General features: G+C 64.8%; 102 protein-coding genes (2 of these 102 cut by a window edge). 49 read left to right on the top strand and 53 right to left on the bottom strand.

Features of this window, described 5'->3' with window-relative positions; genetic code table 11:
• The 7 genes from ACIPUD_RS25260 to ACIPUD_RS25230 form a co-directional block, all read right to left on the bottom strand.
• Nucleotides 1-541 carry the 5' portion of a methyl-accepting chemotaxis protein gene (locus ACIPUD_RS25260; RefSeq protein WP_446481755.1) on the bottom strand. The gene continues 1,430 nt to the left of window position 1, outside the view, so 541 of the gene's 1,971 nt are visible here — the first part of the coding sequence; its start codon is at nt 539-541; its stop codon lies beyond the left edge, outside the window.
• A gap of 206 nt (nt 542-747) precedes the next feature.
• Nucleotides 748-2,817, bottom strand: a complete 2,070-nt coding sequence (locus ACIPUD_RS25255) for a methyl-accepting chemotaxis protein (protein WP_446481754.1) — start codon at nt 2,815-2,817, stop codon at nt 748-750.
• Between the two features lie 416 nt (nt 2,818-3,233).
• Nucleotides 3,234-4,967, bottom strand: a complete 1,734-nt coding sequence (locus ACIPUD_RS25250; RefSeq protein WP_354263428.1) for a methyl-accepting chemotaxis protein — start codon at nt 4,965-4,967, stop codon at nt 3,234-3,236.
• A 206-nt stretch (nt 4,968-5,173) separates the two neighbouring features.
• Complete coding sequence (locus tag ACIPUD_RS25245) at nt 5,174-5,425, bottom strand: DUF6894 family protein (protein ID WP_247298960.1); 252 nt, start codon at nt 5,423-5,425, stop codon at nt 5,174-5,176.
• A 157-nt stretch (nt 5,426-5,582) separates the two neighbouring features.
• Entirely contained in the window at nt 5,583-6,182 is a 600-nt protein-coding gene (locus ACIPUD_RS25240; RefSeq protein WP_247298962.1) for a hypothetical protein, read from the bottom strand.
• A gap of 112 nt (nt 6,183-6,294) precedes the next feature.
• Nucleotides 6,295-7,281 carry an acrylyl-CoA reductase (NADPH) gene (acuI, locus tag ACIPUD_RS25235; protein WP_446481753.1) on the bottom strand — a complete coding sequence of 329 codons (987 nt, stop codon included), beginning with the start codon at nt 7,279-7,281 and terminating at the stop codon, nt 6,295-6,297.
• A 40-nt stretch (nt 7,282-7,321) separates the two neighbouring features.
• Nucleotides 7,322-8,575, bottom strand: coding sequence for an MFS transporter (locus tag ACIPUD_RS25230; RefSeq protein ID WP_085352605.1), 1,254 nt, complete (start codon nt 8,573-8,575; stop codon nt 7,322-7,324).
• A 328-nt stretch (nt 8,576-8,903) separates the two neighbouring features.
• On the opposite strand from ACIPUD_RS25230, the gene nadA reads away from it, so the two are divergent.
• From nadA to nadC, 3 genes are read left to right on the top strand one after another with little or no spacing between them, the layout of a single operon-like run.
• The gene (gene nadA, locus ACIPUD_RS25225; RefSeq protein ID WP_446481752.1) at nt 8,904-10,010 is read left to right on the top strand and encodes a quinolinate synthase NadA; all 1,107 of its coding nucleotides are present in this window, start codon (nt 8,904-8,906) and stop codon (nt 10,008-10,010) included.
• Nucleotides 10,011-10,019: 9 nt separating this feature from the next.
• Entirely contained in the window at nt 10,020-11,624 is a 1,605-nt protein-coding gene (locus ACIPUD_RS25220; protein WP_446481751.1) for an L-aspartate oxidase, read from the top strand.
• Nucleotides 11,625-11,635: 11 nt separating this feature from the next.
• Nucleotides 11,636-12,514: a carboxylating nicotinate-nucleotide diphosphorylase gene (gene nadC, locus ACIPUD_RS25215; protein ID WP_446481750.1), complete on the top strand. Its 879-nt coding sequence runs from the start codon at nt 11,636-11,638 to the stop codon at nt 12,512-12,514.
• 115 nt (nt 12,515-12,629) lie between these two features.
• On the opposite strand, the gene ACIPUD_RS25210 is transcribed toward nadC, so the two are convergent.
• The 3 genes from ACIPUD_RS25210 to ACIPUD_RS25200 form a co-directional block, all read right to left on the bottom strand.
• Entirely contained in the window at nt 12,630-14,084 is a 1,455-nt protein-coding gene (locus ACIPUD_RS25210; protein ID WP_446481749.1) for a cell wall hydrolase, read from the bottom strand.
• A gap of 478 nt (nt 14,085-14,562) precedes the next feature.
• Nucleotides 14,563-17,517: a pyruvate, phosphate dikinase gene (ppdK, locus tag ACIPUD_RS25205; RefSeq protein WP_446481748.1), complete on the bottom strand. Its 2,955-nt coding sequence runs from the start codon at nt 17,515-17,517 to the stop codon at nt 14,563-14,565.
• Nucleotides 17,518-17,613: 96 nt separating this feature from the next.
• Nucleotides 17,614-17,769 (bottom strand): DUF3096 domain-containing protein, encoded by a 156-nt coding sequence (locus tag ACIPUD_RS25200; protein ID WP_007594951.1) that lies wholly within the window; start codon nt 17,767-17,769, stop codon nt 17,614-17,616.
• A 220-nt stretch (nt 17,770-17,989) separates the two neighbouring features.
• Here ACIPUD_RS25200 and ACIPUD_RS25195 point away from each other — a divergent pair, with 220 nt between their 5' ends.
• Nucleotides 17,990-18,343, top strand: a complete 354-nt coding sequence (locus ACIPUD_RS25195) for a DUF1236 domain-containing protein (protein WP_018454893.1) — start codon at nt 17,990-17,992, stop codon at nt 18,341-18,343.
• Between the two features lie 268 nt (nt 18,344-18,611).
• On the opposite strand, the gene glyS is transcribed toward ACIPUD_RS25195, so the two are convergent.
• The 6 genes from glyS to ACIPUD_RS25165 all read right to left on the bottom strand — a co-directional run bounded on the left by glyS (nt 18,612) and on the right by ACIPUD_RS25165 (nt 24,274).
• Nucleotides 18,612-20,723: a glycine--tRNA ligase subunit beta gene (gene glyS, locus ACIPUD_RS25190; RefSeq protein WP_368508446.1), complete on the bottom strand. Its 2,112-nt coding sequence runs from the start codon at nt 20,721-20,723 to the stop codon at nt 18,612-18,614.
• A complete protein-coding gene (locus ACIPUD_RS25185; protein WP_085352612.1) occupies nt 20,723-21,658 on the bottom strand; it encodes a glycine--tRNA ligase subunit alpha in 936 nt (311 codons plus the stop codon). Before ACIPUD_RS25185 ends, glyS begins: the two co-directional genes overlap by 1 nt.
• A 195-nt stretch (nt 21,659-21,853) precedes the next feature.
• On the bottom strand, nt 21,854-22,045 hold the full coding sequence (locus ACIPUD_RS25180; RefSeq protein ID WP_085352613.1) for a hypothetical protein: 192 nt from the start codon (nt 22,043-22,045) through the stop codon (nt 21,854-21,856).
• 118 nt (nt 22,046-22,163) lie between these two features.
• Nucleotides 22,164-23,072, bottom strand: a complete 909-nt coding sequence (locus ACIPUD_RS25175; RefSeq protein ID WP_018454897.1) for a S49 family peptidase — start codon at nt 23,070-23,072, stop codon at nt 22,164-22,166.
• 211 nt (nt 23,073-23,283) lie between these two features.
• On the bottom strand, nt 23,284-24,054 hold the full coding sequence (locus tag ACIPUD_RS25170) for a tRNA1(Val) (adenine(37)-N6)-methyltransferase (RefSeq protein ID WP_204513854.1): 771 nt from the start codon (nt 24,052-24,054) through the stop codon (nt 23,284-23,286).
• Nucleotides 24,047-24,274: a putative signal transducing protein gene (locus ACIPUD_RS25165; protein ID WP_007607161.1), complete on the bottom strand. Its 228-nt coding sequence runs from the start codon at nt 24,272-24,274 to the stop codon at nt 24,047-24,049. The genes ACIPUD_RS25170 and ACIPUD_RS25165 overlap by 8 nt, the downstream gene beginning before the upstream one ends.
• 131 nt (nt 24,275-24,405) lie before the next feature.
• Here ACIPUD_RS25165 and ACIPUD_RS25160 point away from each other — a divergent pair, with 131 nt between their 5' ends.
• The 5 genes from ACIPUD_RS25160 to ACIPUD_RS25140 all read left to right on the top strand — a co-directional run bounded on the left by ACIPUD_RS25160 (nt 24,406) and on the right by ACIPUD_RS25140 (nt 29,085).
• Nucleotides 24,406-25,413, top strand: a complete 1,008-nt coding sequence (locus ACIPUD_RS25160) for a polyprenyl synthetase family protein (protein WP_007594965.1) — start codon at nt 24,406-24,408, stop codon at nt 25,411-25,413.
• Nucleotides 25,414-25,737: 324 nt separating this feature from the next.
• A complete protein-coding gene (locus ACIPUD_RS25155; RefSeq protein WP_018454901.1) occupies nt 25,738-26,253 on the top strand; it encodes a winged helix-turn-helix transcriptional regulator in 516 nt (171 codons plus the stop codon).
• Nucleotide 26,254: 1 nt separating this feature from the next.
• Entirely contained in the window at nt 26,255-27,511 is a 1,257-nt protein-coding gene (gene fabF, locus ACIPUD_RS25150; protein ID WP_026232839.1) for a beta-ketoacyl-ACP synthase II, read from the top strand.
• Nucleotides 27,512-27,569: 58 nt separating this feature from the next.
• Nucleotides 27,570-28,202 carry a LysE family translocator gene (locus ACIPUD_RS25145; RefSeq protein ID WP_446481747.1) on the top strand — a complete coding sequence of 211 codons (633 nt, stop codon included), beginning with the start codon at nt 27,570-27,572 and terminating at the stop codon, nt 28,200-28,202.
• A 7-nt stretch (nt 28,203-28,209) separates the two neighbouring features.
• A complete protein-coding gene (locus ACIPUD_RS25140; protein ID WP_039799260.1) occupies nt 28,210-29,085 on the top strand; it encodes an alpha/beta fold hydrolase in 876 nt (291 codons plus the stop codon).
• A 27-nt stretch (nt 29,086-29,112) separates the two neighbouring features.
• On the opposite strand, the gene ACIPUD_RS25135 is transcribed toward ACIPUD_RS25140, so the two are convergent.
• The 3 genes from ACIPUD_RS25135 to ACIPUD_RS25125 all read right to left on the bottom strand — a co-directional run bounded on the left by ACIPUD_RS25135 (nt 29,113) and on the right by ACIPUD_RS25125 (nt 33,821).
• The gene (locus ACIPUD_RS25135) at nt 29,113-29,997 is read right to left on the bottom strand and encodes a 4-(cytidine 5'-diphospho)-2-C-methyl-D-erythritol kinase (RefSeq protein ID WP_018454905.1); all 885 of its coding nucleotides are present in this window, start codon (nt 29,995-29,997) and stop codon (nt 29,113-29,115) included.
• Nucleotides 29,998-30,025: 28 nt separating this feature from the next.
• Nucleotides 30,026-31,828, bottom strand: coding sequence for a tetratricopeptide repeat protein (locus ACIPUD_RS25130; RefSeq protein WP_026232840.1), 1,803 nt, complete (start codon nt 31,826-31,828; stop codon nt 30,026-30,028).
• Nucleotides 31,829-32,159: 331 nt separating this feature from the next.
• The gene (locus ACIPUD_RS25125) at nt 32,160-33,821 is read right to left on the bottom strand and encodes an electron transfer flavoprotein-ubiquinone oxidoreductase (protein ID WP_018454907.1); all 1,662 of its coding nucleotides are present in this window, start codon (nt 33,819-33,821) and stop codon (nt 32,160-32,162) included.
• 135 nt (nt 33,822-33,956) lie between these two features.
• On the opposite strand from ACIPUD_RS25125, the gene ACIPUD_RS25120 reads away from it, so the two are divergent.
• A complete protein-coding gene (locus ACIPUD_RS25120; RefSeq protein WP_018454908.1) occupies nt 33,957-34,766 on the top strand; it encodes a uracil-DNA glycosylase in 810 nt (269 codons plus the stop codon).
• A 124-nt stretch (nt 34,767-34,890) separates the two neighbouring features.
• Here the strand turns inward: ACIPUD_RS25120 and ACIPUD_RS25115 are convergent, their stop codons facing one another.
• The 4 genes from ACIPUD_RS25115 to ACIPUD_RS25100 all read right to left on the bottom strand — a co-directional run bounded on the left by ACIPUD_RS25115 (nt 34,891) and on the right by ACIPUD_RS25100 (nt 39,075).
• On the bottom strand, nt 34,891-36,399 hold the full coding sequence (locus ACIPUD_RS25115; protein WP_018454909.1) for a glycosyltransferase family 39 protein: 1,509 nt from the start codon (nt 36,397-36,399) through the stop codon (nt 34,891-34,893).
• A gap of 98 nt (nt 36,400-36,497) precedes the next feature.
• Nucleotides 36,498-37,355, bottom strand: coding sequence for a ribonuclease HII (locus tag ACIPUD_RS25110; protein WP_204513850.1), 858 nt, complete (start codon nt 37,353-37,355; stop codon nt 36,498-36,500).
• A gap of 77 nt (nt 37,356-37,432) precedes the next feature.
• Nucleotides 37,433-37,888, bottom strand: coding sequence for a VOC family protein (locus tag ACIPUD_RS25105; RefSeq protein ID WP_018454911.1), 456 nt, complete (start codon nt 37,886-37,888; stop codon nt 37,433-37,435).
• Between the two features lie 23 nt (nt 37,889-37,911).
• Entirely contained in the window at nt 37,912-39,075 is a 1,164-nt protein-coding gene (locus ACIPUD_RS25100; RefSeq protein WP_018454912.1) for a PA0069 family radical SAM protein, read from the bottom strand.
• Between the two features lie 211 nt (nt 39,076-39,286).
• Here ACIPUD_RS25100 and ACIPUD_RS25095 point away from each other — a divergent pair, with 211 nt between their 5' ends.
• The 4 genes from ACIPUD_RS25095 (at nt 39,287) to ACIPUD_RS25080 (ending at nt 44,798) form a co-directional block, all read left to right on the top strand.
• Complete coding sequence (locus tag ACIPUD_RS25095; protein ID WP_446481766.1) at nt 39,287-41,701, top strand: phosphoketolase family protein; 2,415 nt, start codon at nt 39,287-39,289, stop codon at nt 41,699-41,701.
• A gap of 8 nt (nt 41,702-41,709) precedes the next feature.
• Nucleotides 41,710-42,894, top strand: a complete 1,185-nt coding sequence (locus ACIPUD_RS25090) for an acetate/propionate family kinase (RefSeq protein WP_018454914.1) — start codon at nt 41,710-41,712, stop codon at nt 42,892-42,894.
• Nucleotides 42,895-43,232: 338 nt separating this feature from the next.
• Nucleotides 43,233-43,808: a glycosyl transferase gene (locus ACIPUD_RS25085; RefSeq protein ID WP_018454915.1), complete on the top strand. Its 576-nt coding sequence runs from the start codon at nt 43,233-43,235 to the stop codon at nt 43,806-43,808.
• 63 nt (nt 43,809-43,871) lie between these two features.
• Nucleotides 43,872-44,798, top strand: coding sequence for a bifunctional helix-turn-helix transcriptional regulator/GNAT family N-acetyltransferase (locus ACIPUD_RS25080; RefSeq protein ID WP_085352622.1), 927 nt, complete (start codon nt 43,872-43,874; stop codon nt 44,796-44,798).
• Between the two features lie 244 nt (nt 44,799-45,042).
• Here the strand turns inward: ACIPUD_RS25080 and moaB are convergent, their stop codons facing one another.
• Both moaB and ypfJ read right to left on the bottom strand, forming a co-directional pair.
• Nucleotides 45,043-45,606, bottom strand: coding sequence for a molybdenum cofactor biosynthesis protein B (gene moaB / locus ACIPUD_RS25075; protein ID WP_018454917.1), 564 nt, complete (start codon nt 45,604-45,606; stop codon nt 45,043-45,045).
• A 134-nt stretch (nt 45,607-45,740) separates the two neighbouring features.
• Nucleotides 45,741-46,676, bottom strand: a complete 936-nt coding sequence (gene ypfJ, locus ACIPUD_RS25070; protein ID WP_085352623.1) for a KPN_02809 family neutral zinc metallopeptidase — start codon at nt 46,674-46,676, stop codon at nt 45,741-45,743.
• A 400-nt stretch (nt 46,677-47,076) separates the two neighbouring features.
• On the opposite strand from ypfJ, the gene ACIPUD_RS25065 reads away from it, so the two are divergent.
• From ACIPUD_RS25065 to ACIPUD_RS25055, 3 genes are all read left to right on the top strand, one after another.
• Complete coding sequence (locus tag ACIPUD_RS25065; RefSeq protein ID WP_085352624.1) at nt 47,077-48,207, top strand: site-specific DNA-methyltransferase; 1,131 nt, start codon at nt 47,077-47,079, stop codon at nt 48,205-48,207.
• 121 nt (nt 48,208-48,328) lie between these two features.
• Entirely contained in the window at nt 48,329-48,655 is a 327-nt protein-coding gene (locus tag ACIPUD_RS25060) for a hypothetical protein (RefSeq protein ID WP_018454920.1), read from the top strand.
• A 132-nt stretch (nt 48,656-48,787) separates the two neighbouring features.
• The gene (locus tag ACIPUD_RS25055; protein WP_018454921.1) at nt 48,788-49,474 is read left to right on the top strand and encodes a glutathione S-transferase family protein; all 687 of its coding nucleotides are present in this window, start codon (nt 48,788-48,790) and stop codon (nt 49,472-49,474) included.
• A 59-nt stretch (nt 49,475-49,533) separates the two neighbouring features.
• Here the strand turns inward: ACIPUD_RS25055 and ACIPUD_RS25050 are convergent, their stop codons facing one another.
• Both ACIPUD_RS25050 and ACIPUD_RS25045 read right to left on the bottom strand, forming a co-directional pair.
• Nucleotides 49,534-51,543, bottom strand: a complete 2,010-nt coding sequence (locus tag ACIPUD_RS25050) for a methyl-accepting chemotaxis protein (protein WP_446481746.1) — start codon at nt 51,541-51,543, stop codon at nt 49,534-49,536.
• 340 nt (nt 51,544-51,883) lie between these two features.
• Nucleotides 51,884-52,327: a nuclear transport factor 2 family protein gene (locus ACIPUD_RS25045; RefSeq protein WP_018454923.1), complete on the bottom strand. Its 444-nt coding sequence runs from the start codon at nt 52,325-52,327 to the stop codon at nt 51,884-51,886.
• A gap of 90 nt (nt 52,328-52,417) precedes the next feature.
• On the opposite strand from ACIPUD_RS25045, the gene ACIPUD_RS25040 reads away from it, so the two are divergent.
• Nucleotides 52,418-53,338, top strand: a complete 921-nt coding sequence (locus ACIPUD_RS25040) for a LysR family transcriptional regulator (RefSeq protein ID WP_018454924.1) — start codon at nt 52,418-52,420, stop codon at nt 53,336-53,338.
• 199 nt (nt 53,339-53,537) lie between these two features.
• On the opposite strand, the gene ACIPUD_RS25035 is transcribed toward ACIPUD_RS25040, so the two are convergent.
• A complete protein-coding gene (locus tag ACIPUD_RS25035; protein WP_026232844.1) occupies nt 53,538-54,158 on the bottom strand; it encodes a glutathione S-transferase family protein in 621 nt (206 codons plus the stop codon).
• A gap of 128 nt (nt 54,159-54,286) precedes the next feature.
• Between ACIPUD_RS25035 and ACIPUD_RS25030 the strand changes: the two genes are divergently transcribed.
• Nucleotides 54,287-55,564, top strand: a complete 1,278-nt coding sequence (locus tag ACIPUD_RS25030) for a flavin-dependent oxidoreductase (protein WP_446481745.1) — start codon at nt 54,287-54,289, stop codon at nt 55,562-55,564.
• Nucleotides 55,565-55,770: 206 nt separating this feature from the next.
• On the opposite strand, the gene ACIPUD_RS25025 is transcribed toward ACIPUD_RS25030, so the two are convergent.
• Entirely contained in the window at nt 55,771-56,193 is a 423-nt protein-coding gene (locus ACIPUD_RS25025; RefSeq protein ID WP_018454927.1) for a PaaI family thioesterase, read from the bottom strand.
• 52 nt (nt 56,194-56,245) lie between these two features.
• Nucleotides 56,246-57,361 (bottom strand): A/G-specific adenine glycosylase, encoded by a 1,116-nt coding sequence (mutY, locus tag ACIPUD_RS25020; RefSeq protein WP_018454928.1) that lies wholly within the window; start codon nt 57,359-57,361, stop codon nt 56,246-56,248.
• A 122-nt stretch (nt 57,362-57,483) separates the two neighbouring features.
• Here mutY and ACIPUD_RS25015 point away from each other — a divergent pair, with 122 nt between their 5' ends.
• The 9 genes from ACIPUD_RS25015 (at nt 57,484) to ACIPUD_RS24975 (ending at nt 67,587) form a co-directional block, all read left to right on the top strand.
• Complete coding sequence (locus ACIPUD_RS25015) at nt 57,484-57,978, top strand: DUF721 domain-containing protein (protein ID WP_085352633.1); 495 nt, start codon at nt 57,484-57,486, stop codon at nt 57,976-57,978.
• Between the two features lie 126 nt (nt 57,979-58,104).
• The gene (locus tag ACIPUD_RS25010) at nt 58,105-58,779 is read left to right on the top strand and encodes a DsbA family protein (protein WP_018454930.1); all 675 of its coding nucleotides are present in this window, start codon (nt 58,105-58,107) and stop codon (nt 58,777-58,779) included.
• A gap of 217 nt (nt 58,780-58,996) precedes the next feature.
• Nucleotides 58,997-62,461 (top strand): chromosome segregation protein SMC, encoded by a 3,465-nt coding sequence (smc, locus tag ACIPUD_RS25005; RefSeq protein WP_446481744.1) that lies wholly within the window; start codon nt 58,997-58,999, stop codon nt 62,459-62,461.
• Between the two features lie 60 nt (nt 62,462-62,521).
• Entirely contained in the window at nt 62,522-63,502 is a 981-nt protein-coding gene (locus tag ACIPUD_RS25000; protein WP_247490365.1) for a small ribosomal subunit Rsm22 family protein, read from the top strand.
• A 138-nt stretch (nt 63,503-63,640) separates the two neighbouring features.
• Entirely contained in the window at nt 63,641-64,201 is a 561-nt protein-coding gene (locus tag ACIPUD_RS24995) for a LemA family protein (protein WP_085352637.1), read from the top strand.
• Nucleotides 64,202-64,233: 32 nt separating this feature from the next.
• Entirely contained in the window at nt 64,234-65,478 is a 1,245-nt protein-coding gene (locus ACIPUD_RS24990; RefSeq protein WP_085361328.1) for a M48 family metallopeptidase, read from the top strand.
• A gap of 205 nt (nt 65,479-65,683) precedes the next feature.
• Nucleotides 65,684-66,439 carry a hypothetical protein gene (locus tag ACIPUD_RS24985; protein ID WP_018454934.1) on the top strand — a complete coding sequence of 252 codons (756 nt, stop codon included), beginning with the start codon at nt 65,684-65,686 and terminating at the stop codon, nt 66,437-66,439.
• A gap of 60 nt (nt 66,440-66,499) precedes the next feature.
• Entirely contained in the window at nt 66,500-67,168 is a 669-nt protein-coding gene (locus ACIPUD_RS24980; protein ID WP_018454935.1) for a hypothetical protein, read from the top strand.
• Nucleotides 67,169-67,254: 86 nt separating this feature from the next.
• A complete protein-coding gene (locus ACIPUD_RS24975; protein ID WP_204513837.1) occupies nt 67,255-67,587 on the top strand; it encodes a GIY-YIG nuclease family protein in 333 nt (110 codons plus the stop codon).
• 23 nt (nt 67,588-67,610) lie between these two features.
• On the opposite strand, the gene ACIPUD_RS24970 is transcribed toward ACIPUD_RS24975, so the two are convergent.
• The 5 genes from ACIPUD_RS24970 to petA form a co-directional block, all read right to left on the bottom strand.
• Complete coding sequence (locus ACIPUD_RS24970) at nt 67,611-68,150, bottom strand: adenine phosphoribosyltransferase (protein WP_007595035.1); 540 nt, start codon at nt 68,148-68,150, stop codon at nt 67,611-67,613.
• 12 nt (nt 68,151-68,162) lie between these two features.
• Entirely contained in the window at nt 68,163-70,325 is a 2,163-nt protein-coding gene (locus ACIPUD_RS24965) for an anthranilate synthase component I (protein ID WP_204513836.1), read from the bottom strand.
• A 314-nt stretch (nt 70,326-70,639) separates the two neighbouring features.
• Nucleotides 70,640-71,314, bottom strand: a complete 675-nt coding sequence (locus ACIPUD_RS24960) for a dienelactone hydrolase family protein (RefSeq protein WP_008134159.1) — start codon at nt 71,312-71,314, stop codon at nt 70,640-70,642.
• A gap of 144 nt (nt 71,315-71,458) precedes the next feature.
• Nucleotides 71,459-73,531 carry a cytochrome b/c1 gene (gene fbcH / locus ACIPUD_RS24955; protein WP_018454938.1) on the bottom strand — a complete coding sequence of 691 codons (2,073 nt, stop codon included), beginning with the start codon at nt 73,529-73,531 and terminating at the stop codon, nt 71,459-71,461.
• Nucleotides 73,532-73,593: 62 nt separating this feature from the next.
• On the bottom strand, nt 73,594-74,124 hold the full coding sequence (gene petA / locus ACIPUD_RS24950) for a ubiquinol-cytochrome c reductase iron-sulfur subunit (RefSeq protein ID WP_026232845.1): 531 nt from the start codon (nt 74,122-74,124) through the stop codon (nt 73,594-73,596).
• A 278-nt stretch (nt 74,125-74,402) separates the two neighbouring features.
• Here petA and ACIPUD_RS24945 point away from each other — a divergent pair, with 278 nt between their 5' ends.
• From ACIPUD_RS24945 to ACIPUD_RS24920, 6 genes are all read left to right on the top strand, one after another.
• Nucleotides 74,403-74,861, top strand: coding sequence for a tRNA (cytidine(34)-2'-O)-methyltransferase (locus ACIPUD_RS24945; RefSeq protein WP_018454940.1), 459 nt, complete (start codon nt 74,403-74,405; stop codon nt 74,859-74,861).
• A gap of 18 nt (nt 74,862-74,879) precedes the next feature.
• Nucleotides 74,880-75,512, top strand: a complete 633-nt coding sequence (gene queE, locus ACIPUD_RS24940) for a 7-carboxy-7-deazaguanine synthase (RefSeq protein WP_085352640.1) — start codon at nt 74,880-74,882, stop codon at nt 75,510-75,512.
• A gap of 17 nt (nt 75,513-75,529) precedes the next feature.
• Complete coding sequence (locus ACIPUD_RS24935) at nt 75,530-75,895, top strand: 6-pyruvoyl trahydropterin synthase family protein (RefSeq protein WP_085352700.1); 366 nt, start codon at nt 75,530-75,532, stop codon at nt 75,893-75,895.
• A gap of 4 nt (nt 75,896-75,899) precedes the next feature.
• Nucleotides 75,900-76,799 carry an oxygen-dependent coproporphyrinogen oxidase gene (hemF, locus tag ACIPUD_RS24930; RefSeq protein WP_204513834.1) on the top strand — a complete coding sequence of 300 codons (900 nt, stop codon included), beginning with the start codon at nt 75,900-75,902 and terminating at the stop codon, nt 76,797-76,799.
• Nucleotides 76,790-77,542 (top strand): HAD family hydrolase, encoded by a 753-nt coding sequence (locus ACIPUD_RS24925; RefSeq protein ID WP_085352642.1) that lies wholly within the window; start codon nt 76,790-76,792, stop codon nt 77,540-77,542. Before hemF ends, ACIPUD_RS24925 begins: the two co-directional genes overlap by 10 nt.
• A gap of 371 nt (nt 77,543-77,913) precedes the next feature.
• Nucleotides 77,914-78,120 (top strand): YodC family protein, encoded by a 207-nt coding sequence (locus ACIPUD_RS24920; RefSeq protein ID WP_018454945.1) that lies wholly within the window; start codon nt 77,914-77,916, stop codon nt 78,118-78,120.
• A 112-nt stretch (nt 78,121-78,232) separates the two neighbouring features.
• On the opposite strand, the gene ACIPUD_RS24915 is transcribed toward ACIPUD_RS24920, so the two are convergent.
• Nucleotides 78,233-79,306: a TauD/TfdA family dioxygenase gene (locus tag ACIPUD_RS24915; RefSeq protein ID WP_446481743.1), complete on the bottom strand. Its 1,074-nt coding sequence runs from the start codon at nt 79,304-79,306 to the stop codon at nt 78,233-78,235.
• Between the two features lie 390 nt (nt 79,307-79,696).
• Between ACIPUD_RS24915 and ACIPUD_RS24910 the strand changes: the two genes are divergently transcribed.
• Entirely contained in the window at nt 79,697-79,912 is a 216-nt protein-coding gene (locus ACIPUD_RS24910) for a hypothetical protein (RefSeq protein ID WP_018454947.1), read from the top strand.
• 99 nt (nt 79,913-80,011) lie between these two features.
• On the opposite strand, the gene ACIPUD_RS24905 is transcribed toward ACIPUD_RS24910, so the two are convergent.
• On the bottom strand, nt 80,012-83,761 hold the full coding sequence (locus ACIPUD_RS24905) for a LuxR C-terminal-related transcriptional regulator (protein ID WP_446481742.1): 3,750 nt from the start codon (nt 83,759-83,761) through the stop codon (nt 80,012-80,014).
• 41 nt (nt 83,762-83,802) lie between these two features.
• Between ACIPUD_RS24905 and ACIPUD_RS24900 the strand changes: the two genes are divergently transcribed.
• Complete coding sequence (locus tag ACIPUD_RS24900; RefSeq protein WP_240543334.1) at nt 83,803-84,222, top strand: nuclear transport factor 2 family protein; 420 nt, start codon at nt 83,803-83,805, stop codon at nt 84,220-84,222.
• Between the two features lie 50 nt (nt 84,223-84,272).
• Here the strand turns inward: ACIPUD_RS24900 and ACIPUD_RS24895 are convergent, their stop codons facing one another.
• Genes ACIPUD_RS24895 through ACIPUD_RS24875 form a run of 5 tightly spaced genes read right to left on the bottom strand, consistent with a single transcriptional unit; the run spans nt 84,273 to nt 87,842 of the window.
• Nucleotides 84,273-85,040 carry a sulfite exporter TauE/SafE family protein gene (locus ACIPUD_RS24895; protein ID WP_085352646.1) on the bottom strand — a complete coding sequence of 256 codons (768 nt, stop codon included), beginning with the start codon at nt 85,038-85,040 and terminating at the stop codon, nt 84,273-84,275.
• Nucleotides 85,037-86,293, bottom strand: a complete 1,257-nt coding sequence (locus ACIPUD_RS24890) for a CCA tRNA nucleotidyltransferase (protein WP_085352647.1) — start codon at nt 86,291-86,293, stop codon at nt 85,037-85,039. Before ACIPUD_RS24890 ends, ACIPUD_RS24895 begins: the two co-directional genes overlap by 4 nt.
• Nucleotides 86,294-86,302: 9 nt before the next feature.
• Nucleotides 86,303-86,566 carry a DUF6111 family protein gene (locus ACIPUD_RS24885; RefSeq protein WP_446481741.1) on the bottom strand — a complete coding sequence of 88 codons (264 nt, stop codon included), beginning with the start codon at nt 86,564-86,566 and terminating at the stop codon, nt 86,303-86,305.
• On the bottom strand, nt 86,563-87,234 hold the full coding sequence (locus ACIPUD_RS24880; RefSeq protein WP_027568565.1) for a CoA pyrophosphatase: 672 nt from the start codon (nt 87,232-87,234) through the stop codon (nt 86,563-86,565). The genes ACIPUD_RS24885 and ACIPUD_RS24880 overlap by 4 nt, the downstream gene beginning before the upstream one ends.
• Nucleotides 87,231-87,842, bottom strand: a complete 612-nt coding sequence (locus ACIPUD_RS24875; protein ID WP_446481740.1) for a DUF1285 domain-containing protein — start codon at nt 87,840-87,842, stop codon at nt 87,231-87,233. Before ACIPUD_RS24875 ends, ACIPUD_RS24880 begins: the two co-directional genes overlap by 4 nt.
• Nucleotides 87,843-88,122: 280 nt before the next feature.
• On the opposite strand from ACIPUD_RS24875, the gene ACIPUD_RS24870 reads away from it, so the two are divergent.
• From ACIPUD_RS24870 to ACIPUD_RS24840, 7 genes are all read left to right on the top strand, one after another.
• Complete coding sequence (locus ACIPUD_RS24870; RefSeq protein ID WP_018454954.1) at nt 88,123-89,121, top strand: AAA family ATPase; 999 nt, start codon at nt 88,123-88,125, stop codon at nt 89,119-89,121.
• The gene (locus ACIPUD_RS24865; protein ID WP_018454955.1) at nt 89,121-90,065 is read left to right on the top strand and encodes a DUF58 domain-containing protein; all 945 of its coding nucleotides are present in this window, start codon (nt 89,121-89,123) and stop codon (nt 90,063-90,065) included. Before ACIPUD_RS24870 ends, ACIPUD_RS24865 begins: the two co-directional genes overlap by 1 nt.
• A complete protein-coding gene (locus tag ACIPUD_RS24860; protein WP_446481739.1) occupies nt 90,062-92,875 on the top strand; it encodes a DUF4159 domain-containing protein in 2,814 nt (937 codons plus the stop codon). Before ACIPUD_RS24865 ends, ACIPUD_RS24860 begins: the two co-directional genes overlap by 4 nt.
• Before the next feature lie 7 nt (nt 92,876-92,882).
• Nucleotides 92,883-94,946, top strand: coding sequence for a hypothetical protein (locus ACIPUD_RS24855; protein ID WP_446481738.1), 2,064 nt, complete (start codon nt 92,883-92,885; stop codon nt 94,944-94,946).
• A 260-nt stretch (nt 94,947-95,206) separates the two neighbouring features.
• Nucleotides 95,207-96,253: an alpha/beta fold hydrolase gene (locus tag ACIPUD_RS24850; RefSeq protein ID WP_446481737.1), complete on the top strand. Its 1,047-nt coding sequence runs from the start codon at nt 95,207-95,209 to the stop codon at nt 96,251-96,253.
• Nucleotides 96,254-96,477: 224 nt separating this feature from the next.
• On the top strand, nt 96,478-96,882 hold the full coding sequence (locus tag ACIPUD_RS24845) for a DUF2946 family protein (protein ID WP_446481736.1): 405 nt from the start codon (nt 96,478-96,480) through the stop codon (nt 96,880-96,882).
• Nucleotides 96,883-97,029: 147 nt separating this feature from the next.
• Entirely contained in the window at nt 97,030-99,387 is a 2,358-nt protein-coding gene (locus tag ACIPUD_RS24840) for a TonB-dependent receptor (RefSeq protein WP_247475150.1), read from the top strand.
• Nucleotides 99,388-99,409: 22 nt separating this feature from the next.
• Here the strand turns inward: ACIPUD_RS24840 and ACIPUD_RS24835 are convergent, their stop codons facing one another.
• From ACIPUD_RS24835 to ACIPUD_RS24815, 5 genes are all read right to left on the bottom strand, one after another.
• A complete protein-coding gene (locus ACIPUD_RS24835; RefSeq protein ID WP_446481735.1) occupies nt 99,410-100,567 on the bottom strand; it encodes a hypothetical protein in 1,158 nt (385 codons plus the stop codon).
• Between the two features lie 30 nt (nt 100,568-100,597).
• Complete coding sequence (locus ACIPUD_RS24830; protein WP_018454962.1) at nt 100,598-101,299, bottom strand: methyltransferase domain-containing protein; 702 nt, start codon at nt 101,297-101,299, stop codon at nt 100,598-100,600.
• 37 nt (nt 101,300-101,336) lie between these two features.
• On the bottom strand, nt 101,337-101,852 hold the full coding sequence (locus tag ACIPUD_RS24825; protein ID WP_018454963.1) for a GNAT family N-acetyltransferase: 516 nt from the start codon (nt 101,850-101,852) through the stop codon (nt 101,337-101,339).
• Nucleotides 101,853-101,919: 67 nt separating this feature from the next.
• Nucleotides 101,920-102,867 carry a glycosyltransferase family 2 protein gene (locus ACIPUD_RS24820; protein WP_446481734.1) on the bottom strand — a complete coding sequence of 316 codons (948 nt, stop codon included), beginning with the start codon at nt 102,865-102,867 and terminating at the stop codon, nt 101,920-101,922.
• 62 nt (nt 102,868-102,929) lie between these two features.
• Entirely contained in the window at nt 102,930-103,421 is a 492-nt protein-coding gene (locus ACIPUD_RS24815; protein ID WP_085352656.1) for an NUDIX domain-containing protein, read from the bottom strand.
• An 80-nt stretch (nt 103,422-103,501) separates the two neighbouring features.
• Here ACIPUD_RS24815 and ACIPUD_RS24810 point away from each other — a divergent pair, with 80 nt between their 5' ends.
• Entirely contained in the window at nt 103,502-104,383 is an 882-nt protein-coding gene (locus ACIPUD_RS24810; RefSeq protein WP_446481733.1) for a metallophosphoesterase family protein, read from the top strand.
• A 39-nt stretch (nt 104,384-104,422) separates the two neighbouring features.
• On the opposite strand, the gene ACIPUD_RS24805 is transcribed toward ACIPUD_RS24810, so the two are convergent.
• The 3 genes from ACIPUD_RS24805 to ACIPUD_RS24795 form a co-directional block, all read right to left on the bottom strand.
• Nucleotides 104,423-104,977: a hypothetical protein gene (locus ACIPUD_RS24805; RefSeq protein ID WP_018454967.1), complete on the bottom strand. Its 555-nt coding sequence runs from the start codon at nt 104,975-104,977 to the stop codon at nt 104,423-104,425.
• Between the two features lie 199 nt (nt 104,978-105,176).
• On the bottom strand, nt 105,177-105,383 hold the full coding sequence (locus ACIPUD_RS24800; RefSeq protein ID WP_007595122.1) for a DUF4170 domain-containing protein: 207 nt from the start codon (nt 105,381-105,383) through the stop codon (nt 105,177-105,179).
• Between the two features lie 30 nt (nt 105,384-105,413).
• Entirely contained in the window at nt 105,414-107,045 is a 1,632-nt protein-coding gene (locus tag ACIPUD_RS24795) for an isocitrate lyase (RefSeq protein WP_446481732.1), read from the bottom strand.
• A gap of 221 nt (nt 107,046-107,266) precedes the next feature.
• Between ACIPUD_RS24795 and ACIPUD_RS24790 the strand changes: the two genes are divergently transcribed.
• Nucleotides 107,267-108,712, top strand: coding sequence for a helix-turn-helix domain-containing protein (locus tag ACIPUD_RS24790; protein WP_018454969.1), 1,446 nt, complete (start codon nt 107,267-107,269; stop codon nt 108,710-108,712).
• 138 nt (nt 108,713-108,850) lie between these two features.
• Here the strand turns inward: ACIPUD_RS24790 and ACIPUD_RS24785 are convergent, their stop codons facing one another.
• Nucleotides 108,851-109,144, bottom strand: coding sequence for an antibiotic biosynthesis monooxygenase (locus ACIPUD_RS24785; protein WP_007607017.1), 294 nt, complete (start codon nt 109,142-109,144; stop codon nt 108,851-108,853).
• A gap of 229 nt (nt 109,145-109,373) precedes the next feature.
• On the opposite strand from ACIPUD_RS24785, the gene ACIPUD_RS24780 reads away from it, so the two are divergent.
• Together ACIPUD_RS24780 and ACIPUD_RS24775 are read left to right on the top strand one after the other, a co-directional pair.
• Nucleotides 109,374-110,180: a hypothetical protein gene (locus tag ACIPUD_RS24780; protein ID WP_085361312.1), complete on the top strand. Its 807-nt coding sequence runs from the start codon at nt 109,374-109,376 to the stop codon at nt 110,178-110,180.
• Nucleotides 110,181-110,344: 164 nt separating this feature from the next.
• Nucleotides 110,345-110,686 carry a hypothetical protein gene (locus ACIPUD_RS24775; protein ID WP_085361311.1) on the top strand — a complete coding sequence of 114 codons (342 nt, stop codon included), beginning with the start codon at nt 110,345-110,347 and terminating at the stop codon, nt 110,684-110,686.
• 193 nt (nt 110,687-110,879) lie between these two features.
• Here the strand turns inward: ACIPUD_RS24775 and ACIPUD_RS24770 are convergent, their stop codons facing one another.
• Nucleotides 110,880-111,521, bottom strand: coding sequence for a tetratricopeptide repeat protein (locus ACIPUD_RS24770; RefSeq protein ID WP_198957656.1), 642 nt, complete (start codon nt 111,519-111,521; stop codon nt 110,880-110,882).
• A gap of 134 nt (nt 111,522-111,655) precedes the next feature.
• Nucleotides 111,656-112,588, bottom strand: a complete 933-nt coding sequence (htpX, locus tag ACIPUD_RS24765; RefSeq protein WP_085361309.1) for a zinc metalloprotease HtpX — start codon at nt 112,586-112,588, stop codon at nt 111,656-111,658.
• A 186-nt stretch (nt 112,589-112,774) separates the two neighbouring features.
• Between htpX and ACIPUD_RS24760 the strand changes: the two genes are divergently transcribed.
• Together ACIPUD_RS24760 and ACIPUD_RS24755 are read left to right on the top strand one after the other, a co-directional pair.
• Nucleotides 112,775-114,076: a lytic murein transglycosylase gene (locus ACIPUD_RS24760; RefSeq protein ID WP_446481731.1), complete on the top strand. Its 1,302-nt coding sequence runs from the start codon at nt 112,775-112,777 to the stop codon at nt 114,074-114,076.
• Nucleotides 114,077-114,342: 266 nt separating this feature from the next.
• Nucleotides 114,343-114,743, top strand: partial view of a DUF1993 domain-containing protein gene (locus ACIPUD_RS24755; protein WP_446481730.1) — the 5' portion only. Its footprint extends 103 nt past the window's final position; the window shows 401 of its 504 coding nt (coding positions 1-401); its start codon is at nt 114,343-114,345; its stop codon lies off the right edge, out of view.

Genomic DNA, 114,743 nt, shown 5'->3' with positions numbered 1-114,743 from the left:
CCTTCTCGTGCCGGCGCATCATCAGCATCCAGCTCGTGGACCTGGGATCGTCGATCTCCTTGAGCTTGGCCTCAATGTCGTGCACGGCGGCGCGGAGCGAGCCGGAGAGGCCCAGAGTCTCGTTTAGGCCGAGCCGGGTCTCCGCGGCCACCGATGCGCCGAAGTCCGACGCGTATCGCTTGAAGCCGTCCTGGGCCTGCTTCATCCGGTCGGACAGCGCGCCCAAGCCGCCGGCCGACATCAGCCGCTCCACCTCGTCGAAGTCGCGATTGATCGGCCCGATCAATTCGGCATGTGCCTTGGCGTAGCTCTCGTTGCGGCGCTGCTGAAAGTTCTTCTCGTTGCGGCGGGCCTCCAGCATCTCGATCGAGAGCTGCTTGTCGAGGTCAGCGATCGCACGAGCGCGGTTGGCAATCTCGCGGGAGGCGTCCTGGGAGAGACTGCCGATCTCGTAGATCGCGCCGAAGGCGACGAGACCCAACAATCCGAACAGTCCGATCGCCATGACCTTATGGATGAGACGAATGGAAGGGCCACTCATGGAATGTGCTCCAATACGATTGATACGCAATACGAGGAGGGCGACTCGGCACCCGGAATATTGCGGAGATCATGACTGCATCGGTTTTCCGGAAGGTTAACCGTGCGGCTCATCGCGCCGCGACATCCAACTGCGAACGCATGCGAACCACCGCGCGTCTTCGCGCCGCGGTTGTAGTCGATCGATGATTGGTGACGGCGACCGCGTCATGCTGCGCGCACGGTATCGAGGAAGTTGCCGACCTCGAGCTTGAGGCGGTTGCTGTCTCCGGAGAGCGACTGGGCCGCCGCCAGCACCTGCGACGACGCCGAGCCGGTCTCGTTCGCGCCGCGCTGCACATCGGTGATGTTGGACGAGACCTGATGGGTGCCTTCCGCCGCCTGCTGCACGTTGCGGGAGATTTCCTGTGTCGCCGCGCCCTGCTCTTCCACGGCAGCCGCGATGGTAGAGGAAATCTCCGAGAGCTTCTCGATAGTGCCGCTGATGTCCTTGATTGCGCCGACCGAATGCTCGGTCGCGGTCTGGATGCTGGCGATCTGCTGCCCGATCTCGCCAGTGGCCTTCGCGGTCTGTTCGGCGAGTGCCTTGACCTCGGAGGCCACAACCGCAAAGCCGCGACCGGCTTCGCCGGCGCGCGCGGCCTCGATGGTCGCGTTGAGCGCCAGGAGATTGGTCTGACCCGCGATGGTGTTGATCAGCTCGACCACGTCGCCGATCCGCGTCGCCGCCCTGGACAATTCGCTGACGCGCTCAGTGGTGACACGCGCCTGGCCGACAGCTTCGTTGGCCACGCGGGCCGATTCCTGCACCTGCCTGCTGATCTCGGTGATAGAAGACGACAGCTCCTCGGTGGCCGACGCCACCGCTTGCACGTTGGTGGACGCCTCCTCGGAGGCCGCAGCAACCATGGTCGTGAGCTGCTGCCCTCGCTCCGCGGTCGATGTGAGGGTCGACGCCGAGGCTTCGAGCTCGGTCGCTGCCGAGGAGACGGTGTCGACGATCTCCCCGATCGCGGCTTCGAAGCCGTCGGCCAGCTTCCGCATCTCCGCCTTGCGCTGCTCGGCTGCCCGGCTCTCGGCCGCAGCGTGATCGCCCCGCATGCGTTCGACTTCGAGCCCGTTTTGCTTGAAGACTTCAACGGTCCGCGCCATCTCGCCGACCTCGTCACCTCGGCAGGTGCCAGGCACGACCGTCGTGAAGTCGCCATTGGCGAGCCCACCCATCGCAACCGAAATGGCTGAAAGCGGCTTGAGGATCCGGCCAAAGGTGATCCAGAAACTGAGGCCAGCGAGCATCACCGAGGCGCAGAGCAACACGACCGTGAAAACAACATTACGAGTGCTGACCTCTGCCTGCATCGTGGCTTCGCGGTCAGCGGCCGCGCCAATGGCTTCACCGAGCTTCAGCACTGCATTGATGCCGGCGGTGGCCCGCGTGAAGTACTCGGGTCCCGTGATTCTGTAGTCCCCGCCTTCGCCACCGGCGAGCACAGTCACCCGCGTTTCACCGTAGGCACCAAAATAGGATTTCTCGACCTCCGTCATCGCCTCGCCGATCTGCAGGGCGAGGTCCGAACGCAGCCGCACCGGCAATACCGTGTCCCATGCGAGTTCGACCTTGGCCCGCAGCGCCGAAAGGCGCTCATAGCCCTCCATCCCGAGCTTCGCGCGCGCACCGACGACTCCAGCCAGCAGGGCCCGCTCCCTTCCGGCATTCTCGGCCATCTGAGCTGTCAGATGTCGCAAGCCGATGAGCTGGGCCAGCCTTGCCACGGGCGGGCTGGTGAGTGTTTCGAGCGTCAGCCGCAAGCGGTTGCTCGCGACGTCGATCACCTCCGTAATCGTTGGCGCGAAGCCATCTACGAGGTCAGGCTCGCGTTCGACGCGCGAGCGCGACATTCCCGCGTCGGCTTTCTCACGCAGGAGACGCAGCGCCTCGAATTTCGTCGCTGCGTCCGCAATCTGTCTTTGCCCCGCCGTCATTTCGGGAATCGCGCTGATATCGAGGACGGCTTGGCGAAAGGCCTCGTCGGCCGTCGCGCGCGCCTTTGCGATTTCCGCACGGCGCTCGGCACTGACGACATCAGGAGACTTCAGCACGGCGTTGGTCAGCCCGCGTTCAATCGCCCAATGTCCTGCGCTGCGCAGCAGCAGTTGGGCAACTGCATTGACCTTCAGGAATGCCTCGGACTCTCGCCTCTTGAGGACGGCCTCATAGGCGATGAATCCGGCCGAGGCCAACCCAAGCAAGACCAGGGCAGAGATGATGATCGGCAAGATCGTGCCGATCCGAACATGTCCGAGCCGACTCCACGCGCTGGCGGACTGAGTTCGGACCTGCTGATGATGAGCAGGGCTCAACATGGTACGTTTCCCCCAAAGGAAACACGCAGCCAAGTCCTTGCCGGCTGCATGGACGTTGATCGCCCTTGCCGGAGAATCTATTCCTTGGGGTTACTCATTCTGGTTAACGGGAGGGCTCGGAGAAATACTGAGATTTCAACCCAAACAGTTGAAATGGAAGAGATAATCTCGCCAGAAAGTTGTAAATTTCAGCTTGAGGTCGCCACTGTTTGCTTTTGCAGCCGACGTTCGCCGAAGTCATGCGCGAGACGTTCGCGGCGAAGATCAGGATGCAAAAACGCCCCGCCTGAGGAGGCAGGGCGTCTTCCGAACTGTCTGGAACGAGGTTCTTAGGCGGCGCGCACGGTGTCGAGGAACTTGCCGACCTCGAGCTTGAGGCGGTTGCTGTCGCCGGACAATGACCGCGCGGCTGCCAGCACCTGCGACGATGCCGAGCCGGTTTCGCCTGCACCGCGCTGCACGTCGGTGATGTTGGACGAGACCTGATGGGTGCCTTCGGCCGCCTGCTGCACGTTGCGCGAGATCTCCTGCGTCGCCGCGCCCTGCTCCTCGACGGCCGCCGCGATGGTGGACGATATCTCGGACAGCTTTTCAATGGTGTTGCTGATGGCGCTGATGGCGGCGACGGAGTCCTGCGTCGCGGCCTGAATGCCGGAAATCTGCTGGCCGATCTCGCCGGTCGCCTTCGCGGTCTGCTCGGCAAGCGCCTTCACTTCGGAAGCCACCACCGCAAAGCCGCGACCGGCCTCGCCGGCGCGTGCCGCCTCGATGGTGGCATTAAGCGCCAGCAGGTTGGTCTGGCCGGCGATGGTGTTGATCAGCTCGACCACGTCGCCAATGCGAGCCGCCGCCTTGGACAATTCTCCGACACGGTCGGTCGTGGTTCGGGCTTGGGTAACCGCCTCGCTCGCGACCCGCGCCGATTCCTGCACCTGGCGGCTAATCTCCGTAATTGAAGACGACAGCTCTTCCGTGGCCGACGCCACCGATTGCACGTTGGTCGACGCCTCCTCGGAGGCCGCAGCCACAACTATCGTCAGTTCCTGTGCCCGCTCCGCCGTCGAGGTCAAGGTCGAGGCCGAAGCCTCGAGCTCCGTCGCGGCCGACGACACCGTATCGACGATCTCGCCGACGGCGCCTTCGAAACTATCAGCAAGCTTGCGCATATCGGCCTTGCGCTGCTCGGCCGCCACCTGGTCCTGCCGCATCTTGGCTTCCGCTTCCTGGCGCGCCTTCTGCTCCGACACGACCTTGAATTTCTCGACGGCCGCGGCGACACCGCCGACCTCGTCCTTGCGGCCGAGACCCGGCAGGACAACAGAGAAGTCACCACCAGCGAGCTTGTCCATGGCAACCGTGAGCGCGCGGATCGGCCGCGCGATGGTCAGGAAGGACATCAGCCACGAACCGATGAGGACGAGCACGGCGCACGCACCGACCACCATGCCGAGACGCTCGCTCACGGCCATCTCCTGGCTCGCGGCAGCGATTTCTTCATCGCTCTTGTGCTTGGCGAAATCGGCAATCTCGCTGGTCAAATTGTCCAGCTGTGTGGCAAGCGGCAGCGTCACCTCGCGGATCTGGCGCGCGCCTTCCTCGGAAATCTTGGCGGCGCGGACGGGGTCCGTGGCCGCAACCGCAATGGCCTCGCTGCGAACAGAGGCGTTCTGCTGCGCGCCCTTCAGGTAATCGGCCGACGTAGACTTGAGCTTCTCCATCCGCGCGCGGTTTTCCGGGGCGTGCGACAACCTGAGCATGGAATCGACAACGCCGTTCAGTGCTTTCGACCGCTCCAGCAGAAGCTCGCTCGCCTTTTGCAAGTCACCCTGATTGTTGGCGAGACGCATGTCCCGTACGGCGAGTTGCAAGCCGCGTATCCCAAGCTTGGCTTCGGTAGCCTCGCGCACCAATTCCTGCTGCGCAAGCGCGGCCTGGTTGGAATGCCGCACGGTGTTGTTGCCGATGACCTGGCTCGCGATCATGGCGCCGACGAGAACAACGCCGAACGCCGAAGCGAGCGCGAGCTTGGTACCGATTTGCAGATTCTGGATGAGTCTCGACATGAGGGCGTTTCCCGGGTTGCGCGGCCAAGTCATTGTCGGCCGCCCTCGGCGTTGATCGCCCTTGCCTAAAAACTGAGCTTCAGGTGTGGTGATCTGGTTAACGATCCCCCCGGACAAATACCGGACTTACCGGAAAATCCCTTGAAAAACGGCACGGTCCGCGCGCTTAACAGGTTAACCACACGCGGCGGTAGGATGCCCGATTTCTAGCCAGTGCGACCAAGGGCCTTTTGGCTCTCGCCAATCAAGCTGATCCGGAACACCGGCTCCTTGTTCTCGTCGAGCAGCTCCATGCGCCATTCGGCGTTCTGTTTCAGGCCGCGCGAGATGCCGCCGAGCAAATTGGCACAGACTTCGGTCATCTCGGTCCAGGCCGCGGCGCGGTCCTCGAACTCATATGGCTGGTCGGCAGCACCGGAATAGCGGCCCGTGCTGATTCGGAAGAAGTACAGCGACATCGTTGAACCCTTTTATCGGGCCGCGCCCCCGGCCGTACGCAAACTGGGCGCGAACAGCTACCAACGCATGAAAGCCGCCGTCCGTATGACTACGGCGCGGCGGCTTCGTGTCTGATGGCAGCTCTCAACGACAAAGTGCGCGGACGCGCGCAGCCACTCACTGGGTCGAGCGGCGCAGCTCCAGCGGGGCGTCGTCCCTGGCGGGCTCCGATCTAACTTGCGGCTTCACCGGCTCGAGCCGGCTACTCTCGACGCGCGGGGTCTCGACACGCGCGGCGACTTCGGTGTTGGGCGTGCCGACCGAACCCGTGTGTTCCGAGGTGCGCAGCGAGCGCGGCCGCGCGACGGCCCGCGCCATCAGCATCTGGTTGCCGCCCTGGTGATGGAAGTCGCAATAGGCGAAGCCCATCCCCGATACCGAGCCGCGGAAACTGCGATCGTCGGTCTTTTCAAGGTTGAAACAGGGCTCGAACGGAATGCCCTTGATCGAGGCGCAGACGTTCTGGCCGCGGATCTGCAGCGTGTTGCCGGGCAGGCGGAGATGTTTCACCGGACCTGCACCCGAGAACTGCACGGCGCCGGCGGCGCCGAGGTCGTCCATGATGCGGCCCGCGCCCCGGGTGCCGTCAAAGCAGGTGAAAGCAAACACCTTCCCGGCGACGAAGCGGCGCGCCTCATCGGCGTTCATGCTTCCAGCAATGGCCGGCGTAAGCGTCGCTACCGCCGTGACCGCCCCCAACACAATACGCGCAAGCATGCTCAACTCCGAACCAACCCCGCAGCGGGCTATGCCTTATCTCTTTACCTGCTGCTTACCATACTAACCATGGCGACATTGAAGCAGCATGGTTGGTAAAGTCTGAACGCCGTTAGACAATTTTTACAGCGGTGCGACCGCGGACCTGGCCGGCGAGGATTTTCGCGCCCCACTCCGGAACTTCAGAAAGCGGAATTTCGTGAGTAATTTCAGCTAGTTTTGACCGGTCCAGATCGGACGCCAGGCGTTGCCAGGCAGCTTTCCGCGGCTCGATCGGGCACATCACGGAATCGATGCCGAGAAGGCACACCCCGCGCAAAATGAAGGGTGCGACGGAAGACGGCAGGTCCATGCCGGCAGCCAAGCCGCAGGCCGCGATCGCGCCGCCGTACTTCGTCATCGACAGCAGGTTTGCGAGCGTGGTCGAGCCGACGCTGTCGACGCCACCCGCCCAGCGCTCCTTGGCGATGGGCTTGGCGGCCGCCGACAATTCGTTGCGGTCGATCACCTCAGCCGCGCCGATCTCTTTCAGATAGTCCGCTTCGGACGCACGTCCGGTGGAGGCGATGACGTGATAGCCGAGCTTCGAGAGCACGGCGGTCGCAACCGAGCCGACGCCGCCTGCAGCCCCCGTCACCACGACCGGACCGCTGTTCGGCGACACTCCGTGCTTCTCCAGCGCCAGCACGGACAGCATCGCGGTGAAGCCGGCAGTGCCGATCGCCATGGCGTCGCGCGCCGATAGGCCCTGCGGAAGAGCGACCAGCCAGTCGCCTTTCACCCGCGCCTTCTCGGCATAGGCGCCAAGATGGGTCTCGCCCATGCCCCAGCCGGTGCAGACGACCTTATCGCCCGCCTTCCATTGCGGATGCGAGGACTGCTCGACGGTGCCGGCGAAGTCGATGCCGGCAATCATCGGGAAGCGGCGCACCACCGGCGCCTTGCCGGTGAGCGCAAGGCCGTCCTTGTAGTTCAACGTCGACCATTCCACGCGGACGGTGACGTCGCCCTCCATCAGTTCGGCTTCGTCGAACTGCGTGAGCTGCGCGGTGGTGCCCTTGTCCGCCTTGTCGATCCGGATCGCCTTGAACGTCGCCACAGCAAAACTCCCTGACTTGTTTCAGGGGATGTTTAGCCGATCAGGCAGGCTGCGCAACCGTTCGCTGGACCGGTTTCTCCACGATCGGAAGATTGATCAGCGCCGAGAGCACGCCGAACAGGATCGAGAGCCACCAGATCGGCGTGTAGGAACCGAACCGCTCGAACACGATGCCGCCGAGCCAGACGCCGAGGAAGCCGCCGACCTGATGGCTGACGAAGGCGAAGCCATAGAGCGTGGCGAACCAGCGCGTGCCGAACATGATCGCGACCAGTGCCGAGGTCGGTGGCACGGTCGACAGCCAGGTCAGGCCGGAGACCGCGCCGAACGCAATCGCCGAGAACGGCGTGATCGGAAACGAGATGAAGGCAAGCGTCGCAAGCGCGCGGGTGAAATAGATGGTCGAGAGGATGTAGCGCTTGGGCAGGCTGTTCTGGAGATAGCCGACGCTGAGCGATCCCATGATGTTGAACAGGCCGATCGCCGCGATCACCCAGCCGCCGATCTGCGTGGAGATGCCGCTATCGACCAGGAAGGCCGGCAGATGCACCGTGATGAAGGCAAGCTGGAAGCCGCAGGTGAAGAAGCCGAGGACAAGCAGCACGTAGGAGCGATGGCCGAAGGCTTCCGCGAGCGCTTTGGTGAAGGTCTGCTGGTCCGCAGGCGCCGCATTTGCCGCGCTTGCGACCGGCGGCGTCGAGAGCGCCAGCGACAACGGGATGATCAGCAGCATCAGGAAGCCGAACACGGTGAGCGCCTGCTGCCAGCCGAAATTGTCGATCAGGGCCACACCGATCGGCGCGAACAGGAATTGCCCGAACGATCCCGCCGCAGTGCCGGCGCCGAGCGCAAGGCCGCGCTTCTCGGCCGGCAAGAGCTTGGTGAAGGCCGAGAGCACCAGATTGAACGAGCAGCCGGCGAGACCGAAGCCGACCATGACACCAGCGCCGATGTTGAGCGACAGCGGCGTCGATGAGTAGCGCATCAGGAGCAAGCCCCCGGCATAGAGCAGAGCGCCGACGCACATCACCCGGAACAGGCCGAAGCGATCGGCGACCGCGCCGGCGACGGGCTGGCCCAGTCCCCACAGCAAATTCTGAAACGCGATCGCGAGGCCGAACACGTCGCGGCCCCAGGCATATTCATGGCTCATCGGCTGTACGAAGAAGCCCAGCGCCGAGCGCGGGCCGAACCCGAGCATCCCGATCGCGCAGCCGCAGAGAATGATGATCGCCGGCGTGCGCCAGGAGGAGGAACGGGAGACCGAACCGAGCTCACCCATCTGTATCGACATGCTGTTCCTCGTGCGTGGTCGCGGATTCGCAAATGGCGGCCGCGAGCCAGCTCGTTTAATGCATCTGCATGGAAACCCCAAGTCAAAAACGATTGCATTCCGCGAAGAGCTGGCGCGGGAGCATTGCATTTCCTCGCGGCCTCAGCCGACGCGCCGGGCGCGACTTAACGGAAACGTGTGCGGCAAGATCTGGCGGCTCCCAACACGACGTGTTATTTTATATTTGCTCATATCGAGCATATCGAATGATCCCCCGGCCTGTCGGCCGGATTTCTCAGGCTTTATATATGCTCAAAATGAGTACAAATGACATGCACGGGAGGCTTGGATGCCGCTAACTGGAATTTACGGCCCCGACGACTTTGCCAACCGGCCGCAGGGCCACGTGATCACCCCGGCACAGGCCAAGCAGTCGCGAACCGGACCTTCGCTGCCGATGCCTTCACTGGAATGGACGCCGGAGGTCGAGCGAGCCACCGCACCGCTTTACGAGCGCGTGAAACGTGTCATCCCGCCGATCGAATGGCCGCTGATGGCCCCGACGATCAAGGCGATCAACGAGCTGAAGCAGGCCCGGGGCGCGGTGATCCTCGCGCACAATTACCAGACGCCGGAGATCTTCCACTGCGTCGCCGACATCGGCGGTGATTCGCTCCAGCTCGCGGTCGAAGCCACCAGGGTGAAGGCCGGCATCATCGTCCAGTGCGGCGTGCACTTCATGGCGGAGACGTCGAAACTGCTCAATCCGGACAAGACGGTGCTGATTCCCGATACGCGCGCCGGCTGCTCGCTCGCCGCCAGCATCACCGGCTCCGACGTCCGCCTGCTCCGCGAAAAATTTCCCGGCGTGCCTGTCGTTGCCTATGTCAACACCTCCGCGGAGGTCAAGGCGGAGGTCGACATCTGCTGCACCTCGTCGAACGCGGTGCAGGTGGTCGAAAGCCTCGGCGCGCCCAGCGTGATCTTCCTGCCCGACCGTTATCTCGCCACTTACGTGGCCTCGAAGACCGACGTGAAGATCATTGCCTGGAAGGGCGCCTGCGAGGTGCACGAGCGCTTCACTGGTGCCGAGCTGCGCAGCTACCGCGAGGCCGATCCCTCCGTGCAGATCATCGCCCATCCCGAATGCCCACCGGACGTGCTGGCCGAGGCCGACTTCACGGGCTCGACCGCGCACATGGTCAACTGGGTGCGCGAGCGGCGGCCGCGGCGGCTGGTGATGATCACGGAATGCTCGATGGCCGACAATGTGCGCGCCGAGCTGCCCGACGTGGAGATGCTGCGCCCCTGCAACATCTGCCCGCACATGAAGCGCATCACAGTCGCCAACATTCTGGAGAGCCTGCTGACGCTTCGCGAGGAAGTGACGATCGATCCCACGCTCGCGGACCGCGCTAGGCGCTCGGTCGAGCGGATGATCAATTTGAAGAATTGAGATAAAGCCATGACAAACAGCATCAACACCCTCCCCCGCTCCGACGACGACGTCATCATTGTCGGCGGCGGCCTTGCCGGATTGTTCTGCGCGCTCAAGCTCGCGCCGCGGCCTGTGACATTGATCTCGGCCGCGCCGCTGGGACAGGGCGCGTCGTCCGCATGGGCGCAAGGCGGCATCGCCGCGGCGGTGGGGGAAGGCGATACGCCGGAAGCGCACGCCGCGGACACGGTTGCCGTTGGCGGCGGCATCGTCGACGAAGCTGTCGCACTCGGGATCGCGCGCGAGGCCGCACCGCGGATTCACGATCTTCTCGCCTATGGCGTGCCGTTCGACCGCGATCTCGAAGGCAGGCTCGCAGTCGGGCGCGAAGCCGCACACTCGGCGCGGCGTATCGTGCATGTGCGCGGCGACGGCGCGGGCGCCGCCATCATCGCTGCGCTGAGCGAGGCCGTGCGGCGCACGCCGTCGATCCGACTGATCGAAGGTCTTGTCGCCGAAGCGCTGCTGACCGAGGACGGCGCGGTCGCCGGTCTACAATTGCGCGAAGCTAGCGACGCGGCAGCACGCCCGGTCCTCATCGCCGCGCGAACGGTGGTGCTCGCGACGGGCGGCATCGGCCATCTCTATGCCGTCACCACCAATCCGCGCGAGGCCAGCGGATCCGGCCTCGCGATCGCCGCACGCGCCGGCGCGATGATTGCAGATCCCGAGTTCGTGCAATTTCACCCGACTGCCATCATGGTCGGCCGCGATCCCGCGCCGCTCGCCACGGAAGCCTTGCGCGGCGAAGGCGCGACACTGATCAACGGCCGTGGCGAGCGTTTCATGGCGGCGCGCCACCCGCTCGCCGAGCTCGCACCGCGCGACATCGTGGCCCGCAGCGTGTTCGCGGAGATATCGGCCGGACGCGGCGCCTTCCTCGATGCGCGGCAGGCGCTGGGCGCACGTTTTGCCGACAAATTCCCGACCGTCCATGTAAGCTGCATCGCCGCTGGCCTCGACCCTGCCACGCAGGCCATCCCGATCGCACCGGCGGCGCACTATCACATGGGCGGCATCGCGGTCGACGATCGCGGACGCAGCTCGATCGACGGGCTCTGGGCCGGCGGCGAAGTGTCGTCCACCGGCGCGCACGGCGCGAACCGGCTTGCGTCGAATTCGCTGCTGGAGGCCGTGGTCTACGCCGCGCGCATCGCCGACGACATCGCCGGCCGCGCGATTCCTCTGCCCGCCCGCCTTGCGGATGTGGCGACGCCGCGGGGCGGCGCGCCGGATGCTGCGGTCGTGAAGCGGCTGCGGACGTTGATGAGCACGCATGTCGGCGTGATCCGCGATGGTGACGGGCTCGCGGAAGCCGTTCGCAGCTTCGCCGCGCTCGAGCGTGAGGCCACGAGCATCGCGGTCCGCAACATGGCAACGGCAGCCCTGCTCGTTGCGGCGTCGGCCTGGAACCGGTGCGAGAGCCGCGGCGCGCATTTCCGCTCCGACCATTCCGCGAACATTCCCGCACTCGCGCACCGCACGATGACGACGCTCGCAGCAGTGCGCGAGATCGCGGACAGCCTGAGCGAACGCCCGACACCGCGCACCGCGCAACCCATGATCGCCTGACGGAGTCTGCCATGATCACCCCGAATTCTCTGCTCTATCCCGACGCCTTTCTCTCCCCGCTCGCGATCGAAGAGGCCGTGCTGCGCGCGCTCGATGAGGATCTCGGCCGCGCCGGCGACATCACCTCGCTTGCGACGATTCCCGAGGCAACGAAGGCGCAAGCGATCCTGGTCGCACGGCAATCCGGCGTGATCGCCGGCTTGCCGCTGGCGCTCGCCACCTTGCAAAAGCTTTCGCCCGACATTGAGATACGCGCACATGTTCGCGACGCGGCGCGTGTCGCCCGCGGACAGCAGGTGCTGACGATCTCGGGGCCGGCACGCGCCATCCTCACGGCGGAGCGGACCGCGCTGAATTTCGTCGGCCGCCTGTCGGGCGTTGCGACGCTCACGGCGGACTATGTTGCGCGCACCGAGGGAACCCGGATGCGGATCTGTTGCACGCGAAAAACCACGCCGGGATTGCGGGCGTTGGAGAAATATGCGGTACGCTGCGGCGGCGGCTTCAATCACCGCTTCGGGCTCGACGACGCGATCCTGATCAAGGACAACCACATCGCGGTCGCCGGCGGCATCCGTCCCGTGCTGGAGCGCGCCCGCGCCCATGCCGGCCATCTCGTCAAGATCGAGATCGAGGTCGACACGCTGCCGCAGTTGCGCGAGGTGCTCGACACCGGCTTTGCCGACGCCGTGCTGCTCGACAACATGGACCTTGCGACGCTGCGCGAAGCCGTTGGGATCAACGAGGGACGCCTCGAACTGGAGGCATCCGGCGGTGTCACGCTGGACTCGATCGCTGCCATCGCGGCGACCGGCGTTGACTACGCGTCGGCGGGTGCGCTGACGCATTCGGCGCCGAATTTCGACTGCGCGCTGGATATCGAGGCGTGATGCGGGGTTCCCTCTCCGTCATGGCCGGGCTTGTCCCGGCCATCCGCGCCTTGCAACCTTGTGCAAAGAACGTGGGCCTGGGACAAGCCCGGGCATGACGAATTCCTGTGAACGACTACCTTCGCTCGGTCGCGCCCATCTCGGCGGAGCTCTTGGCTTCCTGGGTGAGCTCGGCGGAGAGCGCGGCGGTCTGCGCTGGCGTCCCCCAGCTCGGTTCCTCGCTGCCGTCGCCCCAAGCGCGCGGGCGATAGAAGGTATGGACGCCGGTCTTGTACATCTTCTTCATCTCGGCGACCCAGGACGGGCGCACCCAATAGGCGTGGTAGTGCGTCGACTTGCCGACCTCGGGTAGCCAGATCTGGCCGTCGAGCATGGCCTTCGAGATCTTTTTCGCACGCTCCCACATCTCGGGCTCGCGGATCACGTCGGCATTGTTGTCGCAGGCAAAGGTGAACTGGCAGGCGAGATGGCGGTGCTTGTTCTGATAGACGGCGCCGCACACGGTGTCCGGATATTTACCGGAGAACACGCGGTTCATCACCACCTGCGCAACCGCCATCTGACCGCGCACGGCCTCGCCGCGGGACTCGAAATAAACGGCCTCCGCGAGGCATTTTTCAGACTTCGCGCGCGACTTCTCGTCGAGCGCGAGCCGCTCGGCCGGCGATCTGGCGCGCTGGTTGTCGACGTTGACCTCACCCTTCGGCGCGACGCTCTCGCCGCTTTCGATATCCTTCGCAATATCCTCCGACGGCGGCGACAGCGAGGCCGTCACCTTCATGTCGGGGTCCGGCATCACGATCAGCGGCTCGGCACCCGGCTGCCAGCTCTCGATGCTCTCGACGTTGCCGCCGAGCGAGGAGCTGCCGAAGAACAGGTTCGAGGTCTTGACGCGGAACGGATCGCGCGGCGGAGCAGCCGGAATGGTGGCCTGTTTCAGCGTTTCGAGCGGCTGGAGCGCGAGCGAGCGCGCAGCGTCGCTGGCTTGTGGCGCATTGGTGTATTGCGGCAGCGGCGGCGCACGCAGCGCCTCCGCGAGTTCGGGATCCAGCGCGGCCGCGGATTCCGGCGACATCGCCTGCGGCAGCGCGACGGTCTTGGCGCCGAACACCGAGCTGTTCGACGTCGCGGGATCCTCCTGCGTCGGCGCTGCCGTCGGCGCGCCCGCTTCGGGAGCCTGCGTCGGCGTGACCGTTGCGAGGCGATCACCCTTCATCGAGCGATCGACCTTGGGAAAATCGGCGGCCTGGTAGCGGGGCGGCGCCTGCAGCGCCGGATTGCGGCTGATCGCGCCGGTGACGTCGCGGCTGTCGAGGCTCGCGAGACGAACCATCGCGCTCTGCGGAGCCGAAGTGCCGATCGGCCGGGAAAAACTGTAAGTGGCCAGTTGTATGGAGGACGCAGCAGAGAATACCTGCTTCTGCCAACGCTCCGCGACCCCGGGTTGGCGCGCCAGCAGCGAGGCAATGTCCTGATAGCCGGTCTCTCTCGGCATCAATGCGAAGATGCAGAGACAGATGCCGAAGGACGCGAACCGCGCGCCCTTCGGATGGGTACGCAACAAAAACATCGATACGCTCACGCTACGCTTACGCTAGAAAAATCGAGCCGCAGTACATCCGTGCAATTCGATCTTTATCGTGAGTATCTAATTTAGGTTGCTGGGGCGTTAATCGGCGTTGCGCATGCGGCACACGCAAGCAATCGCAGGTGTTCTCACGGGGCGATGATGCGCCTTGGTAAATGCGCCCTCACGCGAAGGGGTAAACAACTGGTCAACGCGAATGGTGAAGGAACTCTTGCGCGCACGTGTCATTACGGGATGCGCGCGGTTCCATCGCCACTTCGACCATAGCCGCCATGCCCCGCGAAGGCGGGGCATAGTACGCCGCGGCTCCTTCCCTATCACGTCACCGCCTCTGGAATACTGGATCGCCCGCTTACGCGGGCGATGACACTGAATGTGTGGCAAGAACGTCGCCTCAAAAGAAAGAGGCGGGGTTTTGGCCCCGCCTCTTTCGCTCTCAACATTCAACTCGCCGCTTACCTTACGCTTGGCTCGCGATCGCCTTGCCGAGCGCGGCTTGCGCGGCGGCGAGGCGGGCGATCGGGACGCGGTAGGGCGAGCAGGAGACGTAGTCGAGGCCGATCGCGTGACAGAAGGCGACGGAGGCGGGATCGCCGCCGTGCTCGCCGCAGATGCCGACCTTGAGCGAGGGGCGCGTCTTGCGACCGCGTGCGACGCCGATCTTGACGAGCTCGCCGACGCCTTCCTGGTCGAGCGCGACAAAGGGATCGATCGGCAGGATGCCCTTGGACACGTAGGTGCCGAGGAAGCTTGCGGCATCGTCACGGCTGATGCCGTACGTCGTCTGCGTGAGGTCGTTGGTACCGAATGAGAAGAACTCGGCGCTCTCCGCGATCTCGGCCGCGAGCAGGCAGGCGCGCGGCAGCTCGATCATTGTGCCGACCTGATAGGTCAGCTTGGTGTTGGTGTCGCGCATCACCGCCTTCGCGGTGGAATCGATGCGCGCCTTGACGAGGTCGAGCTCCATCTTGGTGGCGATCAGCGGCACCATCACCTCGAGGCCGACGGCCTTGCCGGTGCGCTTCTCGGCCTCGACCGCCGCTTCGAAGATCGCACGTGCCTGCATCTCGGCGATCTCGGGATAGGCTATCGCGATACGGCAGCCGCGGAAGCCGAGCATCGGATTGAACTCCGACAGCTCCCGCGCGCGGTCGGCCAGGCGCCGCGGGTCGGTGTTCATGGCGCGCGCCACTTCCTCGACCTCGGCATGGGTGTGCGGCAGGAACTCGTGCAGCGGCGGATCAAGCAAGCGGATCGTGACGGGCAGGCCCTTCATGATCTCGAACAACTCGACGAAGTCGGCGCGCTGCATCGGCAGCAGTTTTGCCAGCGCAGCGCGGCGCGACTGCTCGTCCTCGGAGAGGATCATCTCGCGCACCGTGCGGATGCGCGTCTCCTCGAAGAACATGTGCTCGGTACGGCAGAGGCCGATGCCTTCCGCGCCGAACTTGATCGCAGTGTGCGCGTCCTCCGGCGTGTCGGCGTTGACGCGCACGCCGATCTTGCGGACCTGGTCGGCCCATTTCATCAGCGTGCCGAACTCGCCGGACAGCTCGGGCTCGATCATCGGCATGCGGCCGGCGAGCACCTGGCCGAGCGAGCCGTCGATGGTGATGACGTCGCCGGTCTTGAAGGTGCGTGAGCCGATGCTCATGGTGCCGCGGCCGTAATCGACGCGGATGGTGCCGCAGCCGGAGACGCAGGGCTTGCCCATGCCGCGCGCGACGACCGCAGCATGCGAGGTCATGCCGCCGCGGGTGGTCAAGATGCCTTCGGCGGCGTGCATGCCGTGGATGTCTTCGGGGCTGGTCTCGATCCGGACCAGAATCACCTTGCGTCCGTCGGCCTGAAGCTTGGCCGCTTCGTCCGAGGAGAACACGATCTCGCCGGAGGCCGCACCCGGCGAGGCCGGCAGGCCGGTCGCAATCACGTCGCGCTTGGCGTTGGGGTCGATGGTCGGATGCAGCAGCTGGTCGAGCGAGGCGGGGTCGATCCGCGTCACTGCTTCCTTCTTGGTGATCAGGCCTTCATTGGCGAGCTCGACCGCGATGCGCAGCGCCGCCTTGGCAGTACGCTTGCCGCCGCGGGTCTGCAGCATCCAGAGCTTGCCCTGCTCGACCGTGAACTCCATGTCCTGCATGTCGCGGTAGTGCTTCTCGAGCAGCGTGTAGATCCGCGTCAGCTCCCTGAAGGCTTCCGGCATCGCCGATTCCATCGATGCCTTGTCGGAGCCCGAGTCCTTGCGCGCTTCCTCGGTGATGTCCTGCGGTGTGCGGATGCCCGCCACCACGTCCTCCCCTTGCGCGTTGATCAGGAACTCGCCGTAGAGCTTGCTCTCGCCGGTCGAGGGATTGCGCGTGAAGGCAACGCCGGTCGCCGAGGTCTCGCCCATGTTGCCGAACACCATGGCCTGCACGTTGACCGCGGTGCCCCAGGATTCCGGAATGTCGTGCAGCCTGCGGTAGGTCACCGCGCGGGCGTTCATCCAGGATGAAAACACCGCGCCAATCGCGCCCCAGAGCTGGTCGTGCGGATCCTGCGGAAAATCCTTGCCGGTTTCGCGCGCGACCGCGTCCTTGTACTTGCCGACCAGATCGACCCAGTCGTCGGCGGTGAGATCCGTGTCGAGCGTGTAGCCCTGGCTGTCCTTGAAGGTGTCGAGGATTTCCTCGAAATGATGATGCTCGAACCCGAGCACCACGTCCGAATACATGGTGATGAAGCGGCGATAGCTGTCATAAGCGAAGCGGCGATCGCCTGACAGTTCCGACAGCGCTTCCACGGTGTCGTCATTGAGGCCGAGATTGAGCACGGTATCCATCATGCCCGGCATCGAGGCGCGGCCGCCGGAGCGCACGGAAACGAGCAGCGGATTCCTGGAATCGCCGAAGATCTTGCCGGTCAACTTGCCGACATGGTCGAGCGCCTTCTCAACCTGCGACTTCAATTCCTTCGGGTAGGATTTGTCATGCGCGTAGAAATAGGTGCAGACCGAGGTCGGGATGGTGAAGCCCGGAGGCACCGGCAGGCCGAGATTGGCCATCTCGGCGAGGTTGGCGCCCTTGCCGCCGAGCAAATCGCGCATCTCCGCTTTGCCCTCGGCCTTGCCGTCCCCAAAGGTGAACACCCACTTGCCGGCCTTGGCCGCAACAGGCGCAGCCTTGGTTGAAGCAGTCTTGCTCGGTACCGGCTTCGCGGCGACCTTCGGCGCAACCGGCTTCGTCGCTGCCTTTGCAACAGCCTTGGAAACCGACTTGGCGGCAGGCTTCACAGCCGGCTTGGCAGCGGCCTTGGCCACGGGCTTCGGGGCGCGCTTGGCAAGTGCCTTGCGGGCCGCCGGCGCGGCTTTCGCCTTGGCGGAGGACTTTGATTTCGCTGGAATTTTCGCTGGAGTTTTCGAGGCGGCTTTGGCCATAGCTTGCACACAACCTGCGAGAGGAATGGGTAATTGCGCGCCTTACACCACTTTGGGCAGGTCCGCGCAAGTCGAAGAGTTCCCTAGAATGAAGGCCTAGAGATGGAGCCACTTCAACAATCCGAGCCCGATCGCACCATTTATGATGAGAAAAATCGCGACGATCAGGTTCAGGAGGCGCGGCATGATCAGGATGAGCACACCCGCAAGCAGCGACAGGATCGGCGAGATGTGGGCGACGGTGATGTGCATGAATTTTCTTCCGTGGGTGGGGCGAATCGCGGCGGGATCATAGCGGACTGGGTTCCGCGGGTAGAGACGCACCGGGGGCGCGCGAGTTCCCGGCTTCGCGAAAACTGCCCGAAAATGCCGCGAATGCGGCGGGCGTTTTCCGGAACATCGCGGAGACGCATGCATTGGCAACCGGTCGCGCCAGTGGCGCTTCCCGAAAACCTTCTCGAAGGAGTTGCCCATGCGGAACAGGATTCTTGCTCTTGCAGCGCTCGCGGCCTCGATCGGCTCGCCCCTTGCGGCGCAGGCGCAAAGCAGCGTCACCGTGGGACGCGCGCCCGTCGTCGTCGAGAGCGGCCCGACCATTGCGGTCGAGCAGCGGCCGGCTTTCCGCGACTATGTCGTCGAACAACGTGTGCCGGCTTTCCGCATCCCGGATCGCGTGGTGGTCGGTGCCACCTTACCTGAAAGCGGCGTCACCTATTATGACGTGCCGCAACGTTTCGGCGCCACCACCTATCGCTACACCGTCGTAAACGGCGAGACCGTGCTGGTTGAGCCGCGCTCGCGGCGCATCGTCGAGGTGATGGACTAACGTTTCCGGTATCAACTAGGTGTCCGGCGCGTCACATCAATCAGGCTGACGCGAGCAGTATAGTCGGACATCAGGCCCCGCCCGGTCCTCCCCCCGCCGGGCGGGGCTTTTTGTGTGGGCACTCTTCGCGCACAGCAATTGCGGCCACCAACTCCGTCGTCATGGCCCGGGCTTGTCCCGGCCATCCATGCCTCTCCGCGAGCGAAGAAGGACGTGGATGCCCGGGACAAGCCCGGGCATGACGGTGTCCAGTTGCGCCAAGACGCGCTCAATCCTGGATCTTCGAGAAATCCGCCACCGCACGCGTGGCGCTGCGGATCTCGTTAAGCAGTTTTAGCCGGTTCTCACGCACCTTCGCATCCTCGTCGTTGACGCGAACTTTCTCGAAGAACGCATCGACCGGCGGACGCAGCTTGGCCATCGCACTCATCGCGGCAGCGAAGTCTTCCCCGGCGACGGCGGCACGGGCTTCGGCCGTCACTTCATCGATCGCGCGGGCCAGCGCCTTCTCCTCGCTGAGAGCGTAGAGCGAGGCATCGGGTGCGCCGTCGAATAAGCGCTTATCCTTCTTCTCCTCGATCGAGAGAATGTTGCTGGCGCGCTTGGTGCCTGCCAGCAGATTCTTGCCGTCGTCGGTATCGAGGAATTTTCCGAGTGCTTCGACGCGGCGGACGACCGCCACTATTGGATGCCCTTGCACCAACGAACCAGCGTTGAGAACCGCATCGACGAGATCGTAACGCGCCTTCTGATCTCGCAATTGGACCTTAAGCCGGTCTTCGAAAAAGACCATCAGATCATCAAGCTTTTCTGCAACTTCCAAGTATTGTTTGTCGTACGAGCGCTCTAAGTGCCCCCAAGCGAGTTCTCGCAAACTAATCTTAGTCTGATTTTCGAGCACAATCCTGATCACGCCCAGCGCCGCGCGGCGCAGCGCATACGGATCCTTCGATCCCGTCGGCTTTTCGTCGATCGCCCAGAAGCCGACAAGCGTGTCGAGCTTGTCCGCGAGCGCGACTGCGACGCTGACCGGATCGGTCGGCACGCGATCGGCAGGCCCTTGCGGCTTATAGTGCTCCTCGCAGGCGGCAGCGACGGAGGCGTCCTCGCCCTGGGCCAGCGCGTAGTACTTGCCCATCAGGCCCTGCACCTCGGGGAATTCGCCGACGACTTCGGTCAGCAAATCCGCCTTCGCCAGATGCGCGGCGCGCGTCGCCTTGGCGACATCGGCGCCGACGAGCGGCGCGATCTCTGCGGCGAGACGCTCGATGCGCTTGATGCGCGCAGCCTGGGTGCCGAGCTTCTCGTGGAACACGATCTGCTCGAACTTCGGCAGCCGGTCTTCCAGCTTCGTCTTCAGGTCCGTCTCGTAGAAGAATTTCGCATCCGACAAGCGCGGACGGATCACACGCTCGTTGCCGGCGACGATGGTCTTGCCGCCGTCAGGCGCCTCGATGTTGGCGGTGAGCACGAACTTGTTGGTCAGCTTGCCCGTCTCGGGATCTTTGACGACGAAGCACTTCTGGTTGTTGCGGATGGTGGCGCGGATCACCTCGTCGGGGATCGCGAGATACTCCGCTTCGAACGATCCCATCATGACGACGGGCCATTCGACGAGACCCGAAACCTCATCGAGCAGCACCTGGTCCTCGACCAGTTCGAACCCTTGCGCAAAGGTCAGCTCCTTGGCGTCGGCAAAGATGATGTCCTTGCGCGCCTGCGGATCGAGGATGACTTTTGCGGCCTTCAGCTTCGCTTCGTAGTCCTCGAAGCGGCGGACGGAAATCGCGCTAGGAGCCATGAAGCGGTGACCGTAAGTGGTCTGGCCGGCCTCGATGCCGTCCACCGAGAATTTGACGACATCGGGCTCTTCGGTCTCGAGCCCGAACGTCGCGGTGATCGCGTGCAGCGGACGCACCCAGCTCAGCGAGCCCGGCTTGCCGGAGCGCGCGCCCCAGCGCATCGATTTCGGCCAAGGGAAAGTGCGGATGATCACGGGGAGGATTTCCGCGAGCACGTCGATGGCGTCGCGGCCGGGCTTCTCGATCAGCGCGATGTAGAAGTCGCCCTTCGGATCGCGCTGGATCTTGGCCTCGTCCAGCGACGTCAAACCCGTCGCTTTCAGAAAACCCTGCACGGCCGCGTCGGCCGCACCGATCTTCGGTCCGCGGCGTTCGGTCTTCAGGTCAGGCTGGCGCGCAGGGATGCCGTGCACGGTAAGCGCAAGGCGGCGCGGCGTCGCGAACGCCTTCGCGCCTTCGTAGACGAGACCCTCGGCGACGAGCTTGTCGGTGACCATGCGGCGCAGATCGTCCGCCGCCTTGGCCTGCATGCGCGCGGGGATTTCTTCCGAGAAAAGTTCAAGCAAAAGATCGGGCATCAGGTCGCTCCGCCCGCTTCAGTATGTATCCAGGCCTCGCCGCAAGCTTTTGCCAGTTCGCGCACGCGAAGAATGTAGCTCTGCCGCTCCGTCACGGAGATCACGCCGCGCGCGTCGAGCAGGTTGAACACATGGCTTGCCTTGATGCACTGGTCATAGGCCGGAAGCGACATCAGATGCGCCTCGCGCTTGCCATCTTTCCAACCCGCATCGAGGTATTTCCGGCAGACGGCTTCCGCCATCTTGAACTGCTCGAACAGCATCGCGGTGTCGGCCACTTCGAAATTGTGCTTCGAATATTCCCGCTCGGCCTGCAGGAAGACGTCGCCATAGGTGACCTTGGCGTCGCCGTCGCGGCCGTTGAAGTTGAGGTCGTAGACCCGGTCGACGCCCTGCACGTACATCGCGAGGCGCTCGAGCCCGTAGGTGAGCTCGCCGGCGACCGGCGCGCATTCGACACCCGCGACCTGCTGGAAATAGGTGAACTGGCTGACTTCCATGCCGTCGCACCAGCACTCCCAGCCGAGGCCCCAGGCGCCTAGCGTCGGGCTCTCCCAATCGTCCTCGACGAAGCGAATGTCGTGCACGGCGGAATCGATGCCGATCGCGGCGAGCGACTGCAGGTACAGCTCCTGAAGGTTCGGCGGCGACGGCTTCATGATCACCTGGAACTGGTAGTAGTGCTGCAGCCGGTTCGGATTCTCGCCGTAGCGGCCGTCCTTGGGCCGCCGCGAGGGCTGCACATAGGCCGCATTCCAGGGCTTTGGCCCGAGCGCGCGCAGCGTGGTCGCCGGATGGAAGGTGCCCGCACCCATCTCCATGTCGTAGGGCTGCAGGATCACGCAGCCCTGCTCGGCCCAGAACCGCTGGAGCGCGAGGATAAAGCCCTGGAACGAGCGTTCCGGGCGCATATGGGCGGGCAAGGAGGCGTCCATCGTCAGATCGGGCTCTCGCGGGGGGTTGAATCGCGCGGGACCGTATCGACGGCAAGGGTGGGAATCAAGGTGAAGGGGGTGGATTCGGGCCTAGTTCTCCGTCATGCCCGGGCTTGTCCCGGGCATCCACGTTCTTCGTGCGGTGAGACAAGGCGTGGATGGCCGGGACAAGTCCGGCCATGACGACTGCAGCAGCTAACCCGGCCGATAGGCTCCGGTGACGGGATCCTGCTTCAGCGTCTGGACGGCCCCCATATGGGCGGCCTCGGCGACGCGCGAGAGGCGCATCTCCTCCAGCTCCTGGTTGATCCTGACGGCGGTCTTGTAGGCCCAGCGGACCACGGCAAGCCCGCCCAGGACGCCCGCGAATGCGACGAACGGCGGCATCGGTCATTCCTTGTTCACAATGCTCAGCCCCCACGCGCATTCTTGCGCAGACCGGGCCGCGCGGCAATTGGCACGGCTTCAAGTCTCCTTGGGGCCAAATGGCGCGGAGGGGCGCCGTCTAGAACCCGAATTTCGCCCAGATCGCGCGGGTCTCGACCGCCGAGATCAGGTCGTCCGGCAGGCTGGCCATTGATTCCATGGCCGAAAGCTGCCCCGCGCCGGGCGATTTCCGGCCCAAAAGGCCGGAGAGCAGACCGGTCGGCTGGGCTATCACGGGGGTGAGAACCTTTTCGCCATAGCGGGCACGAAGTGTTGAGCGGAGATCGCCGATGCTGTCGGCGAGCCCCAGCGTGATCGAACTCTCGCCGGCCCAGTATTCGCCCGTGAACAGGGTGTCGTCGGAGCCCTTCAACCGCGCGCCGCGGCTCTCCTTCACCAGCGCGATGAAGATCTGGTGGATCTCGCGCTGGAGCGCCTTGAGCTTGGCGACGTCGTCGGGGTTTTCAGGGAGAAACGGATCGAGCATCGCCTTGTGCGCGCCGGCGGTGTAGAGGCGCCGCTCGATGCCGAGCCGCTTGATCGCCTCCTGGAAACCAAAACTGCCGCCGACGACGCCGATCGAGCCGAGGATCGAGGACGGATCGCAGATGATCTCGTCGCCGGCGCACGCGATCATGTAGCCGCCGGAGGCCGCGACGTCCTCGACGAACACCAGCACCGGCAGCTTCTTCTCCGCCGCGAGCTGCTTGATGCGCAGGTAGATCTGGCGCGACTGCACCGGCGAGCCGCCGGGCGAATTGATCACCAGCGCCACCGCCTTGGCGTTGCGCGTCGAAAACGCCCGCTCCAGAACCCGCGAAACCGTCGCGAGCGTCATGCCCGGGCGCAGCGGCGTCACTGCGCCGATCACACCGGACAGCCGGACCACCGGCACCACGGCCGTGCCGGGACGGAAGCGCGCCGGCAGATATTGCATGAGCTTGTCGGCCAGGCCGGAACTCTCACGATCGTTCAATTTTTCGGCCATGCCATTACCTCTGATTAACCGTTTCTTATCACGCGACTGTCATTGGAAGGGCCCGGAACGTGTTTTGCAGAAAACCCGTTGAGAGGCTGCAATGGGCCAGCGGAGAACACCATGAAAATCTATCTGCTGATGCTGCTGATCGGTGCGCTGTTCATGGCGATCCGCCTGACGACTCCGCAAGAGCAGCAGTCGGAATCGCTTCCGCAATAGCTCAGCACGGTTCCACCAGGGGTAGAACCGCCCTTCCCTCCAGAATATCCATCACCTCTTTTTTCGACACGCGTGACTCCTCGTTGAGCATGAGGCCCGGCAACAATCGCGCCGGGGCCCTGCCGCCCTTGACCGCGCGCACCAGCACGCGGATCGCGGGCCGCCCGGCTTCACCGTGAACCGGCAGAATCGCGAGACTGCCGAAGCCGCGCGACAGCGCCGCCAAAACCTCAGCGATCCCATCTGCGCGCCAAATCAATGTCAGCGCGCCATGCGATCGGAGGATGCGCCGCGCCGCATGCACCCAGGCATTCAGCGTCTCATCCGTCGCCACATGCGCGATCTGGCGCGCCTGATCGGGCGAACCGCGATGGCGAGCGGGATCGTTGAAGGGCGGGTTCATCAGCACGACGTCGACGCTGTCGGGCGCGAGCCCGCTCGCTGCGAAGGCCTGCGCGTCCGCGGTGACGTCGAGCACGATCGTCTCGGCGGCAATCGCATTCGCGGCCGCATTGGCGCGCGCAAGCTCCGCCAGCTCCGGATCGATCTCGAGCAGGCCGAGCCTGATCCCGGCGACGCGCCGAGCCAACGCAAGGCCCGCCGTGCCGATGCCGGCGCCGAGATCGACGACACGGTCGCCCGCCCTCGCCTCCGTCGCCGCCGCGAGCAGAATGGCGTCGTGCCCGGCGCGATGGCCAGACCGCTTCTGCTTCAGCCGCAATTGCCCGCCGAGAAAGGCGTCCTCGGTGAGGTCTGTCAGGGCTTCACTCATCGCCGCGCAGTTCGTGGCTGAGGCCGGCCTCGGTCAGAAGCTGCCGGGCCTCGATGGCGTCGTCCTCGTGGACCAGGATCCGCCGCGGCAAAATGCCGAGCGAGCCCTCAATGATGCTCATGTTCTGGTCCAGCACCAGATGATGGATGTTGGCGCCGTCGAGCAGCGCGCCGATCGCCGACACCAGCACCATATCGTTGGTCCGAACCAGTTCTCGCAAAACACAGCCTCCTGCCTGACGGGGATTAAGCGCCAAATGTCAATGGTTCCACGGCCCTTGCCGCATCCCCGTCCAGTTTCTATTGTCTTTCCATCAGAATAGCCCTTCCGGGGCAAATATTGGAGACCGGCGTGGCCGTCATCGTACCTTTCGAAACCCCCGGCGCGTCGATCGAAGAGCTGGTTGCCCTTGTCGCCGGTGACATGGAGCGCGTCAACGCCACGATCCTGTCGCGGACCGGTTCGGACGTGACCATGATCCCGGAGGTCGCCAACCATTTGATCTCCTCCGGGGGCAAGCGCCTGCGTCCGATGCTGACGTTGGCCATGGCCAACCTCGCCGGCTACACCGGCGACGGCCATATCAAACTCGCCGCCAGCGTCGAGTTCATGCATACCGCCACGCTGCTCCATGACGACGTCGTCGACGAGAGCGAGATGCGCCGCGGCAAGCTGTCGGCGCGCATGCTCTGGGGCAATGAGGCGAGCGTGCTGGTCGGCGACTTCCTGCTCGGCCAGGCCTTCCGCATGATGGTCGAGGTCGGCTCGCTCCGCGCGCTCGACATTCTCTCCGCGGCCGCCGCCACCATCGCCGAGGGCGAGGTGATGCAGCTTGCCGCCGCCAAGAACACCGCGACCACCGAAGACGAATATCTCGCCGTAATCCGCGGCAAGACCGCGGAGCTGTTCGCGGCCGCCTGCGAGGTCGGGCCCGTGATCGCCAACCGCCCGAAGGCGGAGCAGACCGCCTGCCGCTCGGTCGGCATGAATCTCGGCATCGCCTTCCAGCTCGTCGACGACGTGCTCGACTATGGCGGCAAGAGCGCCAAGCTCGGCAAGAACACCGGCGACGATTTCCGCGAGGGCAAGATCACGCTGCCCGTCGTGCTCGCCTTCCGCCGCGGCAACGACACCGAGCGCGCCTTCTGGATCCGCGCGCTGGAGCGCGGTGAGATCGGCGACACCGACCTCGACCACGCCATCGGGTTGATGAACAAGCATCGCGCGCTCGAAGACACGCGCAGCCGCGCCCAGCACTACGGCGCCATGGCCGTGGACGCGCTGGCGCTGTTCCCGTCCTCGCCGATGAAGAGCGCGCTGGAGCAGGTCGTGGCGTTCTGCCTGGCTCGGTCGCATTAGCTACCTGCATCCTTAGCGCTTGCTGGTAGCCACACCCTCAGTGTCGTCCCGGCGAAGGCCGGGACCCATTACCTCGGTCAGCGTTGTCGCGCCACCACCGCATTAACAGCGTCATTGCGAGCGCAGCGAAGCAATCCAGAATCTTCCCGCAAAGGGACTCTAGATTGTTTCGCTTCGCTCGCAATGACGAGCTAGGTGTGCGAGGGCCGCCTTCCAACTTGCATTCAAATCCTGTGCGCCATCTTGCGGCACACCTCCGTCGGAGTGTTCTAACGGTTCGCCTACTAACTTGCATTTTGCAAGCTACTCACCTACCTTCCCCTCATGCAGCCCAAATCCCCCTCCATTCAGGAATGTCCGGTCGGCCGCGCCGTGGAGACGGTCGGCGAATGGTGGAGCATTTTGATCCTGCGGGATGCATTCCAGGGCGCAACGAGGTTCGACGAATTTTCGCAAAGCCTCGGGATCGCGCCGAACATCCTGTCGCGGCGGTTGGCCCATCTCACCGAAAGCGGCATGTTCGTCCGTCGCCGCTACAATGAACGGCCGCCGCGCTACGAATATGTGCTGACGGACAAGGCCCGGGACTTCTTCCCCGTGGTCGCAACCCTGCTCGCTTGGGGCAACAAGCATCTCGCACCGATGGGCGAAGCGATCCTGCTCGCGAACCGGCACGATTGTCGTCCGTTCAATCCGGTCGTGGTCGATGCCGCCGACATGCAGCCGATCACGCTCACCAATGCGGTCGTCGTCGCAGGCCCCCGCGCCAGCCGTGTCATGCGTAAACGGCTGACCTCGCTCAAAGCCATGAACCCGGCCGTCGCGCCGGCTGGAGACTGACATGCGTCGTATCGTCGTGACGGGAATGGGCGCGGTGTCGCCGCTTGGCTGCGGTGTCGAACTTTCGTGGCGCCGGCTGCTGGCCGGCCAAAGCGGGCTGCGCCCGCTGCCGGAATGGTCGCAGGCGCTGCCCGCACGTATTGCCGGCCTCGTGCCCGACAAGGCCGATGACGCAGAGGGCGGCTTCGATCCCGCGCAGGCCGCCGCGCCGAAAGACCAGCGCAAGATGGACCGCTTCATCCTGTTCGCGCTGCTCGCCACCGCGGAAGCGGTTGCGCAGGCCGGTTGGACGCCGCAGGACGCGGCGGCGCAGGAACGAACTGCGACGATCATCGCCTCCGGCGTCGGCGGTTTTCCGGCAATGGCGGAGGCGGTGCGCATCACCGAACAGCGCGGCCCGCGCCGGCTGTCGCCGTTCACGATCCCCTCCTTCCTCGCCAATCTCGCCGCCGGCCACGTCTCGATCAAATACGGCTACAAGGGAGCGCTGGGCACACCGGTCACGGCCTGCGCTGCCGGCGTTCAGGCGATCGGCGATGCCGCGCGCATGATCCGCGCGGGCGAGACTGATGTGGCGATCTGCGGCGGCGCGGAAGCCTGCATCGACATCGTCAGCCTCGGCGGCTTTGCCGCGGCCCGCGCACTGTCGAGCGGATTCAATGACGCCCGCGCCTCGCGCCCGTTCGATCGCGACCGCGACGGTTTTGTCATGGGCGAAGGCGCCGGCATCCTGGTGATCGAGGAGCTGGAGCATGCATTGGCGCGCGGCGCGAGGCCGATCGCGGAGATCGTCGGATACGGTACGACCGCGGACGCCTATCACATGACATCGGGTCCGCCTGACGGCGACGGCGCCCGGCGCGCCATGGAGATCGCGCTCCGGCAGGCCAAGCTTGCGCCCGCGGATTTACAGCACCTGAATGCGCATGCGACCTCGACGCCGGCCGGCGACGAGAGCGAGCTTGGCGCGATCGCGGCGCTGTTCGGCCGCCACCGCGGCATCGCGGTGAGCGCGACCAAATCGGCCACCGGGCATCTGCTCGGCGCCGCCGGTGGCCTCGAAGCGGTCTTCACCGTGCTCGCCCTGCGCGACCAGATCGCGCCGCCGACGCTCAATCTCGAAAACCCTGATCCCGCCGCTGACGGCATCGACATCGTCGCCGGTGTGGCGCGACCGATGCCGATGCAGCACGCGATCTCGAACGGGTTCGGCTTCGGCGGGGTGAATGCCAGCGTGATCTTCCGCCGGATGGGCTGAACGACGGGCCTTAGTCGACGGGCCTTGCAATCGCGGCAAGCATCGCTACCAAAGCAGGATGATCAACACGAATTTCTGGCTGTTCCTGGCCGCCGCTTGTCTCATCGCCGCCGTTCCCGGCCCCGGCATTTTCTACGTCGCGGCACGGACCCTATCGGAAGGGCGCGGCAGCGGTTTTGCATCGACCGCGGGCACCGCGCTCGGCGGGCTGGTTCATGTGGTCGCGGGCAGCTTCGGCATCTCCGCGATCATTCTTGCCAGCGCCGAGCTGTTTGCCGCCGTGAAATTCGTCGGCGCACTTTATCTCGTCTGGCTCGGCATCAGGACTTTTCGCAGCGCCAGCCGCGCGCCGTCATTCGACAGCAAGCCCGTCGGCGACAAGCGCGCCTTTCGCGACGGCGTGCTGGTCGAGGCGCTGAACCCGAAGACCGCCGCCTTCTTCCTCGCCTTCATTCCGCAGTTCCTTGACCCGGCGGGATCGAACCCGACACTGCAATTCATCACGTTGGGCGCGCTCTCGGTGATGCTGAACACGCTCGCCGATATCGTGGTGGTGCTGATGGCCTCCGCGACACGTACGCAGTTGATCGGACGCCCGCATCTGATGCGACGTCTCACCCAGGGCTCCGGCGTCTTCATCGCAGGGCTCGGCCTGTCGCTCGCACTGGCGCGGCGGCCCGTGAATGGATAGCGCCACCATGCCCGCCCCGCAAAGCCGCATTTACGAGTCTCACGGCCTGCGGCTGCACTATGCCGACTGGGGCAACGACGGCGCGCCGGTCGCCATCCTGGTTCACGGCGGCCGCGATCACTGCCGGAGCTGGGACGTCATCGCCCGGTCGCTGCAGCCGCATTTTCACGTGCTCGCACCGGACCTGCGCGGTCACGGCGATTCCGACTGGACCAGGGGCGGCAGCTACGCGCTGACGGAGTATGTGTACGATCTGGCCCAGCTCGTCCGTGCCATCGCGGCGCCTCAAGTCACTCTCATCGGCCATTCTATGGGCGGCATGGTCAGCCTGATCTTTACAGGGGCATTCCCCGAACAGGTCTCGAAGCTGGTCGTGCTCGACGGCGTGACGATGTTGCCGGATACACCAAAACCGCCGGTGCATGAGCGGATCGGCAAGTGGGTCGGTCAGCTCGACAAGTTGCACGACCGCGCACCGCGCCGCTATTCGACCCTCGAAGACGCGGCGGCGCAGATGGTCCTTCACAACAAGCGGCTGTCTCGCGAGCTCGCGCTGCATCTCGCCACCCACGGCGCGCGGCAGAACGAGGACGGCACCTATAGCTGGAAGTTCGATCCCTACCAGCGCGCCTCTGCGCCGCACCGGCTCTGGCCGGACGATCACATCGCGCTGTGGTCGCGCATCACCTGTCCGACGCTGCTCTTGAATGCCGGCGAAAGCTTTCTGGCTGGCGCGAGGGCCGCGGGGCTGGAGCGCTACTTTCCGCAGGCGCGCGTCGAGACCATTGCAGGGGCCGGACACTGGCTGCAGCATGACAAGCCGCAGGAGGTGTTGGGTGAGATCCGGCGGTTTCTCGGGCTTGGCGAGGACGCTGCGGGCTAGCTCCGCAACATCCGCGTCATTGCAGATCTAGCTCAGCGTTCCCGAGTGCACCCACCAGCCGGAATGATCCCTGCGGATATTCTCGGCGGCGGCATGCGCCTCGGCAGATGCGCCATAGATCGCAAAGCACGTCGCCCCCGAGCCGGACATGCGGGCGAGCTTGACGCCGGCGGAGCCACGCAAGGCTTCCAGCACGTCGCCAATCACCGGCTTGATGCGCATCGCAGGCGCTTCGAGATCATTGGCGACGGTCTCGAGAGTATCGATCCAGTCGGCGATGGAGGCGCCCTCGCCTGGCCAGGCCGGGCCGTCGAAGACGGACGTGGCGCCGACCAGGAGTTCGCCGTTGCGCAGGCCCAGCTCCTGGAACACGTCCTTTGTCGCGACCGGCACGCGTGGATTGACCATCACGCAGGGCATGCTCGGCAGCATCAAGGGCAGCAGCTGCTCGCCGACACCGGTCATGTCGCAGGCGCGCGAGAACAGACACACCGGCACGTCGGCGCCGGTCGCAAGCGCAACCTTCTGGAGGCGGGCGTCGTCGAGCGACAGATCGTTGAGGCGCGCCAGCAACCGCAGCGCCGCCGCGGCGTCGGCCGAGCCGCCGCCGATGCCGGCGGCGACCGGGAGCACCTTGTCGAGCGCGAAGGCGCCCAGCTTCAGGTTCGGGACGGCTTCGGCCAGGAGCTTGGCCGCCTTGAACACGAGGTTGTCGGCCATATTGCCGCAGGCCGCGGCGAGCGGCCCCGTCGTGGTGAGCTTCAGCTCGCCGCCGGGCTCCAGCGTGAGCCGGTCGGCGCAGTCGGCAAAGGCGACCACGCTTTCGAGATCATGATAGCCGTCGGCACGACGGCCGACCACGCGAAGGCTCAGATTGACCTTCGCGCGCCCTTCTTCAATCAACGCCGGCATTGACGACACGCCCCCAACTTCAACTCACTCAGCCGCCCTTGCCGTCGTCCTTCTTCTTCTCCTTCTCCGCCTGCGCAGCCGAGGAGTTCGAATTGTCGTCGGTCATACCGTTTGCAATCTTGGCCTCGATCTTCGGAAGCTCATCCGCTTCGGGCTTGAGATCGCGGGCGTGGGCCCACTGGAACTTGGCTTCCAGCGTGCGGCCGACGCGCCAATAGGCGTCGCCAAGGTGATCGTTGATCGTGGGATCCTCGGGCTTGAGATCAATGGCGCGCTCGAGGTTCTTCACCGCGTCCTCGTAATTGCCGATGCGGTAATAGGCCCAGCCAAGGGAGTCGACGATGTAGCCGTCATCCGGGCGCTGCTCGACTGCCCGCTTGATCATCTTCATGCCTTCGTCGAGATTGATGCCCTGGTCAATCCAGGAATAGCCGAGATAGTTGAGGACGTGCGGCTGGTCGGGTTGCAGCTCGAGCGCCTTCTTCATGTCGGCTTCGGCCTTGCCCCACTGCTTGGAGCGCTCCTCGCAGATGCCGCGATAATAATACCAGACGCTGTTGGCCTTATCGTTGCCGGCCGGCAGCACGTCGACGCCTTGCGAATAGGTCGCGCCGCATTCGCCGAACTTCTTGCGGCCGCGCTCGATGTTGCCGAGCGCCATGATGGCTTCGAGATCCTTGGGATCCTCAGTGGTGACGCCCTTGAGGATCTTGATCGCCTCGTCGGTGCGGTCGGCGGAATCCAGATCGATGGCGAGCTGGATTTGGGCGTTGCGCTTGAGTGGAGAGGACGACGGCACCCGCTCGTAGACCTTGATCGCCATCTGCGGCCGCTTCACCGATTCATAGAGATCGGCGAGCGAGAGCAGCGCCAGGGGATGGGTGGGCTGCAGGTAGAGCGAGAGCTGGAGGTAGACCAGCGCCAGATCCTCGCCGCCGCGGCGGGTCAGTGTGGCGCCGATGCCGTAGAGTGCTTCTGCGGCGCCGGCTTGCGCGCTATCGACCAGCGGCGGCATCTTCTTGCCGGCCTTGGTGTCGCGCAACCCTTCCACGATCAGCGGATGGCGGGCGAGCTTCTTGTCGAAAGCCTGGTAGACCGTGGTCGCGGCGGCCGAGTCCTTGTTGCGAGATAGCCAGCGCGCATAGGCCTCGGTGACACGCAACATGGAATCGTCGAGCTTGTAGGCACGCTCGAACCGGGTGCCAGCGTCTTTCTCCTTGCCGGCGAGTTCGAGGATCATGCCGGCATGGAGATCCTTGAACAGCGGATACCATTCAGGACCGGCCAGCTTGTCGATGGTGGCGACGCCGCCCTTGGCATCCCCCGCACCATAGGCGGCCCAGCCCGACAGCAGCGTGGCGACGAGATCGGTGATCGGACCGCGGATCGACTGGTTGATGTTGGTCTGCGCGGTCGCGTACTTCTTGAACTTGAGATCGTGCACGCCAACGACGAGCCGTGCAACGCGGTTGGTCTTGTCGATGGTCAGGATGCGCTCGGCGAGCTTGACAGCCTCGTCGATGTCACCGTCGGCGACCGAGGAGATGAAGGCGCGGTCGAGCAGCTCGTTGTTCTTGGGGTCGGTGCGCAGGGCCGAGCGATAGAATGCAGCGGCGGAGGCCGCGTCGCGCTCGACGCTGGCGTGGCGGGCGGCGAGATAGCTGCCGGAGGTGGTCAGCGCCTTCAGATCGTTTCGGGTCGGAAACTGCGCCGCCGTGTCGGACGGATGGTCCGGCGTCTGCGCCCGGACCGCGCCGGGGACCGTCGCCATCGCTGAGCCCATGAGGGCAATGGCGGCAACAGTCCAACGGTTGAAACGATTTGAAAGCATCGGGGCTCGCCTTGAGTTGGTAGTGCCTGGGTTTGCAGAAGGCCGTATCGCAAGCGAACGCGGCCGGTGGCATGGGGACCCGGAACCGTCAGGCCGACAATGCCGCTTTTGGCGCTTCACCGCAAGGATTCGGGCCGGGCGATCCCCTCCGCACGGCACAAATCGGCCAAGTGACCCGTCAAGAGCGCCCCAAGACGCCGCCAGTATGGCCTTATCGTGACCACCGGGACCGCGGCCGGGTTCTCACGCGAACGTGCGTCACAGGGCGAAGATCACGCAACTCTGGTCACATTGGCCTCGGTCACATGGATCGTGACTTGCTGACCCCAGCCTACATGGCCTCGTAGTTCGGACCGCCGCCGCCCTCCGGGGGAACCCAGGTGATGTTGCCGTTGGGGTCCTTCACGTCGCAGGTTTTGCAGTGAACGCAGTTCTGGGCATTGATCTGGAAGCGCGGGCCCGAACCTTCCTCGATCCACTCATAGACGCCGGCCGGGCAATAGCGATTCGAGGGACCGGCAAACACGTCGTGCTCGGAGGTCTTCTGGAGGTTCATGTCCGTGACCTTGAGATGGACCGGCTGGTCCTCCTCATGATTGGTATTGGACAGGAACACCGACGAGAGCTTGTCGAAGGAAATCTTGCCGTCCGGCTTCGGGTAGGTTCTCGGCGCGTGGGTCTTGGCCGGATCGAGCGTCGCGCGATCGGGCTTCGCGTGCGACTGGGTGCCAAATAGCGAGCCGCCGAACAGCGTGTTGCACCACATGTCGAAGATGCCGAGCCCGGCGCCGATGAAGGTGCCGAACTTCGACAACAACGGCTTGGCATTGCGGACAGGATAGAGGTCCTTACCGACGACGGAATCGCGCCAACCGTTCTCGTATTCGACCAGCTCATCATTGGCGCGGCCCGCAGCGAGAGCCACGTTAACATGTTCGGCCGCGAGCATGCCGGTGCCCATGGCATTGTGCACGCCCTTGATCCGGGGCACGTTGACGAAGCCGGCCGCGCAGCCGATTAGCGCACCGCCCGGGAAGCTCAGCCGCGGCACCGACTGGTACCCGCCTTCGGTGATGGCGCGCGCGCCGTAAGCCAGCCGCTTGCCGCCTTCAAGCGTCGCGCGGACGGCCGGATGGTTCTTGACGCGCTGGAATTCGTCGAATGGCGACAAATAGGGGTCGTTGTAGTTGAGATGAACGACGAAACCGATCGACACCAGGTTCTCGTCATAATGGTAGAAGAACAGGCCGCCGCCGGTGTTGTTGTTCAAGGGCCAGCCAACCGCGTGCTGCACGAGGCCCTTCTGATGCTTAGCCGGATCGATCTGCCAGACTTCCTTGAGCCCGATGCCAAATTTCGGCGGCTCACTTTTGGTGTCGAGCGCGTATTTCGAGATCAGCTGCTTGGTCAGGCTGCCGCGCGCACCTTCGGCGAACAGCGTGTACTTGCCGAGCAATTCCATGCCACGGGTAAAGGAGTCCTTCGGCTTGCCGTCCCGGCCGATCCCCATGTCGCCGGTGGCGATGCCGCGCACCGCGCCATTGTCGTCATAGAGCACTTCGGCCGCGGCAAAACCGGGATAGATCTCGACGCCTAGCGCTTCCGCTTTGCGCGCCAGCCAGCGGCAGACATTGCCGAGCGAGCCGATATAGCAGTGATGATTGTCCATCAGCGGCGGCATGATGAAGTTCGGCAGCTTGATCGCGCTGGTCTCGGTGAACCAGAAGAAGCGGTCGTCCTTGACCTGCGTCTTGAGCGGACAATCGGAATCCTCGCGCCAGTCCGGGATCAGCTTGTCGAGCCCGGCCGGATCGATCACGGCGCCGGAGAGAATATGCGCACCGACCTCGGAGCCCTTCTCCACCACCACGACATTGAGATCGGCATTGATCTGCTTCAGCCGGATCGCCGCAGCCAGGCCCGAGGGACCGGCGCCGACGATGACGACGTCGAATTCCATGGATTCGCGCGGGGGAAGTTCTTCGGTGCTCATCTGATCTCAGCCCTTGAGACGGTCCTTGGTCGATTGCGCCCTCTTGTTTCCGATTTTTCCGGGTAGGACAACCTCGGAAATGCGTTTCGCCGGGGTGCAAGGCGCCCCAAACTGGACTAATAGTCAGACTTTCCGATGATCCCAGAACCCGCACCCACGGTCCGAGAGCTGCTCGCCTTCTATCTGGAGGCCGGAGTCGATTGCACGCTCGCGGAGGAACCGATCGACCGCCTGGCGGAATTGGATGTTCCACCTCCGGCCCCGCGCGCGCCACCTCCAGTCGAGGCCCCACGGCCGGTCGCCGCGCCCGCGGTGATGCGCGGCGAGGCGGCACCTGCGCCCGACATCGCGATCGCCTCGGCGCGCGAGGCCGCACGCACCGCGCCAAGCTTGGAGGCGCTGCGCGAGCTGATGCAGAGCTTTGACGGCTGCGCGCTGAAGCACACGGCGACACGTTTGGTTTTCGCCGACGGCAATCCGCAGGCACGCATCATGTTCGTCGGCGAGGCACCGGGCCGCGACGAGGACATCGAGGGGCTGCCCTTCGTCGGGCGCAGCGGCAAGCTGCTCGATTTGATGATAGGAGCCATAGGCCTCAACCGCACCACGGCCTACATCGCCAACGTGATTCCCTGGCGGCCGCCCGGCAACCGCACGCCGACGCCGCAGGAGACGCAAATCTGCCTGCCGTTCATCCAGCGCCAGATCGAGCTGGTGAATCCGGAGGTGCTGGTGACACTCGGCAATCCCTCGACGCAGACGCTGCTGTCGACCCGCGAAGGCATCATGCGTACCCGCGGCCGCTGGTTCGACTACGAGACGGGCGGGCGCACCATTCGCGCGCTGCCGACCTTCCATCCCGCCTATCTGTTGCGCTCGCCGTCGTACAAGCGGCTGGCCTGGCAGGATCTGCGCGCGATCGCGAAGGTGCTGGCGGAGGCGTGAGGGGCCGTACAGCCTTTCGCCGTCATTGCGGGCGCAGCGAAGCAATCCAGAATCTTTCCGCGGAGGGGCTGTGGATTGCTTCGTCGCAAGGGCTCCTCGCAATGACCACCGAAAGAGCGAGCAACTAAGTCCCCTTCGGCCGCACGATGGCCCAGCCGATGCGCAGGAGTTGCTGGCGTCCGGTCACCAGCCATTCGAAGGCGCGCGGGACTTCCGGCACGATGCCGGGAAAGCGCGCGAGGATGTCCGGCGGCGGCGTGCCGGCGGTATCGGAAGCGCGCCAGACCACGACGCCGCCGGTCTCGCTGAATTTGGCCTGATTGATCCAGGGTGTACGCGCGGGCTCGGCATCGATGAAGAGATGCGGCCGGCCGGAATGCAGCGTGATCAAGCTCGCAAGCTGGGTCTCGCCGGCGACCGCGCGCAGGCGATGATTGGTGCGGCGGGCAAAGCTCTCGTCGAAGAAGTCCGAAATCGCGCGGGCCGGCATCGAGGTCGCGATCTCGTTGGCACCGGTCCACGGCAGCAGCAGGACGGCGAGCACGACGCCGATTGCGGGCGCCACGACGGCAGCCGCCCAGACCATCCGCAGCATCCTCGCGCGGCGCATCGCGATGAGATCGCCGGCCCCCACGACCACGGCAAGCCCCGACAACACCAGCACGACGCCGGCGCCGCCGACGACGGCGTCGAGGCCCAGCAGGCCGGAGATCAGCACCGCGCCGAGCGCCGGCGCCAGCGCGAAGAAATAGACGAAATTACGTGCGAGCGGCTCGACCGGCGGGCGGTAGATGATCGGCGCCTCCTCGCTCTTGGGCACGAACAGGCCGGTGTTGAGGACGGTCAGCGCCGGGATCGCCGCCGCACCGAGCAGGAGCCCCCCGAGCAGCCAGGCCGCGTGCAGCGCACGGGCATTGAGCTGGGCGACCTCAGGCAGGGCCGGCAGGACGAGCGCCTCGGCGCGCGTCAGCCAGACGGCATAGGGCAATGCCAGCACGGCGACGACCACCAGCGCAAACAGCGGGTCGAAGGCACGCAACGTGCGGCGGCCGTCCGCGGTTGCGAGCGCGAAGACGACGATCAGCAGCAGCAGGAAGATCGCAGCCGGCGTCGTCAACAGCAAGAGGCCGGCCTCGATCGACCAGGCAAACCAGGCGTTGCCGCGGCGCTGTCCGATGATCTGCCAGGAATGCAGCAGCAGCAGCGCCCAGAGCGGTCGCGCCAGCACCAGAGGGCCGAAGTCGAGTGTGGGCGAGGAGAAGGCCAGCAGCGTCATGGTCAGCAGCACGGCCAGCACTGCCTGCTGGGGGCCGACCACCGCGCGGGACAGATGATAGAGCGTGATCAACGTCGCGATCCCGCAGAGCTCGGCCAGCACGTAGACACCGAACAGGTGGCCGCCGGCAGCGCGATAGGCGATGTCGGCGAGCCAGACCGGCAAGGGCGGCCCGAGATCGGTGCCGACCTGGTATTCGCGGCCGAAGGCCAGCAGGGTCGCGAGACTGCCGGGCGGGCTGCGATAAAACACCAGCGCCACGAACAGCCACATCGCGGCCTGGAGCAGCACGGCGATCCAGACGATCAGCCGCGGCCGCGCGCGAATGAGCTCGATGACCAGGGAGGTAAACCGCATGCAACGTCCGAAAGATGCAGCCAACCCGTGAAGCCGGCCCTATTCGCTCACGACTGTTTTGATAAAGGGCGTGACGCGTCGTGGCAACTGAGTCTCGTCTAGAGATTTGCCGACGCGTCGACTTCCAGGCTCGCGTCCACCTGCAGCTCGATCTCGGTCACCGCAAACAGATCCTGCGCCGGCTCGACCGTCCAGGGCATGTGCTTGGCGCGTGCGGCGGCGACGGGGGCGAAGAAGCTGCGGTGGTGGACGGTGGGACCGAGGCGGTTGAGCGCGTCGAGGTGCTCGGGCACGGCGTAGCCCTTATGCTGCTCGAAACCGTAGCCGGGACAGTCCTGCGCCAACGCGCACATCAGGCGGTCCCGCGTTACCTTGGCGATGATCGAGGCCGCTGCGATCGACAGGACGATGCCGTCGCCGCCGATCACGGCCTCGCAATCGCATTCCGTGTCGAGCCGGTCGCGGCCGTCGACGAAGACGTGCCGCGGCTGCTGGGGCAGCGCCACCACGGCGCGCTTCAGCGCCCACAGCGAGGCGCGCAGGATGTTGTCGCGGTCGATGCGGGAGCGCGAGGCGACGGCCACCGAGACCTGGGCGGTCGCGCAGATCTTGCCGAACAGCCTTTCGCGCTCCTCGGCCGTCAGGCGCTTGGAATCGTCGATGCCGCGCGGGATGCGGTCGGGATCGAGAATCACCGCCGCCGCCACCACCGGACCGGCCAGTGGCCCGCGGCCCGCCTCATCGCAGCCCGCTACCGGCCAAACGCCGCGCTTGATCAGCGCGCGCTCACGGCGGAAGCTTGGGGCAACGATGATGGCGCTCTTTGTGCCGGCCAGCGCCTTGGCGATTTTTTTGGGCGCAGCTTTCTTGTTCTCAGGCGCAGCCTTCTCGCTCTTAGGCGCAGCCTTTTTGGGCGCGCCTTTGGCCGGCTTCTTGGCGGATTGATCCCGAATCATGGCCGGGATCGTGCGCAAGCGGCATGGCCTGCGCAATCGGGAACCTCGAACAATTCCCGTTATTCAAGCCAGCCGCCCTATTCCGCCAGATGCACCCGCCGGTCCTCGCCGACGTCGATGCCGGGCGCGACCACGACCTCCCAGGGATGGCCGTCAGGATCGGCGAAATAGCCGGAATAGCCGCCGTAGTCGGTCTCATGTGCTGCCTTCAGCAACGCGGCTCCCTTGCTGACGGCGAAGACCAGCACCGCATCCACCTCCTCACGCGCGCGGCAATTCCAGGCGAGCGTCATGCCGCGGAACGTCGATGGCCTCGGATGATCAGGCAATTTGGCGTCGACCGCGAGTTGATCCCAGGGAAACAACGCGAGCACCGGACCGCCGGTGTCATAGAACGCAACGGTCTCGCCGGTTACCTTGAGCCGGCGCGAGAAACCGAGCGCGTCGTAAAAGGCAATGCTGGCGCGGATGTCGTTCACGCCCAGCGTGATGACGGTCAGCCGCGGGATAGGAGCTGGCGGTTCCTTACTCATAGACGCCTCTCTCACTTCGTCCCTCAGAACAGGCTGAGCTGATCGCCGTTCCGCTTCGGCTTGGCAAAATGATCCGTCGTCAGCTTGGCGCGCCGTTTGTTCAGCCCGAGCCTGTCGCAAGCGATCTCGAAGCGGCGGCCGATGGTCCAGGCCATCGGGCCGGTGCCCTTCATGCGCTCGCCCCATTTCGCATCGTAGTCACGGCCGCCGCGCATGTCGCGGATCAGCGTGAAGACGTGGCGATACCGGTCCGGATAGTTCGCCATCAGCCATTCCCGAAAGAGATCGCGCACCTCGAGCGGCAACCGCAGCAACACGTAGGAGGCCTCCTTGACGCCGGCATGGGCGGCGGCATCCAGGATGCGCTCGATCTCGGAATCGTTCAGCGCGGGGATCACGGGCGCGACCATGACGGTGGTCGGAATGCCAGCCTCGGAAAGCTGCTTCAGTGCCTCCAGCCGCTTCGGCGGCGTGGACGCCCGCGGCTCCATGGTGCGCGCTAGTTTCGGATCGAGCGAGGTCACGGAGATCCCGACCTTGGCGAGGTTGCGTTTGGCCATTCGCGCGAGAATGTCGATGTCGCGCACGACCAGCGCCGACTTGGTGACGATCCCGACGGGATGGCCGGCGCGCTCCAGCACCTCCAGAATGCCGCGCATGATTTTGCGCTCGCGCTCGATCGGCTGATAGGGATCGGTGTTGGTGCCGATCGCGATCATCCGCGGCTCGTAGCCCGGCGCCGCAAGCTCCTTCTCGAGCAACGCCGGCGCCTCGGGCTTCACGAACAGCTTCGACTCAAAGTCGAGCCCCGGCGACAGGCCAAGATAGGCATGCGTCGGCCGCGCGAAGCAATAGACGCAGCCGTGCTCGCAACCGCGGTAGGGATTGATCGAACGATCGAAGCCGATGTCGGGAGATTCGTTGCGGGTGATCACCTTGCGCGAGGTGTCGATCCCGACCGTGGTCTTGAACGGGGGCAGTTCTTCAAGGCTCTGCCAGCCATCGTCGAATGCGACGCGCGCCTCGGCCTCAAACCGGCCGCTGGCGTTGGACTGCGCGCCCCGGCCTCGCCTGCGCTGACGGTCGATGGCGACCGCCAGCTCAGGGAAGTCAGAAGGCGCACCCGCCGGCTCGGAGGGCGCCGTGACCGGCGGGTGCTTGAGAGCATGAGAGGATGCTGGACTCATGAAGCCAAGATAGCATGTCAAAGGAACAAATCAAGAACACAAACAAAAAACGTGAAAACAACCCCATGCACAGTCGAGCTGCCCAAATTTCGGGCGGGGGTTTTTGACTTCACGCAACACCAGCGTGACCACGATTCCGTTTGATCACGGGAGGGATCGATCGTCGCGGAACATGGTTGATGACGATCGTTGGGTGAAGGTCGGCAAGAACATGACAAATCAACAACAATTGGCCGCAGCGAGCAGCAACCTCGATCTGCTCGACCGCTATTGGCGCGCCGCGAACTATCTCTCCGTTGGGCAAATCTATCTCCTCGACAATCCGCTGCTGCGCGAGCCCTTACGGCCCGAGCACATCAAGCCGCGTTTGCTCGGCCATTGGGGCACGACGCCCGGTTTGAACTTCATTTATGCCCATCTCAACCGCGTCATCCGCGCGCTGGACCTGAACGTGATCTATGTCTGCGGTCCCGGGCACGGCGGCCCCGGCATGGTCGCCAACACCTATCTCGAAGGCAGCTACAGCGAGCTCTATCCCGATATCGCGCGCGATACCGAGGGGTTGCGCAAGCTGTTCAGGCAATTCTCCTTCCCCGGCGGCATCCCGAGTCACGCGGCGCCGGAAACGCCGGGCTCGATCCACGAAGGCGGTGAGCTCGGTTACGCGCTGGTGCATGCCTATGGCGCGGCCTTCGACAATCCCGACCTGATCGTCGCCTGTGTCGTCGGTGACGGCGAGGCCGAGACCGGCCCGCTCGCCGCGTCCTGGCACTCCAACAAATTCCTCAATCCTGCGCATGACGGCGCGGTGCTGCCGATCCTGCATCTCAACGGTTACAAGATTGCCAATCCGACCGTGCTCGGCCGGATGCGCGACGACGAGATCCGCGATCTCTTCCGCGGGCTCGGCCACGAGCCGCTGTTCGTCGAGGGCGACGATCCCAAATTGATGCACCGGGCCATGGCAGACGCGCTCGACGTCGCGCTCGTCAGCATCCGGTCGATCCAGCAGCACGCCCGCGACGGCCGCAAGAGCGTCGAACGCCCGCGCTGGCCGATGATCGTGCTGCGCAGCCCGAAGGGCTGGACCGGCCCCAAGGAAGTCGACGGCAAGAAGGTGGAGGGCTTTTGGCGGGCGCATCAGGTGCCCGTCGCGAACTGTCGCGAGAACCCGGCGCATCTGAAGATTCTCGAAGACTGGATGCGCAGCTACGAGCCGGAAAAGCTGTTCGACGCGAACGGCGCGCTCATTGCCGAGCTCCAGGCGCTCGCGCCCGAAGCCAATCGCCGCATGGGCGCCAATCCGCACGCCAATGGCGGCCTTCTGAAGAAGGAGCTGAAGCTGCCGGACTTCCGCAGTTTCGCCGTCGAAGTAGCGCAGCCGGGCGGCGTCGTGGCGGAGGCAACCCGCGAGCTCGGGAAATTCCTGCGCGACGTCATCCGCCTCAACGCCGATGCCCGCAACTTCCGCATCATGGGCCCGGACGAGACTGCGTCGAACCGGCTCGATGCGGTGTTCGAGGCCACCGAACGCGTCTGGATGGAGCCGACAAAACCTTACGACGTGCATCTCGCCCAGGACGGACGCGTGATGGAAGTCCTGAGCGAGCATCTCTGCCAGGGCTGGTTAGAGGGTTACCTGCTCACGGGCCGGCACGGCTTCTTCTCCTGCTACGAGGCGTTCATCCACATCGTGGATTCCATGTTCAACCAGCACGCCAAATGGCTGAAGGTGACCCGGCATCTGCCGTGGCGGCGACCGATCGCCTCGCTCAACTATCTGCTCACCTCGCATGTCTGGCGTCAGGACCACAACGGCTTCAGCCATCAGGATCCCGGTTTCGTCGATCTCGTCGCCAACAAGAAGGCCGACATCGTCCGCATCTACTTCCCGCCGGATGCCAACACGCTGCTGTGGATCGCCGATCACTGCCTGCGCACCTATGACCGCATCAACGTCATCGTCGCTGGCAAGCAGCCGGCGCCGCAATGGCTGTCGATGCAGGAGGCAGCCACGCATTGCGCCGCCGGCATCGGCATCTGGAGCTGGGCCGGCACGGAAGATGCGAATGGCGAGCCCGATGTCGTGATGGCCTGCGCCGGCGACGTGCCGACACTGGAAACGCTCGCTGCCGTCGACCTGCTGCGCAAGGCGCTGCCCGAGCTGAAGATCCGCGTCGTCAACGTCGTCGACCTCATGACGCTGCAACCCAGGGAGCAGCACCCGCACGGCTTGTCCGACCGCGACTTCGACGGCCTGTTCACGCGCGACAAGCCGGTGATCTTCGCCTATCACGGCTATCCTTATCTGATCCACCGGTTGACCTATAACCGCACCAACCACGCCGGCATGCACGTCCGCGGCTTTGCCGAGGAAGGCACCACGACGACGCCGTTCGACATGGTCGTGCTCAACGAGCTCGACCGCTATCACCTCGCGATCGAGGCGATCGAGCGCGTGCCGGGGCTCGCGACCAGGGCGGCGCAGGTGAAGCAGCAATTCCGCGACAAGCTGATCGAGCATTCGCGCTATGTGCGCGAATACGGCGAGGACATGCCGGAAATCCAGGAATGGGTCTGGCAGAACAGCGCCGGCGGCAACACGCCGGCAGAGGCAGGCGACTGAGGGGAGCCATGTCGAACACGGTTCTCGTTCTCAACTCGGGATCGTCGAGCATCAAATTCGGCCTGTTCGATATCTCGGCGGCCGAGCCCGCCCTGCTCTGCAAGGGCCTGCTTGACGAGCACGAGACGAAGCCGCGGCTCGTCGTGAAGAGTCCCGCGGGCGAAGACCTGTTCGAGAAACGGAGGGAAGCATCGGATGCGGCCAGCGATCATCTGTTCGCCGACGTGCTCGGCTTCATCGAGGATCGTTTCGGCGACCATCGCTTGCGCGCCGTCGGCCATCGCGTCGTCCATGGCGGTCCGGACTATTCCGCTCCGGTCGAGCTGACGGAGGATGTCACCGCAAAGCTGCAAGCGCTGACGCCGCTGGCGCCCCTGCACCAGCCGCGCTGCCTGGCTCCGGTCCGCACTATCACGGCGATCAGGCCCGACCTGACGCAGATCGCCTGCTTCGATACCGCTTTCCACCACGGCATTGCGCCGCCCGCCAGCCGCTTCGCCATTCCGCGACGTTATGAAGAGCGCGGCATCCGGCGCTACGGATTTCATGGCCTCTCGTTCGAATATGTCGCGGGACGGCTCGCCCGAATCGCGCCGCAGCTCGTGGCGAAGCGCACTGTGATCGCGCATCTCGGCAACGGCGCGAGCCTGTGCGGCTTGCGCGACGGCCGCAGCATCGACACCACGATGGGACTGACGCCGCTCGACGGGCTGGTGATGGGCACGCGCTGCGGCAGGCTCGACCCGGGCGTGCTGCTCTATCTGCAACAGCACGAGAAGATGTCGGTCGAAGATGTCCAGCACCTGCTCTACCACGAATCGGGCCTGCTCGGCGTCTCCGGCATCGCGTCGGATATGCGCATGCTGCTTGCGAGCCGCGAAGCTGCGGCGCGGGAGGCGGTCGAGCTCTTCACCTTCCGCGCCGCGCAGGAGGTGGCGGCGATGGCGACAACGCTTGCAGGGCTAGACTGCCTGGTCTTCACCGGCGGCATCGGCGAGCATGCCAGCGAAATCCGCAGCGCGATCGGTGAGCGTCTCGACTGGCTCGGCGTGCGCATCGATGCCGCTGCGAATGATGCGGCGCGCGAGCGCATCAACGATGGCGATAGCGCAGTCGATGTCTTCGTCATTCCAACGAATGAGGAACTGATGATTGCACGACATTGTGCGGCGGTGCTGCGAACAGCGAGTTGACCGGCGTTCATTCGAAGCCCTCGTCAGCAGCGTGGTTGCACGTTTTCCCGTCCTCGCGCTCGTCCGCTATCGCATCCTCCTCTTGCATGATTGCGAACGGCCGGCGCGCCGCGCAATATTGCGGCTCACCTCCGGATTAATACGGACAGGACAGGCTGGGGCGACACATTCGGCAATATCGCCGCCCCGTACGGGACATATTTGGATGCGAGGGCTGCAGCGGTTTACCATCGTCTGCCGAGGCGCGGCCGGAAAGTTGCACTCGGCAGCGCCATGTTTTATGACGCCCTCATAATGAGCTACGCTTCTCCCGAAGTGTGGACAGTGAAGCTTCCATCATGCTGAGCGTCATCATTCCGACCGAAGGCGTCGAGCAGACGGCCGTCGCAACTCTGGCCGCGCTGGTACCCGGTGCCGCCGCAGGCGTCATCCGGGAAGTGCTCCTGGTCGACGGCACCCGCAATGGCGTCATCGAGCGCGTTGCCGACGTCGCGGGCTGCCGTTTCATCGGCTTCGAAGGATCCACTCAAGGCGCCGCGCTCGCCGCCGGCGCACTCCAGGCCCGTTCGTCCTGGCTGATGTTCCTGCCCGCGGGCGCCGTGCTGGAAACCGGCTGGATCGAGGAAACCACCCAGTTCATCCAGTCCGTCTCGACCAGCGGCCGGGATCGTGCGGCCGTCTTCCGCTATGCGCGCTCGCCCTACGCCGATGCCGGCTTCCGCCACATCCTCCGGGCCCTGATGCGCAAGCTCGTCGGTCCCTTCGGCGATCAGGGACTTTTGATCGCGCGTGATCACTACGACCGCATTGGCGGCTACCCGCCCCAAGCCCGCCACTCCGAGGCACGGCTGCTCCGGCGGCTCGGCCGCTCGTCGCGGATCTTGCTGCGCAGCCGGATCGTCATGGTCGGCTGAGGCACGTCGATACTTGCCAAGGTCAAATAATTATTTGACAATGGCAAATATCGGAGGTGACCCATGTCGTTCAATCCTACCGACGACCACATCGCAGCGGTCCGCGCCTTCAACCGCTTCTACACCCGCAAGCTTGGCGTGCTCGACCAGCACCTTGGCAAGAGCCCGTTCTCGCTCAGCGAGGCCCGCGTGCTCTACGAGCTCGCGCAACGGGACGACCTTGCCGCCAAGGAGATCGGCAACGAGCTTGGCCTCGACCCCGGCTATCTCAGCCGGATCGTGCAAAGCTTCGACGAAAAGGGCCTGATCACCCGCAGGGCCCTGCCCGCGGATCGCAGGCAATACCAGCTCAGCCTCACCGCCAAGGGGCGCCAGGCCTTTGCCAAGCTGAACCTGGGCTCGCAAAATGAGGTCGCCGCAATGCTGGCTCAGCTTTCGACCAGCGATGCAACGCGGCTCACGCAGGCTATGGCGACCATCGAGGCCGTGCTGGAGCATCGAAGCCACCCCGCGGCTTTCATGCTGCGCAGCCATCGCGTCGGCGACATGGGCTGGGTCATCTCCCGGCAGGCCGCCGCCTATGCGGCCGACTACAACTGGGATATCAGCTACGAGGCCCTGGTCGCCGAGATCTGCGCACAGTTCATCAAGAACTATGACGCCGCCCGCGAGCACTGCTGGATTGCGGAAGTGGGCGGAGAGCCGGTCGGCTCTATCTTTCTGGTCAAGGCCACGGACCAGATCGCCAAGCTGCGCCTGTTGCAGGTGGAAAAGAAAGCGCGGGGACTCGGTGTCGGCCGCGCGCTGGTCGACCAATGCATCCAGGGTGCGCGCGAGAGGGGCTACAGCAAGATGACGCTGTGGACGCAAAGCATCCTGGTCGCCGCGCGTGGCATCTATCAAAGCGCAGGCTTCAAGCTCGTGAAGAGCGAGCCGCATCACAGCTTCGGGCAGGATCTGATTGGGGAAACGTGGGAGCGGGATCTGTAGAACTCTCGCAACGAGCGAGAGGCGCATGTATGCGCCCTCGCCCCTTGTGGGAGAGGGCAGCGATGCTGCCAGACGCACACTCACTAGGGCGAGGGGTATGTCTCCGAGCACTCCGTGCCGATAGATACCCAAGCTTCGCTTCGGCATTCTTTAAGGACGGGCGGCCGAAGGCGGCCTATGCCACCTTCCCCGCATCCGCCTTCGCTAAAGCTTCGGCCGACATGAGCGGAGAAGAAATGTCCAACTACACCGTCGCGCCCTGGGCCTTCGGCCGGCGCAGATGCTCGTCCAGCCGTGGCATGATCTCGACGAAATTGCAGGGGCGGGTGCGGTAGTCGAGCTGGGCTTTGAGGATGCCGTCCCAGCCGTCGCGGCAGGCACCGGGCGAACCTGGGAGGCAGAAGATGTAGGTTGCGCCCGCGACGCCGGCCGTGGCGCGGCTCTGGATCGTCGACGTTCCGATCTTGGCGTGGCTCAGCATGTGGAATGAGATCGAGAAACCGTCCATGCGCTTCTCGAACAAGGGCTCGATCGCCTCCGGCGTGACGTCGCGCCCGGTGAAACCGGTGCCGCCGGTGGTGATGACGACGTCGACACCTGCGTCCGCAATCCAGCGGCGGATGACGGTGCGGATCGCCTCGACGTCATCGGTGACGATCTCGCGCGCGGCGAGATGATGGCCGGCAGCGGTGAGACGGTCGGCCAGGGTCTGGCCGGATTTATCATCCGCCAGCGCGCGCGTGTCCGACACGGTGAGCACCGCGATGTTGAGCGGGACGAACTGTTTTGTTTCGTCGATGGAGGTCATTGCAACGCACCTTCTTCACAGACCACAGACGTCATCCTGAGGTGCGCGCTCTTGCGCCCTCGAAGGATGGGCCACGGGCTCGCCATGCTTCGAGGCTCGCCAATTGGCGAGCACCTCAGGATGACGGATAACCCCTACTGTCCGCCCCCAAACGTGTTGCAGGCCTGGACGGTGCCCTGCTGGTAGCCGGTCATGAACCATTGTTTGCGTTGCGCCGCCGAGCCGTGGGTGAAGGAATCGGGCACGACGCGGCCTGTGGACTGGCGCTGCAGCGTGTCGTCGCCGATCGCGCTCGCCGTGGTGAGTGCGGCGTCGATGTCGCCCGGCTCCAGGAAGTTCGGCCGCTTCTTCGCCTCGCGATTGACCCAGACACCGGACAGGCAGTCGGCCTGCAATTCGACCTTCACCTGCAGCGCATTGGCCTCCGCCTTGCTGCCGGCCTGCTGCTGCAGCCGCGTCACGCGCGGAATGATGCCGAGCAGGTTCTGGATGTGATGGCCGGCCTCATGGGCGATGATGTAGGCGGTGGTGAAGTTACAGGCCGACTTGCCGGAGCAGCCGCGAAAACGCGTCTCGACCTCTCGGAAGAAACCGGTGTCGAGGAAGATGGTCCTGTCGGGCGGACAATAGAACGGTCCCATCGCCGACTCCGCCCGGCCGCAGCGCCCGCCATTGGTGACGTTGCGGAACAGCACGACCTTTGGACCGGTAAAGGACTGGCCGGAGGCCTGGAAGATCTCGCTCCAGCGATCGTCGATCTCGCCGAGGATGCCGGAGATCATGCTGCCCATCTCGTCGGTCGGCGCGCCGCGCTTGGCGTTGGACGACGATTGGCGATCGGTCTGGTAGGACGGCGCCTGGCCGCCGCCGGTGAGTATCTCGGCGCCGCCGATCAGGATGCGCGGATCGATGCCGAAGGCGTAGCCGACCAGGCCGAGCACGATGATGGTACCGATCCCAAGCCCGCCGCCGCCCATGGGGAGGCCGAACCCGCCTCCTCCACCGCCGCCGCCACCATCGTCGCGACGATCCTCGATGTCGTCGCTGCGGCGGAAATCATCGTAGCGCATGGCGGCTTCCCTCGGTCCTAGCTCAATTCGGCGCGAAAGCGCGAAAGCTCAACGCGCCACATACGTTTCCGTTGCGTTAATCAATATCCCGCTCGGCAATTATTGCCTAGTGCGACAGCATGGCAATGCCAGCAATTTTTTCCGGGCATCGAGCAATTTTTTCCGAGAGGAATTTTGAGTCTTTTTGCGCTCCGATCACAGCCGCAACGCGAAGAAACGCGAAATACACTGCAAAACATGGAGAATGCGCGGAGCGAGCCGCGTGCAAGGCGCGATGTGAGGGCTGTTCACGAAAGCCACGGGTTAAGTCGATTTTTACTTTGCCGCTTCAATGTAACGGTCAGTCGGTTGTTTGGTCCCGCGTCGCCGACAGCGTCGCCTGAGTCAGAGTTCTTGAGTCATGGTAGAGTCGCGTCGCGGGGCGTCTGCAAGGGCGCCCCGCACAAATTTTGAGTCTCCTTCGCACAGCATCGTCCTCGGCGATTGCGTCGCCGAGATGTCGAAGCTTCAGGCTGGTTCGGTCGACCTGGTGTTCGCCGATCCACCCTACAATCTCCAGCTTAAGGGCGATCTCAAGCGCCCCGACGAATCTCATGTCGATGCGGTCGACGACGACTGGGACAAGTTCGATTCGTTCTCCGCCTATGACGATTTCACCCGCGCCTGGCTGCTCGCCGCCCGCCGCGCGATGAAGCCGTCGGCGACGATCTGGGTGATCGGCTCCTATCACAACATCTTCCGCGTCGGCGCGATCATGCAGGACCTCGGCTTCTGGCTGCTGAACGACATCGTCTGGCGCAAGACCAACCCGATGCCGAATTTCCGCGGCCGCCGCTTCACCAATGCGCACGAGACCATGATCTGGGCCGCGCGGGACGAGAAGGCCAAGGGCTACACGTTCAACTACGAGGCGCTGAAGGCCGCCAACGAGGACGTGCAGGCACGGTCCGACTGGCTGATCCCGCTTTGCACCGGCGAGGAGCGCCTCAAGGGCGCCGACGGCAAGAAAGTGCACCCGACGCAGAAACCGGAAGGCCTGCTGGCGCGCGTGCTGCTGTCGTCCTCCAAACCCGGCGATCTCGTGATCGATCCCTTCAATGGCACCGGCACCACCGGCGCGGTCGCAAAGCGCCTCGGCCGCTCCTATATCGGCTTCGAGCGCGACAAGACCTATGCGAAAGCGGCCGAAGCGCGCATCGCCGCGATCGAGCCGCTTCCGGAGGCAAGCCTCGCCCCGTTCATGACGGCGCGCGAAGCGCCGCGTGTGGCGTTCTCCGAGCTGATCGAGCGTGGCATGATCATGCCCGGCACCAAGCTGTTCGACGCGAAGAAGAAACTCGGCGCGCTGGTGCGTGCCGACGGCGCCATCATGTTCGGCGACAAGGTCGGCTCCATCCACCGCATGGGCGCAGTGGCGCAGGGCGCGCAAGCCTGCAACGGCTGGACCTTCTGGCACATCGAGACCAAGAAGGGTCTTAAGCTGATCGACGAGCTGCGCGCCGAGATCCGCGCCGGCATGGCGGCGGGGTAGCCTTCCTTTCGTCGTCCCGGAGCGCGCCTCCTGGCGCGGCCCCGGAATGACGAGACTGGTTGAATACAGCGGCCGGCGGGACTAGATTGACCGCCTACGCCCCGTCTTGATCGGTCGAGCCATGCGACGACAGTCCGAGACATTGCTGCTGGTGCCGCTGCTGCCGATCTTTCTGGTCGGCATGTTTCCGATGTTCCTGATCGCGCTGCTGGGATTTTTCGGCCTCGCCTTGTTCGGCGTGCTCGTGGTCTGTGTCGGGCTCGCCAGCAGCAACGAGGCCCACGACAGCTTCAATCACGACGTCATCGTTCACGGCTACGCGCGCGGATCGGAGCGCGCGGCGCGGGCCTCCGACATGCATATCGCTACCCGGCTCGGGTTGCGCCTGGAGGTCGTGGGCGCGGCCATGGTCATTACGGCGGCGATCGGCCTTTGTTACGCCGGCTGATCTGCGTGACGCGCAGACGCCGCCCGGCAAACTCGCCGGTTGCCCTCCCCGATAAGGTTCAGGCAAGACAAGGCCGCTTGCGGACATGTTGCTGACTCCACTCTCAGCCAACAAACACAGGGGAGATGCCCGATGCTCAAATTCTATTTCAACGGTTCGCCGAACCCGACCAAGGTCGCGCTTTATCTCGAAGAGGCCGGCCTGCCCTTCGAGCCGGTGAAGATCGACACCCGCACGGGCGAGCAGTTCACGCCGGACTACCTGAAGATCAATCCGAACGGCAAGGTGCCGGCGATCGACGACAACGGCACCATCGTGTTCGATTCCAACGCCATCCTGCTGTATCTCGCCGAGAAGACCGGCAAATTCCTGCCGGCCGCCAATGTTCGCGGCGAGATGCTGTCATGGCTGATGTTCGTCGCCACCGGCGTCGGGCCGTATTCGGGCCAGGCCGTGCACTTCAAGCATTTTGCGCCGAAAGACCAGAACCACGACTACGCGCATAACCGCTATCAGTTCGAGACCGATCGCCATTACAAGATTCTCGACGGCCACCTCAAAGGCCGCCGCTACATGGTCGGCGACAGCTATTCGATCGTCGACATGGCGCTGTGGGGTTGGGCGCGGATGGTGCCGTTCAAGCTCGGCGACGATGCCTTCGCGCGATACCCGAACGTCAAGCGGCTGGTGGACGAGGTCACGGCGCGGCCCGCGGCGGCGCGCGCGATCGCGCTGAAGGACAAGTTCACCTTCAAGGCGGAGATGGACGACGAGGCCCGCAGCAACATGTTCAAGCACATGACGACGAAAGTCGCCTGATCGTCTCAGGTCACAATGCGAGGCCACGCGCGTGCGCGTGGCCTTTTGCTTCTTGAGGCTCAGGCGGCGTGGGCCGAGTTCAGGAAGTTGGCGACTTCCTGCTTCAAGCGGTTGCTGTCGGCCGACAGCGAGCGTGCCGCCGAGAGCACCTGCGAAGACGCCGAGCCGGTCTCGGACGCCCCGCGCTGCACGTCGCCGATGTTGGACGACACGAGTTGCGTGCCTTGGGCCGCCTGCTGGACGTTGCGGGAGATCTCCCGCGTCGCCGCACCCTGCTCCTCCACGGCGGCGGCGACCGTCGACGAGATCTCCGACAGCCGCTCGATGGTGCCGCTGATTTCCCTGATCGAGCCGACCGACTCCTCCGTCGCCGCCTGGATGCCCGAGACCTGCTGGGCGATCTCACCGGTGGCCCTCGCGGTCTGCTCGGCGAGCGCCTTGACCTCCGAGGCGACCACGGCGAAGCCGCGGCCGGCTTCACCCGCGCGCGCCGCCTCGATGGTGGCGTTCAGCGCCAGGAGGTTGGTTTGGCCGGCGATGGTGCTGATCAACTCGACCACGTCGCCGATGCGGGCTGCAGCCTTGGAGAGCTCGCTGACGCGCGCGTTGGTCTTGCTCACCTGACCGACGGCTTCGCCCGCTATGCGCGCCGATTCCTGCACCTGGCGCGCGATCTCCGTCACCGAGGAGGACAACTCCTCGGTCGCGGAGGCGACCGCCTGCACATTGGCCGAGGCTTCCTGGGAGGCGGATTGCACTTCGGTGGAGAGATCCTGAGCGCGCCTCGCGGTCGCGGTCAGGGTGCCGGCCGAGCCCTCGAGCTCGTGCGATGCCGAGGATACGGTATCGACGATCTCGCCCACCGCCTGCTCGAACTGGCTGGCGAGCCGGGCCATGTCGGCCTTGCGGCTCTCGGCCTGCCGGGCCTCGGTTGCGGTCTGCTCATGGCGCAGCCGTTCGGTCTCGATCATGTTTGTCTTGAAGACGTCGATCGCCTTGGCCATGTCGCCGATCTCGTCGACCTTGCCGCGCGAGGGGATCTCGACGGCGAGATTGCCGCCGGCAAGCAGCCCCATTGCACGCGTCATCGAGGTCAGCGGCCCCACGATGCTGCGGGCGGTCAGGAAGGCGACGATCAGTCCGAACAGGACGGCGAGGCCGCCCGCGATCCCCTGCAGCGAGGTCGTGCCGTCGATCACAGCATCGGCCGCGGTGCGCGAATCCTTGTAATCGGTCTTCAAGGCGGTTTCCGTGACCTTGAGCTTGGCGATGCTCGCGGAGATGAGCGGTGCGAGATCCTTGTGGTAGATCTCGTCGGACCGCAGCATCGCGGCAGAGGTCGTCTCAAACGCGGATTTATAGATACCAAGGGCGGTCTTCACAGGCGTCAGAGACGAGCGAAGGTCCGCCGCCTGCGGGCTCCTTTCGACGGCCGCCAGCCGCTGCACCGCCCTGTCGACATTGGTTCTGAAGGCGGTGGGCCCGTTGGCGTCGCGCAGAGCGAGGAAGCGCCAGTTCGCGATTCGAACCAGCAGGACCCGGGACTCGAGGTCCGCGACGAGCGACACCGTGTCGTCGTCGGCGGCGGCACGGGCCACATCGACCAGCTTGGCCATCTTGACGGTCAGCTCTTCGCCACTCGGCAACAGCGTCGCCTTGCCGGTCCGCGCCTCGTTGACGGCGTCGCCGAGACTGTCGCGCAGGCTTTTCATTTTGGCGATGTCGGCGATCAGATCGTCGTAGAGCTTCCGCCGCTCCTCCGAGAGGGTGCCCTTTGCTCCCAGCTGCAACAGCCCGGTCGCCGCGGCCTCTCGCTCGGCAGCCTCCCGCATCGCAGGCTCGTTGGCGTCGTAAATGTAGCGCAGATTGGCCCGCTGGATGGCCTGAAGATGGGTCGATATCTCCAGGACGCGCGCCGTGCTGTCCGACAACGCGGAGAGTTTTGCGACCTGATCCTGGACGGATCGCAAATTCCAGATGGCGACCACCGCCATCACAAGACCAACCGCCACCAAGGCCATGAAACCTGCGTACAGGCGTCCCCTGATCCGCAAACGAAAACTCGGCATTCCCACTGTCCACCCAGATGCATGTCAATTCGAGCGGCCGGCCTAATCCGGCGATCGTCACCGGCCACTCTGGCAGCCGCGCGTCGCGTTGTTCGCGACCCACGCTGCACCGCGACACAATGGGGGACACTCGTTAATTGAACCTTCAAATTTTTCGCGCGCGCATCCGTCGGATGGTACAACATCTGCTGATTTTATCGGCAGGTGAGCAAGGTTTTAGCGAGAAGCCCGCAGCGGCATGCAGGCCGCTGCAGCTGGTCCGGCCTGCGCCAGACCAACACGCCCCTCGCCGACCGCGGCGGACGGCACCGGTCGACGGAGGCGACGCTGCTCGATCCGCTCAGCTCGCGGCCCTCACGGCCGTTTGTGGAAACGGACCAAGGGCCTTCTCGGTCAGCACCGAGTCGCAATATTCCCGGATCTCCTTGATCTTGCCGTCCTCGAGACGAAACACGAGACAATAGTCGTTGTCGTAGCGCACGCCTTCTGGCGTGACATTGTCGCCCTTTGCTTCGATGACGACGATATCGCCGTCGGCGATGAAGCGATGAGCGACCGTCCGCGTCCGGTCGACAAGGCGGGTCCGCACATAGCCGTGCAGATCGTTGAGGATCGCCTGTTTGCCCGAAAAGGTGCGCGACCAGGAATACTGGCCGGTCACGATCCATTTGGCGTCGTCGGCAAGACTTTCGGTGAACAAGCCACGGTCGCGCGCAGCCGGATCGGGGCTGGCGGCGGCTGCAAAGATATCCTGCATCAGTTTCTTGTTGGCGCTCGCGCTCATGGCGGCATCTCCTTTGGTGAGAACACGGAAATCATCGCCGCCGGTGCTAAATTCTTCAAATCGATAGTGGATATGATATCTATTCGCCTCATGAATTTGAATTCGCTCGACCTCAATCTCCTGACCGCGCTCGACGCGCTGCTGCGCGAGGCCAGCGTCAGCCGCGCCGCATTGCGGATCGGGCTGTCGCAGCCGGCGGCGAGTCATGCGCTCCAGCGTCTGCGCGACATCCTTGGCGATCCGCTCTTGGTACGCACAGGCGCGCGGATGGAGTTGACGCCGCGGGCGCAAGCCTTGCGCGCGCCGCTGGCGCAGGCGCTCGACCAGGTGCGCGGGCTGTTCGTATCGGATGAATTCGATGCGGCGCGCAGCGAGCGGCAATTCCGACTGATGATGCCGGACCTCGCGGTCGAGCTGTTGATGCCGCCCTTGATGGAAAAGGTGACGCAGGCCGCCCCCAACGTCCGCATCGACGTGGTGCCGTGGCGAGGACCGGCGATTTTCCACGCCGAGTTCGCCCGCACCATCGATCTCGTGATCTCGATCGGCAACGCCTTCAAGGGATTTCACCGCCAGTTGCTCTACACCGACAGCGACGCGCTGGCGGTGCGGCGCGGCCACCCCATGACCACGAAGCTGAAGCGGCGCGAGACGTTCCTGGCCGCGCGCCATGTCGGCGTGATCATCCGCGGCCAGCCGGAGGACCTCATCGACACTTGGCTGGGCACCAAGGGCATAGACCGGCATATCGCTCTCGTCGTCCCGGGTTATCTCGAAGCGCTGCACGTCGCCGCCCGTACCGACCTCGTCGCCTTCGTGCCGCGCCGGTTGATCGCGGCGCTGTCCAAGCAGCTCGGCCTCGTCACGGTGACGCCGCCGCTCGACCCCGGCATCGATGAGCAGTTCATGTTCTACCCGACCCGCGCCCAGATGGATCCGGGCTCGATCTGGTTGCGGCGGCTAATGCTGGAGACGGGACGGGATTTGGAGAAGAAAGGGCGCGCTGGATAGGACGCAACTTCAAAGCAAATGGTGTCGTCCCGGACAAGCGCAGCGAAGCGGAGCGCCGATCCGGGACCCATAACCACAGGACGTGGTTTGGCGAAGACTCGTGATTGTCAGCTTGCGTCACAACTTCTCCCTGTGGTTATGGGTCCCGGGTCTGCGCTGACGCTTGCCCGGCACGACAGGGGAATATATTGCCGCGCTCCTACGCCTTCTGCGCGTCCATCACCTTGCGCACGGCGGGGCGGTCGGACATGCGCTTGAAATGGTCGGCGATCTTGGGCGTCGCGTTGATGTCGACGCTGTCGCCTTCGAGCCAGGTCGACAGGGTGTAAAGATAAGGATCGCAGATCGTGTATTGCTCGCCCATCACCCACGGCCCCTTGTACATCTTCTGCTCGATCAGGGCGAAGCAGGCGCCCATGGTCTTCGGGATCATCGCCTTCATGTCGGCGAACGAGCTCTCTTCGCTCGCCCAGCGTGCGCCGCGCATCTTGTGGGCATGGTTGATGTGCACGGTCGAGCAGAGGTAGGAGTTGAACGACTGGACCTGGGCGAAGTCGAAGGGATCGTCGAGCGGCGCGAGCTTCGCCTTGGGGAAGGTCTGCGCGAGATAGGCGAGCATCGCCGGGGTCTCGGTCAAAACGCCGCGATCGGTCACCAGCGCGGGGACGCGGCCTTTCGGGTTGATCGCGAGGTACTCCACGCTGTTCTGCTGGTTGTCCTTGAAGCTCAGCCGCTCCGCCGCGTAGTCGGCGCCGGCTTCTTCCAGGGTGATGTAGGTGGCGAGCGCGCAGGTGCCGGTGGCGTAGTAGAGCTTGAGCATGTCGGACCTCATGGGAAAGCCGGAAGGTAACGGCTGCGGGCCCCGAGGTCCATAGCACGAACCTCTCTTCGCAGTTGCCCACCGGCGCCCGGCTGTGCCAAGACGCCCCGAGTTGGAGGGGCTTTCCCATGACCGTACTCATCGCCGGTGGCGGCATCGGCGGGCTGACGCTTGCGCTCAGCCTGCACGGAGTCGGCGTTCCCGTGAAAGTGTTCGAGAGCGCCGCCGAACTGCGGCCGCTCGGTGTCGGCATCAACGTGCTGCCGCACGCGGTGCGCGAGCTGATCGAGCTCGGGCTGATGGACAAGCTCGATGCCAGGGGCGTGCGCACCCGCGAGCTTGCCTATTTCTCCAAGCACGGCAAGCCGATCTGGAGCGAGCCGCGCGGGCTGGAGGCCGGCTATAAATGGCCGCAGTTTTCGATCCATCGCGGCACGCTCCAGCAATTGCTGCTCGACACCGCCATCGAGCGCCTCGGCCGCGACAACATCCTCACCAGCCATCATCTGACCGGCTGGAGCGAAACCGCCGACGGCGTGCGCGCCGATTTCGTCGACAAGGCCACCGGCAAGGCCGCGGGGACTTACGACGGCACGATCCTGATCGCCGCGGACGGCATCCATTCCGCCGCGCGAGAAAAACTCTATCCCGACGAAGGCCCGCCGATCTGGAACGGCCGCATCCTGTGGCGCGGCGTCACGCCCGCAAAAGCCTTCCTCAGCGGCCGCACCATGATCATGGCCGGTCACGAGATCCTGAAATTCGTCTGCTATCCGATCTCGAAGGAACCGGACGCCGCGGGCAACCATCTGATCAACTGGGTTGCCGAGCGCCACATGCCGCCGACCTATCAATGGCGGCGCGAGGACTATAACCGCACCGCGCGGCTGGAGGAGTTCTTACCCTGGTTCGAGAGCTGGCAGTTCGACTGGCTCGGCGTGCCCGGCCTGATCAAGAACTGCCCGCACGCCTATGAATATCCGCTGGTCGACCGCGATCCGGTATCGCAATGGACTTTCGGCCGCGTCACGCTGATGGGCGACGCCGCACATCCAATGTATCCGATCGGATCCAACGGCGCCTCGCAGGCGATCCTCGATGCGCGCACCATCACGCGCGAGATCCTGGCGCACGGCCCGACGCAAGCGGCCCTGCTCGCCTATGAGGCCGAGCGGCGGCCTGCAACCACCAGTCTCGTCCTGCTCAACCGCAAGAACGGCCCCGAGCAGGTGATGCAGCTGGTCGAGGAGCGCGCGCCCGACGGCTACAAGGTCGTCACTGACGTGCTGTCGCAACAGGAGCTCGAGGATGTTGCCGCCAATTACAAGCGCGTCGCCGGCTTCCAGGTGGAAGCGCTGAATGCGAAGCCGCCGATCGTGAGCAAGGACGCGCGCGCGACGAAATGAGTATTCGCACGAAGCGAGACGCACGTTGATGCGCCCTCGCCCCTTGCGGGAGAGGGCAGCGACGCCGCTAGACGCAAGCTCACTCGGGTGAGGGGTCTGTCTCCGCGAGTCTAACTCTCATTTGAACTCGCCGAGACAAACCCCTCATCCGGCGCTTCGCGCCACCTTCTCCCGCAAGGGGAGAAGGAAAAAAGACTGCGCGGCAGCTATTTGCCCACCACCCTCGCCGCCTCCAGCAGCCGCTCGCTCGCCGTCGCCGTCGCCAGCAGCGTTCCGTCCTCTGCCATCAGCTTTGCCTCGACGAACGCAATCGTCTTGCCGAGCTGCGTCACCTTGGCCTCGCCGATGATCGGTCCGGGCTTTGCGGGCGCCAGGAAATTCACGGTCATGCTGATGGTGGTGGTGTAGAGCCTGCCCTCGCTCATCACCAGCACGGCGGGGCCCATCGTGTCGTCGAGCATGGCCGAGAGCATGCCGCCCTGGATGAAGCCGGCCGGATTGCAGAACTCCGGCTTGCCGTCGAAGGCGAGCTTGATCCAGCCTTCCCTGGGTCGGGCATCGAGCAGGCGCCACCCCAATAGCTCGGCACAGGGCGGCCTGGGAAAGTTGTCGAGCGCGGTCTTGATCATGCGAGCCTCCGTTGCCTACCACAGCTAACGCAGGCCTGCTGCCAGCATTTTGTCAGCAGGATGGGCTGCTAGGGTCCAATCCATGCGCAATCACCTTGCGCATGACGTTGGGCAATGCTTCATCGGCGAGCGTGGCGATCGGCACCCAGCGCATGCTGGCGGGTGCCCGCGTCCGCGCTTCCACCCTCGCCGTGTAGACCACCAGTTCCAGCGGAAAATGCGTGAAGACGTGGGTGACCACGCCGACCTTGCGCTGCCAGCGCGACAGCCCCTTCAACTCGGGCGCCTGCCGTTTTGCCTTGGCGTCGTCCTGCCCGGCCAGCCAGTCCGACCCCGGTACTTCGGTCATGCCGCCGAGCAACCCCTTTTCGGGACGGGTGCGGACGAGAAGCTCGTCGCCGCGCGTGACAACGAAAGCGGCGCCGCGCCGTAGCGCGCCGCTCTTCTTCGCGGCCTTGCGCGGAAACGTGTCCTGCGTTCCCAGCGCGCGCGCCGTGCAGCCCTCGTTCAGCGGGCATAGCGAGCAGGCCGGCTTTTTCGGCGTGCAGATCGAGGCGCCCAGATCCATCAGCGCCTGCGCGCTATCACCGGCGCGAGAATCGGCAAGCAGCGTCGCAGCCAACTCCTGAATCAGCGGCTTGGCCTGCGGGAGCTCTTCCTCAACTGCAAAGAGCCGCGAGACCACGCGCTCGATATTGCCGTCGACCGGCATGGTGCGTCGATCGAACGCTATCGCCGCGATCGCTGCCGCCGTATAGGGCCCGACGCCCGGCAGCGCGCGCAGACGCACTTCGGTGTCGGGAAAGGTGCCGCCATGCTCGCGCGTCACCGCGACCGCGCAGGCATGGAGATTACGGGCGCGAGAATAATAGCCCAGCCCGGCCCACATCCGCAGCACATCCTCCTGCGAGGCCCGTCCGAGCGCGGTGACATCAGGCCAGCGCGAGACGAATTTTTCGAAATAGGGCCCGACCGCCTTCACTGTGGTCTGCTGCAGCATGATCTCGGACAGCCAGACGCGGTAAGGGTCGGATGCTTCGCCGGGCGGAGCCCGCCAGGGTAATCGGCGGCGGTGGCGGTCGTACCATTGGAGCAGCGCGAGCGGACGCGATGGGGTCTCCGGCGGAACTGGTTCCGATTTCGCCTTGAGGGCGGATTTGGGGCTCATGTCCGCACTGTAACGGCAATGCGTCGATCTCTCCACGTCGTGCCCACGCTTGTCGCGGGCATCCACGTTTTTCTTCGCGGTGAAGAGCCTGCGGCCGACGCCCCGGAGTGCTATAAGGTCCCATGTCCAAGCTTCGACCCATCAAACCCGGTCCCCTCAGCGCCAAGCCGCTATCGCTCCTGCTCAACGACGTCTTTGCCGAGGCCTATGCCAAGCAGGGATTTGCCGCGCGCGAGCTGGTGACGCGATGGGCGCAGATTGCCGGGCCGGAGATCGCGGCGCACGCCGAGCCGCTCAAGATGCAATGGCCGCGGCCGGTCGAGGGTCAGCCGCAGGAGCCGGCGACGCTGGTGCTGCGGGTCGAGGGGCCGATGGCGCTCGAGATCCAGCACTCCGCCGATGTGATCCTGCAGCGGGTCAACCGCTTCTTCGGCTGGAGCGCGGTCGGCAAGCTGGCCTTTCGCCAGGCTCCGCTATCACGCGCCCGCCGGCCGACCCGGCCCGGCCCGCCGGACGCCAAATCGGTGGCCGAGGTGGCTGAGCGCCTGGGCGATATCGAAGATGAACAATTGAAGTCGGCGCTGGCGCGCCTCGGGGCCGCCATCAAGCGAAATTGAGCCTTATTCTGCGGCCAAACTGGACCTGTCCTTGCCGCTCGCCATTGCCTCAAACGACGTTTCAAGCTAGCGACAGGCCGTCTGAATGGGAATTCGGGCGAGACCACGCCAATCCGGGAGCCGACCTTGATCATCACCCGCCGCGCCTTCACCTCGATGCTGTCGCTGACCGGGCTTGCCGCGCTCGCCGGGTTCTCTCCGCTGCGATTCATCTCCGATGCCATGATCCCTGAAGCCATGGCGCAGGCAGCGGCTGGTGACGTGGCCAAACCGGTGTCGCTGCCCGACATGGCGCTGGGCCCGAAGGACGCCGCCGTCACCATCACCGAATACGCCTCGATGACCTGCCCGCATTGCGCGGCCTTCAATGAGCAAGTGTTTCCCAAGATCAAGTCGGAATACATCGACACCGGCAAGGTGCGTTACGTCTTCCGCGAGTTCCCGCTCGACATCAAAGCCGCCGCCGGCTCGATGCTGTCGCGCTGCATCGCCAATGGCGACGCGCCGAAATACTTTGCCGTCACCGACATGCTGTTCCGCCAGCAGAACGATTGGGTCGTGAAGAACACCACGGAGACCCTGACGCGGATCGGCAAGCAGGCCGGTCTCACCCAGCAGCAGGTCGAGGCCTGCCTGAAGGACCAGGCGCTGCTCGACAAGATCGCCGCCGACCAGAAATATGCCAGCGACGTTCTGAAGGTCGATTCGACGCCGACGTTCTTCGTCAACGGCGAGAAGATCAAGGGCGAGACCTCGTTCGAGGAATTCGCCAAGAAGATCAATCCGCTGCTCAAGAGCTGATTCGCACGGCGCAATCCTGATTCGCATCTCGATAGCCGTATCTTTCCCGGCATAAATCCCTTGGGAAAAGCGGCTTTCGCCGGTTGCCCTCGCAGCGCACCGCGGCCATTGTCCAGCCGCATGAGGCGCCTCGCGCGACTCGCCCGGATACCGACATTGCCTTCCATGGTATTGTCCCGGCAGGGGGATTCGCGCCTGCCAACAGAGATGCGTGCTTATGAAAATCACCCGCCTGCGCCTTCACGGCTTCAAGTCCTTCGTTGAGGCCACCGACTTCGTCATCGAGCCCGGCCTGACCGGCGTGGTCGGGCCCAACGGCTGCGGCAAGTCGAATCTCGTCGAGGCGCTGCGCTGGGCAATGGGCGAGACCTCCTACAAGTCGCTGCGCGCCGCCGACATGGACGCGGTGATCTTCGCCGGCTCCGGCAATCGCCCCGCGCGCAACCACGCCGAAGTGACGATGACGATCGACAATTCCGATCGCACCGCGCCGGCGGCGATGAACGACAGCCAGCTTCTGGAAATCTCCCGCCGCATCGAGCGCGAGGCCGGTTCGGTCTACCGCATCAACGGCCGCGACGTGCGCGCCCGCGACGTGCAGATTCTGTTCGCCGACGCCGCCACCGGCGCGCGCTCGCCGGCTCTCGTCCACCAGGGCAAGATCGGCGAGATCATTCAGGCCAAGCCCGAGCAGCGCCGCCGCGTGCTGGAAGACGCCGCCGGCGTGGCCGGCCTGCACGCCCGCCGCCACGAAGCCGAGCTGCGGCTCAAGGCGGCCGAAACCAATCTCACCCGCGTCGAGGACGTGATCGGCCAGCTCGCGGGGCAAATGGAAGGCCTCAAGAAGCAGGCCCGCCAGGCCGTGCGCTATCGCGAAGTTGCGGCCAAGGTCCGCAAGGCCGAAGCAACCCTGTTCCATCTGCGCTGGATCGGCGCCCATGCCGACGTCAACGAATCCGGCCAGACCCACGATCTCGCGGTCCGCGAGATGGCCGAGCGGACCCAGCACCAGGCCGAGGCCGCTCGCATCCAGGCGATTCGCGCCGCCGAAATGCCGGCGCTGCGCGATGCCGAAGCGCGCGCCGCAGCGGGGCTGCAGCGCCTGACCAACGCCCGCGAGCTGCTCGATCGCGAGGAAGAGCGCGCCAAGGAGCGCGTCGCGGAACTCGAGCGGCGCCTCGCGCAGTTCGAAGGCGACATCTCGCGCGCCCAGCAGCAGACCATGGACGCCGATATCGCGCTGCAGCGCCTCGACGCCGAAGATGCCGAGCTGAAGGAAGAGATCAAGTCGCGCGTTGAGAAGCGCTCCGGCGTCGACGAGCGTGTCGCCGAAGCCGAGGCGGTGCTGACCGAAACCGAGCAGCAGTTCGCCGAGCTCACCACCGCGCTCGCAGACCTCACCGCCAAGCGCAACCAACTCGAAGCCAACGTTCGCACCCACCGCGACAAGCTCGCCCGGCTCGACCAGGAGATTTCGAACGTCGCGGCGGAAGAGCAGACGCTCACCGAGGAGACCGGCGGCTTCGGCGATCTCGACGAGCTGACCGCGACGGTCGAGAGCGCCGAGCAGACGCTGGCGGCCTCGGAAGCCGCCGCTCAGGCCAGCGAAGCCGCGCACGTCGCCGCGCGGCAGACGCTGGAATCCTCGCGCTCGCCGCTGGTCGAAGCCGACAAGCGCGTGCAGCGGCTCGATACCGAGGCGCGCACGATCTCCAAGATCCTCAACGGCGAGACCAAGAATTTGTGGCCGCCGATCATCGACGGCATCACCGTCGACAAGGGATTTGAAAAGGCGATCGGCGCAGCCCTTGGGGACGATCTGGACGCCCCGGTCGATCCGTCCGCGCCGATGCGCTGGACCAATGCCGGCGTCACCGACGGCGATCCGGAACTGCCCGAAGGCGTCGTGCCTCTCGCCAGCCACGTGCAGGCCCCGGCCGAGCTGACCCGCCGCCTGGCGCAGATCGGCGTGGTGCCGCGCGAGCGCGGCGCCGAGCTGGTCTCGCAGCTCAAGACCGGCCAGCGGCTGGTCTCGCCCGAAGGCGACGTCTGGCGCTGGGACGGTTTTGTCGCAGCCGCCCACGCGCCGACCGGCGCAGCAAGGCGGCTTGCCGAGCGCGCCCGCCTCATCGACATCGAGAACGAGCTGGAGCAGGCCCGCATCGACGCGCAGATCAAGCGTCAGGCGCTGGAGAACGCCGAGGCCGAGCTGCAGATGGCCGCCAGCACCGAAGGTGCGAGCCGCGAAGCCTGGCGCGCTGCGCAGCGCGAACTCAACGTCGCGCGCGAGCGCCATGCCACGGTCGAGCGCGAGATCAGCCGCCACGCTGCACGCAAGGCGACGCTGTCGGAAGCGCACAGCCGTCTGGCCGCCGACCGCGCCGAGGCCGAAGCCGCCTACGAATACGCCGAAGCCGGGATCTCCGAGCTGCCGTCGAGCGAGGACACCGAAACCCGTCTCGCCGCTGTCCGCAGCGACATCGAAGGTCATCGTCGCATGGCCGCCCAGGTCCGGGCCGAGGCACAGGCGCTGGCGCGCGAAGCCGAGCTGGCCGACCGCCGCGTGCAGGCGATCCTCGCCGAACGCACCGAGTGGCAGAACCGCAAGGAGAGCGCGGCCTCCCACATCGACACCATCCAGGCGCGCATCGCCGAAGTCTCAATCGAGCGCAGCGATCTCGAGAACGCGCCGGCCGTGTTCGCGGAGAAGCGCAGCGCGCTGATCACCGAGATCGAATATGCCGAAAACGACCGCCGCATGGCCGCCGACGCGCTCGCCAGCGCGGAAACCGCGATGGCCGAAACCGATCGCGTCGCCAAGCTGACGCTCGAGGCGCTGTCGAGCTCGCGCGAGGCCACCGCCCGCGCCGAGGAGCGCATGGAAAGCGCGCGGCGCCGACTCGATGACATCGAGCGCGAGATCCGCGACATGCTCGAAGTCGAGCCGCAGGCCGTTGCCGGGCTCGCCGAGATCGAGCCCGGCGCCGAGCTGCCGCCGCTGCACGACATCGAGGAAGACCTCGAAAAGATGCGCCGCGATCGCGAGCGCCTGGGCGCGGTCAATTTGCGCGCCGAGGAAGAGCTGCGCGAGGTCGAGACCCAGCATAATGGTCTGGTCACCGAGCGCGACGACCTCGTCGAGGCCATCAAGCGGTTGCGCCAGGGTATCCAGAGCCTCAACAAGGAAGCTCGCGAGCGGCTCCTGACCTCGTTCGAGGTCGTCAACAACCACTTCAAGCGCCTGTTCGTCGAGCTGTTCGGTGGCGGCGAAGCCGCGTTGCATTTGATCGAGAGCGATGACCCTCTTGAAGCCGGCCTCGAAATCATCGCCAAGCCGCCGGGCAAGAAGCCGCAGACGCTATCGCTGCTCTCCGGCGGTGAGCAGGCGCTGACCGCGATGGCGCTGATCTTCGCGGTGTTCCTCACCAATCCCTCGCCGATCTGCGTGCTGGACGAAGTCGACGCGCCGCTCGACGACCACAACGTCGAGCGCTATTGCAACCTGTTGCACGAGATGACCGCCTCGACCGACACGCGCTTCATCATCATCACCCACAACCCGATCACGATGGCGCGGATGAACCGCCTGTTCGGCGTCACCATGGCCGAACGCGGGGTCTCGCAACTGGTGTCGGTGAACCTGCAAGAGGCGGTGGACATTCTCGACCAGAACGTGGCGTGAGTCCGCTCCCGTCACGCACCTATTGACGTCGTCATCCGCGCAAGCGGATGATGACCACGAATGATGATCTCACCCACCCTCCCCGCCGAACTGAAAGCGGCCCTCGACGGCAAGCTCCAGGGGTTCTCGCGCGCCGACGCTGCGCAGCGATCGCAGAAAATCTCGACCACCTATCGTGCAGGGGGCGGCTCCGGCACGATCAAATCCGAGGCCGATGCGCTCGCCTATGCGCTCGCGAGGATGCCGGCGACCTACGCTGCGGTGGCGGCAAGTCTGAATGCGCTGACCGAGGTCGCACCGGACCTCGGTCCGGAAACGCTGCTCGACGTCGGCGCAGGTCCGGGCACCGCGAGCTGGGCCGCTGCGGAAGCTTTTCCGTCGCTGCAATCCTTCACCCTGCTCGATGCCAACGCCACGCTGAGCCGTCTCGCGCTCGAACTGGCGCGCGACAGCACGCGTCTGGCGAATTGCCGCTATCTGCCGGGCGATGCCGGCGCGAACCTCGCTGAGGTTTCGCAAGCCGATCTCGTCGTCGCGAGCTATGTCATCGGCGAGCTCAGCGAGGGCGATCAACGCAAGCTCGCGGAAGCGATGTGGGCGAAAGCGCGCCACGTGCTGGTCGTGATCGAGCCCGGCACGCCCGCCGGCTACGCCCGCATCCTCACCTTGCGCCAGCAACTGATCGCGGCGGGCGCCTATGTCGCCGCACCCTGCCCGCACGAAAAGCCGTGTCCGCTGACGGCGCCCGACTGGTGCCATTTCTCCCAGCGCTTGCCGCGCTCGCAGGCTCACCGCCAAATCAAGGGCGCCGAGGTGCCGTTCGAGGACGAGCGATTCATCTACGTGGCGCTAACCCGTAGGCCTCCCGCCACCCGCGCCGCGCGCGTGTTGGCGCCGCCGGATCTCGGCAAGGCCGAGATCACGGCAAAGCTCTGCACCGAGCAAGGCGTCGAACTCGCCAAGGTCCCACGGCGGGACAAGGTCGCCTATGCAAGCGCCCGCCGCTGGCGCTGGGGTGATGCCATCCTGTCCGAAAGTTAACCTGCTCCGGCGCTTTCGCCTTGAACTCGGATAGTCCCTCATCCGACCAAGTCTTACCTCTCGTCTGTACCGGGCTCTCGCTCGGCGTCAATTTGGTCTACCCTAGCGCCCGCCTTCTTCCCCCTTCAGGAGTTCTCCATGTCGACCGGCTGGATCGTTCTCGGCGTTATCGTCGTCCTCGTGTTCTTTGCCTTCGCCGCCTACAATCGGCTGGTGGCGCTGGGCCAGCGCGTCGGCCAGGCCTTTGCCGACGTCGACGTGCAGCTCAAGCAGCGCCACGATCTGATCCCGAACCTGGTCGAGACGGTGAAGGGCTATGCCTCGCATGAGCGCGGCACGCTCGACGACGTCATCAAGGCGCGCAATTCGGCGATGTCGGCGCAGGGACCGGCGCAGGTGTCCGCGGCCGAGACCCAGCTCTCCGGCGCGCTCGGCCGACTGATCGCGCTGTCGGAGGCCTATCCCGACCTCAAGGCCAACGCCAATTTCCAGCAGCTCGCCAGCGAGCTGTCCGATCTCGAGAACAAGATCGCGGCCAGCCGACGCTTCTTCAACAGCGCGGTCCAGGAATACAACACCGGCATCCAGCAGATGCCGGCAGCCTTGTTCGCCGGCATGTTCGGCTTCACCAAAAAGGACTTCTTCGATCTCGGCGCCAGCCGCACCGAGGTCGAGGCCACGCCGCAGGTGAAATTCTGAGTTGAGCCGATAGGCCGGCAGGGCATCGCGTCATGGCCGCGTATGGTCTCTACACGCACATCGCCTCGAACAAGTTTCGTTCGATGCTCCTGCTCGCCGGTCTGTTCGCGCTGGTCTACGTGCTGGTCTATGCCGGCGCGCTGATCGCCGAAGCCGTCATCAATGGCGACGAGACCGTCCTTCATTATCTGAGACGCGCCTTCTATGATCTGAAAGTCGCCGCACCGGTTGCGACCGTCGTGGCAGCGACCTGGATCGTGATCGCCTATTTCTTCCACCAGTCGATGATCGATGCGGTGACCGGCGGCCACGACGTCACCCGGCAGGAGCAGCCGCGGCTCTATAATCTGCTTGAAAATCTCTGCATCTCGCGCGGCATCACGATGCCGAAGCTGAAGATCATGGAAAGCCCGGCGCTGAACGCGTTCGCGACCGGCCTCAACCCGCGGCAATATTCGGTCACCGTCACCACCGGTCTCCTCAATGCGCTGGACGACCAGGAAATCGAGGCGGTGCTGGGTCACGAGCTGACCCATATCAAGAACGGCGACGTGCAGCTCATGGTGGTCGCCGTCATCATCGCGGGCGTGGTCGGATTCTTCGGCGAACTGTTCTTCCGCCTGTTCACGAATTTCAGCTGGAGCTCCGGCTCCGGCGGCTCGTGGTCGTCGGGCTCCTCCTCGTCACGATCGTCCTCGTCGTCGAACGACAGCAAGAGTTCGGGCGGCGGCGCGGTGATCGTCATCATCATCGCGGTCGTGCTGATCGTGGTGGCCTGGCTGTTGTCTCAGGTGGTGAAGCTCGCGCTGTCGCGCTCGCGCGAATATCTCGCGGACGCAGGCTCCGTCGAGCTGACGAAAAATCCGGACGCCATGATCTCGGCACTGCGCAAGATCGAGAACCGCGGCGAGCTGCCGGGCGCAACCTCGGCAGTGATGGAGCTCTGCGTCGACAATCCGCGCGAGGGTTTTGCCGATTTGTTCGCGACCCACCCCTCGGTGCAGTCGCGAGTCGACGCGTTGGTCAAGTTCGCCGGCGGCCATGATCCCGGCCCGCTGCCGCTTTCCGCCGACGAGGCCGAGGAGCCAGACACGCAAGCCGACCAGCAGGGCGTCCGACCGCCACCGCGCCAGGGGCCCTGGAACGACGTAGGCGGCGCGGCCAGTCCGCCGCCCCTGCCCGCACCCAGCTCCGCCGGAACCGCCAGCAGCAACCCGATAGGCAATCGAGTAAGCAATCCCTTGGGCAATTCCTTGGGTCCTTGGGGCCGCCATTGAGCGTGATTTGACGCCATGCCCGGCAGGATTCGTCGTGCTTGGGAAAAACCTCGGGAATTGCCATAACTGGGCCCTGCGGAATTGAATTCTCCCTTGTTTCTGCCATGTTCGCGCCCAACAGCAGACTTGGGACATGTCTGCGACATCGATTTGGGGCCCGTCCGATTGCAACCTCGCGATCGGGGGCGCGCGTTAGGGGACAGCAATGGCAAAGCCGGCAGTGGTTGTGGTGGGCGCGGACAAGGGTGGGGTCGGCAAGACCACGGTGTCGCGCACCCTGCTCGATTATTTTTCCGCCAACAACGTGCCGACGCGCGCTTTCGACACCGAATCGCCGCGCGGAACCCTGAAGCGCTTCCATCCTGACATCACCGAGATCGTCGACATGACGACGACGTCGGATCAGATGAAGATCTTCGATACGCTCAACGCGACGAGCCCGTCGGTCACCGTGATCGACGTCCGGGCCGGCCTGCTCTCGCCGGCGCTCGCCTCCTTGCGCGACATCGGATTCCTCGACGCCGCCAAGGCCGGCCAGATCACCTTTGCCGTGTTCCACATCCTCGGACCCTCGATCGCCTCGCTGGACGAGATCGCCGAGACCGCGGGCTTCATGGGCGGCGCGAAATATTTCCTGGTGAAGAACTTCATCAACGATACTCAGTTCTTCCAGTGGGATCAGTCGACTTACCAATCGTATTTCAACCGCATCAAGGACGCGACCGAGCTGACCATCCCCAAGCTCAACGAAATGGCCTATGAGCAGGTCGAGGTGTCCTCCGTCCCATTCCTGAAATTCGTCGCCAACAAGGGCGTCAACGACGAGGCCGCCAACTACTCCTTCGTGCTGCGTGGTTATGTCCGACACTGGCTGGCGAACGTCTGGAGTGAGTTCGATCGGATCCGGCTGACCGATATCGTCGGCTCGACGAAATCCGGGGCCCGCAACAGCGAAAAATAGTTGCGCAAGCCGGGCGGATACGGCTGGATTGGTCGCCAAGTTCGACTGATATAGCTATCGATGTCCGCAACGCCCCTCTACATCATTTGCTCGCCCCGCCCGCAGGTCGGCAAGACCCTGCTGGCGCGGCTTTTGAGCGAATTTTTGCTGCTCAAGAACGGCAACGTCGTGGCCTTCGACGTCAACCTGAAGGAGCCGTCGCTGCTCGACTATCTGCCAACGATCACCGAGACCGCCGACGTGATCGACACCTACGGCAAGATGCAGCTGATGGATCGCGTCATCGTCGATGACGGGCTTGCCAAGGTGATCGACCTCGGCTTCCACGCCTTTGACGAGTTCTTCAAGATGACGGAGGAGATCGGCCTGTTGAAAGAGGCTGCGCGCCGCCACGTCGCGCCGATGATCCTGTTCGTCGCCGACACCGACCGCGTCTCGGCCCGCGCCCACGAGATGCTGCGCGAACAGATCCCGCGGATCAACCTGATCACGGTGGACAACGAGCACATCGTGCGCGGCGAGCTGCCGGAAGCGATGGCCGGCGGCCGGCTGCTGCGCCTGCCGGCGCTGCCCGGATTCCTGAAGACCTATATCAGCCGCCTGAATTTCTCCTTCACCGGCTATCTTCGCCAGGAGAAGGATGCCTCGACCGAGCTGCACCAATGGACCCGGCGCAATTACCTCGCCTTCCGCGAACTCGAGCTCAGCCTGATCCTGCAACGGTCCTGAATATTTTACCCGGATAATATTGACGCCGAGCGACGTTGCGGTTACTGAGTGTACGCACCATCGTTCCTCAGCAAGGCCTCTTCACCGTGAGCATCGACCGTAAAGCAGCAATCGCCGCCTATAAGGAGCGGAAGACCGTTGCCGGCATCTACGTCGTCCGCTGCGCGGCCTCGGGCGAGGCCTGGGTCGGCCAAGCCTCGAACCTCGAGACAATCCAGAATCGCATCTGGTTCTCGCTGCGCCAGGGTAGCCACACCTGCCGTAGACTCCAGACTGCGTGGAACATGCACGGTGAGGCAGGCCTGACACTCGGCGAATGCGAGCGGCTGAAAGATGAGGCGAGCGACTATGTCAGGAATGCGCTCCTCAAAGAGCGCATGCTGCATTGGCTGTCGGAGCTAACGGCCGAGCCGATCTGAACGTCGCCAGCCGTGCCGTGCCCTCAGTGCCCCTCGAACGTCATCAGCGTGCGCACCGGCACGTCCATCGCGCGCAGCTTGGCGGCGCCGCCGAGATCGGGCAGATCGATGATGAAGCAGGCGGCGACCACATTGGCGCCGATCTGGCGCAGCAGCTTCACCGCACCTTCCGCGGTGCCGCCGGTGGCGATGAGGTCGTCGACCAGGATCACACGCTCACCCGGCTGAATGGCGTCGACATGCATCTCCATCTCGTCGATGCCGTATTCGAGAGAGTAAGCGATCCGCACGGTGGTGTGCGGCAGCTTGCCTTTTTTCCGGATCGGCACGAAGCCGGCCGAAACCTGGTGCGCCACCGCGCCACCGATGATGAAGCCGCGCGCTTCCATGCCAGCGACCTTGTCGATCTTGTTGCCGGCCCAGGGATTGACGAGTTCGTCGACCGCACGGCGGAACGCACGCGCATCTGCGAGCAACGTGGTGATGTCGCGGAACAAGATCCCGGGTTTCGGATAGTCCGGGATGGTGCGGACGCTCGCCTTCAGATCATGGTCAAAAGTCATGGTGCCTCTCAATCAGCGCGACGCATCCAGGCGGAACGCGTTCTCGACAATTCGTAAGCCCACCTCGCCGCTCAGCGACATCAGCGATTCCGGATGGAATTGCACGCCGGCGACCGGCAGGGTCTTGTGCTCGAGCGCCATGGCGACGCCGTCCTCGGTGCTGGCGGTGACGGATAGCACCTCCGGCATGCTGTCGCGCTCGACATACAGCGAGTGATAGCGGCCGATGACGATCTCGTTCGGCAGATTGCGCATCAGCCGCCCGCCACGTACCTGAACCCGCGAGGGCCGGCCATGGGCGGGATGCGTGAGCTGCCCGAGCTCGCCGCCGAAATACTCGCCGATCGCCTGGACGCCGAGGCAGACGCCGAACACCGGCAGCTTGTCCTCCAGCGCCGCGTCGATGGTCTTCTTGATCCCAAAATCCTCGGGCCTGCCCGGCCCTGGCGACAGCACCAGCAAATCCCACCGCTTCTGCTTGAGCATGTCGAGCGCATGCACATGGCGGACCACGGTGACGTCGGCGCCGACCTGGCGGAAGTAATCGGCCAGCATATGGACGAAGCTGTCGTCATGGTCGATCAGCAGCACCCTCTTGCCGCTTCCGGTCGCATCGGGCGCAAAGGCCGACAGCGGCTTCGGCGGATCACCGCGCAGCGCCTGGAATAGGGCGGCGGCCTTGACCTGGCATTCGCGGTCCTCGGCGGCGGGATCGGAGTCGAACAGACAGGTGGCGCCGACACGCACTTCCGCGAGGCCCTCCTTCATCCGGATGGTCCGGATGGTGAGGCCGGTGTTGATGCTGCCGTCGAAATTCACCGCCCCGATCGCGCCGGCATACCAGCGGCGGGGCGAGCGCTCGTGATCCTCGACGAACTGCATCGCCCAGAGTTTTGGTGCGCCAGTGACGGTGACGGCCCAGGCGTGGGTGAGAAAGGCGTCGAGCGCATCGAAGCCGGGACGCAGCATGCCTTCGACATGGTCGACGGTGTGGAACAGTTTTGAATAGGTCTCGATCTGCCGGCGCGCCAGCACCTTGATGGTGCCGGGAACGCAGACGCGCGCCTTGTCGTTGCGGTCGACGTCGGTGCACATGTTGAGCTCGAACTCGTCCTTCTCGGAGTTCAGGAGCTGGCGGATCTGCTCGGCATCGCCGATCGCATCGGTACCGCGCGCGATCGTCCCCGAGATCGGGCAGGTCTCGACCCGGCGTCCGTCCGAGCGCACGAACATTTCCGGAGAGGCCGAGACGAGAAATTCGCCTTCGCCGAGATTCATCAGCGCGCCGTAGGGCGACGGATTGATGACACAGAGCCGCTGGAACACTTCCGCCGGCGAGCGGTCGCAGGGCTCGGCGAAGAGCTGCCCCGGCACCGCCTCGAACAGATCGCCACGCGCAAAGGCAGCGCGCGCGGTCTCGACAGTGGCCTGATATTCGCCGGGGGCGTGATCGGCAAAACCCTGGCGCGGTGTCTTGAGGTAGGGGCTCTCGGCGGTCTCGTGCGGCAGGCCCGCGGTGGACTTGCCCTTCCACGCGAAATCGTATGTGAGCACGACGCCGCGGCCGGTGGCGCGGTCATAGGCGAGCAGGCGATCGGGGACGTAGAGCACGATGTCGCGCTGGTCGCTCTCGCGCGCGCGCTTCTGCACGAGGTCCTCGATCTGGAACACGAGATCGTAGGCGAAGGCGCCGAACAGGCCGAGCACGCCGTCGTCATTGGCGGAGAAAGCGGCGACGAGATCGCGCACCAGCGACATCACGCTGGCGCGCCGCGTGCGCTGGTCTTCGTCGATCGGGGCTTCGCCGCGGATGATATGACCGGCAAGGCGCGTCGGCGTCGTCTCGGAGATCACGACGCAGGGTTCGCGCAAGACGTCGGCGAGGAAGGCGATCAGCACCTCCCCGCGCGCGTTCAGCGCTTCCAGCTTGAAATTGACGCCGGTGGTCTCGAGCTTGAGCGGCGGATCGGAGAAGCCGAGGTCAAAACTCTCGTAGCGGCCGGGCACGGTCGTGCCCGACGACAGCACCACGCCGCGGCGGCGGTCGAGCAGGCTGACGAGATCGTCGAGCCGGTTGGCGCCGCCGGAAAACTGTTCCGCCACGCGCGTGATCGCAAGCCCCGCGCGGGTCACGTAGTCGCTTCGAGCCGGAAGGGCAAAGACGGTCCTGTTCATGGGGTCCTCTTACGAAACTTGTCGAGGGAACGCCACACAGGACAAACGATCAGGCCGCCGCACTGCGTGGGCGACCTCAGACGATTTTGGGAGAATAAATCGCACCGGCCACCTCTCAGGAGGTGCGCCACCAAAGACGGGATGGGCGGACGGCGGTGCTCATGGGCGGATACTCACCATGGCGCGGGGACGACGTCAAGGCTGGCTGGGCTGGCTGCTCAACGCCGATCACCACAGTCGTCCCGGCGAAGGCCGGGCAATTGCGCACCAGGCCGGGGCGACACTGAAATGGTAGCGCGACTGGCGCAGCACACCTACCCCAGATGCTTCCTGAAAAACTCCGTCGCCCTGCCCCAGGCGAGCTCGGCGGCTTCCCGGTCGTGCACGGCCTGGCGCTGCTCGTTGACGAAAGCGTGCTCGGCGTCATAGCGGAACAGCTCCAGCGACTTGCCGGCGGCCTTCATGGCCTTTTCGAAACCGTTGACCAGCTCCGGCGTGCACCAATCGTCCTTGTTGGCGAAATGGGCCTGAAGCGGGATCTTGACGTCGGCGGGCTTGGCCGCCTGCTCTGGCGGGATGCCGTAGAACACCACGCCGGCGGCGAGCTCCGGCACATGCACCGCGCCGATGATGGTGACGGCGCCGCCGAGGCAGAAGCCGGTCAGGCCCACCTTGGCGCCGTTGCGCGACAGATATTGCGTGGCGCCGCGCACCGTCTGCGTGGTGGCGTCCATGAAGTCGAGCGAGTTCATCTCTTTGCCGGCGGCGTCGGTGTCGTGATACGGCACCACCTTGCCCTTGTAGAGATCTGGCGCCAGCGCATCGAACCCGGCCAGCGCGAAGCGGTCGCAGAGGCCCTTGATCTGGTCCGAAAGGCCCCACCATTCTTGGATCACCACCACGCCCGGCGCGTTGCCGCGCGCGGCATTGGCGAGATAGCCCGATGCGTCCTTGCCGTCCGGGCGCTTGAAGGTGATGGCGGTTCCCATGGTGTCCTCCGACGAGTTTTTGGGGAGCGGTTGGCGGCATTTTGGCGTTTGAGCGGGCGATAGGCAATCGCGCCTGACAACACACTCTCGTGCCCAACAAAAAAGCCCCCTTGCGGGGGCCTCTTCATTCTCGCCTCGGGCCCCTCAGTGCGAGTCTGCCCAGACCTTCTTCTTGGTGAAGTACATCAGGCCGGCGAAGATGATCAGGAAGATGAACACCTGGAAACCGAGGCGCTTGCGCGCTTCCATATGCGGTTCGGCGGTCCACATCAGGAACGTGGTGACGTCCTTGGAATACTGCGCGACAGTGGTCGGCGAGCCGTCGTCATAGGTGACCTGGCCGTCGCTGAGCGGCTTCGGCATCTTGATGGCGTGGCCCGGGAAGTACTTGTTGTAGTAGGAGCCCTCCGGGATGGTCACACCTTCGGGCGCCTTGTCCTCAAAGCCCTGGAGCAGCGCCGAGACGTAGTCCGGACCCTGCTCCTGATACTGGGTGAAGAAGTCGACGATGAACATCGGGAAGCCGCGGCCGTAGGAACGCGCCTTGGTGATCAGCGACAGATCCGGCGGCGCCGCGCCGCCGTTCGCCGCACGCGCCGCCTGCTCGTTCGGGAATGGCGAGGGGAAATAATCCGCCGGCCGGCCCGCGCGTTCGAACATGTCGCCGGCGTCGTTCGGACCATCCTTGACCTTGTAGTCGGAGGCGAAGGCTGCAGCCTGCGCGACCGAATAGCCGGGACCGCCGGCTTCCGCGAGATTGCGGAAGGCGACGTAGGACAGGCCGTGACAGTTGGCGCAGACTTCCTTGTAGACCTTCAGGCCGCGTTGCAATGCGCCGCGATCGTACTTGCCGAACGGACCGGCGAACGACCATTTGTTGCCCGGCGGCTTGTCGCTGCCTTCGGAGGCGCGCGCGCTGTCGGCTGAGCCCGCAAACAACGCGCCCGCCAGCGCAAGCACGATCGCGCTCGACACCATCGGCGTCGACCTGCTCCCGGTTTTGGCCAGGACGGCATCCGAGATCGAGTTCGGCACCGGACGCGGCTTCTCGATCCGCGAGAGCAGCGGCAGCACGATCAGGAAGTAGGCGAAATAGCAGAACGTCAGGACCCGGCCGGCGATCACATAGATGCCTTCCGGCGGCTGCGCGCCGAGATAGCCGAGCAGGATGCAGACCGCGACGAAGATCCAGAAGAACTGCTTGGCCAGCGGACGGTACTTCGACGACTTCGTCCTGGCGGCGTCGAGCCAGGGCAGGAAGCACAGGATGATGATCGCCGAGAACATCCCGATCACGCCCGCGAGCTTGTTCGGGATCGAGCGCAGGATCGCGTAGAAAGGCAGGTAATACCATTCCGGCACGATGTGCGGCGGCGTCACGCCCGGGTTCGCCGGAATGTAATTGTCGGCGTCGCCGAGATAATTCGGCATGTAGAAGATGAACCAGGCGTAGAGCAGCATGAAGCAGGAGACGCCGAACATATCCTTGATGGTTGCATGCGGCGTGAACGGAACAGTGTCCTTTTCCGTCTTGGGCTCGACGCCATCAGGGTTGTTCTGGCCGGAGACATGCAGCGCCCAGACGTGGAGCACGACGACGCCCGCGATCAGGAACGGCAGTAGATAGTGCAGCGAGAAGAAGCGGTTCAGCGTCGGGTTGCCGACCGAATAGCCGCCCCACAAGAGCGTCACGATGCTCTCGCCGACATAGGGGATGGCGGAGAACAGATTGGTGATGACGGTGGCGCCCCAGAAGCTCATCTGGCCCCACGGCAGCACGTAGCCCATGAAGCCCGTCGCCATCATCAGGAGGTAGATGATGACGCCAAGGATCCACAGCACCTCGCGCGGCTCCTTGTAGGAGCCGTAATAGAGGCCGCGCAGCATGTGGACGTAGACAGCGACGAAGAACATCGAGGCGCCGACGGCATGCATGTTGCGCAGCAGCCAGCCGTAATTGACGTCACGGACGAGCAGCTCGACCGACTTGAAGGCGAGGTCGGCATGCGGCGTGTAGTGCATCGCCAGGATCACGCCGGTCAGGATCTGGATCCCCAGCATGAAGGAGAGGATGGCGCCGAAGGTCCACCAATAGTTCAGGTTGCGCGGGGTGGGATAGACCACGAAGGAGGAGTGCATGAGGCCGAGGATCGGCAGACGTCGCTCGATCCATTGCAGGGCCGGATTGCTCGGCTGGTAGTCGGATGGTCCGCTCATGATGCGATCCTGAGGAAATAATACGACGAGACGGCGCGAAGCTTCGGACGAGGGCCCGAAGCTCAGCCGATCTGGATTTTGGTGTCGGAAACGAACTGGTACGGCGGCACCGGCAGGTTCGCGGGCGCGGGCCCCTGGCGGATGCGGCCGGACGAATCGTACTGCGAACCATGGCAGGGGCAGAAGAACCCGTCGTAATTGCCTTCATGGGCGATCGGGATGCAGCCGAGATGGGTGCAGATGCCGATCACGACCAGCCACTGCTCATGGCCGGACTTGACCCGGGCCTCGTCGGACTGTGGATCGGGCAGGCTCGCCACGTTGACGGCGCGCGCCTCGTCGATCTGCTTCTTGGTGCGGTGGCTGATATAGATCGGCTTGCCGCGCCAGAACACCTTGATGTCCTGCCCCTCGGCAACCGGGCTGAGATCGACCTCGATCGGCGCACCAGCGGCGATGGTCGACGCATCAGGATTCATTTGGGAGATAAAGGGCCAGAGCGCGGCTGCGCCCCCTACTGCTGCAGCTGCCCCCGTTGCAACGAATAAGAAATCACGGCGTGTCGGATGGTCCGCCGAAGACGCTGTCGTCACGATTCCAACCCTTTCTTCTTATGCAGCCGGCGGAACCGCTCCGGGAGCCCCCAAGGTCCCCGGAACAGCCTGTCGGCGCCCGCGGCCCCCCGCGGCGGCAGAACTTCGCGTGCCCCCACCAAAACAAGGCGAAAACAGCAGTCCAGAATCGTTCTATTGGCACCCTTGCCGGGCGAGCGCAAGCCCGCTATCGGCGCGGGAGCGTGCAATGCACGAATTCCGCGGCCAGCGATGTTTTATTGAGACATTTCCGGCCCGCACCGAACCCGGCACCGCCCATGCAGATAGCGCTTTTCCAACCCGACATCCCCCAGAACACCGGCACGATTCTCAGGCTCTGCGCCTGTCTGGGCATGGCCGCCCATATCATCGAACCGGCGGGCTTCCCGGTCTCCGACCGGCATTTCCGCAGGGCGGGAATGGACTACCTCGATCAGGTCAGCATCGTCAGGCATGACTCCTGGTCAAAGTTCGAGCAATGGCGGGCGGCGCAAGGCGCTCGCCTGCTGCTGTTCACCACCAAGGGGGCGACCGACTACCGCGATTTCCGTTACCAGACGGCGGACATCCTGCTATTCGGGCGCGAGAGCGCCGGCGTCACCGAGGCGGTGGTCGAGGCGGCGGACGCGCGGCTGGTGATCCCGATCGCTCCGGGGCTGAGGTCGCTCAATGTCGCCATGACCGCGGCGATGGCCGCAGGCGAAGCGCTAAGGCAGCTCCGGAACCCGCAAGTTTGAGATGTTGAGGAGAGACGGTTGAGTTACGCGGTCAAGGAAATCTTCCTGACCTTGCAAGGCGAAGGCGCCCATGCCGGGCGCGCGTCCGTGTTTTGCCGTTTTGCCGGCTGCAACCTCTGGAGCGGGCGCGAGGCCGACCGTCAGGAGGCCACTTGCAAATTCTGCGACACCGATTTCGTCGGCACCAACGGCACCCTCGGCGGTCGCTATGGCTCGGCCGCGGAACTCGCAGACACCATCGCCGCGCAATGGACAGCCTCCACCGACAACCGCTATGTGGTGCTCACCGGCGGCGAGCCGCTGCTCCAGGTCGATACCGCGCTGGTCGACGCGCTCCATGCCCGCGGCTTCGAGATCGGCGTCGAGACCAACGGCACCATCGCCCCGCCCGAGGGGCTCGACTGGATCTGCGTCAGCCCAAAGGGCGGCAGCGATCTGGTGATCCGGCGCGGCCACGAGCTGAAGCTGGTCTATCCACAACCGCTCGCCATGCCGGAGGCCTTCGCGGATCTCGCCTTCGAGCGCTTCTCGTTGCAGCCGATGGACGGGCCCGAGGTCGCCCAAAACACCGCGGGCGCCATCGACTATTGCCTCAATCATCCGCAATGGCGGCTCAGCGTGCAGACGCATAAGTCGCTCGGTATCAGATAGGATTGGTTTTCGAACAGATGTGGGAATTGACGAAATCGTTTCGCTTCGAGGCGGCGCACTCATTGTCGGGAACGACGTTCGGCGCGGCCAGCGAAGAGATCCACGGCCACTCCTTCCGCGCCGAGGTGACGCTGCGCGGCACGCCCGATCCCAAAACCGGCATGGTGGTCGATCTCGGCCTGGTCCAGCGAGCCATCGATGATGTGCGGATGACGCTTGATCACAAGTACCTCAACAAGATCGAGGCGCTGGGCACACCGACGCTGGAAAACCTCTCGCGCTTCGTCTGGGAGCGGCTGGCCCCTATCGGCAAGCTCACCCGCGTCAGCATCCATCGCGACAGTTGCAACGAGAGCTGCACCTATTACGGTCCGCAGGGCTGACGGAATGACATCCACATTGGACCCGAGCTCGATCGAAGACCGCAAGACGCGCGCACGCGCCTGGTTCGAAGCCTTGCGCGACGACATCTGCGCGAGCTTCGAGCGGCTGGAGGACGATGCCCCCGAGAGCCTTTATCCCGGTGAGGCCGGCCGCTTCAAACGCACACCCTGGCAGCGCACCGATCATACCGGCGCGGCCGGCGGCGGCGGCGTGATGTCGATGATGTCAGGCCGCCTGTTCGAGAAGGTCGGCGTGCATTGCTCCACCGTGCACGGCGAATTCGCGCCAGAGTTTCGCGCGCAAATTCCGGGCGCGGCGGACGACCCGAAGTTCTGGGCCTCCGGCATCTCGCTGATTGCGCATCTGCGCAATCCGCACGTGCCGGCGGTGCACATGAACACGCGCTTCGTCGTCACCACCAAAGCCTGGTTCGGCGGCGGCGCCGATCTTACGCCGGTGCTCGACCGCCGGCGCACGCAGGACGATGCCGATAGCATCGCCTTCCACGCCGCAATGAAACAGGCCTGCACGCAGCCGAACGGCATCGCCGATTACGACAAGTACAAGAAGTGGTGCGACGAGTATTTCCACCTGCCGCACCGCAAAGAGGCGCGCGGCATCGGCGGCATCTTCTACGACTGGCACGACAGCGGCGACTGGGACGCCGACCTCGCCTTCACCCGGGATGTCGGCCGCGCCTTCCTGAAGGTCTATCCCGACATCGTGCGGCGCAATTTCGCGACAAGCTGGACCGCGGAGGATCGCGAGGAGCAATTGATCCGGCGCGGCCGCTATGTCGAGTTCAACCTGCTCTACGACCGCGGCACCATCTTCGGTCTCAAGACCGGCGGCAATGTGGATTCGATCCTGTCGTCGCTGCCACCGGTGGTGAAATGGCCATGACGACGATGAAGCCCGCGATGAGACCGCTGCCGCGCGCCATGCTGATCGACATGGACGACACCATCCTGTCGGCCTATGCGCGGCCCGAGATCGCCTGGAACACGATCACAGCGGAGTTCGCCGAGGAACTCGCGCCGCTGCCGCCGCAACTGGTCGCGAGCACCGTCCTGGCCTTCGCGAAGAATTTCTGGGCGAATGCGGACGCTTCCTGGCGGATGAAGCTCGCCGAGGCCCGGCATCTCACCGTCAAGGGCGGTTTCACCGCGCTCGCGGCCGCCGGTCATCGCGCCCTGCCCGACGACCTCGCCATTCGCCTGGCCGACCGCTTCACCGCCTATCGCGAGGAGGAGATGTTCGTCTTCCCCGGCGCGCATGACGCTATCGACAGGCTCAAGGCGCTCGGCATCAAGCTCGCATTGGTGACCAACGGCGCCGCGGACACCCAGCGCGCCAAGGTCGAACGCTTCGAGCTGGCGCACCGCTTCCACCACATCCAGATCGAGGGCGAGCACGGTTTCGGCAAGCCCGAGGAGCGTGCCTATCTGCACGCGATGGAGGCGCTCGGCGTCACCGCCAAGGACACATGGATGATCGGCGACAATCTGGAATGGGAAGTCGTGACGCCGCAGCGTCTCGGCATCTATGCGATCTGGATCGACGTGCATGGCGACGGCCTGCCCGAAGGCACGATCGTCAAGCCCGACCGCATCATCCGCTCGCTGACAGAACTGGTGCCGGACTGACTGCAATCGGGGTGCGCAAACAAAAACGTCGAAAACAACCCCATGCACAGTAGACGGCCGCAGCAAAATCAAAGACTTGCGGCAAGCGCAAACTGCGGATCTGACGAAATCATTTGCGCCGTCGGGCAAAACAGGCGCATGGTGTCATGGTCGCGACGCACGGGACGGAAGAGCCCTTGTGCCATCCATCGAACAGGCACCATTGCCTCTCGTGATGGGATCGCTCCGGCCTAAAGCTCTCTGATCGACGTTTCAGCAGTCTGGCCGGCGGATGCGCGCTACCGCAACACATCCACTGACCGAGTAGCCCGTGATCGGCATGTCATGCCGGTTTGCTAGCTTCGCCGTCAATCAACCCGAAAGGACCATCCATGGAACTAAAAGCCGGCGATATCGTCATGCTGAAATCCGGCGGGCAGCCGCTCACCGTCGCGGACGTGAAGGGCGACGACGTGATCTGTCTCTGGATGGGCGCGGAGGGCGATCTGTTTCGCGAGACGCTCCCGCTTGCGGTGCTCGAGCACCTGGAAGAGCTCGACGACGAAGACGAGGATGAAGACGACGAAGACGAGGAGTAAGCGCGGCTGAGGCCGCGTCCTCATTAGGTCGGGGTGCTCGGCTCCGCCCAACTTGGTGTCCGCTCCTCTGTCCATATCGGCACGAGAGCGGACATCGCTGGATGCTCGAACGTCAATCCAACGGAACGTTCAAACTGGTCCCTTTGGTGATGATGCCGCCACGGTTACCGATCTCGATCGAGCCATAGCGCTGCTTGAAGCAATCGGGCAACGGCCGGTCGCCTTCCATGCTGAGCCAAAGGCGCAATAAATGACGCTTCTGGCCTGCATCGGGCCAATCGCGGAATCCGGTCCGGTCATGCAGCAAGGCATGATTGTCAACGAACTGCATGTCGCCCGGCTGAAGCCGCATGCCGAAATGCAGCGCGGGATCATTTGCGAGCGCGTCAAAAAGATCGAGCGCCTCGACGTGAGCCGGCGTCAGTCTCGGCGCATCGGGAAAGCGCTGCGCACTATCGATATATTGGCGCTGATAAAACCCGGTCAGGAACCCCGCATGCCAATTCAGCACCGGGATTTCAAGATATGGCTTTTCGTTCTCCGGCACCTCGCCTCGTCGGTCCGTCGCGATCGGATCAAACAAGAGAGCGGCAAGGTCGGGACGTCTGTCAAACATCTCGTTGTAGATTGTCGTCGTACTGACAAGGAGAGAATCCCCTCCCTCCCTCGCCTCGCGAATGCATAACAATCCAACCACGTCGGACGAATCCGTGTGGAATGTTTGCCGTTCCGAGGTTTGATAAATTCGGGTGTTCGGATCCTTAGCATCGGCGCCGGTGTCACGGACGTGACCGAGAATGTGGCCCGCTGCATTCTGAGACCGCGCCGATCCAAGATGGGCGCCCACTCCGGAAAAGATCGTAGCGGCAAACTCCTGACTGTATTTTGCCACCGGGAGGCCGCGGATCACTTCGAAGCCAATGCCTACCAGGAGCTTCTTCTTGAGATCTTCCAGGTGCGCGCCGAGATGGGGAAGCGGAAAGCTTTCCTTCGTGATCTCGGCGATTTTTTTGTTTCTGCCAAGATATGTTTCAGCCACGCCCTCGAGTTCGGCGATTTCGCCGGCAGCAAGCGATATCAACCATCGATCAGGATTGGCTTTCATCTCAGCCCCCTCCCAGGCGGATGGGATATCGACCTTCCCTGGAGGGCGATGGATCCCGCTGGGCAGTGAGACCACATTCATAGGGTTGGTTCCTGAGGGAGATTGAACGTCAGACATCGGCGCGGACGATCGACGATATTGTGCCGACCGCTTGTTTGCAACTTGGCTGAGGCGCAGCCCTGGGCCGAGTGCACTGTCGCCGACAACGGGTGCGCTCGCTTGACGAGATCCGTTCCGGGCAGTTGGCGATCCGCTTCCGCCAAGGGGATCGGTTAACAACATGGCCTCTCGTGCGATCGATCAAAGCCCGGGAAAAAATGGCATCAGCCGGAACGTTCGCGAAGCTGGCTGAGTTAAAAGCCATACGCGTCGCGCTGTGGTCATAGCCGCACCGCGCGCCCGATAAAGGCCCTGCACGAAGCGAAACCTACTCTGCGGCGTGCTTCGCAGCACGGCCGCGCGAGGATCGCGATGTACACGACGGCGATATACGATGAGCTGAGGCAGATCGAGCGCGACGTCGTCGAAGGAGAACGCCGGCTCGCCGAGCAGGAGGCGCTGATCATCGAAATGAAGCGCCAGAACGAGGACACAACCAAAGCCGAAGGCGAACTTGAACGGATGCGCATGGAGCAGCGAGGTCGCGATCAGGATCGGCAACGTCTGCTCTCACGGCTGCAACCCTGAACAACTGCTCCCCATCAGGCTGATCCGCCAAAGGCGTCGCGTTCCTGAGCCGTGGCTACGGTGACAGTTGCCATTTTCGGTCAATGACGATGCAGCGGTTCAGATCAGCAAATCATGATGCGCAGGTAGAATCGCTTGGTGCGGGCTGTTGGTGCCGTGATCGTCCGCGTGTCCGTTCAGTGCATGAGGGACGAGCTTGACGTTGAACCCGAGGCCTTCTTCCTGACCGGGCGGAACGTGCGCATCCAGCGGATGATTGAACTCTTTCAGTCCGACTATCTCGACGAAAGCAGAAGGAGCTACGCCGCTATCGAACCGGAATACCGGTCCCTGGTCTGCGCCGCCGGTTTCGAACGCAGCCTTGGCCGCGTGTGCGTCGTCGGCGATTGCTGCAGATTGCGCAGCGTGCTGCGAGTTACCGTGGTCCACGGTGGCTGGTTCTGCTGTCTTCACGGTCCCCGCAGCCTGCGAAGCCGAAGAGGGATGCTCGGCGCCATCGCCGGCGCCGTTGCCCGGTTTGCCTCCATGTTCCGTCGATTCCGTGCTTGCCGCCTTTGCAGATCCTGGCTCCGAAGCGCGTTGCGAGTTGCCGTGGCCCGCGCTGGCGGGCGTTGCGGCGGCCGGATCGATCGCTGCTCCGTCCAGCGGGCTTGCAGCGGCTGAGTGCCCGGATTTTCCGTGTTCCGCGCCGTCTGGTTCTGCCGTTGTCGCTGGTGTTTGCGCGCCTTCGGAAGCCGAAGCGTGATGCTCGCCACCACGGTCGGCGGCGTTGCCCGCTTTGGAGCCAGCTCCAGTCGATTCGCTGGCTGCCGCCTTCGAAGATTCTGGTTCTGAAGCGTGCTGCGCATTGCCGTGACCCGTGCTGGCGGCCGTTGCGGCGCCCGGATCGATCTCGGTTGCGTCTGGTGCGTTTGCAGCGGTTGAGTGCCCGGATTTGCCGTGTTCCGCGCCGTCTGGTTCTGCCTTCTGCGCTGCCCCTCCCTGAGCCTCCGGGTCCTTAGTGTGATGCTCGGCGCCATTGCCGACGCCGTTGCCGGGTTTGCCCCCATCTTCCGTCGACCCCGTGCTTGCCGCCTTTGCAGATCCTGGCTCCGATGCGTGCTGCGGGTTGCCGTGGCCTGCACCGGCGGCTATCGCGGCGCCCGGATCGATCTCGCCTGCGTCTGGTGCGTTTGGGGCGGCGGAGTGCCCGGATTTGCCGTGTTCGGCGCCGCCTGGGTCGGCCTTCTTCGCTGGCCCTCCCGGAGCTTCCGAAGCCGAAGCGTGATGCTCGGCGCCATTGCCGACGCCGTGGCCCGCTTTGGAGCCAGCTTCAGTCGATTCGTCGGCTGCCGCCTTTGCAGACCCCGGCTCCGAAGCGTGCTTCGAGTTGCCGTGACCCGCGTCGGCGGCCGTTGCGACGTCCGGATCGGTCTCGGCTGCGTCCGGTGCTTTTGCAGCATTTGAGTGCCCGGCTTTGCCGTGTTCCGCGCCGTCTGGTTCTGCGTTCTTCGCTGACCCTCCTGGAGCGTCCGAGGCCTTATCGTGATGCTCGGCGTCATGGCCGACGCCGTTGCCCGGTTTGGAGCCAGCTTCAGTCGATGGGTCCGAAGCGTGCTGCGAGTTGCCGTGCCCCGCGCTGTCGGCGGTTACGACGCTGGGTTGGCCGATCTCGTTGGGCCCCGTCGGCGAAACGCCGTTGCCCGCGTTGGTCGGACCATTGTTCGATGCGACATTTGCCGCTGCCGGGGCCGTCGCGCTATGAGCAAGCTCGATGGATGATGCGTGAGCCGACGCGGCAGACGCACCATCGCTCTCTTCCGTTGCATCCGCCGACGCGTCGCTGGAGCTTCTGAGCCTCGTCGACGTTCCCAAGCCGGTCCGGGCCTGCCCGAAATGGAAACCCGAGCCGTTGTTGGCCAGAAGGGCCCAGGCTCCAGCCGTCCCGAGGGTGCTCTCGCTCCCCTCGATACTGGTTTGGACATGATCCTTCGTCAGAGCGGCCTCATCGGTTGCGATCGCCGGTATCAGCGCGGCTTCGAGCTGCTCCAAGGTGGTCGCAACAGCCGCGCCATCTGGCTCGGAGCCGACATCCGCCTCCGCAACGGCCACAATCCCCTCGAGATGGATTTCCAGCAGGCCGCGATCGCCGATATCAAGGATATGATCGGTCGCATTCACATAGACGATCGTCTCGTTGCTTGCGGAGTCGTAGACCCAGGCGAGTGTATGTGGCGGTATAGACTTGGTTGCCGCCGTCATGTGCAGCCAGGCAAGCGCTCCGAAAGCCGCAAGATTGATCCTGCCCGGCCCAGATGCGAAATCGAACACGGCGTCGGAAGAGGTCGACTTGAACTGGTTAGACTCGGAGTCAATCGGGGAGCGATAAACAATTTTTTCAACGTCGCCGCCCCCGCCGACACCGGCATCGTGACCAGGGTCCGCGCCAACAAATTTATGGAGATTGTCACCCGCATCGCCCGGGCCCTTTTCGCCCAGAGCGCCTTCAGCGAGGTTGCCGTTTCCAGTGGTCACAGCGGCGAAAGACAGGCGGACATCGTGCGAAAGGAAACCCGGGGCTGAATTGTCGGCATGATTGGCGGCAGCATGGGTGATCGCGGCCAGTTTTGTGGTCGCACTCTCTTCAGTGACGGCCAGGATGCTGTCGATCGACGCTTGACGAAGGTCATGCGCGTGGGCGGCGAGATGGGGATCCTCCAGTGCGTAGATCAACGCACCGGTGAGAATAGCAAAGTTGCCATACCCTCCATGCATCGACATCGCATTGGAAAGAAGCCGCGGGAATTGATGTTCCGGGGCCGGGTCAACTCCGACCTGTATGTCGTTTGCTCCTCGCAGTAAGGGCACGGGAAGATCGGGCGCGCCCGATCCAGCAGGAGCGTGGTGCGTCCACGCTTTCGCGCCCCCGGATTGCTCGGCCGCGCGTAGCGCTTCCATTGCCGCCGCCGGGTTGGTGATTTGGGCGGCCTTGGCGAACAAGTCTCTCTGGGCCTGCGTGGGCGGCTCGCCGGATTCCCAGACGACGAGGTGCCGGAGAATCCCTTTTTTCCAGGGCTCGTACCCCGCGTGCTCGTCCACGTGGCCGACGCCGTTCTCATCCGGGAAGATGTCGTTCGCTTCCGACGCCTTGAGTTCGTCCGCAATTGCGAGCGCCAGAAATGCCAGGGAGAGCGCGGCCAGACCGGAGGGCCGTTGCAGCAATGCGATGGTCGCGAGCACAGTTCTGTTGGTGATCTCAAGCTTCTGGAAAATATTGTACAAGTGGACCTTGACCGTCCCGTCGGAAACGTTGAGCTGACGCGCGATCTCCTTGTTCGACATTCCTTCCGCCACGAGTCGTGCGATTTGACGTTCCCGTTGCGTCAACAGCTCCAGCATCCCTTCGACTTTGCTATCGCCGTCCGCCTCCTTGCCGGGTGCGGAGAGATCGGACTTCTCCAGTGCCACGCCGCTCTTCGTCATCAGCCGCAGCGATCGCAGCATCGTGGCGGGAGAGGCATACTTCGAAATTGCGCTGCAGGCGCCGGCTGCGATGGCTGAAGTCAGATCGTGGTCGGTATCGGACTCGGTGAAGAACACCAGGCGCGTGGAGAGCTTCTCCGCCTTCACAATCGCGAGGATCTCGGAGACCGTCAGATCCGGCACCTTGTCGGCAAGAAGCGCGACGTCAGGTGTCAGCTTCCGAATTGCTTCGAGGCAGCTTGTCCGATCGCTGGACGATGCGACAACGTCGAAGTCCGGCTGCGTCCCGAGGACCGACCTCAGTCCCTGCAGAACGATCGGCTGTGGATCGACGATCACGAGCCGGATGGGCTTGAGTATCCCCTGCCTGGCGGACGTGTCCAACATCGACTTTGGCCCTCGGCCCGGTCCCCTATGTCGTTCGCCATATGGCCGTGCCCGGGTGGGATATTAAAATCAAAAAAGGCCTGGCGGTTCCAGAGCCTGACCCAGATTTGGACGCGATGCGAGTGAAAAATATGTCCTTTGACCCGATGGCCGTTGCGGTCGACTGGCTTGATGCCTATCGCGCGGGCGATATCGAAGCGATTTTGGAACTTCATGCCGAGGACGCCGTGGTCCACTGCGGCTGCGCCGGCAGCCAAACCATCACCGGCCGCGAAGCACTTCGTGCCTATTGGGTCGATCACCTCCGGAAATATCCGGCAGGCACGTTGGATGATCTCAATCCCTGGCGCAACGACGGCACCATTATCTCGTACCTCACCAGTGCTGGCGTCATGAGTGCACTTTTGGCATTTGACGCCGCCGGCAGGATCAAGGAACTGGACTGCAGTCCCTCACACTAGACCCGCGGCGTGAACCAAACTGGCAGCGGGACAGCGCCACATCCGATTGATTAGATGAGCTGCCTCGCCGCAGCCGAGATCATCACTACGCCGCCGGTGATCACCGCGACGTCGAGGATCGCGGTGTGGATGTGCACCGGCATCCGCTCGACGAAGGCTTTTGCCAGGAACGCGCCGGGGATTGCGATTGCTCCGATCAGCAGCGCAAAGGCGAGCACCTGTGCGGTCACGGCGCCGGCGAGGCCGAACACCGAGATCTTGATGAGGCCGGTGCCGAGCGAGATCATGGCATCGGTCGCGATCACGGCCGCGCCTTCCAGGCCCGCGGCCATCAGCAGCGACAGCAGGATCACGCCGGAGCCGGAGGTGCCGCCGACCAGCACGCCATAGCCGACCGAGCCGGCCGCAAGCCCAGTGTCGCCGATCTTGACCTGGCGGCGGCGGAGCACACGGCGCAGCGGCACGCTCAGGATCAGCATGGAGCCGATCACCAGCGCCGCGCCCGCATTGGTCAGCCGTGTGTAGCCGTAGGCACCAAGCGCTGTCGTCAGTGCCGCACAGGCCAGCACGATCAGCGCGCGGCGGCGATCGGCATAGCGGAGATAGGCGAGCGCGCGGCTGGAATTGGTGAAGATCGCGGAGATCGCGATGATCGGCACCACCGGTTCGGCGCCGACGAGAGGCACCAGCACCAGCGGCATCAAGGCGCCGGTGCCGTAGCCGGCGAGACCACCGATAATCGAAGCAAACAACGCCATCAACGCGACCAGCAGGAGCTGAAAGATCGAGATGTCGGCGAAGCCTGAGACGATGGTCACGTTCTCTCATCGCGGCTGACGCGTGCCGCAGCTTGATCGGCGATGGAAGCGAGTGCGGCTTCCTCTAGGGGAAAATCCGCCGCAAGCCAAGCGTCCTCCGCGAGCGTCAACACATGTCCGAGCGAGGGTCCTTCCGCCATGCCGCGCGCGATGAAGTCGGCGGCGCGAAGCGGAAATTTCGGCGCAGTCCAGCGCTGCGGCAGCTCGGCGAGCGCACGCCATCGCGACGAGCCGACGTCACCGCCGGCTCTCGCCCAGCCCAGCAACACGCGATCGTGATAGCGATCCGCACCGAGCCGGTAGAGCAGCCGCCGCGCATCGGCTTCGTCCTTGGTGGCCAAGCGCCACCAGCGGTGCCCCATCGAATCCAGCGCCTTGGTTTCCGCATTGGAGAGCCTCAGGCGCGTGGCGACGCGCTTGGCGTCTTCAGTCACCGCGATCGCCAGCGCGGCGAGGCGCCGCGTGCTGCTTGCGGTGAGGCCGAGCTCGCGCTCGATCACGATCATCGCCGCGAGCGGTCCGGTGTAGACCACGCCGCCGGTCAGCGCCTGCAGCAATCCGCCATCGGCCATCGCAAGCGCGGCGGCGGACGCGCCGGGAGCGACCAGAAGCTTCAGCGTCTCCATGCGCAGCCGCTCGGCCGAGAGGCTCGCGAGGCCGGCGCGTCCCCGGATGCAGGCGAGATAGCCGTCGCGGTCGGGATCGCCGGCGCCGAAGGCGGCGTGGATGCGGAAGAAGCGCAGGATGCGCAGGAAATCCTCGGCGATGCGCTGGTCGGGATCACCGATGAAGCGCACGCGCCGCGCGGCCGCATCCGCGATGCCTCCGACGTAATCGTGGACGACGCCGTCGGCATCGACCGAGAGCCCGTTCATCGTGAAGTCGCGGCGCTCGGCGTCCTTCACCCAGTCGCGGCCGAACGCGACCTTGGCCTTGCGGCCGAAGGTCTCGGTATCCTCGCGCAACGTCGTGACTTCGTAAGGTTGCCCGTCGATGACGAGGGTGACGGTGCCGTGGTCGATGCCGGTCGGCACAGCCTTGATGCCGGCAGCTTTGGCGCGCCGCATCACCTCGTGCGGGAGCGCCGTGGTCGCGATGTCGATGTCGCCGGGGACGAGGCCGAGCAGCGCGTTGCGCACGGCGCCGCCGACAACCCGCGCCTCCTCGCCATCCGCATTGAGCAATTGCAGGACGCGCGCGGTGCCGCCCGAAATCAGCCAGGGCGCATCGGCGAGCATGGGCACCGCGCTCATCGGCCGGCCCTATCTTTCCACGCCCGGCACGAGCTTGCCGTTCTCGACATGGGCGGGGACATAGGTCGAATCCGGTGCGGCGCCGGAGAAATGCGCAAAGCCGATCAGCCCGGCGATCACCAGCACGAGCGCCGCCAGCGTGAGACGCGCGACGATGGTGATCGGCCAGGACGATTGCACGAACAGGCCGGAACGCGTGGCGGCCAGGAACAGCGCATAGACGGCAAAGGGAACGAGGAAGATTCCGATCTCGGTCAGGATCGGCCGGATCATGATGAATAGATCCGTTCGTAAAGCACGCGCAGCATGCCGGCCGTCGCGCCCCAGATGTAGCGTTCGGCAAACGGCATCGCGTAGTAGGACCGCTCCATGCCGCGGAATTCCTTGCTGTGCACCTGGTGGTTGGCCGGGTTCATCAGGAAGGATAGCGGCACTTCGAACGCATCATCAACCTCGGAATGGTTGATCGTCAGCTCAAAACCCGGGCGCACCCTGGCCACCGTCGGCAGGATGCGGAAGCCGAAGCCGGTGCCGTAGAGATCGAGATAGCCGATCGGCTCGACGAAGTCGCGCGACAGCCCGACCTCCTCCTCGGCCTCGCGCAGCGCCGCATCGAGCGGCGAGCGGTCGGTCGCGTCGATCTTGCCGCCGGGGAAGGCGATCTGGCCGGCATGGTCGTTCAGATGCGCCGAACGCTGCGTCAGCAGAATGGTCGGCTCGGGATGATCGACCACCGCGATCAAGACCGCCGCCGGCCGCACCGGCTGCTCGCGCGCGATGATCTCGAGCATCTTGTCGGTGCCGGGATCGCCCGAGGCCGGAATGATGTTGGGATCGTAGAGGCCGGGCGGAACGTCGAAGCCGAGCCGCGCGGCGGAGCGGGCGAAGAAATCCGCCGCACCGATCACGGCGGGATCGTTCCTGGAGATAGGCTTGTTCAAAGCGCGGCCCTCACCTGCTCCGCATCGGCCATGGCGAAGAACTCGCCGGCCGACTCGACACCGAACATCGGCTGGCCATCGACCATCCGCTCCTCACCCATGTCAACCAAATCGTAATAGAGCGCGCGGGTAACCTTGGCCCAGAGCTCGGCGCGGATATGCAGATAGGGCGTCAGCCCGCCGTCCTTGGCCTGCTCGAAGCGCAGCCGGTGCGCCGCGTCGCAGGTGACCCAGTCGTCGACATTGGTGCGGAAGCGGAGCACGCGATGGTTGGCCTCGCCGTCCTTCAGCATCTCGACCGCCATGAACGGCGCGTCGTCGACGCGAATGCCGACCTTCTCCACCGGCGTGACGAGGAAATGCTTGTCGCCTTCGCGCTTGAGGATGGTCGAGAACAGGCGAACCAAGGCATGACGGCCGATTGGCGTCCCCAAATAGAACCAAGTACCATCTGACGCGATTCGAATGTCGAGATCGCCGCAAAACGGCGGATTCCACAAATGCACCGGAGGCAGGCCCTTTTTGGCGCCTTCGGCATCGGCAGCAGTTTTGGCAGCGGCAGTCAGCCCCTCAAGACCGCGATCGGCGCTCTGCCCTTGGTTCGCCATGGTTTGCCCTGACTTTGTCATTTGGCACGATCGGTCATTTGGCACGATTGGTGCAGGTTTACGTTGTATCCGGGTACTCGGTTCCACCCCGCATTCGTCCGGTGTGGAGGTCGCCACTTCGTGATGCCCTACATATCCCTAAGCCGATAAGGTGGGGATAGGTTAATTCAACGAATACATGGCCTTCCTGCAAGTCTAGCATAGGGCCCACGTCTTGAGTTGAGGACGTGATGACATGACGACGCAAGCGAGCTGCATGGCAGGCTGAAGGAGCTAACGGATGGCGGAGAGTGTCGAGAAGCTCGAAGACGGAATCGTCCGTTCGGCCGAGCAGGTGTCGAGCCAGATTCGCGCGGCAAAGGATGCGATCGCGTCCGTCATCTTCGGCCAGGATCGCGTGATCGAGAACACGCTGGTCACGATCCTCTCCGGCGGCCATGCGCTGTTGATCGGTGTCCCCGGTCTGGCCAAGACCAAGCTGGTCGAGACGCTCGGCATCACCCTCGGCCTCGATGCCAAGCGCATCCAGTTCACGCCCGATCTGATGCCGTCGGACATTCTCGGCGCCGAAGTGCTGGACGAGAGCACCTCCGGCAAGCGTGCCTTCCGCTTCATCTCCGGCCCCGTGTTCGCGCAACTGCTGATGGCCGACGAGATCAACCGCGCCAGCCCGCGCACGCAGTCGGCGCTGCTGCAGGCGATGCAGGAGCAGCACATCACCGTTGCCGGCGCGCGTCACGATCTGCCGAAGCCATTCCACGTGCTCGCCACGCAAAACCCGCTGGAGCAGGAAGGCACCTATCCGCTGCCTGAAGCCCAGCTCGACCGTTTCCTGATGGAGATCGACGTCGACTATCCCGACCGCGACGCCGAGCGCCGCATCCTGTTCGAGACCACCGGCGCCGACGAGACGCTGGCGAAGGGCTCGATGACACCTGATGCACTCATCACCGCGCAGCGACTGATCCGGCGCCTGCCGGTCGGCGATTCCGTGGTCGAGGCGATCCTGTCGCTGGTGCGCTCGGCCCGTCCGGGTCCGGACGGCGGCGACACCAGCAAGTTCATCGCCTGGGGACCGGGCCCGCGCGCCAGCCAATCGCTGATGCTCGCGGTGCGCGCTCGCGCGCTGATCGACGGCCGCCTCGCGCCCTCAATCGACGACGTGCTCGACCTCGCCGAGCCCGTGCTGAAGCACCGCATGGCGCTGACGTTCCAGGCGCGCGCCGAAGGCCGCACGATTCCGGACGTGATCCGGCAATTGAAGACACGGATCGGTTGATGGCGGCGGAGAACGGGCACACAGCAAAGGAGGTCATCGCGATCCGACGTGCCGATGGCGAAAGCCGCACGCTCGCCGCTTCGCTGCCGCGCCTGGTGCTCGAGGCCCGCCGTATCGCCGCCAACGTCATCCACGGCCTGCACGGTCGCCGTCGCGCCGGCTCCGGCGAAAATTTCTGGCAATACCGCCGTTTCGTCTCCGGCGAACCGTCGCAGAATGTCGACTGGCGGCGCTCGGCGCGCGACGATCTCCTCTATGTCCGCGAGCTCGAATGGGAAGCCTCGCATACGGTCTGGATCTGGCCCGATCGTTCGCCCTCGATGGCGTTCGCGTCAAAGCAGGCGCGTGAATCCAAGCTCGAGCGGACGCTGATCGTCGCCTTCGCGCTGGCCGAGCTGCTGGTCTCCGGCGGTGAACGCGTCGGCATTCCCGGGCTGATGGCACCGACCGCGAGCCGCAGCGTCATCGACAAGATGGCGCAGGCGATGCTGCATGACGATGCCGACCGCTTGAGCCTGCCGCCCTCCTTCGTGCCCGCGGCGCTGGCCGAGACGATCGTGCTGTCGGACTTCTGGTCGCCGCTCTCCGAGATCAGGACCACGCTCGCCGGCCTGTCCGGCTCCGGCGCGCATGGCACGCTGGTGCAGGTCGTCGATCCCGCCGAGGAATCATTTCCCTATTCCGGCCGCGTCGAGTTCGTCGAGCCCGAGGGGTTCGGCGTGATCACCGCCGGCCGCGCCGAGAGCTGGGCGCAGGATTACACCGCGCGGCTCGCGCTGCACCGCGATCAGATCCGCGCCGAGACCAACAAGCTCGACTGGCTGTTCACGACGCATGCGACCGACCGCTCGGCCGCCGAGCTCTTGCTGTTCCTGCATGCCGGCATGCAGGTGAGCAAATCGGGCGCGCGCACCACAACGATCAAGGCGGGGCCGGCAGCATGATGGGACTGCCGCTCGCCTTCACCGAACCGCTGCTCCTGATCGGCCTCGTCAGCCTGCCGGTGCTGTGGTGGCTGTTGCGCGTGATGCCGCCGCGGCCGCGCCGGATCGAGTTTCCGCCGACGCGCCTGCTGTTCGACATCGCACCGCGCGAAGAGACCCCGTCGCGAACGCCGTGGTGGTTGACCGCATTGCGGCTGCTGGCTGCGGCACTGGTCATTTTCGCCGCCGCCGGTCCGATCTGGAATCCGCAAACAGGCGCGGCCGCCAGCAAGGCGCCGCTGATGATCATGTTCGACGACGGCTGGAGCGCGGCCTCGAACTGGGACATCCGGATCAGGGCCGCCGACGAATTGATCGCCAGTGCCGAGAACGACCGCCGTGCGATCGCGCTGGTGCCGCTGTCCGAGCCGAACCGCGATATCACCCTGATGCCGGCGGGCGCCGCGCGCGTCGCGCTGCGGCAGCTGACGCCAAAGCCGTATTCGATCGAGCGCGTCGAGACCCTGACCGCAATCGATCGCTTCCTGAAAGCAACCGGCGACTGCGAGATCGTCTGGCTCTCCGACAGCGTCGATACCGGTCGCGGCGAGGAATTCGTGGCGGGCCTCGGCAAGACCGTCGGCGATCGCAGCCTGACCGTGTTCGAAGGCGGCACCTCCGCGGCTCTGGCGCTGGTCGCGGCCGAGAACGCCGCCGCCAGGATGACGGTGAAGGTGCTGCGCACCGACGGCGGCATCGCCATCGGCACCGTGCGCGCGCTGGACCAGAAGGCCTCGCCGATCGGCGAAGCGCGTTATTCGTTCGGCCCGCAGGACAAGGAAACCGAAGCGTCGTTCGACCTGCCGGTCGAGCTGCGCAACGACATCACGCGGCTGGAAATTGCCGGTGAGCGCTCCGCCGGCGCAGTGCAGCTGCTCGACAAGCGCTGGCGCCGCCGCGCCATCGGCATCGTCTCGGGCTCGACCAGCGAGACCGCGCAGCCGCTGCTGGCGCCGACCTTCTATCTCACCCGTGCGCTGGCGCCGTTCGCCGACGTGCGGCTTGCCGACAAGGGCTCGCCGCAGCAGGGCATCACGCAGTTCCTCGATCAGAAGCTGCCGATGATCATCCTTGCCGATGTCGGCACCATCGCCCCTGAAATCCGCGAGCGTCTCAATGCCTGGATCGACCAGGGCGGCGTGCTGGTGCGGTTCGCCGGTCCGCGGCTGGCGCAGGCCGAGGACGATCTCGTCCCGGTCAAGCTGCGCAAGGGCGGCCGGACGCTCGGCGGCAGCCTGACCTGGGAAAAGCCGCAACATCTGGCCTCCTTTGCCGCCGACGGTCCGTTTGCCGGCGTCGTGGTCCCCAAGGACGTCACCATAAGCCGCCAGGTGCTGGCCGAGCCCGACGCCGTGCTCGCCACCAAAAGCTGGGCGTCGCTGGAAGACGGCACGCCGCTGGTAACAGGCGAGCATCGCGGCAAGGGCGTCGTCAGCCTGTTCCACGTCAGCGCCGACATGCGCTGGTCGGATCTGCCGATGTCGGGCACCTTCGTCGAAATCCTGCGGCGTGTCGTCGACCTGTCCGGCTATACCGCGAAGCCGGGTCCAGGCGTTGCCACCGAGGCGACCGCCGAAACGGTGGCGCCGTTGCACATCCTCGATGGCTTTGGCGCGTTCGGTCCGCCGCCGGCTGCCGCAAAGCCGCTGCCCGCGGATTATCGCGACCGCGCCACACCCGATCATCCGCCGGGCTTCTATGGTCCGGCAGAAGGACCGCTCGCCGTGAACACGCTTGCCAGCGCCGACCGTATCGCAGCCCTGAACACCGCGAGCCTGCGCGCCCGGCATGCCACCTACACCAACGCCGAGCCGCAGGACTTGCGCGGTTGGCTGCTATCGACGGCGCTCGCGCTGTTCCTGATCGACGCCATCATCGTCGCGGTACTCGGCGGCGGCCTTGCCGCGCTGGTGCGCCGCCGCGCCGCGCCCGCGATGATCGTCTTTGGGCTGGTGCTCGCAGGTCTCGCCTCGTTCGTGCCGACGCCGTCGCATGCGGACAGCGCGCCCGACGAGTTCGCGATGAAGGCGGTGTCGCAGACCCGCCTCGCCTATGTCGTGACCGGCAATGCCGACGTCGATTCCATCGTCAGGGCCGGGCTATCCGGACTGACGCTGTTCCTGGCGCAGCGCACCGCGCTCGAGGCCGGCGATCCCGTCGGCATCGACCCGGCGCGCGACGAACTCGCTTTCTTCCCGCTGATCTACTGGCCGATCGTGCCGGGCGCGCCCAAGCCGTCGCGGGACGCCATCAACAAGATCGACGCCTATATGAAGCAGGGCGGCACCGTGCTGTTCGACACCCGCGACGCGGTCGAAGCGCCACCCGGCGCGAACGGCGCCGCGCAGACCCCGGCCATGCAGACGCTCCGCGAGATCCTGTCCTCGCTCGACGTGCCCGAGCTGGAGCCGGTGCCGCGGGAGCACGTGCTGACCAAGACCTTCTATCTGTTGCGCGACTTCCCCGGCCGCTTCAGCACCGGCCAGACCTGGGTCGAGACCTTGCCGCGCGAAGACGACGAGGACAGCGCGCAGCGGCCGGCACGCGGCGGCGACGGCGTCTCGCCGATCATCATCACCTCGAACGACCTGGCCGGCGCCTGGGCCGTGCGGCCCGACGGCCAGTCCATGCTGCCGGTGATCGGCGGCGACCCCCGCCAGCGCGAATTCGCCTACCGCGCCGGCGCCAACATCGTGATGTACACGCTGACCGGCAACTACAAGGCCGACCAGGTGCACGCACCGGCCCTGATCGAACGGCTGGGGCAGTAGGATCGATATGAATTACGGCATCGCATTCACGCCGCTTGTTCCCACGATCGTGCTGTGGCTCGCGCTGGCCGCGATCGTCGTCATCGCGCTGGTGCTGCTGCTGGCGCGTGCGCGCGGCGCTGCCGTGCGCGTGGCCGCGCTGGCGCTGTTCCTGCTGGCGCTCGCCAATCCCTCCTTCACCCGCGAGGACCGCGATCCTCTCACCTCGGTCGCCGCCATCGTCGTCGACAAGAGCCCGAGCCAAAATTTCGGCAATCGCAATCGCGAGGCCGCAACGGCGCAGGAAGCGCTGGTCGACAGCCTGAAGAAGATCAAGGGGCTCGAGGTCCGCGTCGTCGATGCCGGACAGGCTGACGGCGAGACCGACGGCACCAAGCTGTTCGGGGCGCTGGCCTCGGCCTTGTCGGACGTGCCGGTCGACCGCGTCGCCGGTGCGTTCCTGATCACCGACGGCCGCGTCCACGACATTCCGGCCAACGCCGCCGGGCTCGGCTTCCAGGCGCCGGTGCATGCGCTGATCACGGGGCAAAAGGACGAGCGCGACCGCCGTATTGCGGTCATCGCCGCGCCGCGCTTCGGTATCGTCGGGCAGCCCCAGACCATCACCTACCGCCTCGACGACCAGGGCGTCAGCGGCGAGCGCGCCAAGGTTACGGTCCGCAGAGACGGCGAGGTCATCAACGAGCGCACGCTTTCGAGCGGCCAGAGCGCAAGCGTCGACGTCGACATCAAGCATTCCGGGCCGAACATCGTCGAGATCGAGGCCTCGCCGCTCGAGCGGGAATTGACGCCGGTGAACAACCGCGCCGTCGTCGCCATCGACGGTGTGCGCGACAAGCTGCGCGTGCTGCTGGTCTCGGGCGAGCCGCATTCCGGCGAGCGCACCTGGCGCAATCTGCTCAAATCCGATGCCAGCGTCGATCTCGTCCACTTCACCATTCTGCGGCCGCCGGAGAAGCAGGACGGTACGCCGATCAACGAATTGTCGCTGATCGCGTTTCCGACCCGGGAGCTGTTCCAGCAGAAGATCAACGAATTCCAGCTGATCATCTTCGACCGCTATGCCCGCCAGGGCGTGCTGCCGATCGCTTATTTCGACAACATCGCACGCTACGTGCGTTCTGGCGGCGCGGTGCTGGTCTCGGCCGGCCCCGACTACGCCTCCAACACCAGCATCTGGCGCACGCCGCTGGATTCGGTGCTGCCCGCCGAACCGGTCGGGGTGACGGAAAAGCCGTTCTACGCGCATCTGTCCGACGTCGGCAAACGCCATCCCGTCACGCGTGGCCTCGAGGGCTCCGCCTCCGAGCCGCCGCGCTGGAGCAGGTTCTTCCGCACCGTCGATACCCGCAATGCGGTCAACCCGCCCGTCATGACGGGCGTCGACGGCAAGCCGCTGCTGTTCCTGTCGCGTTTCGGCGAGGGCCGCGTCGCACTTCTGCTCTCCGACCACATCTGGCTGTGGGCGCGCGGCTATGAAGGTGGCGGCCCGCATCTCGATCTGTTGCGGCGGATGTCGCACTGGCTGATGAAGCAGCCTGATCTGGACGAGGAAGCGTTGCGCCTGCAGGTGCAGGGCAAGAATCTCGTGGTGGTGCGCCAGACCATGGCGGACAGCGTTCAGCCGGTGAGTGTGACCTCGCCGTCGGGCGTGTCGCGCGACCTGACGCTTGCAGCCGGAGATCCCGGCGAATGGCGCGCCAGCCTGCCGGCGAGCGAGCTCGGGCTGTGGCAGGCCACCGACGGCACGCTGAAGGCGCTGATCAATGTCGGCCCGACCAATCCGAAGGAGTTTTCGGAAGTCACCTCCACCACCGAAACGTTGAAGCCGCTGACCCAGGCGACCGGCGGTGACGCCGTGCGCGTGGTCGACGGCGCCAGCGTCGAGCTGCCGCGCATCCTGCCGGTCCGCTCGGCGAGCGTCTTCCATGGCGACGGCTGGATGGGCGTGCGGATGCGCGACGCCAGCGTGGTGAAGGGCGTCGGCGTGCTGCCGATCTTCGCTGGCGTGATCGGGTTGCTGCTGCTGCTCGGCGCGTTTGCTGCGACGTGGATGCGCGAGGGGCGCTAGGCGGCTTACGCGCGTCCCTTCGCTTCCCGTTAGTCGGATAAATCCCATCGTCACTTCTTCGCCGGAAGCTCCATAACGCCTTCGACCCCGAACTCGGTCGCATGTAGCGCGTTGTGAAATCTGGAGGCGGTTCTTCCTCGACCCTGGGCAGGCGCGTCCCTGTCCAGGCATCGCTCCCCGCGGACAAGAGCAGTTCTCGACGGAGCCTTCGCAGCACCCAAACCGCGCGAGCGCTCAGTGAGAAGCGGAGTTACTCGACCATGACAGACCGACTTCAACCGATCAGTTCTGAAGCCGAACTATCGCTCGACCAGCGCACGTTCAGCTCGCCTCGTCAGACAACGCGCTACATCGAGTGCGGGCCGGCCGACGGACCGTTGATGATCTTCGTCCATGGCTGGCCGAGCATCAGTTTGATGTGGCGCGCGCAGATGGAAGCGTTTGCCGCCGACGGTTGGCACTGCGTCGCTCCCGATCTGCGCGGCTACGGCGGCTCTTCCACGCCCGCAGCCAACGACGCCTATACCATCGAGGAAATCGTGACGGACATGGCCGAACTCCATGATCACTTGGGCGGCAAGCCTGCGATCTGGGTTGGCCACGACTGGGGCTGTGTTGTGGTCGGTGAGTTGGTCGCGCATCAGCCAAAGCGCAGCCGCGGAGTCGTGCTGACCTCGCTGGCGTATCAACCCGACGGGCACGCCCTGCGCACAGTCGTCCCGCTGGTCGACCGGACGATTTATCCGGTTGACCAATATCCGGACGGCCAATGGGATTACTACCGTTACTACACCACGCACTTCGAGGCGGCAGTCGCCGACCTCGATGCAGACTTGGCCGCATCGCTGGCGTCGATCTTTCGGCCAGGCGACCCCGCCGGCATCGGCAAGGTTTCGCCGAATGCGATGGTCACACGCAATGGAGGGCGCTTTGGCGCCGCGCACCGCGCTCCGCAGACTGAGCCCGATCCGGCTCTCTGGCCGCCGGCGGACTTCGACGTGCTGGTGCAGACGTTCAAGGCTCATGGCTTCCGCCCATCCTGCGCGTGGTACATGAACGACGACGCCAACATCGCCTATGCGCGCAAGGCACTCAATGGCGGCCGCCTGTCGCAGCCGGTGCTGTTCGTTAACGGCGACTTTGATCAGATCTGCAGCATCACCGGAAATCGCCAAGGTGACCCGATGCGCGCCACCTGCCCGGACCTGACCGTAACGAGCATGCCCGCAGGGCATTGGCTGCCGCTGGAGCGCAAGGCAGAACACATCGAGGCCATCCGCACCTGGCTCCGGAGTAAAAAGCTCTGATGCTGCCTCCTCGCGCTGGCAGTGAGTCAATCAATCGCCGTCCCCGTAGCCATTCGATAGGTCCTCAGCCTAGATCTTTCAGTTGCCTGCACGACACGGCAAGGAGCCGGCCCGCTCGGGTCGGCTCGACAGCGGTTGACATTCGCTGACGGATTGGGCGATGTTACATTATAACATCGCGGGATCAGGGGATGATACCTCGCGATGTGGGGTGGCGTTTCCAGATGAAGTGGTTCCGGTCGAATATCAGGCACGGCGCCCGGCTCGCGATCTTCGCGATGCTGGTGCAGTTCGCGCTGACGTTCGGCCACAGCCATTGGTTCGCCCAGGCGGCTCCCCTCGCCCAGTCCTCGCTGCAGCAGACCGACGGCGCCCAAGCTCCCGCTTCGATCGACCGTTCCGCGGTCGAGAGGCAATCGCCGTTGGCTCCCGACCGGGAGCAACCGGGCGAGGACAATTGCGCGATCTGCGCATTGGTCGCGATGGCGGGCACCGTCTTGTTCGCGGTGCCGCCTGTGTTGCTGCTGCCGCAGGCGATCGACCTGCTCTACCGCACCACCGACGCCGAATTCGTCCACCTGAAATCGGCCGGTACGGCATTCCAGCCCCGCGCCCCTCCCGCGTCCTGACTTCCACAACGCTTGATCACGCCCGGGCTCGCCGCTTTCAGGCGCATTCCCGGGAGCAGCTGAAGTCGAATTCCGTCGCGCAGCGAGGGCAGGCCGCCTCCGATCAGCAGACGAACATGCGGACGGCGCCTGACTGGAATCAGGACCATGTCATTCAAATTGCGGCGCGCGCAGCGCCTTGGCGGAGCAAGCCTGCTCCTGCTCGGCGCCGCCACCTCGGCGCTGGCCGAGGATAAGTCATCGACCGAGATCCCCGCCGTCACCGTGACGGCTCCGAGCCCCATCGTGCGCAGGGCGGTGGTGCCGACCCGCAACCCCGGTCGTCCCACCCGAACCGCGCGGGCACGCAGCCACCAACGCGCTGCGGACGCCACGCCGGCAACCTCCACGCCGGCCGCACCTCAGCAGGGCGTGCTGCCCATCGTGACCAACCAGTTCGCGACGGTCACGGTGGTGCCGAACGAAGAGATCCGCCGCGAGGGCGGCGGCCAGCTCGGCGACCTTCTGTTCTCGAAACCCGGCATCACCGGATCGAGCTTCGCGCCCGGCGCCTCCAGCCGGCCGATCATCCGGGGACTCGACGTCAACCGCATCGGCATCGTCGAGAACGGCACCAATGCCGGCGGCGCCTCCGATCTCGGCGAGGATCACTTCGTTCCAATTGATCCGCTCGCGACCAACCAGGTCGAGGTGGTACGCGGGCCGGCTGCGCTGCGCTATGGCTCGACCTCGATCGGCGGCGTCGTCAGCGCCACCAACAACCGGATTCCCGACGCGCTGCCGACCTGCGCTCCGTCGTTCCAGACCTACGGCATGCCGACGAAGGCACCGCTCGCAGCGGCCGCGACTTCGCCTTGCGTCACCGCCGAGACGCGCAGCGCGTTCAGTTCGGTCGACCGCGGCGTCGAAAGCGGCGTGCTGCTCGACACGGGCGGCGGCAATTTTGCCTTCCATGCCGACGTCTACGGGCGCAACACCACCGACTACAGCATCCCGAGCTACCCGTACCTCGCCGACCAGACCCGGCCCGTCGCCAACGGACGCCAGCCCAACTCGGCGACGCGCTCAGACGGCGCCTCGATCGGCGGCTCCTACTTTTTCCAGGGCGGCTATATCGGCGCGGCGATCACGCAGAACGACTCCCTGTACCACATCCCCGGCATCGACGGCGCCGACCACAACACGCGGATCGACGCCCATCAGACCAAGATCAACGTCAAGGGCGAGTACCATCCCGACGCTACGGCGATCGACGTCGTTCGCTTCTGGGCCGGCGCGACCGATTACCGGCACAACGAGATCGGGCTTGCCGATCCCGCCGATTCCAACACGGACGGCGTGCGGCAGACCTTCACCAACAAGGAGCAGGAGATCCGCACCGAGGTGCAGCTGATGCCGTTCAACGCGCGCTTCGCCGAGGTGACGACGGCGCTGGGCTTCCAGGTCGGCCATCAGGAATTGAGCGCGCCGAGCCCGGACAATCCGGGCACGCTGTTCAACGGCCTGTGGGACCCGAACAACAGCACGCGCGTTGCCGGTTACGCGTTCAACGAGTTCAAGTTCACGGACGCGACGCGGGCGCAGATCGCCGGCCGCATCGAGCATGTCGAGCTGCACGGGACGACGCCGGATTTTCCCGCGGACTTCCTGCCCGACGGCACGCCGCAGGCGGGCATCGGCCGTAATCCGTCCTTCACGCCGAAGAGCGGCAGCATCGGCCTGTTGCAGGACCTGCCAGGCGGCATGGTCGGCAGCATCACCGCGCAATATGTCGAGCGCGCGCCGAAGGCCGCCGAGCTGTTCTCGCGCGGCGCACATGATGCGACCGCGACCTTCGACATCGGCAACCCCAACCTCACCATCGAGACCGCGAAATCCGTGGAGGTCGGCCTGCGCAAGGCAACGGGGCCGTTCCGCTTCGAGGCGACGGTCTACTACACGCATTTCAACAACTTCATCTATCGCCGTCTCACCGGCGTGATGTGCGACGACGACTTTGCCTCGTGCGGCACGCCCGGCGCCGAGGTGAACCAGGCGGTCTATTCGCAGCGGGACGCGAACTTTCGCGGCGGCGAATTCCAGTCGCAGCTCGACGTCGGTGCATTCCAGGGCGGCATCTGGGGCATCGAGAACCAGTTCGACGTGGTCCGGGCCACCTTCACCGACGGCACCAATGTGCCGCGCATTCCGCCGGTGAGACTGGGCGGCGGCGTGTTCTGGCGCGACGACAACTGGCTGATGCGCGTTAATCTGTTGCACGCCTTCGCTCAGAACAACGTCGCGGTGATCGCGGAGACGCCGACGCCGGGCTACAATCTCTTGAAGGCCGAGGTGAGCTACAAGACCAAGCTCAACCCGAATGCATTCGGCGCGCGCGAGATGCTGCTCGGCCTCGTCGGCAACAATCTGTTGAACGAAAACATCCGCAACTCGGTGTCCTACACCAAGGACGAGGTGTTGATGCCCGGCATCGGGGTACGGGCGTTCGCGAACTTCAAGTTCTGAAAGCGCGATAGCTAGCCGGACTTCATCGTGCTGTGGCTGAGGCGGCCGCTTCGGGGGCCCCCTCTGATGCCTCCTGAAACAGCACGGCAAACAGCAGGGTCCACAATGTCAGGAGAGAAATAGGGATCGTGTAGTACGGCGTCGCGATCGGATAGGTGAAGAAGAAGGCGAGGTTGAGCGCCAGATTGGCGATCGTGAGCAGCGCGACGCGGCGAATGCCGTTCGCCTGCCGCAACAGCCAGATCGAGCCTGCGATTCCGATGACGATCAGCAAGGTCTGGAGCGGATCGGCCAGATAGTCCCGGACCACCGCGAACGAAAAATCCAGTGGCCTGACATCGGGATTGTTGCCGTAGGTCGATGCGAACGGACTGCCGGCGTTGACGGCGTAAGAGACGATGGTCGGGATCACGCCGGCCAGCAACGCGACGCCGAACACAAGCCCCTGCAAGAACCGGGACATCGTCCGCTTCGTAAGAAACGCGACGAGGAGAAAGAGACCATAGCCCGACGCCAGGAAAAGGTTGGCCAATCGAAAATCGACGGTCAATCCGAGCAGGAAACCGATTGGCGCCAGCAGCCAGATATTCGGTTGAGATCGCGGGCCCGCCAGCCATCGCGCCGTGAGACATCCTGCGAGCGCGCACACGACGACCGTCGGGGCCATCGAATAGCTCGCCTTGACCGGATTGACCATCAGGTAGATCGCAAGACAGCCGAACGTCCCGGCCATCAGGACCAACCTCATGCTGCGCGCGAGAGAAAGCGCAAACAGCGCAAAGCCCAGGACGACAATGGTCGCCAGCATGTACATGGGCGCGACCTGGTGCCCTGGCGGAAACAACGCCAACACGAGGCCGACGCCCGGCGGGTATTGAATGACGACCTTCCCCGTGGTCGGCATCAGATTGTGACATGGCGCCGCGGTCGTATCGTTCCAGTCGGGGTAGCCGATCTCCTTCAGCTTTGCTTTCTGATAGCCATCGTCGTCGCGGGTGAGGCTGGTGTCGAATCCCTCCACCAGCCCGAATCTCTGGAACAGATGCGCCTGCCGCAGGTAGCAGATGTCGTCATAGACGCCGCGCGCCTCGTTCCATCGCATCATGGTCCAGAAATGGCCGACCAGCACCGCGAGAAACAACACGACGAAGAAGGCTTTGCTGGTGTGGATCTTCTTCATCGGGATCATGCTGGGGCGGGAGGCGCTGCTTCAGCGGAATGCAAGATAGAGATTGGACGATAGCGGGCCGAGCGACAAACCGGTGTAGCCCACAGCCGCGGACATGGGGTTGGACGACTTGGCACTCGCAGACTCGGCAACCAGCGCGGCGAGCCCCAGCAGCCGTTTTCGCGTCATCAGGATCAGATTCTGCTCGTCGGTCCATTCCGACTTGCCGGCGATCATGCAGGCGATCCTGAAGGTGCCGTCCAGATAGTGCGCCAGCGGGATGGCCGTGTGGTGCTCAACCGGAAAGAACCTGTTGGGCACCGTGATGAAGACCCGCCGCGCGACGCGGCCAAGCTCCTCGACCAGGAGCACCTGGTTTTCATGGCTGCCGGCATGCTCGAGCACGGCATTGGACGTCGCGACGTCGAACGCATTGTCGTCAAACGGCAGCCGTGTATTCGGTTCGATCTGCACGTAACGGCAAAGCGGAAAAGCCGCCTTGAACCCGATACCTTCGCCGAGCCCGCAAGCCGTGATCTTGTGCTGATGCGGGTAGCTTCGCTCCAGCACGTTGGCGCCGTCGTTGATCACGTCGGACACGCCGACATCCAGGATCTCGTCCGCCGAGGACGGCTGCATCTGGGCGATGAAATCCTGGTAGATGCGGTCGCGCGCCGCGATCAGCAGCTTTTCCGCCGTGCTCCCGGACGCCACTTCCCGGTAATATTGCTGATCGACCGGCACTGCCCTACCTTCATGTGAGCTTCGAAGCGAGGGCGCGTCAGGTTCGCGTCTTGCTCCAGTCGGGACCGACCGGCCCCGATACGCCTTCGAACGCGCCCTCGACCAACTCGATGACGAGGAGCCGGCTGTAATCGACCGGGCCCGGCATGGTGACGCGTCCCTTGGGGACTTGCTTGAAGCCGACGCGGCTGTAATAGGGTTCGTCGCCGACCAGCAGCACCAGGCGATGGCCCTGCGCCTTGGCATCCTTCAGCGCGCGCTCGAGCAGCAGCCGGCCGACGCCGCGGCTGCGGAACGGAGGCTCGACCGTCAGGGGCCCGAGCAGCAACGCCGGCGTGTCGCCGACGCAAATCGGCAATTGCCGGACGGATCCGACCAGCAACGTACCGACGCGGGCGGTGAAGGATAGATCGAGCACATGGTCCACGTGCTCGCGGATGCGGTACGCGCTGAGCACGAAGCGGCCCGGTCCGAAGGTGCGTTCGTGCAGCCGCTCGATCGCCTGAGCATCGCCGACGGCTTCCGACCGGATGGTGAGGGAAAGATCGTTCATCGCGTCGGCGGGATATCACCTTGGAGGGCAGCGGTCCATACGATTGCGCCCGGCCCCCGGGGCAATTTCAGCTCCGCCCGAGCGGTGGTTGGGACAGGTAGGCGAGCATCTTCATTTCCCGCCGCCCGCGCGTCACGGTGTCGAGCACGAGCCCCGACGAAGCCGAAAGCAGCGCCATGATCATCAGACCCATGGAAAGCACGGCGGTCGGCAGGCGCGGTACCAGGCCGGTTTCGAGGAAGGTGATCACCACGGGCAATCCGAAAGCGATCGACAGCAGCGCGAAGACGATGCCGATCGCCGAAAAGAAGCGCAGCGGCCGCTCCAACCGGTTGAGCTTCAGCATCGTGTTGAAGATGCGCAACCCATCCTGCCAAGTATTGAGCTTGGAGAAGGAGCCTTCCGGGCGCGCATAATAGGGCGTCCCGACCTCGGCGACCGGCAGCGACAATTCCAGCGCATAGACCGCGAACTCGGTCTCGATCTCGAAACCGCCGGACAGGACGGGAAAGGATTTGACGAAGCGGCGGGAGAACACGCGGTAACCGGACAAGATGTCCTTGAAGGTGTGGCCGAAAGTCGATGCCAGGAAACCGGTGAACAGCCGATTGCCGATGCGATGACCGCGCCGGTAGGCCGCTTGCGATTGATCGACACGCAGGCCGACAACCATATCCAGATGCTCGTCGAGGAGCTGGTCGATCATGCGCGACGCGCTCGGCGCGTCGTAGGTCGCATCGCCATCGACGAGCACGTAGATGTCGGCTTCGATGTCTGCGAACATGCGGCGAACGACGTGGCCTTTGCCCTGGCGCCGTTCGCTGCGCACGATCGCTCCCGCCTCGCGCGCGATTGCCGCGGTGCGGTCGGTCGAATTGTTGTCGTAAACGTAGACCTCGGCCGCAGGCAGGGCCTTGCGGAAATCGGCGATGACCGTCGCGACGGCGGCTTCCTCATTGTAGCAGGGCACCAGCACGGCGACCCGAAATGGCCATGACCTCGTCGATTCAGACAATCTTCATCCCTCGTCCATGCGCCGACACCGCAGGCGCGGCGATCTACTAGCACGGGCAGCCATCATCGCCACGTCGCAATCCGCGGCCTGTCGTGCAGGACTTCGGCGATCCGCAACCGCGTGCCCGGCGTGGTCCCCTCGGGCAGCGCAGTGACCGCGAAGAATCCGCACTCCGCGATCTCGCGGTTGGGCGCGGGCAGGCGATCCTGCTTGAACTGCCTGACGACGTAGACCGCGACATGGTCGCGGCGGGAGACGTGGCTGTTGAGGAAGATGCCGTGCAGCACGGCGTCGCCGGTGAGATCGATATCCCCCTCCTCCTTGAGCTCGCGGCGCATCGCGTGCTCCATGGTCTCGCCGAGATCGACGCCGCCGCCGGGCAGATACCAGCCCGTGACGTAGCTGTGCCTGACCAGGAACACCCTGGTGTCGGCATCCACCACCACGGCGCGGACGCCGAGCGTCATCCCGCGGACCAGCAGGAAATAGGCGTGGAAGATTCGCCGCAGCAGCGGCTCGAATTTCCGTCGGACGCTGTTCAGACGTTCCCCCATCGGGCTCCCTTGATGCCCCGCTTGCACCTAGCCTGCGACCTTGCCATTACAGCGGACGAATAGCGAGGCAATCGCCCCCCATGGCTCCCTTCACGCTCGCCCATCTGTCCGACCCGCATCTGCCGCCGCTGCCGAAGCCCCGGCTGATCGAGCTCGCCGGCAAGCGCGCGTTCGGCTATGTCAACTGGACGCGCAACCGTCACAAATACCAGCGCCGCGAGGTGCTCGACGCCCTTGTCGCCGACGTGAAGGCGCAAGGTCCCGACCACATCGCGGTCACAGGCGATCTCGTCAATCTGGCGCTGGAGGCGGAGTTCGCGCCGGCGCGCGCCTGGCTCGACGGCGTCGGTCCGCCCGACCGCGTCACCACGATTCCCGGCAATCACGACGCTTATGTCCGCGCTACCTTTCATCGCTTCGGCGAAACCTTCGCGCCCTATCTTGCGGGCGACGATGGCCGTATCGGCTTTCCGAGCCTGCGCCGGCGCGGGCCGCTCGCACTGATCAGCCTGTCCACGGCGGTGCCCACCTTGCCGTTGATGGCGACAGGCGCGCTCGGACGCGAACAGCTCGCGGCGCTCGAAGAGGTGCTCGAGCGGCTCGCAACCGAGGACGTCTTTCGCGTGCTGCTGATGCATCATCCCCTGAAGTCCGGCGCGCGCCACAAGCGCATGACTGACTCCGCCGGGCTGCTGACGCTTTTGAAACGCCACGGCGTCGAGTTGATCCTGCATGGACACGACCACATTCATTCGACGATGTGGTTCGAGGGACCCAACGGCAATATTCCGGCCCTCGGCGTGCCGTCGGCCTCCGCGCTCGCGCACGGCCGCACCCCGGCTGCGGCCTACAATCTGTTCACGATCGAGAAGGACAACGCCGGCTGGCGTTGCGAGCAGACGGTGCGGAGCCTGGGGGTTGGACTTCAGATCGGACAGATCAAGCATGTGAGATTGATTTGAGGCCGCCCGTCATTGCTCGCAATGACGACGGCGAACGTCTCACCAGCTCCGCAGCGCCGCGAGCACGGCAACACCGAACAGCGCGGCGGCGCCGAGCACAAATCCGAACACGAACGGCCACACGCGCGAGCGGCGCCGCGGCGGCGCTAGCTCGGGCTTCGGCTCGGGCGGGACCACCATCGCATGCTCGCGTTCGATCATGCGGCGGGCGACATAATCAGTCACGGCCTCGACGATGACAGCGGTGTCGTGCGATTCGGCGAGCACGATGCGGCCGAAGCGGGTGTCCTGCACGAAGCGGTACATTCGCTTGTCACGCCCCATCAAGATATGCGCGACGACGTCGATCCAGAGCCTGGGCGTGTCGCCCTGGCTGATGCCACGGTCGAACAGGTCGATCTGATCGGGCACCTGCGCGAACAGGGGATCGAGCGAATCGTTGAGGATCTCGAGCCGCGCCACCTCGGCATCGCGCAAATCGACGACGACGCCGGTCCGGTCGGCGGCCTCGATCCGCGCGCGCAACAGCGCATCGCGCAGCCGCACCGGGCGCGGCTGGCTGGGATGGATCCCGCTGGTCTCGGGCTCTGACATTGGCGGCCTCGTCCTCACTTGGCGGGATTAACCTATCAGCAACCAAAGTGTCCGCAAAGGGCCTACAATTCCAGTGACTTACGACGCCCACAAATCTTTCACCTGTGCCAAAAACAGACGGTCCCACCCGGCTTGCGCCGGATGGGACCCTCCGTCCTTGGACGTCTTCTTATTCAGATTGGCATGCAAGTTCAGATTGTCACGCCGAGACCCGCGACGGCTCTTCCACGATCGAGAAGCGGACGCCCGCCTTGTGGCGGTTCTCTTCCGAGACCGAGCGCCAGGCGTCCTCGGCCTCCTTGCGGGTCTTGAACGGACCCTGCACCTGGGCCGAACCTTCCACGAGCTTGTGGAAGTTCATCGAACCGAACTCGCCGCCGATCACCCAGAAATTGCTGTTGGTCATTGTCAGTCTCCTGTCGATTAGCGTGATGCGTTAGCCGAACTGGTTCATCGTGTTGTGGGCACCGCCCGCCTTCAGGGCAGCCTCGCCGGCGAAGTATTCCTTGTGGTCGTCGCCGATGTCGGAGCCGGCCATGTTCTGATGCTTGGCGCAGGCGATACCCTGACGGATCTCGGCGCGCTGGACGTTCTTGACATAGCCGAGCATGCCCTGGTCGCCGAAATATTCCTTCGCCAGATTGTCCGTCGATAGCGCCGCCGTGTGATAGGTCGGCAACGTGATCAGGTGGTGGAAGATGCCGGCACGCTTGGCCGAATCCGCCTGGAAGGTACGGATGCGCTCGTCGGCTTCCTTCCCCAGCGGCGTATCGTCGTATTCCGGCTTCATCAGCTCGGCACGATTGTACTTGCTGACGTCCTTCCCGGCTTCCTTCATGGCGTCGTAGACCTGCCAACGGAAGTTGAGGGTCCAGTTGAACGAGGGCGAGTTGTTGTAGGCCAGCTTCGCGTTCGGAACCACCTTGCGGATCCGGTCGACCATCTTGGCGATCTGCTCGATATGCGGCTTCTCGGTTTCGATCCAGAGCAGGTCGGCGCCGTTCTGCAGCGAGGTGATGCAATCCAGCACGCAGCGGTCTTCGCCGGTGCCCGGGCGGAACTGATAGAGATTGGAGGGCAGGCGCTTCGGACGCATCATCTTGCCGTTACGGTTGATGATGACGTCGCCGTTGCGGGCGTTCTCCGCGGTCACTTCCTCGCAATCCAGGAAGCTGTTGTACTGGTCGCCGAGGTCGCCGGGCTTGTGGCTGACCGCGATCTGCTGGGTCAGGCCGGCACCGAGCGAGTCGGTGCGGGTCACGACGATGCCGTCTTCAACGCCGAGTTCGAGGAAGGCGTGGCGGCAGGCCCGGATCTTGGCCAGGAACACCTCGTGCGGCACGGTGACCTTGCCGTCCTGGTGGCCGCACTGCTTTTCGTCCGAGACCTGGTTCTCGATCTGGAGCGCGCAGGCACCCGCCTCGATCATCTTCTTGGCGAGCAGATAGGTGGCCTCCGCATTGCCGAAGCCGGCGTCGATGTCGGCGATGACGGGCACGACATGGGTCTGGAAGTTATCGATCTTCTCGATCAGCTCCTTCTCTCTGGTCTTTTCGCCTTCCTTGCGGGCCTTATCGAGGTTGCGGAAGATATCGTTCAGCTCGCGCGAATCGGCCTGACGCAGGAAGGTGTAGAGCTCTTCGATCAGCGCCGGCACCGAGGTCTTCTCGTGCATCGACTGGTCCGGCAGCGGGCCGAACTCGGAGCGCAGCGCCGCGATCATCCAGCCGGACAGGTACAGATAGGTGCGATCGGTCTTGCCAAAGTGCTTCTTGACCGAGATCAGCTTCTGCTGGGCGATGAAGCCGTGCCAGCAGCCCAACGACTGCGTGTACTTGGTGGGGTCGCCGTCGTAGGCGGCCATGTCGGCCCGCATCAGCGCCGCGGTGTAGCGAGCGACGTCGAGGCCGGTCTTGAAGCGATTCTGCAGGCGCATGCGGGCGACGGCCTCGGCCGACACCCCGTTCCAGGTCGGCTGGGTCTCCAGGAGCGACCGGGCCGCCTCGACCTCACTCTGATACGAGGCAGGGGCCTGGAAGGTGCTGATGCCGCGGGGCTGGTAATTCATGTGCCTGATCCTTTCACGACGATGGCACCGCCATCGACATTCTTGACAATGCATTGCGAGATGCGTGTCAGAAGCTAAACGCGAGAAAGCCTAGCTCGTATAGTAGTCTTGTATTTGAATGGTGATGTCATGTAACATAGGTGATTGTAATAAATGTCACTTTGTAAAACTTGTAAAGAATATAGGTCAGTAAGACTGCCTTACGACTTTGGAGACCTAGAATGCCCGCCGGATCCGGTAAGAAGCTCTTCGTCGGCCCGCGCTTCCGGCGGATCCGGCAGCAATTGGGGCTGTCGCAGACTCAGATCGCCGAGGGGCTCGGGATCTCGCCGAGCTATGTCAACTTGATCGAGCGCAACCAGCGTCCGGTGACTGCGCAGATCCTGCTACGGCTGGCCGAAACCTACGACCTCGACCTGCGCGACCTCGCGACCGCCGACGAGGACCGCTTCTTCGCCGAACTCAACGAGATCTTCTCCGACCCGCTGTTCCGCCAGATCGACGTTCCCAAGCAGGAACTGCGCGATCTGGCCGAGCTTTGCCCCGGCGTCACCCATGCGCTGCAACGGCTCTATGCCGCCTATACCGAGGCCCGCCAGGGCGAGACGCTGGCCGCGGCGCAAATGGCCGACCGCGACGTCGGCACCCGCTATGAGGCCAATCCGGTCGAGCGCGTCCGCGAGCTGATCGAGGCCAACCGCAACTACTTTCCGGAACTCGAGCAGGCCGCGGAGACTCTGCGCGACGGACTGAACGTGCCGGCCGAAGAGCTTTATGCGGCACTGGCGGCACGGCTGCGCGAAAAGCATTCGATCCAGACCCGCATCATGCCGGTGGACGTGATGCGCGAGACGCTGAGGCGCTTCGACCGCCATCGGCGCCAGCTCCTGATCTCCGAACTGGTCGACCCGCCCGGCCGCGCGTTCCAGCTCGCCTTTCAGCTCGGCCTCGTTGAATGCGCGCAGCATCTGGAGACCATCATCGGCCGCGCCGGCGCGCTCGACGACACACCGCGCCGCCTATTCCGGATCACGCTCGGCAACTACTTTGCGGCCGCGGTGATGATGCCCTACCCGGCCTTCCTGGCCGCGGCAGAAGCGTTGAACTACGACATCCATCTGCTGGCGCAGCGCTTCAATTCCGGCTTCGAGCAGGTCTGCCATCGGCTCACCACCCTGCAGCGGCCGAACGCGCGCGGCATCCCGTTCTTCCTCTTGCGCGTCGACAATGCAGGCAATGTCTCGAAGCGATTTTCGTCGGGCACGTTCCCGTTCTCGAAATTCGGCGGCACGTGTCCGTTGTGGAACGTGCACTCGACCTTCGACACGCCTGACCGCCTGCTGAAGCAGGTGATCGAGCTGCCGGACGGTACGCGCTATTTCTCGATCGCGCAGATGGTGCGCCGCCCCGTCGCGCCGCACCCGCTGCCACAGCCGCGCTTCGCCATTGGCCTCGGCTGCGAGATCCGTCACGCCGCGCGCCTCGTCTACGCTGCCGGCATCGATCTGGAGAAAACGGAGGGCACGCCGATCGGCGTCAACTGCCGTCTCTGCGAGCGCGAAAACTGCGCCCAGCGCGCCGAGCCGCCGATCACGCGCACCCTGATCCTGGACGAGACGACGCGGCGGGTGTCGAGCTTTGCATTCTCGAATGCGAGGGAGCTGTAAAGCACACCGTTGTCATGCCCCGCGAAGGCGGGGCATCCAGTACGCCGCGGCCTATCGGTTCAATCCCTGCCGTCTCGGAGTACTGGACGCCCGGTCAAGCCGGGCGATGACAGTTGAATGTGCGGCTGCACCCAATCCCTACGCCAGCGTATGCACGATCACCGGCCCGGCGGCGGCGCGGGCGTCGCCTGCAAGCAGCGCGCCCAGATCCTTCTCGATCCAGGCGATCGCACGCCTGTTCGCCTCCTCCGCCTGCTCGAATTTGTCGAAGATCGAAATCGCCGTGACCGTGTCGTCACCGGCATAGACGACGTAATAGGCGCGGAAGCCGTCGACGTCGCTGATGATCGGAACGGCGCCTTCCTTGATACGGCGCGCCAGCTCTTCGGCGCTCCCGCTTTTTGCCTTGGCCTGACGGATGGCGGCATACATGGCATCCTCGCTTCCGGCTATCTGGTTTGAGGGCTTGGTGCCCGGACCGCATGCTACGCCGAAGCACGCGGGCAATCCACGCTTGGTTAACTCGGCGCTAATTCAGTTCCGCGATCCGCAACGATCGATTAAGCACGCCTCAACATCGCTGCCTTAGTCTCGCCCCACTCACTTTTCGCAAACAACGGCGGCTTATTCTGCCGCGTGAAGTGACATCAGGGGGTTCATCATGCGCATTGCGTTGCTGCTGACCGCGACCATTGTCGGCGCGCTCTTTGCCAATCCATCCCATGCCGGACCGCCGGATGCGTCCTCCGGCGCAGCGCAGGCGTTACCGCCGGGCTTCCAGAGCTACCGCGGCTACATGTTCGACCTGTCGGAGAATTCCGACCGCAAGGATGTCGACAAGCTCACCGACAATGTGAAGAGCCAGATCGACGTGGTCGAGGCTGCCGGCCTCTCGCCGCGCGTGCTGCGCTTCTTCCGCACCGTCCCGATCATCGCCAGCGAGCTGGCCTGCCTCGACGAAGGCGCCGCGACCGCGTGCTACGGCCGGGTCACGCCTGACATCCAGCGCACCGCTCCCCGCACGCTGACGGTCTGGGACCCCAACAAGCAGCGCTGGAGCAATCCGAACGCCGTCGACCTCGCGGTCGATTCCGGCCTCGGCGTGATCATGCTGCGGCCGGATATGATGCGTTACGAAAAGGAAGCGGTGCTGCTGCACGAGCTCCTGCACGCCTACCATGCGCGGCTGTTGCCGGACGGCTACGCCAACAAAGGCGTGATCGGCTATTACGCCTACGCCAAGTCCAAGGATCTCCTGCCCAGGGAATCCTATGCGCTGAAGAATCACATGGAATTCTTTGCGGTGACCGCCAGCATCTTCCTGGCCGGGAAGAGCGAATTCCACGACCCGAAGTCGCGCGAGGCGCTCAAGGAGAAGTTGCCGGACTATTACAAGTATCTGGTGGGGGTGTTCGGCTTCGACCCCGATCCGGCAGCTGCGAGCGGCCCGGTCGCCTCGCTGAAGTAAGACAGACAGCGCAAAACCAAGGCAGAAAGCCGCGCGCACAGCGCGGCTTTTTTGTTTTGGTCACCGGAAGCTGCGGATGACGCGCGGCCGGGAATTGCCAAGGTGGGGCCCGATCTGCATAGTCCCGCCCGCATCGATACCGTTTTCGAAGAGGATAGAACAACATGGCGGACGCCGACCTGGATGTCGTGATCCGGCAACTGGCCAGACAGCTGCATACGGGCCTGATGACCCGCGCCAAGGAGCGCCGGGATCGATTCAACGGCCTTGCGGCCAAGGCCAAGGGCAAGGAGACCGGCGACCGCTTCAAGATGATGGCCAAGGCCACCATGGAGCAGGCCATTGCCGCCGCCAAGCGCCTGCAGATGTCCGCCGACAACGTCGCCGACAGCTACGCGCGGTCGATGCGGATCGCCGCCAGCACACCGGTCGCGGTGAAGGTGGAGAAGAAGGCGCCCAAGGAAAAGCCGGTGAAGAAGGCGAAGAAGGCCAAAACCAAGAAGTAGGAGCGCACTTTCTTCCTTCTCCCCTTGTGGGAGAAGGTGGCGTGAAGCGCCGGATGAGGGGTTGTTTCCGCGAATTCAACTGCAGCAGACTCACGCGCGGAGAGATACCCCTCACCCGTCTCGCCGTTTCGCGGCGAGCCACCCTCTCCCGCAAGGGGGAGGGTTGCAGCGGCGCACGCAGCTCTAGATATCTCTACCGCCCTGGCGCGGCGAGCCGGGTCGGCTCGGCGCTCGCGAGTTCGGCGAGTTTTGCGCGCGCTGTATCGCGGGTAAGGACATCCTTGCCGGCGGGCAGCGCCAGCGCGGCCTCGAAATCGGCGCGCGCCTCATTCGCCTGGCCGCGGGCGAGGAAGGCGAGGCCGCGGTCGAGCCGAGGCTGCGCATCCGAGGGGTCGAGGCGGACCGCGGTGTTGTAGCTCAGGATCGCGCGATCGAGATCGCCGGCGGCCGCGAGCGCGAGACCGCGCTGGTGATAGGGCGCGGCGTGCCTGGGATCATGCGCGATCGCCTCGTCGTAATCCTCGATGGCGAGTTCGAGGTCGCCGTTCTGCCGGCGCGCCAGCGCCCGATCGCGATAGAGCGAGGCGCGGTTGGGATTGAGATGGATGGCCTCGTCGAAATCCGCGATCGCCCGCCGCCAGTCGCCGTGGCGCAGCGCGATCCGTCCGCGCCCCTCATAGGCGAAAGCGATCAGCGAGCCGCGCAGCGGCGAGAAGCCGATCACCGCCGAACAGATGTCGGGCTCGTCCTCGTCTCCGCAATTGACGACGGTGTGCGTGGACAGGCCAATCAGCACGCCCACGACGATCAACAATGGTACTGCAGCTTTGGTCATCTTCGACGGTGGCAGGCGGAGGGCCGGCCACGCATCCCCTTTCGCAGGAACTGTCACGGCAGGGTGTTAACACCGGCCGGGACCGTCCTGTGTGCGACAGGTCACAAAGCGCGCAAATTAGGGCTGCTGCGGCGTCAGCCCCATGGACCGCGTGAAGAGGAGCGGCCCCAGGGGCTCCGCGGCGGATAGTTCTCATTGGCGCCGACCGACGGCGACGCCTGCGCACCGAGCTCGGCTGCGAGCTGCTGAAGCGCCGCGATGCGATTCTGGGTCGAGGGATGGGTGGCAAACAGATTGTCCACGCCGTGGCCCGACAGCGGGTTAATGATGAACATGTGCGCGGTGGCGGGATTTCGTTCCGCCTCGGCGTTCGGGACCTGATGCGCCGCGCCTTCGATCTTCACCAGCGCCGATGCCAGCCACATCGGCTGACCGGCGATGCGTGCGCCGAGATTGTCCGCGGCGTATTCACGGGTGCGGCTGATCGCCATCTGCACCAGCATGGCGCCGATCGGGGCGAGGATCATCATCAGGATCGAGCCGACGATGCCCGGGCCGTTGTTGTCGCGGTTGCCGCCGAAGAACATGCCGAACTGCGCCAGCATCGAGATCGCACCGGCAATGGTCGCGGTCACAGTCATCAGCAGCGTGTCGTGGTGCTTGATATGAGCGAGCTCGTGCGCGATCACGCCCGCAAGCTCCTCGCGGCTGAGCTGGTGCATCAACCCGGTGGTGACCGCAACCGCGGCATTCTCGGGATTGCGCCCGGTGGCAAACGCGTTGGGCTGCGGCTCGTCCATCAGGAACACGCGCGGCATCGGCAAGCCGGCGCGGGCCGCTAGCTCGGCCACGAGCCCGACCAGCTCCGGTGCGCTGCTGCGGTCGACCTCATGGGCGCCATACATGGACAGCACCATCCGGTCGGAGTTCCAGTAGGTGAAGAGATTGGTCGCCGCGGCAATGACGAGCGCAATCATGGCGCCGCCGGCACCGCCGATCAGATAGCCGACGCCCATGAACAGGGCGGTGAGGCCTGCGAGCAGCATTGCGGTACGAAGATAATTCATGGCCGTCTCCCGAGGCCGGCCGTAGCCGCTGGAAGCGTTGCGGGCCGGCGAGCATGAGGTAGGGATGACCCCGGCCCGCCCGCAAGGTTTCAAGGTGCGTCGCGGAGCCGCGGCACTGGTTTGAGGTCAATCGTTCCATTAAGCTTGGCCGAGAATCCAAGCGTCTCCTCCCCTTGCGGAAACCTCATGCTCCAGACCCGATTTGCGATCGCGGCCGCCGCCCTGCTCACGCTCGCCCTTCCCGCCTCTGCCCAGTTCGCGCCGCCGCCGGCAAAGCCCGCGGCTCCCAGGGCCACTGGGCCCTCGCCGCGCGCGGCGTCGTGCCATAACGGGGCGAACTTCGATCGCTTCCTGGTCGACGTGAAACAGCAGGCCGTTGCCGCCGGCGTGTCGCAGCGGACGATCGCGGCGGCCTCGCCTTACCTCGTCTACGACCAGGGCATCGTCAATCGCGACCGCGGCCAGCGCGTGTTCGGCCAGCTCTTCACCGAATTTGCCGGCCGCATGGCCGCGCCCTATCGCATGCAGAACGGCCAGCAACATATCAAGCAACATGCGGCCGCGTTCGCGCGCGCGGAAAAGGAATACGGTGTGCCGCCGGCAGTGATCGCCGCGTTCTGGGGACTGGAGAGCGATTTCGGCGTCAACATGGGTAATCTGCCGACACTGAAATCGCTGGTGTCGCTGGCCTATGATTGCCGCCGCTCGGAGATGTTCGTGAACGAGACCATCGCCGCGCTGAAGATCATCGACCGGGGCGACCTGCAACCGGACGAGATGGTCGGCTCCTGGGCCGGCGAGCTCGGTCAGACCCAGTTCCTGCCCGTGCATTACGTCAACTATGCCGTCGACTATGACGGCGACGGCCGACGCGATCTCCTCCGCAGCGAGGACGACGTGATCGGCTCGACCGCGCACTACATCGCCAACGGCTTGAAGTGGCGGCGCGGCGAGCCGTGGCTGGAGGAGATCAAGGTGCCGCAGAACCTGCCGTGGGATCAGACCGACCTCACGGTGCAGCTGCCGCGCTCAAAATGGGCGCAGCTCGGGGTTACCTCTCCCGACGGCCGGCCGCTGCCGAACGACAATCTCGCGGCCTCCGTGCTGCTGCCGATGGGACGCTTCGGTCCGGCCTTCATGGCATACCCGAATTTCGCGGCCTACACCGAGTGGAATAACTCGCTGATCTATTCGACCACCGCGGGCTATCTCGCCACCCGCATCGCGGGCGCGGCTCCGATGCGAAAGCCGTCCACACCGGTCGCGCAGCTGCCATTCAACGAGCTCAAGCAATTGCAGCAGCTTCTGGTCCAGGCTGGCTTCAATGTCGGCAAGGTCGACGGCGTGCTGGGCCAGCAAAGCCGCGCCGCGGTGAAGGCGATGCAGATCAAATACGGTCTGCCGGCCGATTCCTGGCCTTCGGCCGAACTGCTCGCTCGCATGCGTGGGGGCACGGCACAGGCGCAGCCAGTGGGGACGATCCGGTAAGCACCAGGATCGCTGTCATGCCCCGCGAAAGCGGGGCATCCAGTACGCTGCGGCCTATCGATTCAATCACAGCTGCCTCGGAGTACTGGATCGCCCTGTCAAGCCGCGCGATGACATCGAGGGTATGTCGCCGATAGCACCACAAGCCCGCTCGGTAGAATTTTCGCACTGCACAAGCCCCTCCGGCGATTGTATTTTTCCATGACGTTCCCATGTGAGTAGCTCAGGTTTCTCCTGAGATTTCCCACTTTTGAAGCGAGCATCACATGTCCTTCCACGACGCCGTCGTTCCCGCCTATTTGCAAATGTTGAACAGCCTGATCGGCCTGCTCACGAAAGCCGAAGCGCATTGTGCGGCCAAGAAGGTCGACCCCAGCGTCCTGCTGGGCTCCCGCCTGTTTCCGGACATGCTGCCGCTCTCGAAGCAGATCCAGCTGGTCAGCGATTTCGCAGCCAAAGGTTGCGCCCGGCTGACCCATAGCGACGTGCTCTCCACACCGGACACCGAGACCAGCTTTGCGGAGTTGAAGCAGCGCCTGGCGAAGACCATCGACTACGTGAAATCGTTCAAGCCCGAGCAGTTCGAGGGCGCCGACACCAAGGACGTCACCTTCCCGGCCGGCCCCGACAAGTCCATCACCATGAAGGGCCAGCAATTCCTGAGCGC

This window comes from Bradyrhizobium sp. CAR08 (assembly GCF_052871955.1).
Note: the sequence above shows the minus strand (reverse complement) of the source record. Positions and strands in the feature narration are given on the sequence as shown.

Bases quoted from the DNA above. Each gene is read 5' to 3' on its own strand.
- ACIPUD_RS24900 (WP_240543334.1), top strand. From the start codon at position 83,803: ATGGCCGTGCCCGGGTGGGATATTAAAATCAAAAAAGGCCTGGCGGTT.
- ACIPUD_RS24970 (WP_007595035.1), bottom strand. From the start codon at position 68,150: ATGACTTTTGACCATGATCTGAAGGCGAGCGTCCGCACCATCCCGGAC.
- ACIPUD_RS24920 (WP_018454945.1), top strand. From the start codon at position 77,914: ATGGAACTAAAAGCCGGCGATATCGTCATGCTGAAATCCGGCGGGCAG.
- ACIPUD_RS24810 (WP_446481733.1), top strand. From the start codon at position 103,502: ATGGCTCCCTTCACGCTCGCCCATCTGTCCGACCCGCATCTGCCGCCG.
- ACIPUD_RS25030 (WP_446481745.1), top strand. From the start codon at position 54,287: ATGACCGTACTCATCGCCGGTGGCGGCATCGGCGGGCTGACGCTTGCG.
- ACIPUD_RS24845 (WP_446481736.1), top strand. From the start codon at position 96,478: ATGAAGTGGTTCCGGTCGAATATCAGGCACGGCGCCCGGCTCGCGATC.
- glyS (WP_368508446.1), bottom strand. From the start codon at position 20,723: ATGCCCGATCTTTTGCTTGAACTTTTCTCGGAAGAAATCCCCGCGCGC.
- ACIPUD_RS24840 (WP_247475150.1), top strand. From the start codon at position 97,030: ATGTCATTCAAATTGCGGCGCGCGCAGCGCCTTGGCGGAGCAAGCCTG.
- fabF (WP_026232839.1), top strand. From the start codon at position 26,255: ATGCGTCGTATCGTCGTGACGGGAATGGGCGCGGTGTCGCCGCTTGGC.
- ACIPUD_RS24915 (WP_446481743.1), bottom strand. From the start codon at position 79,306: ATGAATGTGGTCTCACTGCCCAGCGGGATCCATCGCCCTCCAGGGAAG.
- ACIPUD_RS24835 (WP_446481735.1), bottom strand. From the start codon at position 100,567: ATGAAGAAGATCCACACCAGCAAAGCCTTCTTCGTCGTGTTGTTTCTC.
- ACIPUD_RS25035 (WP_026232844.1), bottom strand. From the start codon at position 54,158: ATGCTCAAGCTCTACTACGCCACCGGCACCTGCGCGCTCGCCACCTAC.
- ACIPUD_RS24865 (WP_018454955.1), top strand. From the start codon at position 89,121: ATGGCGGCGGAGAACGGGCACACAGCAAAGGAGGTCATCGCGATCCGA.
- ACIPUD_RS25245 (WP_247298960.1), bottom strand. From the start codon at position 5,425: ATGTCGCTGTACTTCTTCCGAATCAGCACGGGCCGCTATTCCGGTGCT.
- ACIPUD_RS24770 (WP_198957656.1), bottom strand. From the start codon at position 111,521: ATGACCAAAGCTGCAGTACCATTGTTGATCGTCGTGGGCGTGCTGATT.
- ACIPUD_RS24960 (WP_008134159.1), bottom strand. From the start codon at position 71,314: ATGGGAACCGCCATCACCTTCAAGCGCCCGGACGGCAAGGACGCATCG.
- ACIPUD_RS24925 (WP_085352642.1), top strand. From the start codon at position 76,790: ATGGCCATGACGACGATGAAGCCCGCGATGAGACCGCTGCCGCGCGCC.
- ACIPUD_RS24850 (WP_446481737.1), top strand. From the start codon at position 95,207: ATGACAGACCGACTTCAACCGATCAGTTCTGAAGCCGAACTATCGCTC.
- ACIPUD_RS25145 (WP_446481747.1), top strand. From the start codon at position 27,570: ATGATCAACACGAATTTCTGGCTGTTCCTGGCCGCCGCTTGTCTCATC.
- ACIPUD_RS24800 (WP_007595122.1), bottom strand. From the start codon at position 105,383: ATGACCAACAGCAATTTCTGGGTGATCGGCGGCGAGTTCGGTTCGATG.
- fbcH (WP_018454938.1), bottom strand. From the start codon at position 73,531: ATGAGCGGACCATCCGACTACCAGCCGAGCAATCCGGCCCTGCAATGG.
- ACIPUD_RS25025 (WP_018454927.1), bottom strand. From the start codon at position 56,193: ATGATCAAGACCGCGCTCGACAACTTTCCCAGGCCGCCCTGTGCCGAG.
- ACIPUD_RS25095 (WP_446481766.1), top strand. From the start codon at position 39,287: ATGACAAATCAACAACAATTGGCCGCAGCGAGCAGCAACCTCGATCTG.
- ACIPUD_RS24995 (WP_085352637.1), top strand. From the start codon at position 63,641: ATGTCGACCGGCTGGATCGTTCTCGGCGTTATCGTCGTCCTCGTGTTC.
- ACIPUD_RS24780 (WP_085361312.1), top strand. From the start codon at position 109,374: ATGCGCATTGCGTTGCTGCTGACCGCGACCATTGTCGGCGCGCTCTTT.
- hemF (WP_204513834.1), top strand. From the start codon at position 75,900: ATGACATCCACATTGGACCCGAGCTCGATCGAAGACCGCAAGACGCGC.
- ACIPUD_RS24905 (WP_446481742.1), bottom strand. From the start codon at position 83,761: ATGTTGGACACGTCCGCCAGGCAGGGGATACTCAAGCCCATCCGGCTC.
- ACIPUD_RS25085 (WP_018454915.1), top strand. From the start codon at position 43,233: ATGCTGAGCGTCATCATTCCGACCGAAGGCGTCGAGCAGACGGCCGTC.
- ACIPUD_RS24815 (WP_085352656.1), bottom strand. From the start codon at position 103,421: ATGGGGGAACGTCTGAACAGCGTCCGACGGAAATTCGAGCCGCTGCTG.
- ACIPUD_RS25135 (WP_018454905.1), bottom strand. From the start codon at position 29,997: ATGCCGGCGTTGATTGAAGAAGGGCGCGCGAAGGTCAATCTGAGCCTT.
- ACIPUD_RS25045 (WP_018454923.1), bottom strand. From the start codon at position 52,327: ATGAGCGCGAGCGCCAACAAGAAACTGATGCAGGATATCTTTGCAGCC.
- ACIPUD_RS25180 (WP_085352613.1), bottom strand. From the start codon at position 22,045: ATGCCGCCGTTCGTCGCATTCGCGGGCGTCCTGGGCGGGCTTGCCGTG.
- ACIPUD_RS25140 (WP_039799260.1), top strand. From the start codon at position 28,210: ATGCCCGCCCCGCAAAGCCGCATTTACGAGTCTCACGGCCTGCGGCTG.
- ACIPUD_RS24985 (WP_018454934.1), top strand. From the start codon at position 65,684: ATGGCAAAGCCGGCAGTGGTTGTGGTGGGCGCGGACAAGGGTGGGGTC.
- ACIPUD_RS24875 (WP_446481740.1), bottom strand. From the start codon at position 87,842: ATGGCGAACCAAGGGCAGAGCGCCGATCGCGGTCTTGAGGGGCTGACT.
- ACIPUD_RS24990 (WP_085361328.1), top strand. From the start codon at position 64,234: ATGGCCGCGTATGGTCTCTACACGCACATCGCCTCGAACAAGTTTCGT.
- ACIPUD_RS24825 (WP_018454963.1), bottom strand. From the start codon at position 101,852: ATGAACGATCTTTCCCTCACCATCCGGTCGGAAGCCGTCGGCGATGCT.
- ACIPUD_RS25105 (WP_018454911.1), bottom strand. From the start codon at position 37,888: ATGAGTAAGGAACCGCCAGCTCCTATCCCGCGGCTGACCGTCATCACG.
- mutY (WP_018454928.1), bottom strand. From the start codon at position 57,361: ATGAGCCCCAAATCCGCCCTCAAGGCGAAATCGGAACCAGTTCCGCCG.
- ACIPUD_RS25155 (WP_018454901.1), top strand. From the start codon at position 25,738: ATGCAGCCCAAATCCCCCTCCATTCAGGAATGTCCGGTCGGCCGCGCC.
- ACIPUD_RS25185 (WP_085352612.1), bottom strand. From the start codon at position 21,658: ATGGACGCCTCCTTGCCCGCCCATATGCGCCCGGAACGCTCGTTCCAG.
- ACIPUD_RS25050 (WP_446481746.1), bottom strand. From the start codon at position 51,543: ATGCCGAGTTTTCGTTTGCGGATCAGGGGACGCCTGTACGCAGGTTTC.
- ACIPUD_RS24910 (WP_018454947.1), top strand. From the start codon at position 79,697: ATGTACACGACGGCGATATACGATGAGCTGAGGCAGATCGAGCGCGAC.
- ACIPUD_RS25175 (WP_018454897.1), bottom strand. From the start codon at position 23,072: ATGGCCGAAAAATTGAACGATCGTGAGAGTTCCGGCCTGGCCGACAAG.
- ACIPUD_RS25060 (WP_018454920.1), top strand. From the start codon at position 48,329: ATGCGACGACAGTCCGAGACATTGCTGCTGGTGCCGCTGCTGCCGATC.
- ACIPUD_RS25170 (WP_204513854.1), bottom strand. From the start codon at position 24,054: ATGAGTGAAGCCCTGACAGACCTCACCGAGGACGCCTTTCTCGGCGGG.
- ACIPUD_RS24775 (WP_085361311.1), top strand. From the start codon at position 110,345: ATGGCGGACGCCGACCTGGATGTCGTGATCCGGCAACTGGCCAGACAG.
- ACIPUD_RS24885 (WP_446481741.1), bottom strand. From the start codon at position 86,566: ATGATCCGGCCGATCCTGACCGAGATCGGAATCTTCCTCGTTCCCTTT.
- ACIPUD_RS24965 (WP_204513836.1), bottom strand. From the start codon at position 70,325: ATGAACAGGACCGTCTTTGCCCTTCCGGCTCGAAGCGACTACGTGACC.
- ACIPUD_RS25000 (WP_247490365.1), top strand. From the start codon at position 62,522: ATGATGATCTCACCCACCCTCCCCGCCGAACTGAAAGCGGCCCTCGAC.
- ACIPUD_RS24855 (WP_446481738.1), top strand. From the start codon at position 92,883: ATGAATTACGGCATCGCATTCACGCCGCTTGTTCCCACGATCGTGCTG.
- moaB (WP_018454917.1), bottom strand. From the start codon at position 45,606: ATGACCTCCATCGACGAAACAAAACAGTTCGTCCCGCTCAACATCGCG.
- smc (WP_446481744.1), top strand. From the start codon at position 58,997: ATGAAAATCACCCGCCTGCGCCTTCACGGCTTCAAGTCCTTCGTTGAG.
- ACIPUD_RS25125 (WP_018454907.1), bottom strand. From the start codon at position 33,821: ATGAGCACCGAAGAACTTCCCCCGCGCGAATCCATGGAATTCGACGTC.
- nadA (WP_446481752.1), top strand. From the start codon at position 8,904: ATGCCGCTAACTGGAATTTACGGCCCCGACGACTTTGCCAACCGGCCG.
- ACIPUD_RS25220 (WP_446481751.1), top strand. From the start codon at position 10,020: ATGACAAACAGCATCAACACCCTCCCCCGCTCCGACGACGACGTCATC.
- nadC (WP_446481750.1), top strand. From the start codon at position 11,636: ATGATCACCCCGAATTCTCTGCTCTATCCCGACGCCTTTCTCTCCCCG.
- ppdK (WP_446481748.1), bottom strand. From the start codon at position 17,517: ATGGCCAAAGCCGCCTCGAAAACTCCAGCGAAAATTCCAGCGAAATCA.
- ACIPUD_RS24805 (WP_018454967.1), bottom strand. From the start codon at position 104,977: ATGTCAGAGCCCGAGACCAGCGGGATCCATCCCAGCCAGCCGCGCCCG.
- ACIPUD_RS24860 (WP_446481739.1), top strand. From the start codon at position 90,062: ATGATGGGACTGCCGCTCGCCTTCACCGAACCGCTGCTCCTGATCGGC.
- ypfJ (WP_085352623.1), bottom strand. From the start codon at position 46,676: ATGCGCTACGATGATTTCCGCCGCAGCGACGACATCGAGGATCGTCGC.
- ACIPUD_RS25230 (WP_085352605.1), bottom strand. From the start codon at position 8,575: ATGTCGATACAGATGGGTGAGCTCGGTTCGGTCTCCCGTTCCTCCTCC.
- ACIPUD_RS24785 (WP_007607017.1), bottom strand. From the start codon at position 109,144: ATGTATGCCGCCATCCGTCAGGCCAAGGCAAAAAGCGGGAGCGCCGAA.
- ACIPUD_RS25110 (WP_204513850.1), bottom strand. From the start codon at position 37,355: ATGATTCGGGATCAATCCGCCAAGAAGCCGGCCAAAGGCGCGCCCAAA.
- ACIPUD_RS25115 (WP_018454909.1), bottom strand. From the start codon at position 36,399: ATGCGGTTTACCTCCCTGGTCATCGAGCTCATTCGCGCGCGGCCGCGG.
- ACIPUD_RS25040 (WP_018454924.1), top strand. From the start codon at position 52,418: ATGAATTTGAATTCGCTCGACCTCAATCTCCTGACCGCGCTCGACGCG.
- ACIPUD_RS24790 (WP_018454969.1), top strand. From the start codon at position 107,267: ATGCCCGCCGGATCCGGTAAGAAGCTCTTCGTCGGCCCGCGCTTCCGG.
- ACIPUD_RS25200 (WP_007594951.1), bottom strand. From the start codon at position 17,769: ATGCACATCACCGTCGCCCACATCTCGCCGATCCTGTCGCTGCTTGCG.
- ACIPUD_RS25080 (WP_085352622.1), top strand. From the start codon at position 43,872: ATGTCGTTCAATCCTACCGACGACCACATCGCAGCGGTCCGCGCCTTC.
- ACIPUD_RS25120 (WP_018454908.1), top strand. From the start codon at position 33,957: ATGATCCCAGAACCCGCACCCACGGTCCGAGAGCTGCTCGCCTTCTAT.
- ACIPUD_RS25100 (WP_018454912.1), bottom strand. From the start codon at position 39,075: ATGAGTCCAGCATCCTCTCATGCTCTCAAGCACCCGCCGGTCACGGCG.
- ACIPUD_RS24760 (WP_446481731.1), top strand. From the start codon at position 112,775: ATGCTCCAGACCCGATTTGCGATCGCGGCCGCCGCCCTGCTCACGCTC.
- ACIPUD_RS25090 (WP_018454914.1), top strand. From the start codon at position 41,710: ATGTCGAACACGGTTCTCGTTCTCAACTCGGGATCGTCGAGCATCAAA.
- ACIPUD_RS24795 (WP_446481732.1), bottom strand. From the start codon at position 107,045: ATGAATTACCAGCCCCGCGGCATCAGCACCTTCCAGGCCCCTGCCTCG.
- ACIPUD_RS25250 (WP_354263428.1), bottom strand. From the start codon at position 4,967: ATGTCGAGACTCATCCAGAATCTGCAAATCGGTACCAAGCTCGCGCTC.
- ACIPUD_RS24890 (WP_085352647.1), bottom strand. From the start codon at position 86,293: ATGAGCGCGGTGCCCATGCTCGCCGATGCGCCCTGGCTGATTTCGGGC.
- ACIPUD_RS25015 (WP_085352633.1), top strand. From the start codon at position 57,484: ATGTCCAAGCTTCGACCCATCAAACCCGGTCCCCTCAGCGCCAAGCCG.
- ACIPUD_RS25195 (WP_018454893.1), top strand. From the start codon at position 17,990: ATGCGGAACAGGATTCTTGCTCTTGCAGCGCTCGCGGCCTCGATCGGC.
- ACIPUD_RS25065 (WP_085352624.1), top strand. From the start codon at position 47,077: ATGGTAGAGTCGCGTCGCGGGGCGTCTGCAAGGGCGCCCCGCACAAAT.
- ACIPUD_RS24945 (WP_018454940.1), top strand. From the start codon at position 74,403: ATGCAGATAGCGCTTTTCCAACCCGACATCCCCCAGAACACCGGCACG.
- ACIPUD_RS24870 (WP_018454954.1), top strand. From the start codon at position 88,123: ATGGCGGAGAGTGTCGAGAAGCTCGAAGACGGAATCGTCCGTTCGGCC.
- ACIPUD_RS25240 (WP_247298962.1), bottom strand. From the start codon at position 6,182: ATGCTTGCGCGTATTGTGTTGGGGGCGGTCACGGCGGTAGCGACGCTT.
- ACIPUD_RS24980 (WP_018454935.1), top strand. From the start codon at position 66,500: ATGTCCGCAACGCCCCTCTACATCATTTGCTCGCCCCGCCCGCAGGTC.
- ACIPUD_RS25055 (WP_018454921.1), top strand. From the start codon at position 48,788: ATGCTCAAATTCTATTTCAACGGTTCGCCGAACCCGACCAAGGTCGCG.
- ACIPUD_RS24935 (WP_085352700.1), top strand. From the start codon at position 75,530: ATGTGGGAATTGACGAAATCGTTTCGCTTCGAGGCGGCGCACTCATTG.
- ACIPUD_RS25130 (WP_026232840.1), bottom strand. From the start codon at position 31,828: ATGCTTTCAAATCGTTTCAACCGTTGGACTGTTGCCGCCATTGCCCTC.
- htpX (WP_085361309.1), bottom strand. From the start codon at position 112,588: ATGAATTATCTTCGTACCGCAATGCTGCTCGCAGGCCTCACCGCCCTG.
- ACIPUD_RS25210 (WP_446481749.1), bottom strand. From the start codon at position 14,084: ATGTTTTTGTTGCGTACCCATCCGAAGGGCGCGCGGTTCGCGTCCTTC.